General features: G+C 37.7%; 108 protein-coding genes and 2 pseudogenes (1 of these 110 cut by a window edge). 63 read left to right on the top strand and 47 right to left on the bottom strand.

The window, feature by feature from the left end; all coding sequences use genetic code 11:
- Positions 1–22: 22 nt before the first annotated feature.
- Complete coding sequence (gene minC, locus SC428_RS02380) at positions 23–742, bottom strand: septum site-determining protein MinC (RefSeq protein ID WP_070929599.1); 720 nt, start codon at positions 740–742, stop codon at positions 23–25.
- A gap of 128 nt (positions 743–870) precedes the next feature.
- Here minC and SC428_RS02375 point away from each other — a divergent pair, with 128 nt between their 5' ends.
- Genes SC428_RS02375 through SC428_RS02360 form a run of 4 tightly spaced genes read left to right on the top strand, consistent with a single transcriptional unit; the run spans position 871 to position 3,419 of the window.
- Positions 871–1,143, top strand: coding sequence for a YcgL domain-containing protein (locus SC428_RS02375; RefSeq protein WP_070929598.1), 273 nt, complete (start codon positions 871–873; stop codon positions 1,141–1,143).
- 46 nt (positions 1,144–1,189) lie between these two features.
- Positions 1,190–2,278, top strand: a complete 1,089-nt coding sequence (locus SC428_RS02370) for a lytic murein transglycosylase (RefSeq protein WP_070929597.1) — start codon at positions 1,190–1,192, stop codon at positions 2,276–2,278.
- Positions 2,279–2,298: 20 nt separating this feature from the next.
- Positions 2,299–2,955 carry a fumarylacetoacetate hydrolase family protein gene (locus tag SC428_RS02365; RefSeq protein WP_070929596.1) on the top strand — a complete coding sequence of 219 codons (657 nt, stop codon included), beginning with the start codon at positions 2,299–2,301 and terminating at the stop codon, positions 2,953–2,955.
- Between the two features lie 20 nt (positions 2,956–2,975).
- Positions 2,976–3,419 (top strand): YcgN family cysteine cluster protein, encoded by a 444-nt coding sequence (locus SC428_RS02360; RefSeq protein WP_070929595.1) that lies wholly within the window; start codon positions 2,976–2,978, stop codon positions 3,417–3,419.
- Positions 3,420–3,544: 125 nt separating this feature from the next.
- Here SC428_RS02360 and SC428_RS02355 read toward each other — a convergent pair whose 3' ends face one another.
- Positions 3,545–3,751 (bottom strand): thiamine biosynthesis protein ApbE, encoded by a 207-nt coding sequence (locus tag SC428_RS02355; protein WP_070929594.1) that lies wholly within the window; start codon positions 3,749–3,751, stop codon positions 3,545–3,547.
- 168 nt (positions 3,752–3,919) lie between these two features.
- Here SC428_RS02355 and SC428_RS02350 point away from each other — a divergent pair, with 168 nt between their 5' ends.
- The 3 genes from SC428_RS02350 to SC428_RS02340 all read left to right on the top strand — a co-directional run bounded on the left by SC428_RS02350 (position 3,920) and on the right by SC428_RS02340 (position 5,843).
- On the top strand, positions 3,920–4,558 hold the full coding sequence (locus tag SC428_RS02350; protein WP_318705761.1) for a hypothetical protein: 639 nt from the start codon (positions 3,920–3,922) through the stop codon (positions 4,556–4,558).
- A 292-nt stretch (positions 4,559–4,850) separates the two neighbouring features.
- Complete coding sequence (locus SC428_RS02345) at positions 4,851–5,339, top strand: hypothetical protein (protein ID WP_318705760.1); 489 nt, start codon at positions 4,851–4,853, stop codon at positions 5,337–5,339.
- The gene (locus SC428_RS02340; protein WP_318705759.1) at positions 5,340–5,843 is read left to right on the top strand and encodes an FUSC family protein; all 504 of its coding nucleotides are present in this window, start codon (positions 5,340–5,342) and stop codon (positions 5,841–5,843) included. It abuts the gene before it with no gap.
- Between the two features lie 169 nt (positions 5,844–6,012).
- Here SC428_RS02340 and SC428_RS02335 read toward each other — a convergent pair whose 3' ends face one another.
- Complete coding sequence (locus SC428_RS02335; protein WP_070929590.1) at positions 6,013–6,978, bottom strand: FUSC family protein; 966 nt, start codon at positions 6,976–6,978, stop codon at positions 6,013–6,015.
- 285 nt (positions 6,979–7,263) lie between these two features.
- On the opposite strand from SC428_RS02335, the gene SC428_RS02330 reads away from it, so the two are divergent.
- The 6 genes from SC428_RS02330 (at position 7,264) to SC428_RS02305 (ending at position 14,468) form a co-directional block, all read left to right on the top strand.
- The gene (locus tag SC428_RS02330; RefSeq protein WP_070929589.1) at positions 7,264–7,422 is read left to right on the top strand and encodes an MbeCy; all 159 of its coding nucleotides are present in this window, start codon (positions 7,264–7,266) and stop codon (positions 7,420–7,422) included.
- Positions 7,423–8,976: 1,554 nt separating this feature from the next.
- Positions 8,977–9,570: a fimbrial protein gene (locus tag SC428_RS02325; protein WP_318705758.1), complete on the top strand. Its 594-nt coding sequence runs from the start codon at positions 8,977–8,979 to the stop codon at positions 9,568–9,570.
- A gap of 71 nt (positions 9,571–9,641) precedes the next feature.
- A complete protein-coding gene (locus tag SC428_RS02320; protein ID WP_070929587.1) occupies positions 9,642–10,343 on the top strand; it encodes a molecular chaperone in 702 nt (233 codons plus the stop codon).
- Between the two features lie 9 nt (positions 10,344–10,352).
- A complete protein-coding gene (locus SC428_RS02315) occupies positions 10,353–12,839 on the top strand; it encodes a fimbria/pilus outer membrane usher protein (RefSeq protein ID WP_318705757.1) in 2,487 nt (828 codons plus the stop codon).
- On the top strand, positions 12,830–13,837 hold the full coding sequence (locus tag SC428_RS02310) for a fimbrial protein (RefSeq protein ID WP_140180182.1): 1,008 nt from the start codon (positions 12,830–12,832) through the stop codon (positions 13,835–13,837). The genes SC428_RS02315 and SC428_RS02310 overlap by 10 nt, the downstream gene beginning before the upstream one ends.
- Before the next feature lie 13 nt (positions 13,838–13,850).
- Positions 13,851–14,468 (top strand): fimbrial protein, encoded by a 618-nt coding sequence (locus SC428_RS02305; RefSeq protein WP_070929586.1) that lies wholly within the window; start codon positions 13,851–13,853, stop codon positions 14,466–14,468.
- A gap of 207 nt (positions 14,469–14,675) precedes the next feature.
- On the opposite strand, the gene SC428_RS02300 is transcribed toward SC428_RS02305, so the two are convergent.
- Positions 14,676–14,984 carry a helix-turn-helix domain-containing protein gene (locus SC428_RS02300; protein ID WP_070929585.1) on the bottom strand — a complete coding sequence of 103 codons (309 nt, stop codon included), beginning with the start codon at positions 14,982–14,984 and terminating at the stop codon, positions 14,676–14,678.
- Between the two features lie 1,137 nt (positions 14,985–16,121).
- Between SC428_RS02300 and grxB the strand changes: the two genes are divergently transcribed.
- On the top strand, positions 16,122–16,760 hold the full coding sequence (gene grxB, locus SC428_RS02295) for a glutaredoxin 2 (protein ID WP_318705756.1): 639 nt from the start codon (positions 16,122–16,124) through the stop codon (positions 16,758–16,760).
- Positions 16,761–16,846: 86 nt separating this feature from the next.
- Here grxB and SC428_RS02290 read toward each other — a convergent pair whose 3' ends face one another.
- Positions 16,847–17,284, bottom strand: a complete 438-nt coding sequence (locus SC428_RS02290; protein WP_318705755.1) for an META domain-containing protein — start codon at positions 17,282–17,284, stop codon at positions 16,847–16,849.
- Positions 17,285–17,299: 15 nt separating this feature from the next.
- Entirely contained in the window at positions 17,300–18,298 is a 999-nt protein-coding gene (locus SC428_RS02285) for a 2-hydroxyacid dehydrogenase (RefSeq protein ID WP_070928625.1), read from the bottom strand.
- A 214-nt stretch (positions 18,299–18,512) separates the two neighbouring features.
- Here SC428_RS02285 and SC428_RS02280 point away from each other — a divergent pair, with 214 nt between their 5' ends.
- The 4 genes from SC428_RS02280 (at position 18,513) to hrpA (ending at position 25,660) form a co-directional block, all read left to right on the top strand.
- A complete protein-coding gene (locus SC428_RS02280) occupies positions 18,513–21,101 on the top strand; it encodes a YdbH family protein (protein WP_318705754.1) in 2,589 nt (862 codons plus the stop codon).
- A 49-nt stretch (positions 21,102–21,150) separates the two neighbouring features.
- On the top strand, positions 21,151–21,324 hold the full coding sequence (locus SC428_RS02275; RefSeq protein WP_139158679.1) for a YnbE family lipoprotein: 174 nt from the start codon (positions 21,151–21,153) through the stop codon (positions 21,322–21,324).
- Positions 21,321–21,647: a YdbL family protein gene (locus SC428_RS02270; RefSeq protein WP_070928620.1), complete on the top strand. Its 327-nt coding sequence runs from the start codon at positions 21,321–21,323 to the stop codon at positions 21,645–21,647. Before SC428_RS02275 ends, SC428_RS02270 begins: the two co-directional genes overlap by 4 nt.
- Positions 21,648–21,760: 113 nt before the next feature.
- The gene (gene hrpA, locus SC428_RS02265) at positions 21,761–25,660 is read left to right on the top strand and encodes an ATP-dependent RNA helicase HrpA (protein WP_318705753.1); all 3,900 of its coding nucleotides are present in this window, start codon (positions 21,761–21,763) and stop codon (positions 25,658–25,660) included.
- A 49-nt stretch (positions 25,661–25,709) separates the two neighbouring features.
- Here hrpA and SC428_RS02260 read toward each other — a convergent pair whose 3' ends face one another.
- The 6 genes from SC428_RS02260 to ydgH all read right to left on the bottom strand — a co-directional run bounded on the left by SC428_RS02260 (position 25,710) and on the right by ydgH (position 33,456).
- A complete protein-coding gene (locus SC428_RS02260; RefSeq protein ID WP_081335958.1) occupies positions 25,710–26,678 on the bottom strand; it encodes a fimbrial protein in 969 nt (322 codons plus the stop codon).
- Complete coding sequence (locus tag SC428_RS02255) at positions 26,675–29,143, bottom strand: fimbria/pilus outer membrane usher protein (protein WP_318705752.1); 2,469 nt, start codon at positions 29,141–29,143, stop codon at positions 26,675–26,677. The genes SC428_RS02260 and SC428_RS02255 overlap by 4 nt, the downstream gene beginning before the upstream one ends.
- Complete coding sequence (locus tag SC428_RS02250) at positions 29,136–29,807, bottom strand: molecular chaperone (RefSeq protein WP_318705751.1); 672 nt, start codon at positions 29,805–29,807, stop codon at positions 29,136–29,138. The genes SC428_RS02255 and SC428_RS02250 overlap by 8 nt, the downstream gene beginning before the upstream one ends.
- 43 nt (positions 29,808–29,850) lie before the next feature.
- Positions 29,851–30,378, bottom strand: a complete 528-nt coding sequence (locus SC428_RS02245) for a fimbrial protein (protein ID WP_140180160.1) — start codon at positions 30,376–30,378, stop codon at positions 29,851–29,853.
- Positions 30,379–30,835: 457 nt separating this feature from the next.
- A complete protein-coding gene (locus SC428_RS02240) occupies positions 30,836–32,227 on the bottom strand; it encodes an amino acid permease (protein WP_318705750.1) in 1,392 nt (463 codons plus the stop codon).
- A 278-nt stretch (positions 32,228–32,505) separates the two neighbouring features.
- Positions 32,506–33,456: a DUF1471 family protein YdgH gene (gene ydgH / locus SC428_RS02235; protein WP_070928610.1), complete on the bottom strand. Its 951-nt coding sequence runs from the start codon at positions 33,454–33,456 to the stop codon at positions 32,506–32,508.
- Positions 33,457–33,839: 383 nt separating this feature from the next.
- On the opposite strand from ydgH, the gene pntA reads away from it, so the two are divergent.
- A complete protein-coding gene (pntA, locus tag SC428_RS02230; RefSeq protein ID WP_070928608.1) occupies positions 33,840–35,372 on the top strand; it encodes a Re/Si-specific NAD(P)(+) transhydrogenase subunit alpha in 1,533 nt (510 codons plus the stop codon).
- A gap of 13 nt (positions 35,373–35,385) precedes the next feature.
- A complete protein-coding gene (gene pntB, locus SC428_RS02225; protein ID WP_140187360.1) occupies positions 35,386–36,774 on the top strand; it encodes a Re/Si-specific NAD(P)(+) transhydrogenase subunit beta in 1,389 nt (462 codons plus the stop codon).
- 63 nt (positions 36,775–36,837) lie between these two features.
- Here the strand turns inward: pntB and uspE are convergent, their stop codons facing one another.
- Positions 36,838–37,779 (bottom strand): universal stress protein UspE, encoded by a 942-nt coding sequence (gene uspE, locus SC428_RS02220; protein WP_070928606.1) that lies wholly within the window; start codon positions 37,777–37,779, stop codon positions 36,838–36,840.
- A 132-nt stretch (positions 37,780–37,911) separates the two neighbouring features.
- A complete protein-coding gene (locus SC428_RS02215; protein ID WP_070928604.1) occupies positions 37,912–38,670 on the bottom strand; it encodes an FNR family transcription factor in 759 nt (252 codons plus the stop codon).
- Between the two features lie 339 nt (positions 38,671–39,009).
- On the opposite strand from SC428_RS02215, the gene SC428_RS02210 reads away from it, so the two are divergent.
- The 5 genes from SC428_RS02210 to SC428_RS02190 all read left to right on the top strand — a co-directional run bounded on the left by SC428_RS02210 (position 39,010) and on the right by SC428_RS02190 (position 44,718).
- Positions 39,010–40,020, top strand: coding sequence for an NAD(P)H-quinone oxidoreductase (locus SC428_RS02210; RefSeq protein WP_070928602.1), 1,011 nt, complete (start codon positions 39,010–39,012; stop codon positions 40,018–40,020).
- Positions 40,021–40,414: 394 nt separating this feature from the next.
- Complete coding sequence (locus tag SC428_RS02205) at positions 40,415–42,355, top strand: pyridoxal phosphate-dependent decarboxylase family protein (protein WP_283125776.1); 1,941 nt, start codon at positions 40,415–40,417, stop codon at positions 42,353–42,355.
- 23 nt (positions 42,356–42,378) lie between these two features.
- Positions 42,379–43,587: a tyrosine transporter TyrP gene (tyrP, locus tag SC428_RS02200; protein ID WP_070928598.1), complete on the top strand. Its 1,209-nt coding sequence runs from the start codon at positions 42,379–42,381 to the stop codon at positions 43,585–43,587.
- A gap of 380 nt (positions 43,588–43,967) precedes the next feature.
- A complete protein-coding gene (locus tag SC428_RS02195; RefSeq protein WP_070928596.1) occupies positions 43,968–44,528 on the top strand; it encodes a PadR family transcriptional regulator in 561 nt (186 codons plus the stop codon).
- Positions 44,512–44,718 carry a DEAD/DEAH box helicase gene (locus SC428_RS02190; protein ID WP_070928594.1) on the top strand — a complete coding sequence of 69 codons (207 nt, stop codon included), beginning with the start codon at positions 44,512–44,514 and terminating at the stop codon, positions 44,716–44,718. The genes SC428_RS02195 and SC428_RS02190 overlap by 17 nt, the downstream gene beginning before the upstream one ends.
- A 276-nt stretch (positions 44,719–44,994) precedes the next feature.
- Here the strand turns inward: SC428_RS02190 and SC428_RS02185 are convergent, their stop codons facing one another.
- A complete protein-coding gene (locus SC428_RS02185) occupies positions 44,995–45,924 on the bottom strand; it encodes a DUF1266 domain-containing protein (RefSeq protein WP_070928592.1) in 930 nt (309 codons plus the stop codon).
- Positions 45,925–46,156: 232 nt separating this feature from the next.
- Complete coding sequence (locus SC428_RS02180; protein ID WP_318705749.1) at positions 46,157–47,893, bottom strand: ABC-F family ATP-binding cassette domain-containing protein; 1,737 nt, start codon at positions 47,891–47,893, stop codon at positions 46,157–46,159.
- 394 nt (positions 47,894–48,287) lie between these two features.
- On the opposite strand from SC428_RS02180, the gene SC428_RS02175 reads away from it, so the two are divergent.
- The 6 genes from SC428_RS02175 (at position 48,288) to ahpF (ending at position 56,517) form a co-directional block, all read left to right on the top strand.
- The gene (locus tag SC428_RS02175; protein ID WP_070928587.1) at positions 48,288–48,764 is read left to right on the top strand and encodes a GNAT family N-acetyltransferase; all 477 of its coding nucleotides are present in this window, start codon (positions 48,288–48,290) and stop codon (positions 48,762–48,764) included.
- Between the two features lie 384 nt (positions 48,765–49,148).
- Positions 49,149–50,219 (top strand): HlyD family secretion protein, encoded by a 1,071-nt coding sequence (locus SC428_RS02170; protein ID WP_140180148.1) that lies wholly within the window; start codon positions 49,149–49,151, stop codon positions 50,217–50,219.
- Positions 50,216–52,975 carry a ribosome-associated ATPase/putative transporter RbbA gene (gene rbbA / locus SC428_RS02165; protein WP_140180146.1) on the top strand — a complete coding sequence of 920 codons (2,760 nt, stop codon included), beginning with the start codon at positions 50,216–50,218 and terminating at the stop codon, positions 52,973–52,975. Before SC428_RS02170 ends, rbbA begins: the two co-directional genes overlap by 4 nt.
- 6 nt (positions 52,976–52,981) lie before the next feature.
- Positions 52,982–54,106, top strand: coding sequence for an ABC transporter permease (locus SC428_RS02160; RefSeq protein WP_175442538.1), 1,125 nt, complete (start codon positions 52,982–52,984; stop codon positions 54,104–54,106).
- Between the two features lie 182 nt (positions 54,107–54,288).
- The gene (gene ahpC, locus SC428_RS02155) at positions 54,289–54,852 is read left to right on the top strand and encodes an alkyl hydroperoxide reductase subunit C (RefSeq protein WP_070928636.1); all 564 of its coding nucleotides are present in this window, start codon (positions 54,289–54,291) and stop codon (positions 54,850–54,852) included.
- 90 nt (positions 54,853–54,942) lie between these two features.
- On the top strand, positions 54,943–56,517 hold the full coding sequence (gene ahpF / locus SC428_RS02150) for an alkyl hydroperoxide reductase subunit F (protein WP_318705748.1): 1,575 nt from the start codon (positions 54,943–54,945) through the stop codon (positions 56,515–56,517).
- Between the two features lie 261 nt (positions 56,518–56,778).
- On the opposite strand, the pseudogene SC428_RS02145 reads toward ahpF, so the two are convergent.
- Positions 56,779–56,937 (bottom strand): annotated as a pseudogene (locus SC428_RS02145) (integrase); the annotation flags it as partial.
- A 57-nt stretch (positions 56,938–56,994) separates the two neighbouring features.
- Here SC428_RS02145 and SC428_RS02140 point away from each other — a divergent pair.
- Positions 56,995–59,079, top strand: coding sequence for a toprim domain-containing protein (locus tag SC428_RS02140; protein ID WP_318705747.1), 2,085 nt, complete (start codon positions 56,995–56,997; stop codon positions 59,077–59,079).
- Positions 59,080–60,318: 1,239 nt separating this feature from the next.
- Here SC428_RS02140 and SC428_RS02135 read toward each other — a convergent pair.
- The 4 genes and pseudogenes from SC428_RS02135 to SC428_RS02120 form a co-directional block, all read right to left on the bottom strand.
- A complete protein-coding gene (locus tag SC428_RS02135) occupies positions 60,319–60,990 on the bottom strand; it encodes a hypothetical protein (protein ID WP_318705745.1) in 672 nt (223 codons plus the stop codon).
- Positions 60,977–62,062 carry a hypothetical protein gene (locus SC428_RS02130; protein ID WP_318705744.1) on the bottom strand — a complete coding sequence of 362 codons (1,086 nt, stop codon included), beginning with the start codon at positions 62,060–62,062 and terminating at the stop codon, positions 60,977–60,979. The genes SC428_RS02135 and SC428_RS02130 overlap by 14 nt, the downstream gene beginning before the upstream one ends.
- The gene (locus tag SC428_RS02125) at positions 62,062–63,063 is read right to left on the bottom strand and encodes a hypothetical protein (RefSeq protein ID WP_318705743.1); all 1,002 of its coding nucleotides are present in this window, start codon (positions 63,061–63,063) and stop codon (positions 62,062–62,064) included. Before SC428_RS02125 ends, SC428_RS02130 begins: the two co-directional genes overlap by 1 nt.
- 555 nt (positions 63,064–63,618) lie before the next feature.
- Positions 63,619–64,242: pseudogene (locus SC428_RS02120) on the bottom strand (phage portal protein); the annotation flags it as partial.
- Positions 64,243–64,485: 243 nt separating this feature from the next.
- Between SC428_RS02120 and SC428_RS02110 the strand changes: the two are divergent.
- The gene (locus SC428_RS02110; RefSeq protein WP_318705742.1) at positions 64,486–65,574 is read left to right on the top strand and encodes a phage late control D family protein; all 1,089 of its coding nucleotides are present in this window, start codon (positions 64,486–64,488) and stop codon (positions 65,572–65,574) included.
- Positions 65,575–65,599: 25 nt separating this feature from the next.
- Here the strand turns inward: SC428_RS02110 and SC428_RS02105 are convergent, their stop codons facing one another.
- Positions 65,600–66,538: a hypothetical protein gene (locus SC428_RS02105; RefSeq protein ID WP_318705741.1), complete on the bottom strand. Its 939-nt coding sequence runs from the start codon at positions 66,536–66,538 to the stop codon at positions 65,600–65,602.
- 373 nt (positions 66,539–66,911) lie between these two features.
- On the opposite strand from SC428_RS02105, the gene SC428_RS02100 reads away from it, so the two are divergent.
- From SC428_RS02100 to alr, 4 genes are all read left to right on the top strand, one after another.
- The gene (locus SC428_RS02100) at positions 66,912–67,160 is read left to right on the top strand and encodes an ogr/Delta-like zinc finger family protein (RefSeq protein ID WP_318705740.1); all 249 of its coding nucleotides are present in this window, start codon (positions 66,912–66,914) and stop codon (positions 67,158–67,160) included.
- 414 nt (positions 67,161–67,574) lie between these two features.
- Positions 67,575–68,342, top strand: coding sequence for a reverse transcriptase domain-containing protein (locus tag SC428_RS02095; protein WP_230491544.1), 768 nt, complete (start codon positions 67,575–67,577; stop codon positions 68,340–68,342).
- A gap of 62 nt (positions 68,343–68,404) precedes the next feature.
- Positions 68,405–69,310, top strand: a complete 906-nt coding sequence (locus SC428_RS02090; RefSeq protein WP_318705739.1) for a hypothetical protein — start codon at positions 68,405–68,407, stop codon at positions 69,308–69,310.
- Between the two features lie 688 nt (positions 69,311–69,998).
- Entirely contained in the window at positions 69,999–71,228 is a 1,230-nt protein-coding gene (alr, locus tag SC428_RS02085) for an alanine racemase (RefSeq protein ID WP_318705738.1), read from the top strand.
- Between the two features lie 207 nt (positions 71,229–71,435).
- Here the strand turns inward: alr and SC428_RS02080 are convergent, their stop codons facing one another.
- Positions 71,436–72,017, bottom strand: a complete 582-nt coding sequence (locus SC428_RS02080; RefSeq protein WP_140180140.1) for a YebB family permuted papain-like enzyme — start codon at positions 72,015–72,017, stop codon at positions 71,436–71,438.
- A gap of 131 nt (positions 72,018–72,148) precedes the next feature.
- Positions 72,149–73,636, bottom strand: a complete 1,488-nt coding sequence (locus tag SC428_RS02075; protein ID WP_318705737.1) for a PLP-dependent aminotransferase family protein — start codon at positions 73,634–73,636, stop codon at positions 72,149–72,151.
- A 106-nt stretch (positions 73,637–73,742) separates the two neighbouring features.
- Here SC428_RS02075 and SC428_RS02070 point away from each other — a divergent pair, with 106 nt between their 5' ends.
- The 3 genes from SC428_RS02070 (at position 73,743) to SC428_RS02060 (ending at position 75,479) form a co-directional block, all read left to right on the top strand.
- Entirely contained in the window at positions 73,743–74,201 is a 459-nt protein-coding gene (locus tag SC428_RS02070; protein ID WP_070928646.1) for a GNAT family N-acetyltransferase, read from the top strand.
- Between the two features lie 413 nt (positions 74,202–74,614).
- Positions 74,615–74,839 (top strand): hypothetical protein, encoded by a 225-nt coding sequence (locus SC428_RS02065; protein ID WP_070928648.1) that lies wholly within the window; start codon positions 74,615–74,617, stop codon positions 74,837–74,839.
- Between the two features lie 58 nt (positions 74,840–74,897).
- The gene (locus SC428_RS02060) at positions 74,898–75,479 is read left to right on the top strand and encodes a DNA-binding protein (protein WP_318705736.1); all 582 of its coding nucleotides are present in this window, start codon (positions 74,898–74,900) and stop codon (positions 75,477–75,479) included.
- Between the two features lie 139 nt (positions 75,480–75,618).
- On the opposite strand, the gene SC428_RS02055 is transcribed toward SC428_RS02060, so the two are convergent.
- Complete coding sequence (locus tag SC428_RS02055) at positions 75,619–76,167, bottom strand: NADAR family protein (protein WP_070928653.1); 549 nt, start codon at positions 76,165–76,167, stop codon at positions 75,619–75,621.
- Positions 76,168–76,418: 251 nt separating this feature from the next.
- On the opposite strand from SC428_RS02055, the gene SC428_RS02050 reads away from it, so the two are divergent.
- Genes SC428_RS02050 through SC428_RS02040 form a run of 3 tightly spaced genes read left to right on the top strand, consistent with a single transcriptional unit; the run spans position 76,419 to position 79,271 of the window.
- Positions 76,419–77,327: an AEC family transporter gene (locus tag SC428_RS02050; protein WP_318705735.1), complete on the top strand. Its 909-nt coding sequence runs from the start codon at positions 76,419–76,421 to the stop codon at positions 77,325–77,327.
- 28 nt (positions 77,328–77,355) lie between these two features.
- Positions 77,356–77,754, top strand: coding sequence for a hypothetical protein (locus SC428_RS02045; RefSeq protein ID WP_318705734.1), 399 nt, complete (start codon positions 77,356–77,358; stop codon positions 77,752–77,754).
- 50 nt (positions 77,755–77,804) lie between these two features.
- Complete coding sequence (locus tag SC428_RS02040) at positions 77,805–79,271, top strand: AMP nucleosidase (protein ID WP_140180128.1); 1,467 nt, start codon at positions 77,805–77,807, stop codon at positions 79,269–79,271.
- Between the two features lie 434 nt (positions 79,272–79,705).
- On the opposite strand, the gene hiuH is transcribed toward SC428_RS02040, so the two are convergent.
- Complete coding sequence (gene hiuH / locus SC428_RS02035) at positions 79,706–80,119, bottom strand: hydroxyisourate hydrolase (protein WP_070928659.1); 414 nt, start codon at positions 80,117–80,119, stop codon at positions 79,706–79,708.
- Positions 80,120–80,328: 209 nt separating this feature from the next.
- Here hiuH and SC428_RS02030 point away from each other — a divergent pair, with 209 nt between their 5' ends.
- The 5 genes from SC428_RS02030 to SC428_RS02010 all read left to right on the top strand — a co-directional run bounded on the left by SC428_RS02030 (position 80,329) and on the right by SC428_RS02010 (position 84,081).
- Positions 80,329–80,865, top strand: a complete 537-nt coding sequence (locus SC428_RS02030) for a GNAT family N-acetyltransferase (protein WP_070928661.1) — start codon at positions 80,329–80,331, stop codon at positions 80,863–80,865.
- Between the two features lie 25 nt (positions 80,866–80,890).
- Complete coding sequence (locus SC428_RS02025) at positions 80,891–81,307, top strand: helix-turn-helix domain-containing protein (protein WP_140180126.1); 417 nt, start codon at positions 80,891–80,893, stop codon at positions 81,305–81,307.
- A 116-nt stretch (positions 81,308–81,423) separates the two neighbouring features.
- Positions 81,424–82,383 (top strand): acetyl-CoA carboxylase carboxyl transferase subunit alpha, encoded by a 960-nt coding sequence (gene accA, locus SC428_RS02020; RefSeq protein WP_318705733.1) that lies wholly within the window; start codon positions 81,424–81,426, stop codon positions 82,381–82,383.
- A gap of 82 nt (positions 82,384–82,465) precedes the next feature.
- Complete coding sequence (locus SC428_RS02015) at positions 82,466–83,164, top strand: phosphohydrolase (RefSeq protein WP_318705732.1); 699 nt, start codon at positions 82,466–82,468, stop codon at positions 83,162–83,164.
- Between the two features lie 26 nt (positions 83,165–83,190).
- Complete coding sequence (locus tag SC428_RS02010) at positions 83,191–84,081, top strand: LysR family transcriptional regulator (protein WP_070928667.1); 891 nt, start codon at positions 83,191–83,193, stop codon at positions 84,079–84,081.
- 14 nt (positions 84,082–84,095) lie between these two features.
- Here SC428_RS02010 and SC428_RS02005 read toward each other — a convergent pair whose 3' ends face one another.
- The 4 genes from SC428_RS02005 to SC428_RS01990 all read right to left on the bottom strand — a co-directional run bounded on the left by SC428_RS02005 (position 84,096) and on the right by SC428_RS01990 (position 86,841).
- Positions 84,096–84,566 (bottom strand): DUF1456 family protein, encoded by a 471-nt coding sequence (locus tag SC428_RS02005; protein WP_283125870.1) that lies wholly within the window; start codon positions 84,564–84,566, stop codon positions 84,096–84,098.
- 276 nt (positions 84,567–84,842) lie between these two features.
- The gene (locus SC428_RS02000) at positions 84,843–85,157 is read right to left on the bottom strand and encodes an AzlD domain-containing protein (protein WP_070928671.1); all 315 of its coding nucleotides are present in this window, start codon (positions 85,155–85,157) and stop codon (positions 84,843–84,845) included.
- Positions 85,154–85,855 carry an AzlC family ABC transporter permease gene (locus SC428_RS01995; protein WP_318705731.1) on the bottom strand — a complete coding sequence of 234 codons (702 nt, stop codon included), beginning with the start codon at positions 85,853–85,855 and terminating at the stop codon, positions 85,154–85,156. The genes SC428_RS02000 and SC428_RS01995 overlap by 4 nt, the downstream gene beginning before the upstream one ends.
- A 146-nt stretch (positions 85,856–86,001) precedes the next feature.
- On the bottom strand, positions 86,002–86,841 hold the full coding sequence (locus SC428_RS01990; RefSeq protein ID WP_070928675.1) for an AraC family transcriptional regulator: 840 nt from the start codon (positions 86,839–86,841) through the stop codon (positions 86,002–86,004).
- A gap of 513 nt (positions 86,842–87,354) precedes the next feature.
- On the opposite strand from SC428_RS01990, the gene leuE reads away from it, so the two are divergent.
- A complete protein-coding gene (leuE, locus tag SC428_RS01985; RefSeq protein ID WP_140180116.1) occupies positions 87,355–87,996 on the top strand; it encodes a leucine efflux protein LeuE in 642 nt (213 codons plus the stop codon).
- Positions 87,997–88,175: 179 nt separating this feature from the next.
- On the opposite strand, the gene SC428_RS01980 is transcribed toward leuE, so the two are convergent.
- The 3 genes from SC428_RS01980 to SC428_RS01970 all read right to left on the bottom strand — a co-directional run bounded on the left by SC428_RS01980 (position 88,176) and on the right by SC428_RS01970 (position 90,286).
- Positions 88,176–88,637, bottom strand: a complete 462-nt coding sequence (locus SC428_RS01980) for a GNAT family N-acetyltransferase (RefSeq protein ID WP_070928678.1) — start codon at positions 88,635–88,637, stop codon at positions 88,176–88,178.
- A gap of 7 nt (positions 88,638–88,644) precedes the next feature.
- A complete protein-coding gene (locus SC428_RS01975) occupies positions 88,645–89,274 on the bottom strand; it encodes a GrpB family protein (RefSeq protein ID WP_283125757.1) in 630 nt (209 codons plus the stop codon).
- 139 nt (positions 89,275–89,413) lie between these two features.
- Positions 89,414–90,286: a DMT family transporter gene (locus SC428_RS01970; protein ID WP_318705730.1), complete on the bottom strand. Its 873-nt coding sequence runs from the start codon at positions 90,284–90,286 to the stop codon at positions 89,414–89,416.
- 99 nt (positions 90,287–90,385) lie between these two features.
- On the opposite strand from SC428_RS01970, the gene SC428_RS01965 reads away from it, so the two are divergent.
- The 3 genes from SC428_RS01965 (at position 90,386) to SC428_RS01955 (ending at position 92,658) form a co-directional block, all read left to right on the top strand.
- A complete protein-coding gene (locus tag SC428_RS01965) occupies positions 90,386–91,723 on the top strand; it encodes a PLP-dependent aminotransferase family protein (RefSeq protein WP_318705729.1) in 1,338 nt (445 codons plus the stop codon).
- A gap of 70 nt (positions 91,724–91,793) precedes the next feature.
- On the top strand, positions 91,794–92,186 hold the full coding sequence (locus SC428_RS01960; RefSeq protein WP_318705728.1) for a cytidine deaminase: 393 nt from the start codon (positions 91,794–91,796) through the stop codon (positions 92,184–92,186).
- A gap of 4 nt (positions 92,187–92,190) precedes the next feature.
- On the top strand, positions 92,191–92,658 hold the full coding sequence (locus SC428_RS01955) for an NUDIX hydrolase (protein ID WP_318705727.1): 468 nt from the start codon (positions 92,191–92,193) through the stop codon (positions 92,656–92,658).
- Between the two features lie 2 nt (positions 92,659–92,660).
- Here SC428_RS01955 and SC428_RS01950 read toward each other — a convergent pair whose 3' ends face one another.
- Positions 92,661–93,275 (bottom strand): LysE family translocator, encoded by a 615-nt coding sequence (locus SC428_RS01950; protein WP_318705726.1) that lies wholly within the window; start codon positions 93,273–93,275, stop codon positions 92,661–92,663.
- A gap of 149 nt (positions 93,276–93,424) precedes the next feature.
- Between SC428_RS01950 and SC428_RS01945 the strand changes: the two genes are divergently transcribed.
- Positions 93,425–94,309 carry a LysR substrate-binding domain-containing protein gene (locus SC428_RS01945; protein ID WP_175442536.1) on the top strand — a complete coding sequence of 295 codons (885 nt, stop codon included), beginning with the start codon at positions 93,425–93,427 and terminating at the stop codon, positions 94,307–94,309.
- 135 nt (positions 94,310–94,444) lie between these two features.
- The gene (gene ddlA / locus SC428_RS01940; protein ID WP_070928692.1) at positions 94,445–95,545 is read left to right on the top strand and encodes a D-alanine--D-alanine ligase; all 1,101 of its coding nucleotides are present in this window, start codon (positions 94,445–94,447) and stop codon (positions 95,543–95,545) included.
- Positions 95,546–95,598: 53 nt separating this feature from the next.
- Here the strand turns inward: ddlA and SC428_RS01935 are convergent, their stop codons facing one another.
- From SC428_RS01935 to SC428_RS01910, 6 genes are all read right to left on the bottom strand, one after another.
- Positions 95,599–96,660: an alpha/beta hydrolase family protein gene (locus SC428_RS01935; protein WP_283125751.1), complete on the bottom strand. Its 1,062-nt coding sequence runs from the start codon at positions 96,658–96,660 to the stop codon at positions 95,599–95,601.
- Positions 96,661–96,694: 34 nt separating this feature from the next.
- Positions 96,695–97,243, bottom strand: coding sequence for a shikimate kinase (locus SC428_RS01930; protein ID WP_070927933.1), 549 nt, complete (start codon positions 97,241–97,243; stop codon positions 96,695–96,697).
- 421 nt (positions 97,244–97,664) lie between these two features.
- Positions 97,665–98,438 (bottom strand): GNAT family N-acetyltransferase, encoded by a 774-nt coding sequence (locus SC428_RS01925; protein WP_140186474.1) that lies wholly within the window; start codon positions 98,436–98,438, stop codon positions 97,665–97,667.
- Between the two features lie 3 nt (positions 98,439–98,441).
- Positions 98,442–99,542, bottom strand: coding sequence for an NAD(P)/FAD-dependent oxidoreductase (locus SC428_RS01920; protein ID WP_140186476.1), 1,101 nt, complete (start codon positions 99,540–99,542; stop codon positions 98,442–98,444).
- A 154-nt stretch (positions 99,543–99,696) separates the two neighbouring features.
- Positions 99,697–100,860, bottom strand: coding sequence for an MFS transporter (locus SC428_RS01915; protein ID WP_318705791.1), 1,164 nt, complete (start codon positions 100,858–100,860; stop codon positions 99,697–99,699).
- Between the two features lie 161 nt (positions 100,861–101,021).
- Entirely contained in the window at positions 101,022–101,819 is a 798-nt protein-coding gene (locus tag SC428_RS01910; protein ID WP_318705725.1) for an inositol monophosphatase family protein, read from the bottom strand.
- 92 nt (positions 101,820–101,911) lie between these two features.
- Here SC428_RS01910 and SC428_RS01905 point away from each other — a divergent pair, with 92 nt between their 5' ends.
- From SC428_RS01905 to SC428_RS01890, 4 genes are all read left to right on the top strand, one after another.
- Positions 101,912–102,682: a DeoR/GlpR family DNA-binding transcription regulator gene (locus SC428_RS01905; RefSeq protein WP_140186478.1), complete on the top strand. Its 771-nt coding sequence runs from the start codon at positions 101,912–101,914 to the stop codon at positions 102,680–102,682.
- Positions 102,683–103,069: 387 nt separating this feature from the next.
- Positions 103,070–103,993 carry an alpha/beta hydrolase family protein gene (locus SC428_RS01900; protein WP_318705724.1) on the top strand — a complete coding sequence of 308 codons (924 nt, stop codon included), beginning with the start codon at positions 103,070–103,072 and terminating at the stop codon, positions 103,991–103,993.
- Between the two features lie 187 nt (positions 103,994–104,180).
- Positions 104,181–104,717, top strand: coding sequence for a dihydrofolate reductase family protein (locus SC428_RS01895; RefSeq protein ID WP_070927941.1), 537 nt, complete (start codon positions 104,181–104,183; stop codon positions 104,715–104,717).
- Positions 104,718–104,764: 47 nt separating this feature from the next.
- Positions 104,765–105,373: a LysE family translocator gene (locus tag SC428_RS01890; protein WP_070927943.1), complete on the top strand. Its 609-nt coding sequence runs from the start codon at positions 104,765–104,767 to the stop codon at positions 105,371–105,373.
- Between the two features lie 18 nt (positions 105,374–105,391).
- On the opposite strand, the gene SC428_RS01885 is transcribed toward SC428_RS01890, so the two are convergent.
- The gene (locus SC428_RS01885) at positions 105,392–106,171 is read right to left on the bottom strand and encodes a GNAT family N-acetyltransferase (protein WP_318705723.1); all 780 of its coding nucleotides are present in this window, start codon (positions 106,169–106,171) and stop codon (positions 105,392–105,394) included.
- A 165-nt stretch (positions 106,172–106,336) separates the two neighbouring features.
- On the opposite strand from SC428_RS01885, the gene frmR reads away from it, so the two are divergent.
- The 4 genes from frmR (at position 106,337) to yqfB (ending at position 109,061) form a co-directional block, all read left to right on the top strand.
- A complete protein-coding gene (frmR, locus tag SC428_RS01880; protein WP_070927947.1) occupies positions 106,337–106,609 on the top strand; it encodes a formaldehyde-responsive transcriptional repressor FrmR in 273 nt (90 codons plus the stop codon).
- 18 nt (positions 106,610–106,627) lie between these two features.
- Complete coding sequence (locus SC428_RS01875; RefSeq protein ID WP_140180082.1) at positions 106,628–107,740, top strand: S-(hydroxymethyl)glutathione dehydrogenase/class III alcohol dehydrogenase; 1,113 nt, start codon at positions 106,628–106,630, stop codon at positions 107,738–107,740.
- 60 nt (positions 107,741–107,800) lie between these two features.
- A complete protein-coding gene (gene fghA / locus SC428_RS01870; protein ID WP_272579829.1) occupies positions 107,801–108,631 on the top strand; it encodes an S-formylglutathione hydrolase in 831 nt (276 codons plus the stop codon).
- A 91-nt stretch (positions 108,632–108,722) separates the two neighbouring features.
- On the top strand, positions 108,723–109,061 hold the full coding sequence (gene yqfB, locus SC428_RS01865) for a N(4)-acetylcytidine aminohydrolase (RefSeq protein WP_070927951.1): 339 nt from the start codon (positions 108,723–108,725) through the stop codon (positions 109,059–109,061).
- Here the strand turns inward: yqfB and SC428_RS01860 are convergent.
- Positions 109,039–109,908, bottom strand: coding sequence for a LysR family transcriptional regulator (locus SC428_RS01860; protein ID WP_070927953.1), 870 nt, complete (start codon positions 109,906–109,908; stop codon positions 109,039–109,041). The two genes, yqfB and SC428_RS01860, sit on opposite strands and share 23 nt — an antisense overlap.
- 105 nt (positions 109,909–110,013) lie before the next feature.
- Between SC428_RS01860 and SC428_RS01855 the strand changes: the two genes are divergently transcribed.
- Positions 110,014–110,946: a DMT family transporter gene (locus tag SC428_RS01855; protein ID WP_140186482.1), complete on the top strand. Its 933-nt coding sequence runs from the start codon at positions 110,014–110,016 to the stop codon at positions 110,944–110,946.
- A 74-nt stretch (positions 110,947–111,020) separates the two neighbouring features.
- On the opposite strand, the gene SC428_RS01850 is transcribed toward SC428_RS01855, so the two are convergent.
- The 5 genes from SC428_RS01850 to SC428_RS01830 form a co-directional block, all read right to left on the bottom strand.
- Positions 111,021–111,536, bottom strand: coding sequence for a GNAT family N-acetyltransferase (locus SC428_RS01850; protein ID WP_070928451.1), 516 nt, complete (start codon positions 111,534–111,536; stop codon positions 111,021–111,023).
- A gap of 21 nt (positions 111,537–111,557) precedes the next feature.
- Positions 111,558–111,995, bottom strand: coding sequence for a GNAT family N-acetyltransferase (locus SC428_RS01845; protein WP_318705722.1), 438 nt, complete (start codon positions 111,993–111,995; stop codon positions 111,558–111,560).
- Between the two features lie 336 nt (positions 111,996–112,331).
- On the bottom strand, positions 112,332–113,321 hold the full coding sequence (locus SC428_RS01840) for a D-cysteine desulfhydrase (protein WP_318705721.1): 990 nt from the start codon (positions 113,319–113,321) through the stop codon (positions 112,332–112,334).
- Positions 113,322–113,338: 17 nt separating this feature from the next.
- The gene (locus tag SC428_RS01835; protein ID WP_272579833.1) at positions 113,339–114,766 is read right to left on the bottom strand and encodes a Na+/H+ antiporter NhaC family protein; all 1,428 of its coding nucleotides are present in this window, start codon (positions 114,764–114,766) and stop codon (positions 113,339–113,341) included.
- 473 nt (positions 114,767–115,239) lie between these two features.
- Positions 115,240–115,343, bottom strand: partial view of a GNAT family N-acetyltransferase gene (locus tag SC428_RS01830; RefSeq protein WP_283125746.1) — the final stretch only. It continues 442 nt past the right edge of the window; 104 of the gene's 546 nt are visible here — the last part of the coding sequence; its start codon lies off the right edge, out of view; the stop codon is at positions 115,240–115,242.

The raw sequence follows: 115,343 nt of genomic DNA, 5'->3' as shown, positions 1-115,343 counted from the left end.
AATAATTCCTTGTAAATAAGGTCTAAATTAATTGTTCAATATTTAATCTGTTATCAACGAGACGGAGTTTCGCTGCTTTGCCGAGAAATTCAGAAGGGATCTGATCACTCAGCCAATATTCACCTGCAATAGAGACCAACTCAGCTTGCAAATGAATACAAAATATTTGGCTTTCAGTATCGCCAGACGCACCCGCGAGTGCTCGGCCTCTCATCATGCCGTATATATGAATATTACCATCTGCAAGTAATTCTGCACCTGCGCTGACATTACTTGTGACGATAAGATCACTATTTGGTGCATAAATTCGTTGCCCTGAACGAACGGGACTATTGATAATCCGCGTTTTGCGGTAGCTAAACTCAGGATCTGTGGTTGCTACTGTCTCGATAACTTCTTTAACCGGCTCAGGTTGAATTTCAATGGCTTTTTGGCTTTTGCCTTCATTAAGTACGGGTAAACCAGCATCACTTACCTGTTTACGTAGCTGTGGGTCGCTACATCCACTAATTCCGACAACTCTTAAACCAACGGAGACAACTGCCTTGTGGATATTATATAGGTCAGCATTAGCTGTAATATCAGCAATATTAATGACGACAGGCGCGTTTTTAAGGAAGTCAGGTGCTTGACTTACCTTATCCTGTAACGCCTTTTTGATGAGTTTGGGCTCTTCACTGTGTAAGTGAAGAACTGAAAGTGTAAAGTTACTGCCTTTGAGTTCTATTGGCGACTGTGACATCTATCCGGGCTCAGCAAATTAAAATATCCGAAACAAACTTCGGGTGACGATATTCTGTAAAACAATAGCATGTTATAGTTACTGTATTATTCAAGCAAGCCAATGAACAAAGAAAAGAGTTAAATATAATGATTTGTGCAATATATCGTAGTCAGAATCGTGATCAAACATATCTTTATATTGAGAAGAAAGATGATTTTTCTCGAGTCCCTGAAGAGCTGATGAAGCAATTTGGTGTCCCTCAGTTCGCAATGTCTTTATCTCTCACAAACCGTGACAAGCTGGCAAATGCGGATATTGAAAAGGTAAAGGCAGATTTAATTGAAGTGGGATATTATCTTCAATTTCCACCACCAGTTGAAAATTTACTCGCGGAATACCGTGATATGTCGAGTGAATAAAATTAGGATAATCCTTAGATAAGTTTTTACCGGTGGGAGTGATTAAATGAAGCCAACGTTATTATTTACTTTAATTGGCGGTCTACTTTTAGTGAGTTGTTCAGCGAAGCCACCTGTTTCAGCTGCACCAGAAGTATTAACTGCACAACAAGATGCTGCAATCGAAAAAGAAGTTACTGCGTTAGATAAAGCATTCCCAATTGAAAACCGTGAACCGTCACAGTTTCCTGCGTATGTCGAATTATTGAAACAACATGCGCTAGCACAAGGAATAAAACTAGCCACTATTGAACGCGGCTTTGCCAATATCCATTTTATTGAGCGTGTTGTTAAAGCAGATAAAGGCCAGCCTGAAAAAAGAGCGACGGTAACATTAGATAGTTATTTAAAGAATGTATTACCCGCGTCTCGCATTAACGCGGGAGCTGAAAAATATTGGGAAAATGAAACTGCTTTAAACGAAATTAGTAAACGCTATGGAGTACCTCCTCAGTATATTGTTTCTTTATGGGGGCTTGAAAGTGGTTTTGGGCGCTCCCAAGGTAAAGAAGATGTTATTTCTGCATTAGCGACATTGTCATTTGAAGGTCGCAGAGAAGCGTTATTTAGCAAACAATTACTCGCTGCTTTAGAAATAATGGATAAAGGCTATATTCCTGAAGACCAACAATTAAAAGGGTCTTGGGCAGGGGCGATGGGGCAAAGCCAATTTATGCCAACGTCTTATTTATCCTATGCCGCAGATGGTGATGGTGATGGCAAAATGGATATTTGGAATAATAAAGCCGATGTCTTCGCGTCTATTGCTAATTATCTTGCAACTGAGGGTTGGCAATCTGCATTACCGTGGGGCTATCAGGTCAGCTTACCTGCAAATTTTGATAAGCAGCTCGAGGGTGTTAAGGCTGAACAAGCTAAAACGGTTGCTCAGTGGGAAAAAATGGGTGTAAAACTCCCTGCATTTGCAAAGTTGGCTCCCGACGTGAAGGCATGGGTAGTCATTCCTGATGATCCAAAAGGGCGTACCTACCTAGTCACTGAAAATTTCCGTACTATTATGCATTGGAATCGCTCATATTACTTTGCGTTGAGCGTTTGCCTCATGGCTGATGGCGTTGCTCAAAAAATACAATAACGATAATAGGAGTTACAACTATGTACCAACATCGTGACTGGCAAGGTGCCTTACTTGATTTTCCTGCAAATAAAGTCGTCTGTGTCGGCAGTAATTACGCTAAACATATTAAAGAAATGGGTTCTGCTCATCCTGAGGAGCCCGTTATTTTTATTAAGCCAGAAACGGCGTTATGTGATGCAAATCAGCCTATTGTGATCCCAAAGGATCTTGGCTCGGTACATCATGAAATTGAATTAGCTGTTTTGATTGGTATGCCATTGAAAAATGCAGATGAAGACCGTGTGTCACGTTCAATTGCGGGTTTTGCCGTTGCACTTGACCTGACATTAAGGGATTTACAGGCTAAATTTAAACAAGCAGGTCAACCATGGGAAAAAAGCAAAGCCTTTGATGGTTCATGTCCAATATCGGGTTTTATCCCAGTAAACAGCTTTGGCGATCCACAAAGCGCCCAGCTTTCTTTAGAAATCAATGGTGAAATTCGCCAGTCAGGCTCCACTCGTGATATGATCACGCCAATATTGCCTCTTATTAGCTATATGTCCCGTTTTTTCACCTTACGTCCAGGGGATATTGTTTTGACGGGAACACCTGAAGGTGTGGGGCCTTTGACGTCTGGAGATATGCTAAAACTCTCAATTAATGACCACTCGTTAACGACACGAGTGATTTAAGTATAGGATTGATAAGTATTATGTTGCAGCCTTTCTGGCAGGTAAAAACGTTAGATGAAATGACTGACGAAGAGTGGGAATCTTTATGTGATGGGTGTGGCCAGTGCTGCTTGCATAAGCTCATGGATGAAGATACAGATGAGATTTATTTTACTAACGTGGCTTGTAACCAGTTAAATATCAAAACCTGTCAGTGTAAACATTATGAAGACCGTTTTAGCTATGAAGCGGACTGTATCAAGCTCAATCGTTATAACTTAGAGACGTTCGAGTGGCTTCCGCATACATGTGCTTATCGATTATTGCTTGAAGGTAAAACATTGCCGGCTTGGCATCCACTCAGAACAGGGTCTAAGGCGGCAATGCACGGTGAAAGGATTTCAGTGCGTCATATTGCGGTAAGAGAGAAAGATGTTGTGGAATGGGAAGACCATATCATGAATAAACCTGTGGGTAGAGGTTAACCATTTTCGAAAGCTTTCTCAATGAGTGATTTCGAATCACAGGATCTCTTGCGACAAAAGTTTTAGTGGCACAGAACAGTCTGGCTGAACTAAATCAGCCGTCTACTCTATGATGAGTGATGAGGTCAAATGCTTTTATCTATTGCTTTCTCAATAGCTTTGCACTCATCACTATTACTACTTGCTTGTTCTATTTTGCCGGGCAAATCGCCCTCGGGTGTATCCATTTTGATCACACAAGTGCTAGAAACAGGATTGTGTTGAGTCGCAGAAGAACATGCGGTTATAGCGGTAATAACCATAAGTAAAGCCAATACTTTAGTTTTGTGCATATAAAATATCCTATATTAAAGAGGGATAATGCTATCAAAACTAATGTGTAAAATACAAAATAATTCGTAGATTCAATAGGTCACTTAGTGTGGCTTTTTTTACGTAAAAATAAATTAGCACAATAGGTGCCTTAAATTAATGATTAATCGTTCAATGGTAACAACTAAGTGAAAATAATAAATGTAGTTTCTTTATTTCTTATATCCATAATATCTATAACTACCTGGGCTAACTCGGATAATGAACCAATATCTTTAAAAAAGATAGCCCAAAAAAATACTCTCAGTGATCTAAACTCTGCACCATTCGGATTTAGATGGGGTGATGATTTAGATGAGGTTAAAAGCAAACTAGCAGAGCCATATGAAATAATTAATGATCCCAAAAGATGCCCATTCGTAGTCGTAAAAGTCAATAACTTAGATGAAACAATAAAAAATACCGGAGAATATGAACTGCTGATTATGCCAAAATATAATAGTTTTACTTTCAATGGGTTACTTGCTATCAGCTATAAAAGTCAACCGGCCAATGTGAAGGACTATCATAATCTTCTTGGTAAAATTACTAATAGTTTAAAAAGAAATTATGGTGTGCTAAAGCGGGCAAGAAGTATGAATGGAATGGAACGTTATTACTCTTTTGAAGGTGATAATTTTGTGATTAGCCTTACAGGGGAGCAATATAAAGATTCTTTTTATATTGATTTAGAGTACGCTTTTATTGGCTATGAAGACAATCAAGATACAGAGCTTGGTTATTCCATCGCAATGGAAGAGTGTAAAAAGCAAAGAAGCCAGCATTAAAATTTATAACGCGTGCGGCCTGTGAATGAACACAGTGCCTTATCGATAATAGATTGTTCAATTGTTGTATAGAACTTCAAAACCAGAGTGGATATTTTATTGTTATGTTTGTCATATTTTGATTATCTATTATGGCAATTTTGGTTAAGTGCTATTGATTGAAAATGCATATTAATAGAACAAGCAATAATTCAAATTTGGTTATGTTGTATACCTCTATTGGCGAATATGCTAAAACATAATATCCCAATAAACTTAATTAGATAGGGCTTAGGTGAGAGGTATTTTTAGGATGTCGGAATATGTCAGTTTTCGTAATAATGGCACCTTTTTTATTGCTGTTATAATAAATTCAGCAGTGTGTTTTTCCTTATTTGGTATTGTTGGTTGTATGTTTGGTGTTTTAACTACATTATTTTCGAGTATTGTTTATGACGCGAAAAATGATAGTAGTAATATTTTTTATATGACTTTTTTACTTTTGTTGGTCATGGTAGGGGGGGCGATTGGTTTTCTACTGAAATTAACCATTTATTTTTATATTTATTTATTTCTTGTATCATACTGCTATTATCTTTTTTATAAAAAAGATGATTATTTAGATCGCGTTTTTCCATTTATTATTATTTTTTCTTGCATGGGGACAACACTCGGCTCTATCAGCGCTGATATACCAATGGCGTATACTACGGGGGTGATTGTTAGCTTAATTGTTTTAAGTGTATTAAAAAGAAAACATTATAAGAATCATGCCTTTAGAAATGGTTTGTTTTCTAAGTAAATGTTTCATAGCAATGAGCATATTTATATTCGAGCATTTATATTTAGTATTTTTCTCTTCCTTAGCCTGTCCATTCCTGATTATCTAAATTTGTACAAACCATACTGGGCGCCATTAACATTTGTTATGCTTCTTCATCCAAAAGAGCTGAATATAATAAAAGTGACTTGCTTACGATTTTTAGGAAGCTTACTGGCAGCCACTTTTATTGTCTTTATGTTTAGCGTAACAAAATCACAGGATATTAAGGTATATTTAATTGTTTTAGCATTGGTTATATTTTTTATTCCTACTTTTTTCCATTTAAATTATATGCTTAAGACATTTTCTATTACTATCTTTGTATTACTGCTGCTAGAAGAAACCGAATATTTACATGATCCAACTTATTTATTGCCAGTATCTAGAGTATATGAAACCTTCATTGGAGGTGCAGTTGCAATCTTGGCAAGTTTATCTCTAAATATCTTTAGAACTATCAAAAACAGAAGAGCTACAAAATAACTTATTATATAGAGCCTAATTAATCAGGTGCACGAGATGGCTGGAGTAAAATCCTGACGGGACAAAGTGTGATGCTAGCTAGATTGAGCAGTGGTGCACGCAACCAATACTGTATCAACCAAGGGTTCGAATCCCTTCCTGATCATTGAGTCAAAACGGAATAACCCGCCTAGTGCGGGTTATTGTTTGATGAGGGGATTACAGACTTTGGTAATAACAATAGCATGGTAATTGCGATAGCTAGTGCCAAAATCGTTAGCATGGATCTGTCTATAGCTAATGTAATAGGCCCTGCATTAGGTGCCAAATTAAAGGTAAGGGCTATAGCCGTTAAACAAAAAGTCCAGTAACCATAGCGTTTCGCTCCTATCATTAACATAGCGAATAGTAGTAACCCCACGAGTGAAACATGCAGCCATGGGGTGTCATATAACCCCAATATTAGCCCACCAACAATAGCGCCAAGTAGGGTACCTGCGCCACGTTGTTTTAAGCGTACCCATGTTGCAGTTCGTTCGGCTTTCATCACTCTTAATCCAGCAGCAGGTAGCCAACATGGATGTAAGCTCGGGATCACTGTTGCGATTGCGCTTCCTATTAGAGCAACCAGTACGATAGCGATGGAAAAACGTTGCACTGAAGGTTGGTTCATCTCTACTTTTACCGGTGAGATAGTCTTTATTTCACGTGGTAACATCATAAAATTCACGACCACACCCCAGAATGTACCAGCACTAAATGCTATCGCATAAAATAGTGCACCTTGAGTGGGAATTTGTCCAATAGAAAGAAAGTAGGCTAACACACCTAGTGCGATAGGTAATCGTAGATAGGTCGCTCGTAGCTCTGAATAGCCTTGAAGGTACGCAGCAATTGCTGAAAAGAGAAAAAATAGCAGACTGCCAAGGGGGATACTAACGCCGATACTTGCAAAGATAGAAATAATGCAAGCACCTTGTAATAAAACAAATAGTGACTTTTTTTGGGGGAGTTTAGGGAATGAAACCACTAGCAGATAGCCACCGAAAGACATTAAAAGCCCAAACATGGCTTGTTGGAAGATGATCCCAATTATCCATGGTGCTATCACCCATAGAGATAAAATAAAAGCTCTGCGGATTTTTGATATTAGCATTTAAGTGTTCCCTATTGAATGGCTCAATTAAAGATCGATATCTAAAATAGTAACGTATTGAGAAATAATGAATTTATCATAAATATTCTAATATGCTCCAGCAAATATTACTCTCCTTTTAAACCATAAAGATAAGGCTTAGATAAAATCTTCGCATATAGTCATTTGTGTATAAATTATTGGTGTTTTGTATTGCTATGTTATGCATTTGTAATATTAAGTAATTAAGACCTGTCCTTCCTTTGACTATGGCATGGTTAGCAAACAATAGTGGGAGGAATTATCATGCAGCAAATGAAAACAGAAGTTATTGTAATTAGACTAACTAAAAAAGAGAGGGCTGAGCTTGATGCAAAGAAAACTAAACCTATTCTTTCTGAATGGATGAAGGAGCTTGCATTTGCTGCTCCAGATAATCAAAACATAAATAGTAAGCAGTCGTAACACTTGAATAGGATATCTCTGCAACTATAACAGCTCCCTAGCAGTATCATTGATTTCTTATTATGTCATTAGTCCGAATGAGCACTAAGTAAGATTAATGGCATAAAGTTAACTTATCATCAGAATGACATAAGAAGTCGCGGTAGTGATATCTTGCTCGAGGTGGTAGAGCATTGTTCATCTTGCTGTTAATTATAAAACTATTAGGCCAAGTAAAATTCATTGTAGGTTTGGTTACAGAATAAACTATACATAAAACGGTAAGAGGCCTTGCTCTCATTTTTGGAGATTATGGATGGTCAATATGTGATGTGTATTTTATGTTATGGCCTAAATTAAATGCATTTTATATGGCTATTCTGACAATTAACGACTACATTTTTAGATAGATTATAATTTGTTTATGCTGCTCAATCTTTTTTTGAGTGTCTATTTTGTTTTGTTTGGTGAAATAATACGCGGTTTATACTCATCATGTGAGTTTTAGGAGTATTCTTAAGGTCGTCTGGCGTATTCCAGTTAGTTGGTCATACCCTAGAATTGAATTATTTTTTAATATTAGTTATCAAATGGTTACATTTTCAAATTAATTTGAAAAAATAAAATCCAATCAAGTAAAACTGAAGGCCAGTTAAATTAATTGATAACATTTACTAACAAAATGAGTAAAAAATGATTATTTCAAATAAAGCATTTTTACGCTTGGCAAGAGATAAAATTGCGGATTAAAAAGAATTTTTGAAATGATGCATTTTTAAAATCAATAATTCTGCTGTTCAGTTGGAGATAATGAAGGTTAATTTCTAATTATCGTATTTAAAATAGTTATTTCTCTACAAATATTGTTTTTTCCATCTATAAGTATAAATATACTCCTTTTGCGTGTCATGAGTCCAAATGTGATGTGTCTACATTATATAATAAATGAATTGATAAAACCTCACTAATCTCAAATTAGCAAAATCATAAAATTAATTTATGTTAATTGATGCGTTACTGTACGAATTAGACTGGTATTTATGGTGAATATATAAATTTAGTGTATCTATGTAATATTTTGATGGTCTTATTTGGAGTTGTATTGGTGGGTTTGCTTTTTATAATCTATCAAATTAAGTTCATTTTTTAATATTAATCCTTCCTTTAATGCAGATATTAAATTATTAATTTAATGTATTGTCGTAATTCGTGTAATTTGGTGAATTTAATCAATCAGTAATATTGTATAAATTAAGCTTTTTGATAGTTTGTAGCTATCAAAAAGCTTCGTATCTGATAATAAAAACGATTTAATGTAATTTAAGTTTTTATGTATTCTCTGTTCGAAATCATATAGACCACGTTATGATTATTAATTCAAAAATGGACTCATTGAGATAGAGCAATATTATTAATTAAACTATTACCAGGTGATTAAATTATATCGAATGATTTATGTATAACCATATTTAATATATGGTCGGATCCCTGCGTTAATTATTTATTAAATAACAGTGTGATACTAAATAAGTTCTTTTAAATGTAATAATAAAACCTTCATACTAGGAAATGACAATGAAAAAAGTATTATTGACAGCAGTTGCTACTGCAATTATTGGTGCATCATCTGCTTTCGCTGCAACTGAAAATGCAGGCGGTGGTCAAGTTAATTTTTATGGTAAAGTGACAGACGTTTCTTGTACTGTTTCAGTTGATGGTCAAGGTAGTGATGCTAAAGTTTATTTGGCGCCAGTTTCACTAAAAGAAGTTCAAGAAGCAGGTGCAAATACCTATTTAAAAGCAAAACCATTTGTTATTGATGTAACAGAATGTCAAGGTGTTAACGATGATACCGTTTTAAACGTTAACTGGACTGGTGGTAACGTATTAAATGGTGCTTCAGGTATTAATGCTGGTTATTTAGCTAACACTGTTACTGGTGCTGCGGACGGAGCTGAAAATATCCAATTAGTTTTAGCAACAGATGCTAGCTCTAAGTTAGAAAATAAAATCGATCCTAATAGCGCAACGCAACCTAAAGCAACAACAACTGAAATTACTGACGGTAGCCGTTTCACTTATTTCGTAGGATATGCAACTTCAACGCCTAAAGATGTTACATCTGGTATCGTAGAAAGTTATGCAACTTACGAAATTACTTACGAATAATATTTATTTATTTCAAAAGTAATATTTATCTAAGCGGTAGTGATTACTGCCGCTTTTATTTAGAGGTTCAAATGAAAGCAATTGTTTTATTCTTCTGCTTCGTTTTCAGTGCATCTTCATTAGCGAATAATATTATTGTTAACGGCACGCGATTTATTTATCCTGGAAATGAAAAAGAAATTACCGTGCAATTAAATAATACGGCGGATAGGCCAGCGGTCGCACAAGCATGGTTAGATACCGGTGATGCATCGGAAACTCCAGATACAATAAAAACACCATTTCAAATTACACCTCCAATATCCCGTCTGGATGCAAAAGGTGGTCAAACACTACGCATTAAATTGATGGATAAAAATGGGATCCCACAAGATAAGGAAAGTTTGTGGTGGCTGAATATCTTAGATATTCCACCAACAGTAAAAACAGCAGGAAAGGAAGATCAAAACTTCTTACAGCTAGCAATTCGTTCTCGATTTAAATTTATCTATCGCCCTGTTGGGTTAGGTAGTCGCGAATTAGCACCAGAACAATTAGTTGTGAATGCTAATGGCAATAATCTGACTATTAATAATCCTACGCCATTTTTTATTACCATTACAAAAATTTCAACCGATGGCAAAAATGGATTAACGGATAAGGCGGTAATGTTAGCACCTAAAAGTCAAACGTCAGTGGTATTGAAAAAAGCAATTAGAGCAGGTGAAAGTGTTGTTTTGAACAATATCAATGATTACGGTGCGGATATAGCAGTAAAAACGACTGCTAAATAGGATAGAAAAATGAAACAGCGAGAGTTAATAAATAAATATAGCAATACACTCTCTGTGACCTGCTTCGTCACCGTATGTATGATGCCAACATTTTATGCATGGAGTGCTGAAGGCACAACCTACGAATTTAATAGTGGGTTCATAGTAGGCAGCAAAGATAATGTTGATTTAGAACGCTTCAACACTACCGCAATCAGTGAAGGTAAGTATTCTGTTGATGTGTATACTAACGGTAATTGGAAAGGTCGCTATGATTTAAATGTTGTTCAACAAAAAGATGGCAAATTAGGTGTCTGTTATACACCCGCTATGTTGAGTAATTTTGGCGTTAATTCAGAAAAATTAAATCCGCAATTGAATGCGCAAGAGTCTACTTGTTCCCCGTTGAATGAGTGGAATGCAATGAAGGACGTAAACGATACTTTCAGTTCTTCGAACTTACGTCTAGATATTTCAGTTCCACAAATTTACGAGCAGCGTTTATCACGTGGTTATGTCGCTCCGCAATTTTGGGAAAAAGGTATTCCTGCATTAAATTTAGCGTATATGGCCAATTATTATGATAGCCATACTAGCGGTTCTCAAGGTCAAAATGATGCCAGTGCTTATTTAGGACTTAATGCAGGTTTATCGGTTGATGGCTGGTTACTAAAACATATTGGTAATTTAAGTTGGCAGCGTTCAGGAAGTACGAGTTGGAACAGTAACCAAACCTATCTGCAAAAACCGATTGCTGATATCAAATCAAAAGTGACTGCCGGCCAGTTTTATACGGATGGTGATCTTTTTGACAGTATTGGATTACGCGGCGCAAGAATTGCTACTGATGACAGCATGTATCCAGATGGAATGACATCATATGCACCCGAAATTCGTGGTGTCGCACAAAGTAATGCATTGGTGACTGTTAGTCAGAACGGTTCCATTATTTATCAAACCTCAGTACCGCCAGGACCATTTGTATTGAACGATGTTTATCCATCGGGTTACGGTAATGATTTAAATGTTACGGTGAAAGAAGCAGATGGTAGTGAAAGTAGCTTTAGCGTGCCTTATTCATCGTTAGCACAACTGTTACGCCCAGGGTTTACTCGTTATCAAATTGCTGCGGGGAAATCAGATACTGATGGTTTGCATAATCGCCCGTATATTGTGCAGGGAACAATTCAACATGGCTTAAATAATACCTTTTCACTCTATGGTGGTGTGACTGCGTTTGATGATTATCAAGCCTATTTAATTGGTACGGGTGTAAATACGGGTATTGGTGCTGTTGCAGTTGACGTTACACAATCACGTACAGCATTAAAACACCGTACTGATAATGGTCAAAGTTACCGAGTAACGTTTAACCGTTTAATTACTGAAACAGATACGAATATCTCGCTAGCTGCATATCGTTATTCAACGAAAGATTACTTCAACGTAAACGATGCATTATATGCAATTGATTATGATAAACGTGGTATTGCAAATAACAGATGGCGCGAAAAGAATGGTTTTAGCTATACGGTAAACCAAAATCTGCCTGAAGGGTTTGGGGGACTTTATTTTACTGGGCGTATCTCTAGTTATTGGGAACGTTCAGGAACGGAAAAGCAATATCAATTTAGCTATAACAATCAATTTCAACGAGTTTCTTATTCTATTAACTTTATGCGTGTTTATTCGGACAATAATAATAATGGAAAGAAAGATGATCGTATTAGCTTAAATATTAATCTTCCTCTTTATTATGGCGATAGCCGAAGCACGACACTAACATCAAATACAACGTTTAATAACGAAAAATTTGGCTCTACTCAGCTTGGGGTTAATGGTGCATTTGATGACGAAAATAACTGGACTTACGGGCTCAACACTGCGGCAGCAAATGGTGGTGAGTATAGTGTCGCAATGAACACGGGTTATCGTTCACCGTATGTTAATACCAATGCTAACTACAGCCAAGGCCAAGGTTATAGGCAATATGGCTTAGGCGCTAACGGCTCTGTCGTTATACATTCGGGCGGTGTGGTTCTTACACCAAATACGTCAGCGACGATGGCTTTGATTGAAGCCGAAGGGGCTGAAGGGGCATCAATTACAAGTGCGCCGGGGGTGCGGGTGAATAAGGGGGGTTATGCTTTAGCACCTTATGTTAGACCTTATCGCATCAACAATATTGAAATTGATCCTAAAGGGAGCCCTGAAGATATTGTGTTTAATAATACCTCAGAACAAGTGGTTCCATATGAAGGCAGTATTGTTAAAGTAAAATTTGGCACAAAAGTTGAGCGCAATCGTACCTTTAATGTTGTACGTCTCGATAAAAAACCAATGCCATTCGGCGCTGAAGTGACTAACCAGCAAGGCGAATCAATTGGTGTAGTTGGACAAGGCGGTACAGTATTTATTAGTAATGAAGAAGCAAAAAATGCTTATGTGAAATGGGATAACGGTCAGTGCGTATTTTCTCTGGAAGCCGGAACCAGTAAGGATAGTGTATGTCGATAAATGTGATTTTACGTAATGGGATAGCGCTGGCGGCAGTGCTATCAAGTATACCTGCATATGCAACCTGTACAAGAAACATGAGTGTTGCCGCAGAGCGTATTGACATGCAGTTTGGCCGTGTAGTTGTTTCTCCGGATTTACCTGTTGGTAGCGTGATCCAATCAAAAACTTGGCCAATGAAAGAAACGGGTAAATATTGGGCTAAATGTTATGGCGGAACTCTTCTTGATGCGGTAGTGACGGCATCAGGAGTAACGGAAGGGGCTGATAAAGTTTATAACACTAACGTTCCTGGTATTGGATTACGTTTTAAAAGGATGGGAGCAGTATCAATGACCTATCCTGATAAATTTGAAGTTAAAGGAAATAGTCGGGACCAAATAAACGTATATTTAGCAGGTTCAACCTTTAGTTTAGAAATTATTAAAACGGCAGAAAATACGGGCTCAGGGCGCATAACTCAAGGGGAGTACACCCGTTATGGGTATAATCCTAAAACGGTTGAGCCTGCAATCATTACCTATTTATCAGCGGATGCCATTACCATCGTGTCACCCTCTTGCAAAATTACCACAGGTAAAAATCAAGATGTGATCTTACCGCCGGTGAATCGTACAGAGTTTAGAGGTGTAGGAACAACGGCTGGTGAAAAACAATTCCCAATTAATTTACTTTGCAATGGTGGGATCAGCATTTCCCCTGATTCTATTGCCGTGAATATGACCTTTGGTGGAACCAAAGCACCTAATACCCCAATAAATAAAGGTGTATTAGATAATGCGGCAAAAAATTCTATGGCTCAGGGGATTGGTGTTCAAGTACTAACGGATAAGAACAAAGAGTTAGAATGGGGCAAAATTTATAAGGTCGGTGAGTTAACTAGCGCGCAAGATAAAGAAATTCGTATGAATTATATTGCTCGTTATTATCAGTTTGGCTCAAAAATTTCTGCCGGTGAAGTCGAAGCTAAAATGTTATTCAATATTACTTATGACTAACAGGGGATACCTAATGAAAAACTGGTTACTGATAATGCTCCTGTCTGTGTTGAGCTGTGCAAATGCTACCGCTGCGTTGGAAGCAAATTATGATGAAGGTCTGGTCAATTTCGCAGGGAAAGTCGTTGATATTTCTTGTGAGATTTCAGTTAATGATCAAGGTAGTGATGCGAATATTTATCTAGCTCCCATTTCATTATTTGAAATTCATAATAGTGAAGGCGGGGCTTATATGAAGTCTAAAATGTTTACCATTAAACTATCACAGTGCCAATCGATTAGTCATAATGGTGAAGTCGTTGATGCTGATTTAAATAAAATTAGTGTAGCGTGGTCAAATGGTTACTTGGTACCTAAAACTAATTTTGAAACATCAGGATTGCTAAAAAATATGTTAGCAGATGGAGCTCAAAATATTAATTTTGCACTATCGATTAATAATAATACAACGTTAGATGCAGATAATAAAATTGTGCCAGCTGATCCTGCTCAGCTTAAAGTCATTCCTAAAGTTTCCGATAATAAGGATGCTATATTTCAATATTATATCGGATATACAACAGGATCTCCTAAAACGGTGACAACAGGTTTAATGGCAAGTTATGCCACTTATGAAGTACAGTATAATTAAAAATATAAAAAATATTTAATTTAAAATAAATAAAGCACTTCTAATGTATAGTTAGGAGTGTTTTTTATTGTTAGATAATAAAATAAAAATAACATAGCGTTAAATTTGCTATGTTATTTTTATATTTGATTTAAAATTTTTGACGGTATGATTGTATGGTTCAAAAAGAGTAATGAAAACTATGATAATTTTAAATAAAATATTAAATTACATTTTATTATGGATGATAACGCTTTCTGCTGTATATTTTAACTCTTGATTTTTGATACCCATATTACTATCTTGAATTGAATAATCCTCATCAGAAATACAGCCTTGAAAGAACCAGTCTATAGGGCACTTTAAGGCGACAGCTATACTAACTAGATGATTTAAAGGTATTTTGTTGATTCCGTTTTCATAGCGAGATATTTGCTGTTGGCTAATATTTAATATTTTGGCTAAATTAGCACCCGAGAGTCCTAATTCTTTTCGCCTTGCTTTTATCTTGATTCCAATAAAATAATGAATGTCCATGTGACACCCTCGATTGATAAAGGGATTATAGTGAATGCTAATGCATAATAAAATTATACAATATATAAAATATTAAAAAAACAATTAATTTCAATATCGACAATATTTAATTTGTGTATGTCTGAAAGGGAATGAGCGATTTTTTTTAGTTGGAATCATCAGGTGCTGATAATTTACATATGTAATAGTGAGGCGATGTAATGTTTTAGGTTTGTATTTTTGTTTTTGGCAGTTAATTTTATGATGGGAAAATTAAAATATAAAAAATATTATATAAGGAGTGTTTTATGGGTATCTACATGAAATAAAATATAATGAATTAAATTTTAGTTTAAATTCATTTTGGGAAGGTCTTAGTTAGATTTTTTTGTTAATTGATGTGAGTTACTAATGATTATTTTCTATATAGTATTATGCTAATCTTCAAATAAAGAGGAGCCCGAATATAGCATAAAATGAGAATACGCGTAAATTGAGTATGTTAAGATGCCGCTAAATAATTTTATAAAAAAGTTAAGTAAATTTTATTATTTGAGTTAGTGTATATTAATTAAGTATAAATACGTTATTTTATTACATTTTTATGATAAAAAAATGTAATATATAAAGCAGTTCATCATATGTTCCTATAATAAGTAACAGGATCAGCATTAATGTGAATGCACTAAAAGAAAGCAAATTTGTCATAACTAGCTTACTTATGCTTCGTTGATAGTATAAATGGATAGATTAAGTATAACCGAATTAAATTATGAAAAATGGGTAATTATGTAAACATACGTTTCTAGGAACTTAATCTATAAAATAGCCTTTCTGTATTTTATTTGTTTGTATCCTTTTGAATTTTATTGTTTTTAAGGCTTTAACTCGGTTTGTTTTGGTGGTGGTTAGCTTAATATTTATGATCATAATCTTGATCATTTCAAATTGTAACAAAAATCTAATTTTCTTTAATCTAATTGAATTTATAGGTAAGGGGAGTCGATTAAATTAAACTTTTGTTGAAATAGAACTAATAGCGATAATTAATTATTAGGCTAAACAATAAATTTTACAAATTTCTCACATTATAGACTATAGTGAAAGTAACGGAATGTAATGCATAGCTATAACTATTCAACTAAAGAGGTTCCCATAATGAAACTCTATATTTATGATCATTGCCCATTTTGTGTTAGAGCCAGAATGATTTTTGGACTTAAAAACATTGACGTTGAGCAGATCTTTTTGATGGAAGATGATAAAGCAACGCCAACGGAAATGATTGGCCGCAAGATGCTACCCATTCTACAAAAAGAGGATGGAAGTTACTTACCAGAAAGCTTAGATATTGTTCATTATGTTGATCAGTTAGCAGAGCCTAAAATCATTCAGTCCGAGGTTTCACCTGAAATTAATAGATGGTATCAAGCTGTTTCTGAAACGGTATATAAATTAGTTGTTCCTCGTTTTACTCAGGCTGAATTTCCTGAATTAAGTACGAAAGAGGCTAGAGCTGCGTATGTTGAGCGAGAAGAAAAGGCATTTGGTGATCTGAATATGCTACTAAAGGAAACACATACCTTGATTGTAGAATTAGAACCTCATATGGATGCCCTTGATATATGGCTAGAAAAACGGACAAACAGTTATAATATTGACGATATCATGATTTTTCCGTTATTACGCAGCTTATCTATTGTGAACGATATCCCATTTAGTACAGTAATACTCAATTACATGAAAGATATTGCGAAAATAACAGGGGTGAGTTTGTTATTTGACCAAGCCAAATAATTTTCTCATTATTCAAATGGTTAAAATCCCATTATTTCTTTATAATGGGATTTTTATCGTCTTTACACTAATGATAAGTAATAGATTTAATTAATATAATCGCGTAGTGTGTATACCAGCTTATTTCTACCTTGAGTCAAAATTAGCTTTTTACCATGATAGGAAACCACTGAGCCATCAGTTAGCATTCGTTTAATTAACTTATCCCACTTCGATAAATCTTCATCAACGCACTCTAGTTCGGTTTTGGATAAATGTTTAACTGTCAGAACGGAGTCGCTGATGCGTCCCATGCCATAAAAATCATTGCACATTGTTGCCGAAATAAACATTTTTTCACCGAAAGAGAGCGTTGGCACGCCAACTTTACCCGTAATGGTATTGCCGTCCATTTCAGTCAACACAAAACAGTGATGAATGAGTTGTTGCTCAGTCACGTAATCATTATTATCTGCGCTGACCTTGGCAGTTTGGCAAGCGGTTAATAAAAATCCTAGTAACATTAAAGGAATAATCCGTTTCATTATTTCCAGTCTCTGTTAGGATTTGACTATATTAGGACAAGTGTCACCACGGGCTAATTGGCGGATATTCCCTAATGTTGTTTCACTAATACTAGTTAATGCCTCATCGGTCAAAAATGCCTGATGGCCTGTGAATAATACGTTGTGGCATGATGAAAGGCGGCGAAAAATATCATCTTGGATCACATCATTTGATTTATCTTCAAAAAATAGTTCACGTTCATTTTCATAAACATCCATACCAAGAGAACCTATTTTTTGTGCTTTTAGAGCATTGATTGCAGCAACTGAATCAATTAACGCACCTCGACTAGTATTGATGATCATGACACCATCTTTCATCTTTTTAAACGCTTGTTCATCTAATAAATGGTGATTTTCAGGTGTTAAAGGGCAGTGTAGTGAAATGACATCAGAGTTTTTATATAATGTGTCTAAATCAACGTATTCTGCACCTAAATCGAGAACAGCTTGATTTGGGTATGGGTCATGTGCCAGTAAACGCATGCCAAACCCTTTTAGGATCCGTAGCGCTGCTTGACCAATTTTACCCGTACCAATAATACCGGCTGTACGGTTATGCATGTTAAAACCGGTCAAACCTTCTAGAGAGAAGTTTGCGTCACGAGTACGTTGATAAGCGCGGTGAATACGGCGGTTAAGGCATAACATCATGCCCACAGCATGTTCTGCAACAGCTTCGGGTGAGTAGGCTGGTACGCGAACGACTTGGATCCCGAGTTCTTCCGCGGCCACTAAATCAACATTGTTAAACCCTGCGCAGCGTAAAGCTAAAATATGAATATTCAGTGCCGCTAGCTCTTCTAAAACCTCACGGCTGGCATCATCATTAACAAAAATACAAACAGCATCAGCCCCAACAGCATTTTTTGCAGTTTGTACGGTTAATGGAAAATCAAAGTATTCGATATTAAAATCAAAAGCGGATCCTTGATTGACTTGATCCATATGTTTGCGATCATACTGCTTAGTACTATAAGAAACGATTTTCATCTAAGGAACTCCGTGTACTATTTTAGGAACCAAAACAAAAAATAATAAGGTAGTAAAAGCCGGTAGCTACCAAAACTTAAATCAGAATAAGATAATTATTACTGTAAATCACCAAAAAAATACGGAAAATAATGAGTTATTAAACTTTGACTCTTAATAATAGTCGTTTAGAGATAAACAATATTAGTCAACACGAAAACAAGGACGCAGTTTAATGAAAAGGGCACTGAAATATTTATTGTTAAGCGTGATCGGGTGCTTAGTGCTCTTATCAGTTTTATGGGTAACGGTAACCCGTTGGCTTCCTGTTGTCGCTAAAGTTTATCTACCTGAGAATGTGACGTTGTCATTAAGCCAACCTGTTTTGAACAACCAGCAGCTACTGGTTGCTAACATACAACTGAAAGTGGGTAATTGCTTGTGGTTTGATGCTAAAGATAGTCGTTTTTCTCTTTTTCCCATGCATTTATTGGTGAAAACACTGTCTGAGGATAACCAATGCCTTAGCCAATTATCGAAAAATGAAAATACTGATGACTCACCCATTTCAATTATTGATATTATTGATAGTCTCCCTGCGTTTTCTGTTGTAATTGAAAACGTAGAAGTCTCTCCTTGGGGGCAATATCAAGGGAGTTTTTGGTTACATAATCGTAAAGGGGCTTCACTAGCACTAGACTATAATGGCGAAAATGTTGATTTATCCGCTTATATCACGCCAACTAATCAGCTAGTGATTGAACGTTTTTCTGTGCAATTGCCAGATCAAGAACAACGTCTTTATCTCAATGGTGAATTGAGTTTGCCGTTAACCACCGATGAGCTTCCTTCTACAGGTGTGCTAGATGCGGAATTTGTTTTATCTCAACCTGCAAAATTGTTACAAGCTAAATTACATTGGCAAGATAAGCAGGGGAGTATTTCCCTTTATGATAAAAGTTCGGGGGATGAGATTGCACATTTACCTTGGCAATTTGATGCAAATGTTTTTCGTGTTGTCGATGGACGCTGGCAATGGGAAGAAAGTGGTATTCCATTACATGGTGGCATAGCATTCCAAATAAAAAATTGGCAGGCAGATATTGCTGATATGGTCATCAGTGGCCGCACAAATATGGTGACCGAGGGTAAAAAAGGGAAAGCAAACATTGTGCTAACGCTTCCTGAAAATAAAATTAATTTACTTGAGACCGCGATTACGTTTGGGCTAAATGGGCAGCTGAAATATGATGATATGATCTTGGATATTCATTTGCCTTCTCAAATTACAGGGCCGATTGTTGCTCCGGCTATTTCATTTCGTTCTGGCTCACTCTTAAGAGCTTACGGTCGAGTATCGCCAACGTTACTTTTACAAGAGGCGCGCTTGCCATTAGCTGGAACAACGCTGAGTGCTGAAGGTATTTCTGGGCGCCTACAAGCTATTTTGAAAGTAAAAGAGCAGTATTGGGGGAGTTTTGCTATTCATTTAGATGGGAAAGCGAACAAATTTACGCCTGACCAAGGTAAGTGGTTTTGGAATTACTGGGGAAATGCTCATTTACCGTCACTAGACGCAAATTGGGATATAAAAGGTCAAGGTAGCTGGCAAGATACCTTAATTACCCTGAATACATTGAATACAGGTTTTGATCAGATCAAATATGGGTTACTTTCGATGAAGGCTACCCGCCTAATTTTAACGAAACCTTTATTGTGGCAGCGTGATCCAATTAAAGAGCATTTTCAAGGCGAATTACAGCTCACCAGCGATCGTATGCAATTTGGTTCTGCGAGTTATTTACCTAAAATTACCACCAATGCAGCGCTTAATGGGAAATCACCTGCTGATTTTCTATTGAAAGCGGATTTAAGCACGAAAGAAGTCGGGCCAATTGTGATTTTTAGCCGTTGGGATGGTGAACGTTTTAGAGGGCAAGCACGTTGGCCTGAGCAGTCAGTTAGTGCATTTCAGACCTTGATACCTAGCGATCTTGGGATCACCTTGCGAGAGGGTAAATTATTTTCGCAGGCAGCATTTTCCATTGATCCAGAAACAGGATTTATCGCGGGTGGGCACTGGCGAGTGGAAAATACGGGATTGTGGCTTAAAGATGGTGAGGTTAGTGGCCTAAATTTTGTTTTACCTTGGAAGTTGCAAGATAGTACTTGGACGTTAGGTGAAAAATCACCAGTAAAGTTACGCATAAAACAGCTAACCAACTTGTTTGAATTAACCGAAATTCGTGCTGATTTATCAGGAACCTATCCACCGACAGAGATAAAACCCTTAAAACTGAGCAATGTAGGGTTTAAGATGCTTGGAGGAGAGGTTAGCCTCGATTTATTACGTTGGCCTCAAAAACAGCCCGCGACCATTCGATTACATCAAATTGAATTGAGCAGACTATTTACTATATTGAAAGTTACGCAGTTTGCCGCTTCAGGCAAAGTTGATGGTGAATTGCCTTTTTATCTGAATAATCCTGAATGGATTGTACGCAATGGTTGGATGGAAAATAGCGGCCCGCTTGCTTTACGCCTTGATACTCAATTTGTTGAATCGATTAAGAAAGATAATATTTCTGCGGGTTCAGCGATGGGCTGGTTACAATACCTAGAAATTTCACGCAGTCGCACTGATGTCAACATCACTAATTTAGGCCTATTAACGATGAAAACGATCATTCAAGGTTTTAATTCACAAGAGTCTAAAAAACGTGAAGTTCACTTAAACTATACACACGAAGAGAACATTTTTCAGCTGTGGCGTAGCTTACGTTTTGGTAGCAACTTGGAAGAATGGTTAGAAAAGAACCTCTAAAGGAAAAGGAATAAAAGTGAAAACTTTAAATCTATGTGCATTCACGTTAATGAGTATGATGCTGACAGGGTGCTTAAGGGTCGAGGTTGCGACACCTGATAAGCCTATTAATATCAATATGAATGTTAAGATTGAACATGAAATACAGATCAAAGCAGATAGACAGGTTGAAGATCTACTTAAAGAAAACAGTGACCTTTTTGGTAAGGTGGATACGCAATGAAATATTTTTTTCGAGTACTGCTCTTATCTAGCTTATTCACATTCTCTGCTTACGCACTAACGGTTGATGAAGCGAAAGACCAAGGCTTAGTTGGCGAAACATTGTCAGGTTATTTAGCGGTGGTTAACACCAATAATTCTACAGTGACTCAATTGGTGGATGATATAAATCGCGAACGTGAAATTAAATACAGTGAAATAGCAGCAAAAAATAACCTACAGACTAAAGATGTTGGTAGAATTGCGGGACAAAAGTTAGTTGAGCGAGCCGGTAGTGGCGAATATGTTCGCGGTATTAATGGGCAATGGCTTAAGAAAAAATAGTCGCTATATGAAATCATTTGTTGATTAAACAATATTGATACATTTTGACTGTAAATAGATGCGCTCAAACTTGCTCAATTATAGAAATAATATAAATAATAAGGATTTAACAAGTGAAATCCATACTGACAGCTCTAGAAGCTGATATTGGACAAACTTCATTGCGTGATCAGTGGTTGCTAAAAAAGCGCCTCCATGGGATGACTAAAATTACTAATGAAAAGTCACGCGCCGCGGTATTAAATGCGATTAAAATAGATATTGAAACAGCTAAGCAAAAAATAGCCAATAAACTGCTAAATCCAGCCAAAATTATCTATCCAGAAAATTTACCTGTTAGCCAAAAGAAACAAGTTATTTATGATGCGATAAAACAACATCAAGTCGTGATTATTGCCGGTGAAACCGGATCAGGAAAAACGACGCAGATACCTAAAATCTGTCTGGAGCTTGGGCGAGGTATTAAAGGATTTATTGGTCATACTCAGCCAAGACGTTTGGCTGCTCGGGCAGTCGCTACGCGTTTGGCTCAGGAGCTTGAAAGCGAAATAGGTACCATTGTCGGCTATAAAGTTCGTTTTAGTGACCAAGTCGGTGATAATACCCAAGTCAAATTAATGACTGACGGTATTTTGCTGGCAGAATTACAAAACGATAAATTATTGTTGCAATACGATACGATTATTATTGATGAAGCGCATGAACGTAGCTTGAATATTGATTTCATCTTAGGTTATCTTCGCCAGTTATTACCAAAACGTCCCGATTTAAAGGTGATCATTACCTCTGCGACTATCGATCCTGAAAGGTTCTCACGTCATTTTAATCAAGCGCCAATCGTTGAGGTGTCTGGTCGTACTTACCCTGTTGAAGTTCGTTATCGCCCAATTATCGGGGATGATAATGATAGCGAGCGAGACCAGATAGATGGCATCATAGATGCAGTGAATGAACTAGGGCAAGAAAGTGCGGGTGACATTCTTATTTTCATGAGTGGTGAGCGCGAGATCCGCGATACCGCAGATGCATTAACAAAATTGCAGTTACGTCATACTGAGATCCTACCGCTGTTTGCTCGTTTATCTAATAGTGAGCAAAACCGCATATTCCAGCCTCACGGTGGGCGACGTATCATTTTAGCGACGAATGTCGCAGAAACATCACTCACTGTACCCGGTATTAAATATGTTATTGATACTGGGTATGCGCGGATCAGCCGTTATAGTTTTAGAACCAAAGTACAACGTTTGCCGGTTGAACCTATTTCTCAAGCATCGGCTAACCAGCGCAAAGGGCGCTGTGGGCGTGTATCAGATGGTATCTGTATTCGTTTGTATTCAGAAGACGATTTCCTAAGCCGCCCAGAATTCACCGATCCTGAAATTTTAAGAACTAATCTAGCTTCAGTTATTTTACAGATGACCTCAATTGGTCTAGGGGATATTGCCGCGTTTCCATTTGTCGAAGCGCCAGATAAACGCAATATTCAGGATGGTGTAAAATTATTAGAAGAGTTAGGTGGTATTAAACCACATAAACAAACAGAGCGAGGTTATAGACTCACAGATATTGGTCGCCAATTAGCCCAATTACCTGTGGATCCTCGTTTGGCTCGAATGGTAATTGAAGCAAGAAAGCATGGTGCAGTACGTGAAACCATGGTGATTGTTTCTGCTCTGTCGATTCAAGATCCGCGTGAACGTCCATTGGATAAGCTGCAGGCTTCGGATGAAAAACATCGTCGTTTTCATGACAAACAATCTGATTTTTTGGCGTTCCTCAACTTATGGAACTATTTAAAAGAGCAGCAAGAAGAGTTATCTAACGCCCAATTTCGTAAAATGTGTCGTCAAGACTTCCTGAATTATTTGCGGATCCGTGAATGGCAAGATCTTTACACCCAACTTCGACAAGTCATTAAAGAACAGGGCTTCGCGATTAATAGCGTCGCAGCTGATTTTCGCGGGATCCACACATCATTACTGGCGGGGTTACTCTCCCATATTGGCCAAAAAGATGTAGAAAAACCAGAATTTACAGGCGCTAGAAATGCACGATTTACTATTTTTCCAGGCTCTGGATTATTCAAAAAACCACCTAAATGGGCAATGGTTGCGGAGCTTGTGGAAACAACAAAATTGTGGGGAAGAGTTGCTGCATCAATTGAACCTGAATGGATTGAGCCGCTAGCGGAACATTTGGTCAAACACCATTACAGTGAACCCCATTGGTCTAAGTCGCAAGGTGCTGTGATGGCATCAGAAAAAGTGACGTTATATGGTTTAGCAATCGTTACAGCGCGACAAGTTAACTATAGTACGATAGATCCATTATTATGCCGTGAGTTATTTATTCGCCACGCCTTAGTGGAAGGGGATTGGGTTACTCGTCATGCATTTTTTAGAGAAAACCATAAACTACTTGCTGAAGTTGAGGACTTAGAACATAAATCACGTCGTCGTGATATTTTGGTTGATGATGAGACCTTATTTGCCTTTTATGATCAGCGTATTCCAAATGATGTCATTTCTGCTCGTCATTTTGATAGCTGGTGGAAATCAGCATCTAAGCAGCAACCTGATCTGCTTAGTTTTGAAAAAAACATGTTGATTAAAGAAGATGCGGCGAATGTTTCCACGCTGGATTATCCTAATTATTGGTACCAAGGTGAGTTAAAATTCCGTTTAAGTTATCAATTCGAGCCGGGCACTGATGCAGATGGTGTAACGGTACATATTCCTTTAGCTATTTTGAATCAGGTACAAAATTCAGGTTTTGATTGGCAAGTACCGGGCTTGCGACAAGAGCTGGTTGTTGCGTTGATTAAGTCTTTACCAAAACCTATACGACGCAATTTTGTACCTGCACCAAACTATGCCGAAGCATTTCTTGAGCGAGTACCAGTACCCGACGGTAGCATTTTAGATAAGCTAGAGCGTGAATTGCGCAGAATGACGGGAGTCACCGTTGATCGTGAAGCTTGGCAGTTAGAACAGCTACCTATTCATTTAAAAATGACTTTCCGTGTGGTTGGTGAAAAGAATAAAACCATCGCCGAAGGACAAGATCTTGATGTATTAAAAAATAGCTTGAAAGAGAAAGTACAAGAAACACTTTCGGAAGTGGTTGATGATGGTATAGAACAAAGTGGCTTACATATATGGAGTTTCGGTGAGCTACCGCAGCGTTATGAACAAAAACGTGGCGGATATTCAGTCAAAGCTTACCCTGCATTAGTTGATGAAAAAAACAGTGTTGGGATCCGAGTATTTGAAACTGAGTTTGAACAACAACAAGCAATGTGGGCAGGTGTTCGCCGATTACTATTGCTAAATATTCCATCGCCAATTAAATATTTACATGAGAAATTACCGAATAAATCTAAACTCGGTTTGTACTTTAACCCTTATGGTAAAGTATTAGAATTAATTGATGACTGTATCGCTTGTGGTATTGACCAACTTATTGATAGCTATGGCGGACCAGTATGGTCAGAAGAGGGCTTTAGTCAGCTGCAAGATTTTGTCCGTGCTGAGTTGAATGATGCGGTTGTTCATATTGCTAAACAGGTTGAACAAATTCTCACCGCTGTGTTTGCTATTAATAAGCGTTTGAAAGGTCGCGTTGATTTTTCAATGGCAATGGCACTTTCTGACATAAAAGCACAAATGTCAGGTTTAGTCTTTAAAGGCTTTGTCACCGAGCATGGCTGGAAGCGCTTAGCTGATGTGTTACGGTACTTAAATGGAATTGAACGTAGATTAGAAAAGTTAGCGATAGATCCAAATAGAGACCGTGCTCAATTAAGTAAAGTTGAGCACGTGACGAATATGTGGCAGCAATGGAAAGCCAAGCTAACACCAGCGCAGTTGAAGCTACCTGAAGTTCAAGAAATTCGCTGGATGATAGAAGAATTGCGTATTAGTTTATTTGCACAGCAATTAGGAACACCATATCCAATCTCAGATAAACGGATTATTCAAGCAATGGAAAGCTTGAGCCAATCCCTTTAATGATTAGTATAAGCCTGTGAGCCCTCGTTTTATCGCGAGGGCTTCGCGTTTATGGGTAAATAATTTGTAGTGTTGCTGTTGCATTAGCCTTGCCAGCACGAATATGAGGTTGAGTTTGGGTATATTGCGCGGAGAAATAGACGGCATACGGGCTTTTATCGAAACTAGTTCCTAAATGGAATGGCTTATTCAGGGGAATTGCTTGACCTTCAAAAAGGATTTGTAGGCCAATACCTTCAGCACTGTCCGAACGGTTGTCTAGTGCTATCACTGAATCATCAAAGTAACCCGCAGATCGTCCACTAAAAATAGCACCAACAGCTGTTGCGCCATTACAGTTTAAAGTTAAGTAAAAGGGGATCGGTGATGAGTGGCTACCGACGCCTCGAAATTGGCTTTGCTTAACTTTATTCATTTTGACGCGCTTATGTTTTTCTTGTAATTCACAGCTTGGGGTAATAATTCGAGTGTTGAGAAAACGATAACTTTGCACGATCAAATTACCTATTGAAGCAGCAATTAATTGATGTGAATCGAGTTCACCAGAGCCTGTAGATGACTTGGTTTTAATTAATTGAACTCGGATCCCTCTAAATGCATTCCCACAATAGCGATAACGATATGAGGTGTTGTCGCAAAAGTAGGGTGAATGATTGATAAAAGGGAGCTTAGCATGACTAAACGTGTGTTCTTGGGGAATAAAACGAATACCAATACCATCAATATTAGTTTGATGTGTTGCGTGGTGTTGCTCTGATAATAAAGGAAACAGACTATTATCCCATTGAGCGCTAGTTGGTGTCGGGCAACTTACCATCGGTGGGTATTGATCAATCTCATTAAGTGTAATTTCTTTGATCACCGATCCTGCTGGGAGTCGGTGAGGTATGATGACATCACCGAGGGAGAGAGAATTATGATGTGGAGTAAAGTTGGGCTCATACTGGCATTGTGATGCATAAACGCTTTTTGAGACTAAAATACAACCAATCCATAAACGAGAATTTAATATTGTCATAAAGCTTCCTTACGTTGACATATGGCGGGTAGGTGGTAAAACCCTTGATCAAAGTGCGACGCTAATAATTGATATTCAAACTCACATTGTTGAGATTGTTGTTCTCCCCATTTCAATTTAATAGTACCTGATGATTCAAGCCCACTTAAGTAAACTTGCCCCATGTCACTAATAATCCCAACATTGATATCTGTTTTTGTATCAATAACGTCTTTAGTACTTAAGCTGGCGATGGCACCAAATGGTGCAAGTGAACCATCAGTAAGTTGGATGGTAAAAAATACACGTTTACCGAGTTTTACGGGGAAATGAACAGCAACTAGAGCGCCTTTCGTCGGCAGAATAGATTGATTACTATCATCAATTTCAGCTTCTAAAGGTAAAGTCTGCGTATCAATAGCAAAACTATTTCTCCGATATGGTTGAAGGTAATTAACGATAGTATGCCCCGCACTGTCAGTAATATTGTTTGTATGATGATCTAAATGAACATTTTTAGTTTCAGGTACAATGATCAGAGCGGCCGTATCGCCTCGACTAGGAGTGAATGTCACACCATAAGGGTGAGCCACAATGGCGCTGTGTAAACCATAGCTAATTTGATGGTGTTGGTTATAACCATAACCTGCATTCAACGAAAATTGATGATGTTGGTATTGGGTATAAACGCGTGTTTCTGAATTGGGATCTGATGTTGAGCAACAAAGAGGATTACGGTAGTTATGTTGTAAGGTATAGGCCATGAAATGATCACCCTCAGTTGTTCCTGTTAGAGTCGCTTGATGGTTATGATAACTATTTTGAATGAACTGAGTTTGATAGCTAAAATGTGTATTGGGTAACCAAGCACTAATTGGAATAATCAGAGCAGCGGAGATGGCATGCTCACTCTTTTTATCAATAAAAGAGTAATTCGATTGGTAATTGAGACTAAAATGATATTCGTGAATATTTCCAGAATAGCCAATATTGTATAACCACTGATAATTATCGGTATTAGCAAATTTCTGTTGGGAAGCTGATAATGATAAATTACCATAATGGCTAATAGGCTGTGATATATGGAGCTTAAATGTTTGTTGGGGGTAATGGGGATAATAAGGTGGCATTCTTTTGATCACATCAGATATTTGGCGAATTTTCGGGTTATCTATCCATTGTGTACTGAACGAAATATCGCTACCTGTGGAAACAAATGTTCGTGAATATTCTATCTGATAGGTATTTGAACGCTCCTCATGACTATATGCATGGCTCCAATCAAGAGTAAAATCGCCTAAATAGTTAGTAAATGAACCGCCTACGGTTAAAGATTTAAAAGGCGATGACAGAATTGCGCCTGTGTAGGTTGTTAGGTGATTATTAATTCCATATTTTATTTCACCATGAATAAAATAGGGTGTTAATGTTCCTTGTTTTTCTGTGGTTTTTCCACCATTTAAAGCATAACGAAATTGGCCTGACTTTATCATTAATGGAGTAGATGAGTATGGGTAAAGATATTTACGCACTTTACCATTGGTTTCAGTGATCGTCATTTCAAAAAAACCTTTATGGCTAATAGGTTTTAATCTATTTAATGTAAAAGGACCAGCAGGCAAGTGCTCATTATAAATAACAATATTATTTTGTGTCACGGTTACTTGGGATGGACTATAATTAATGCCTTGTAAAATAGGAGAAAAATAAGAATCATAATCAGGATACATTAACTCATCATTTGATAGTGATATCCCTTTAAATGTGAAGGGCATAAAAAATGATGAAGCTAGATAATACTCACCTATAATTAATTGACTTTTTAATAAAGCAAGTGGATAAGACAAGGTGGTGTTATAAAATTGCCATTTATTTTCTTGTGAATAGGTAAAGCTGTTACGTAATCGCCAACCAATATAATTAAAGCCATTTTGTAGTGAGAGATTAATATGGTTGTTTTTTTCTGGTTTATTATTTGTATTGTGACTACCAGAAATATCATATTCAATGAAGGCGGATGTTATTCCATGATCCCAATGTTCTTGCCCCTCATTTCCATAAGGCAACTGATTGATATACATTTGAGGTATATTGATATTCAATACTAAATGATTAAAATCAAAATAATCAGAATAACCATCAATAACTGTTTCTAGATTATTACTCGTGATATCATTATTAATAGAAAACAGAGTATTAATAATATGGTTAGTTAAGCCCATACGTATAAGGTGTTTTTTAGTAAACGTTGGGGATAATCGATTTTTCATATGTTTAAACTGAATGTTTTCTGTGAATGATTTTTGGTTATTAATAACAATATCAACAGAATAAAACCCTTCGGGTTGATTATCCAAATGGAATAATATATTTTCTACTTCATTTGTATTTTCAATGTGATCTAGAGCTTCTAAGTTAAAACGTTCTGCTTGAGTAGAAAAGGAAATTATTATTGCTAGTAATAGAGATATTTTATTTTTATTCATTGTTTAATAATAGTTTTTGTGATGTTAATTGTGTTTTCCCACCATAGTCATTTAATGCATTCCAATATACAGTGTTAGGCTTGGAAATGGGAATTTCCCATGATAATTCACTAAAAGGAGCAATCATTCCTGGTTCAGTAATATCAACATCATCAATCCTCAACTCCCTAAGTGTAATGTAATGACCTGTTGGGTTCTTCGCAGTTAGAGAGTGGTTTCGGTAATTGAATAATAATTTTTTAAAGGCAGAGTCGGCAGTTTTACTTAATGATTCAGGACGATAAAAAAGTTTAAAACTTGATTTCACAACAATATGAAGACTGTTTTCAATATTTTCACTAAGAGAGGGTAATGATTTGATATGTAGCCAATATAGTGTTTCTTTATCATCTTGAAGTGATGGTTTAGTTTTCATTATTCTTAACTTATTTATTGCTTGGGGATTTAGTTTAAATAATGGGGGAGTGAGTATAAAATCATTAGTTTTATAGTTTTCTTTTTCAATCCATGATTGGATAAGATAGGTTGTATTTTCCTCTGGATTCTCTATAGATAAGGCAATTTCACGTTCATTTTGTGAATAAATAAAACGAGTGCCATTAATTACGATACCACTATAACAATTAAAAGTTATAAAAAATAAAATCAATAATATATTTTTCATAATAAATAAGGAGAGAATATATTCTCTCCTTCCTCTCTCCACTTTATTGATAAATAATACTAAAATGTGCTAATGCATCTGCGGAACCTGGCGTTACTTGATCGCTAGTCGCGATGTATTTAGCGACAAAATTCATTTCAACTGTTTTACTCGGTGATATTTCCTTAAATTGGGTGCTACCATTTAAAGGAATACGGCGAATACTATTTTCTTCATAAAGGGCAACTGCTACACCAGTTGCTGGCGTAGAGGTTGGATTATTTGAAAGGCTTAATAAGCTTGGGTTAGATTGATCGGTTTTTCCATCAAATTTAAACTGAATTTTTTTATAGTCAGTAGGGCAATTGGATAGCGTGATCCTAAAAGGTGTTGCTGCTGCAACACTATTTTTATTATTGAAAGAGGAGGCTGAAACTTTGCCCATATTAACAACTTTATGAACTGAATCAGTATCAATGGAGCAAGCTGTGGGGATTATACTACCAACAAACTTTATTTCACCATCAACAGCGAAAGACAAAGAAGAACTAAAAGATAGAATAATTAGTACGTATTTTAATATATTTTTCATTATATAACCTTGTAAATGATGTATTGCTATGTTTGTTTAAAATAACCAACGAATTGTGCGCAATATAATAAGGCCATTTAGAGAACGAAAAAGAGGTATTTTTAGATAAACTAAATCAAGAAATTTACGCATATTTTTTTATCAGTAGTAACTACTTTCTATTATTTGAATTAGTAACTAGATATTTTTTTAGGTTAATATGCTGATAATTTTCTTGTGAAAAACAAGAAAAGGGTACTAATACTAAATTAGTTAACCATTACCACTTCATTTAAATAAGGCGGTTTAGTTACAACATACTAATAGATAACGTTAGCCTAATGCAGCAAAAGTGCGGAATGTAAGTATATAAAAAGGCGATCAAGGGAAAAATGTGAGGAGTGGGAGCAAATAGTCAACAAAGGTGAGTAGAAGAGGTCACTGCATGGAATAATCCATGTAGTGACCTAGTGAAGCACTATACAAAAAGATAGTACGTAGCAGGAATGGCTCCAGCTATGATGGCAAGCGCGGTTATTTTTTCAATGCTGCTTAAAGCGACTTGATTTGATTGTTGTGAACGTGCATACCAAAAAACAAGTATTCCTGGAGCATAGAGTACAACGGATAACATCAAATTAATAAGTCCAGAAGCATACAATAGCCAAAGGCCATAAGAGCTTGCGACAATGCCGACCATTAATAGTGGCTTATTGTGACGTTCAAAAGCCACTTTAATCAAAAAGGCCCCAACCAAAAAGTAGGGTACCAAAATCATTTCTGAGGCAATAGTCAACAATGTATTATAGTTACTACCGCTTAGCCATATCAGAACTAAAGAGAGCTGTACTGCACCATTTGTTAGCCACAAAGAGGATGAAGGGGCATCGTTATTATTTAATTTGTTAAAGATCTTTGGGAACGATTGATGTTGTGCTGCGATATAAGGCACCTCTGCTGCCATAATGGTCCAACTAAGGTAGGCACCACACACAGAAATGATCAACCCTGCGGCGATAATAATTTCACCGCTAGATCCAATCAGATTTACCATCAAACCTGCCATTGATGGATTTTTTATCTCAGCCAGTTCAGCTCTTGGCATAATGCCTAGTGAGAGCAGTGTGACTAAAATATAGATAATTAATGCAGAGCTGACGGCAAAAACAGTGGCTAAGCCGACATCGCGGCGATTTTTAGCACGCGCTGAAACGACAACAGCGCCTTCGATACCAATAAATACCCATAGGGTAATTAACATAGTGTCTTTGACTTGTTGCCATACAGGCACTTCAAGGCTAATCCCACTAAAATCTGCGTCGAAAATATCAAGTTTAAATGCAATGAATGCCAAAACAATAAACAAACCTAATGGGATCAGTTTTGCCATAGTCGCGAGTTTGTTGATACCCGCAGCGGTCTGTACACCACGTAACACAAGATAATGCACAAACCACAATAAAATCGATTCGCCCATCAATGCTTGCCAAGTATTACCATCACCAAAAATGACTCTTTCAGGGGTATCAGTAAAAAAGCTAATCGCAGCAAAGACAATGACTAAATAGGAAACATTGGCGACAACCGCACATAACCAATATCCCCAAGCGGAACAAAAGCCAACCAGCTCACCAAAGCCTTCTTTTGCATAGGTAAAAATTCCGCCATCAAGGTCTGGACGTATACGCGAAAGTAGTAGCAGTGAAAAAGCAAGAAATAGGATACCAATACCCGTGATCGACCATCCAATAATCAACGCTAGTGGACTAGCAACTTCAGCCATGTTTTGTGGCAGGCTAAATACACCGGCGCCTACCATGGAACTAAGAACGAGAGCGGTAAGGGCAGTGAGACTAAGTGTATGTTTCAATGTATTTCCTGGTTATTCTACAATCAGAAGTTAAAATAACGTTAAATCTATAATTTGTCTGCGCATTTAAACTAAAACAGTTTTAAATTATAGATAGTTCATCTATTAGTACGATAAAGTGCAGGGATTCTACAAGGAAATGGCAGTTATGCAATGGGAAAATATGCACTTCTAGAAGATTTTTATTCAGATAAGAGATTGTGAATGTGGGATAATTAATCTAGAAAGTAAAAGAGCCAGTTCTTTCGAAGCTGGCTCTTTTTAAAGCGTGATATGATTTATTTGAATAAATCAGCACTAATTGTCACACTACCACCGTTAGACTGCCACTCACGGGTGATATGGAAGTATTTAGCACCTTTCGCTTCAGCACGCTTGGCGATTTGGTAACGAACTTCAGGTGTATTGGTGTAATAGCCAGAGAAGGTAATCGAATCAAATGGTACCATTTGTGCAGCTGCCATTTTATTGACTTCTTCAATTACATAACCACTAGGTAACGTTACACTGGTTTTACCCGGAGCGCTGCTTGAAGTTTCAAAGAAACGACCAACAGCAACAGTAGGCTCCTCTGATGACGCTACACCTGGAATACGTACTTTCTTAGCGGCTTCGCCACCTTCAGCGAGTAATGCTCTACCTGCTTCTGAATCTGCGGGAACAACAGCGTCTTCAAGTTGAACTTGGCGTTTAGGAGCATCTTTTTTGTAAATATAAGCAGTTGCGAGGGTATTACCACCATCGTTTACTGCGACGTTACGCACCACATAGAATGAAGCTGCATCTTTTTCTTTGGCTTTTTTAGCAATGGCTTCGTATAGGTCAGGCTGAGAAGGGTAAAAACCATTTACAGTTACAGCATCAAACGGTTCATACTGTGCAGCATCTGCCTTTGACATTTCTTCAACACCGCCAAATACACGGCGCTTAGTTTCTTCTACTGATTTAGCATCTTTTTGGTAAAGATCTGCAACAACTCGCATATTACCGCTATCACCTACATCATCTAAGCTTTGGATATAAAAGGCATAAGCGCCCACTTTATCAGCTCGACGTGAAACGGCATCGGATGCTTCATAAATAGCATTAAAGCGCCCAGTCACAGTTATGCGCTCATAAGGTTTTAACTCTTCTGCCTGTTTGGGCGTCAGTTCAACAGCTGCCTGTGTAGCAGTAATACTGATTAATGATAACACCGCGGCTGCGATGGCCGTAGTTTTCAGCTTCATACAAAATCCTTCCGACTTGCGCAATTTATTTTAAAAGTGCTGGATCTTAGTTGTAACACATGCATGTGATTATTACACGTAACTTGCCAAGTTGTCTCATCATTTTCTTTTTATAAGAAATAAATAATGATTGACTAGTCATTATTACCAGTTTTTTTAAGCTATCCAGTGTTTTATTGACCTAAAACTAAGATTTTCACTGCGAATTCCATTTACTGTCTAAGAATCGAGATCAATTATGGATCAAGAAGCTTATTTTCAGTAGGTTATTAGGACATGATAAGAGTGTTTTGACTAAAAATAAGACTTTTCCATCTAATATGGTTAATTTTTAGTAAACCTGAATAAAGACAAAATTACTTTAGCTTTGAAAAGGGAACATTATGCGTATTGGTATACCAAGAGAACGACTTGCCAATGAAGCTCGTGTTGCTGCTACACCATCAACAGTGGCTCAGTTACTTAAACTCGGCTTCACTGTTTGTGTAGAAAAGGATGCGGGACATTTAGCTAGTTTTGATGATGTAGCATATGAGCAGGCAGGGGCCGAAATTGTTGATCGTGACACTGCATTTTCGGCTGATATTGTATTTAAAGTTAATGCGCCATCAGAAGATGAAACACCATTATTTAAAGAAGGTGCAACCTTAGTAAGTTTTATTTGGCCAGCGCAAAATCCTGAATTATTGGATGCTTTAAAAGCAAGAAATATCAATGTGATGGCGATGGATGCTGTACCAAGGATTTCTCGTGCTCAAGCACTGGATGCATTAAGTTCAATGGCCAATATTGCGGGTTATCGTGCCATTGTGGAAGCGGCTCATGAGTTTGGCCGTTTCTTTACGGGTCAAATTACTGCTGCGGGTAAAGTACCGCCAGCAAAAGTGATGATTATCGGTGCTGGTGTCGCGGGGTTAGCGGCAATTGGTGCGGCAGGTAGTCTAGGTGCCATTGTTCGTGCCTTTGATACTCGCCCTGAAGTAAAAGAGCAAGTACAAAGTATGGGCGCAGAATTCCTTGAATTAGATTTCAAAGAAGAAGCTGGCAGTGGTGACGGTTATGCAAAAGTGATGTCAGAAGCCTTTATTAAGGCCGAAATGGCATTATTTGCAGCTCAAGCAGAAGAAGTGGATATTATTGTCACAACGGCTCTGATCCCTGGTCGTCCTGCACCTAAATTGATTACCAAAGAAATGGTTGCATCAATGAAACCGGGTAGTGTCATTGTCGATTTAGCTGCACAAACAGGTGGTAACTGTGAATTGACTCAGGCCGACAAGTTAGTTGTCACTGATAATGGCGTCAAAATCATTGGTTATACTGATTTACCGAGCCGTTTACCGACTCAATCTTCTCAATTGTATGGTACCAACCTCGTGAATTTAATGAAGTTGTTATGCAAAGAGAAGGATGGTCAAATCAACATTGATTTTGATGATTTAGTCATTCGCGGTGTCACTGTGGTTAAGCAAGGTGAAATCACTTGGCCAGCACCACCCATTCAAGTATCTGCTCAGCCGCAGGCGAAGCCTCAAGCGACAGAAAAAGCGAAAGCTCCAGAGAAGAAGAAAATGTCACCTGCGGTAAAATATAGCTTGATGGCATTGGCAATCATTCTTTTTGGTTGGTTCGCTAATTCAGCGCCAAAAGAGTTTTTATCGCATTTTACTGTGTTTGCACTGGCTTGTGTTGTGGGTTACTACGTTGTTTGGAACGTTACACATGCACTACATACGCCGTTGATGTCTGTAACAAACGCGATTTCTGGCATTATTGTTGTTGGAGCTGTGTTGCAGATAGGCTCAGGGGGATGGGTTGGTTTCTTATCCTTTATTGCCATATTGATCGCCAGTATCAATATATTCGGTGGGTTCACGGTTACCCAACGTATGTTAAAAATGTTTCGTAAAGGATAAGGGGTAACTTATGTTGTCAAGTGGAGTTGTGACAGCAGCTTATATCGTTGCTGCTATCCTATTTATTTTTAGTCTTGCAGGCCTATCGCGTCATGAGAGTTCTCAACGAGGGAACACATATGGTATTGCAGGAATGGCTATTGCCTTATTGGCAACGATCCTTGGACCAGATAGTGCCAATATCGGTTGGATGATCGTGGCTATGGTGATTGGTGCCGTAATCGGTATCCGTTTAGCCAAAAAAGTTGAAATGACAGAAATGCCTGAATTAGTTGCTATTTTACATAGCTTCGTTGGTTTAGCGGCAGTACTTGTCGGTTTCAATAGCTTTATTGCCAGTGAAGGGCATCTGGAACCCGTGATGGAAAATATCCATCTCACTGAGGTTTTTCTAGGTATTTTCATTGGGGCAGTAACCTTTACGGGTTCGATTGTCGCCTATGGTAAGCTTTCAGGTAAGATCTCATCCAAACCAATGATGCTACCAAATCGCCATAAATTGAATCTAGCGGCTTTGGTTGTCTCGTTTGTTCTGTTGCTGATCTTTGTAAAGACAAACAGTGTTGGTCTACAAGTCTTTACGATGTTGATCATGACAGTGATTGCATTAGCATTTGGTTGGCACTTAGTGGCATCAATCGGTGGTGCAGACATGCCAGTTGTTGTTTCAATGTTGAACTCATATTCAGGTTGGGCAGCGGCGGCGGCAGGCTTTATGTTAAGTAATGATCTGTTGATTGTCACAGGGGCTTTAGTTGGTTCATCAGGGGCAATACTGTCTTATATTATGTGTAAGGCAATGAATCGCTCGTTCTTTAGTGTTATTGCTGGTGGGTTTGGTACAGATGGCTCATCAACGGGCAGCGAAGAAGAAATGGGTGAGTACCGTGAAACAACTGCTGAAGAAGTCGCTGAATTATTGAAAAATTCCACTTCTGTTATTATCACTCCAGGTTATGGTTTGGCAGTGGCTCAAGCACAATACCCTGTGCATGATATTACCGCGAAATTACGTGAGCGCGGTATTAACGTCCGTTTCGGTATTCATCCCGTTGCAGGGCGCTTACCCGGCCATATGAACGTGCTATTGGCTGAGGCCAAAGTGCCTTATGATATCGTATTAGAAATGGATGAAATTAATGATGATTTTTCTGATACAGATACAGTATTAGTGATTGGAGCTAACGATACGGTTAACCCAGCAGCGCAAGAAGATCCAAATAGCCCAATTGCAGGTATGCCTGTTTTGGAAGTGTGGAAAGCAAATAACGTGATTGTATTTAAACGTTCAATGAATACTGGGTACGCAGGTGTGCAAAATCCATTATTCTTTAAAGAAAATACACAGATGTTGTTTGGCGATGCAAAAGCCAGTGTTGATGCAATTTTGAAATCGTTGTAAATAATAAAAGCTCTGTAGTTGATTAGCTACAGAGCTTTTTAGAACGCTAAAAGTTATGTAAGACTAATCATCAATAGTGATAGGACATACAAAACCATCTGGTTTGATTGCCAATAAATCACATTTCAGTTTATCAATCACATGTTCGGCAGTATTGCCTAGAAAAGCCGCAGAAATACCTGTGCGACCTAATATCCCAAGTACCACAACCCCCGCATGTAGCTCTTCGCACATTTCAGGGATGATTTTTTCAGGTAAGCCTTCACGAACGTGGGTATACTTTTCATCAATTGAAAATTTTTGGCGTAGCTCTTTCATTGCGATGAGATGCTGACCACGTAAAGCATTGTTATAGAGGCTTGGGTCAAAATCAGGTAATTCGATAGCGATATTCATCGGTGCAACAGGGTAAGCACTGACTAAATGAATTTCCTGCTCTTTGACAATACGTGTTGCTAAATCTTTAGTTTTCTCAACTAATTTGATATTAAGGTCATCGTGGTAAGACTCTTCATTCGATAAATTGACGGCAACAACAACAGAGCCATGATCCGGCCAAACTTTATCTTTCACCATCCAAACAGGGCAAGGGCATTTTCTTAATAAATGCCAATCTAGAGGTGTAAAAATAATCGATTCAAAGTTGTCTGTTTGGTGAGCCATTTTTAATAACAGATCATGTTCACCGCTAATAACTTCCTGAATGATTGCTTCATAAGGTTTATTGTGCCAAATAACTTTAATTTCTATCTCAATACCTGCTTCGAGATAGAAATGAGCTTGTTGCTTGATCCACGCAGCTTTTTGGTTAATGACCCCTTTACGCATAGCATCCCGCTCTTCTGGGGAGAGTAAGGTCGTCATATCATAGGAAAGATCATAGATAGGTAAGAATGCTTTAATCCGTCCACCATTACGTTGCACTATATAGACAGCACGTCGTAATGCAGGTTGATCATCCTGATTTGGGTCAATTGCAACTAGGAGATTTCTATAGTTTGCCATATTAAAATCCTCATAACGGCTGGACATTCCTTAACTAAAGATAAACTAAGGTATTGAGGAAAAATAGGCAAGAATTGATAAAAAATAATCGTGAGAGGTCACAAATTGAAATTTGTGACCTGTGAAATAGCACTATGGGCAGGAGACAGTAGAAACTTTACCAGCAATATCAGTTAGTTTTTCCATATCTTCGATAGTAATGTATTTACCTTTCACACTTAACATACCGCTTTTTTGGAAACGTCCTAAAAGACGGCTAATGGTCTCAACGGTCAGGCCTAAATAGTTACCAATATCACCACGGGTCATGGTCAAACGGAACTCTCTAGGAGAGAAACCACGTTCTGCAAAACGATGAGATAAATTAAGAATAAATGCAGCTAAACGTTCTTCAGCATTTTTCTTAGACAATAAAAGAATCATTTCTTGGTCACCTTTTATTTCTCCACTCATCAAACGCATAATTTGTTGACGCAGATTTGGCATTTTACCTGACAAATCATCAAGTGTTTCAAATGGAATTTCACAAACCATTGATGTTTCAAGGGCTTGTGCGAAACTTGGGTGCTGTGTATGTATAATTGCGTCAAAACCAACCAAATCACCTGCTAAATGGAAACCGGTAATTTGCTCATCACCTTCTTCAGTGATGGTATAGCTTTTGATTGTTCCTGAGCGGATGGCATACAAAGAACGTAATTCATCGCCAGCCTTGAATAATGCTTGGCCTTTTTGGATAGGTTTTTTACGCTCGATAATATTATCAAGTTGATCCAGTTCGTGTTCATTCAATGTGAAAGGAATGCATAGTTGGCTAATACTACAATCCTGACAATGAATAGCACAACCACCAGACTGGATGCGACGAACAACTCTTTTTTCTGGGATCATATTAAATGCTCAATACAAGTTAAAATTATTGATATGAGTCAATTTTAACATAAGATAAAGCGACTGATAAGTAGAAAGATAAAACAGAATTATCTAGAAAAGAAAATCGTATAAAAACAAAAGAGTTGGGCAATTACGCACAAATATAAATAACTTTATGATATTATTAATTTAACTTAAGCGGCAATAAAACAGAAAAAACGCTAATAGGTAAAATGGATAGTCTCACTCATATTTATTTGAAGTTCATATTTTGACAATCATAAAATTAACATTACCCCTAATATTTAAACAAACTTGTAATATTAGGTTTAAATTAAAATTTCCTAGGAGCCATAAATGGAAAATGACCAATTAAATATTCCCACTATGATGAAAGTCGTCGACGTTATTACTCCTGGTAGTGCAGATAAATTGCAAATTATTGAGCAACCTTTACCTGTTGTTACTGAAGGCTATTTACTAGTTAAAGTTGAAGCCGCTGGGGTTAATCGACCGGATGTCTTACAACGTATGGGAGCTTATCCACCGCCTTCGGATGCATCGCCAATTTTAGGGTTAGAAATTGCGGGGGTTATTGTTGCCAAAGCCGATGATGTAGAACAGTGGCAGATTGGAGAGCGAGTCTGTGCGCTAGTCGCTGGAGGGGGTTACGCAGAATACTGTTTGGTACATAAAGACATCGCATTACCTTTAGGTAATTTATCTTTTATTGAAGGTGCTGCGGTACCTGAAAACTTTTTTACTGTCTGGGCTAATGTATTTCAAATAGGTAAATTATCTAAAGGTGAAAGCGTTTTGATCCATGGCGGAACATCTGGGATAGGCTCTGTGGCTATTATGCTGGCGAAAGCGTTTGGTGCGACAGTAATAACTACCGTTGGCTCTGTCGAGAAGGCGGAAGTCGCTAAATCATTAGGTGCTGATTGTATCATTAATTATCGAAATGATGATTTTGTTCAAAAAACGCTTGAATATACCCATTCACGAGGCGTTGATATGGTTGTTGACATTGTGGGTGGCGATTATGTAGCTAAAAATTATCAGGTTGCTGCTAAGTTCGGCAGGATCATACAGATTGGTATGATGCAGGGAAATCCCAAAAACCTTAATTTAATGCCATTAATGTTAAAACGATTGATTCACACAGGTTCAACGATGCGTTCCCGTACTATCGCCGAGAAGGCGAGTATCGCTCAGGAATTAAAAGAGCAGGTATGGGGTATGTTGCAAAAAGGTGAATTAAAACCTTTTATTAACAAAACATATCCATTGAGTGCAGTGATTGATGCGCATTTGTATATGGAATCAGGCGATTTATATGGAAAAATAGTGTTAACAAACAACTGATTAAATTTAATCTTACTTTTTGAAAACCATGGTAAACTCGTGTTATCATGGTTGGTTTATATGTCTCATCTATAACAATTCCTTTACATTTTCAAGCTATTTTGGCGTAAATATCTCTTTACAGCAGACAATTTTTCTAAATTTTGTTCTTGCGCACAAATCCGATTTAAATAAAGAAACGTTTATTAATATTTTAATAAATATGGATTATATCTATACCTAAGTTGGCTTTTTAACGGTTTGTCTATCAAAAATTTCTAACTGACAACAATATTATTAATATATTCTTGTCTTTTAAAGACATGTATTCCGTTATATCACTTTCCAATGATAGTAGTTACCTAAATTAAATATGACCTTTCATCATGGGTGATAATTTAAAGGTGTAGTGATAATGACAAATTTTAATAACTCAAAAATGAACGTAGATGCGTTATTCCTTGGGCCTAAATCTGAAAATGCAGTATTTTTCAAAGAGATGATGGAATACGCAGTCACTGAACATATGCATTGGCGCTCTGGTTACCATCCTGAAGATCCTGAATATGTGACTACGGTTGACCGTTATGCCCCCGATTACCGGGACACTTTATATCGTACCGAAGGTATTTTAAATCAACTATCCTCAAAGCTAAAAACAACGTCAATTCCTTGGTTTTCACCGCGTTATATGGGGCACATGAATGCGGACACCTTGATGATTTCCAATCTCGCCTATGTTATGGCAATGATGTATAACCCAAATAATTGTGCTCAAGAATCTTCACCGACAACAACTCAGTTAGAGCTAGAAGCAGGGTTAGATCTGTGTGCCATGTTTGGTTATGACGTAAATCGTTCCTGGGGGCATATTACCTCGGGGGGGACCGTTGCTAATTATGAGGGGCTATGGGTTGCTCGTAATATTAAAACGTTACCATTAGCAATGTCTAAACACCCCCAAGCACAGCATTTGTTAAAAGATAAAACAGAAAGGGCATTATTAAATATGCCAACTAATGCTGTTTTAGATTTGATTGATGAATTAAAGAAAAAAGGTATTTTTGAAGAAGTTAGAGATATGACGTGCCGAGGTGAGGGGGTTGAACAAGGCAAATTAGGTAAATTGCTTGTTCCACAGTCGAAGCACTACTCATGGCTAAAAGCGATGGATATCTTGGGATTAGGGCAGCAAAATATCGTTCAACTGCCTGTTGATGATAGCTACCGCACCGATACAGCTCAAATGAGGCAAATTGTGTTTTCATTAATTGAGCAAGGTGAGCCTATTTTAGCCGTTGTCGCAGTGGTTGGAACAACGGAAACCGGTGCAATTGACAATGTAGCTGAACTGATTGCTTTACGTAAAGAATGTGAGTCGCGTTTTGGCATCTCTTTTTATATACATATTGATGCTGCTTATGCAGGTTACGCATGTGCCATGTTCAGAGATGAAAACAATCAATTTATTGAATATGACATGTTGATCCAGCGTTATCATAATGAAGGTATTTTCCCCCCAGATATTATTTGGCCTAAGCGGGATGTCTACCAAAGTTTTAGAGCTTTGCAGGAAGCCGATTCCATCACCGTTGATCCTCACAAAGTCGGCTTTATTCCTTATGCAGCTGGCGCCATTTGCATGAAAGATAAACGTATTGTTGATCTTATTTCTTACCATGCGGCTTATGTTTTCGAAGAAGTTGTAGAAAAAGGGCGAAAAACAGAAAAACCACAAAATGTTTTGTTAGGTTCTTCGATCATGGAAGGCTCAAAAGCGGGGGCAACTGCGGCGGCAGTATGGGCTGCTCACCGCTTAGTACCTTTAAATATACTTGGTTATGGCAAGGTGATAGCCGCTGGACTCACCACGGCAAACTGGTTGATCGAAAGCATGAATGCCTCCGCGCCACTTGAAATCGAAGAGCGTAAATTTGAAATTGTGACGATGCCAGCCCCTGATTTTCATATGGTTAATTTTATGTTCAAGGAAGTGGGGAATCGTTCCTTAGAAAAGCAAAATCAGCTTAATAAACGACTTTATGAATTATGTTCCTATGCTGCCGGCCGTTCTTATACAAACGATTTTCTCACTTCATCGACGTCGTTAACTGCTGAAGAGTATGGTGATAACCCCCAAAATTTTTGTCGACTCATGGGGTTTAGTGATCAGGAATGGGAAAAAACACATTCGCTGTATGTTTTGCGTGCCGCCATTATGACTCATTGCTTACGTGATAAGCAGCACTTTAGCGATTTTTGGCAAGAGCTAAAGGGGATTTTCGTAAGCAAATTACAGCAACTTATAGATGAAGAAAATAAAGTCACTCATTCAAAACAAAAAATAACTCTATAGGCCATTTGGTTTAGGAACTCAATATGAAGAATCGTACACTTGGTAGTGTTTTCATTGTTGCAGGTACGACAATCGGTGCAGGTATGCTTGCGATGCCTATCGCAGCAGCAGGTAACGGTTCATTAGTTAGCTTAGTGATGCTGTTCGCGTTATGGGCACTGATGTGTTATACCGCTTTGTTATTAGTTGAAGTGTATCAACATGAGTCTTATGAAACCGGTATAGGTAGTGTCGCACAGCGTTATTTAGGCTCAGGCGGTAAATTCATTACTGGTTTTAGCATGATGTTTTTGATGTATGCACTTACCGCGGCTTATGTTAGTGGAGCAGGTGAAATTATCACGTCTAATTTAAAAAGCAGTTTCGCGATTGAAATGGCTGATTGGATGGGGATTGTTATTTTCACTGTTATCGGAGGCGGTGTCGTCTGTTTTGGGACTTCTTCCGTCGATTTTATCAACCGTATATTATTCGCTGCAAAAATCGTTTTTTTAGTAATTATTTTGGCTCTAATGATGCCACATGTTGAGCAACAAAATTTATTATCAGCGCCAACAGAAAAAGTGCTTATTCTGTCTGCTATTCCTGTCTTTTTCACTTCCTTTGGCTTTCATGGTAGTGTGCCAAGTATTGTCAAATATATGGGTGGCAACGTGAAAAAATTACGGATAATTTTTATTATCGGTAGTGCTATCCCGTTGATTGCTTATATTCTGTGGCAAATAGCGACATTAGGTAGTATTGATACCACCACTTTCGTTGGCATATTGGCAGAGAATTCAGGTTTAAATGGTTTACTTGATGCTATTCGTAATGTGGTTATGTCAGGTAGAACTGAATTTATCGCTCAGATGTTTATGAGTTTAGCTTTAGCAACCTCATTTTTAGGTGTGGCATTAGGGCTATTTGATTTCCTTGCTGATTTATTTAAGCGTCAAGACAATATGTCAGGCCGTCTACAAACAGGATTACTGACTTTTATCCCTCCATTAGTATTTGCCTTATTTTATCCTAAAGGGTTTGTGATGGCATTAGGGTTCGCCGCTATTGCATTATCGATTCTTGCTTTATTATTACCGAGTGCAATGGCATTCAAATCACGATTAACTAACGATAAAAAATATCAAGTTAAAGGTGGGGCACCTGCGTTATTTATTGTCTTTGTATGCGGAATAATCGTTATTGGTGTTCAGCTTGGGATTGCATTTAATTTATTACCGAATATTGGTTAGTAGTAAAATAGTTTATTAAGGTAAAAACCAATCGCAATTAGAATGCGATTGGTTTTTTATTTCTACCGTTTAATAGATGTGATCTAAATTTGATTATTGAAATGGTGCATGTTGAGGGGCTTTTAAGCTATCAATATGAACGATTGAAATGATAGCTATAGAAAAGAAGCTTATTTTGGTAGAGTAAGCAAGTAGATAAAAAGATAGTTATCAATTGAATGTGCACTCTCGTCACCGCATTTCTCATATATCCATATAGTAATAATTCTCATTAGCATTTTATGCAAAAAAACAGATATATCTAAACTGGTATTTTTTGCAAATTAGACTATGATATCGATATATCGGTTTTAAAGCTGTATAGATAACTGAGAGTACAAATGACAGATGAGCAACCGGCAGAGCAGTGCGCTTGCGATGGTAAAAGTTTAAGCAGAATGTTTAACCCGAAACAGCTGCGTATTTATATTCTGTATTTATTAGCGGATGGCTCGAATTACGGCTATGAGTTAATCAAAAAAATAGCAGCAGAAACAGCAGGGTTTTATTGTCCAAGTCCTGGGGTCATTTATCCTACCTTAACATTACTGGAAGAGTTGGGTTTTATTGTGGCTCAAAAAGAGCAAGGGAAAGGACGAAAATGCTTTTCACTGACCCCTGAAGGTAAATGTTTCTTATTGCTAAAGGCTGATATTTTAGAACAAGTCAAACATAAGCTGAACTATGCACAAGAGTTAAAAGCAGGCAATCAGCACGCCAAAGAGATAGAGCTTGCCGTAGAGAAATTTAAGTCGTTGTTGAGACATAAAATTGTTTTGCAACAACTGAGTTTAGATCAGTCAAAGCAAGTTGTTGAAATTATTAATCGCGCAGTAGAGCGTATCGAACAGGTGAACTCCGTGTTGACAAATGAAGGAAATGAACATGGCAAAAACCAATGAAATTATTCAAGCTAAAGGGCCTTCTTATATGAAAGATACTGTAAAAAAAACCTCGGAAGAGCATAAAGAAGTCGCAGAAGAAAATACGGAAGAATTTTCAAGCAAAAAAGCTACTTTTAAAGAGGTTGTGTGTCCTAAAGTACCAACTTCTTACTTTAAAAGAGCAAAGCGTCAGCGCAACGGTAAATAGCAGAGCCACTAGCCAATAAATTTATTATTCATGGCTGGGTTTTGTACATAACAAAATATCGTATCGTTATTTTGTTATGAAAGCTCTTATCCTAATAAGAGGATAAGAGGCTATGAAAATAAAATTAGTATGGTAGATGAGAGTTGCTTTGTATTTTGTATTAGGAGTGGATACCCATATCAAAGCTAGTAACTCTCAATTCTTTAGATGGAGCTGTCAAATCTCGCAGAGGCTAATTGGCTTTTTTGAAAAAAAACCATCATTGTCATTGGGTAATTAGCTATCAAGTCGGCTTGAGATTAAACGCTGTGATATAGATGCTTCAAGTTGTGATAATGAAACAGGCGTACCGTCTTCAGTTGTAAAGCCCACCCCAGCCACTGCTCGGGTAAAAGACTCTAAATCCATAGCGGGTAGAGTGAGATCCCAAGTCTCTTGGGTTATCGGGTAACTGGTATCAAATAATATTTCTTGAATTTTATCTGCAAACTCTTGCTGACTTTCGGACCAATTACTATCATTAGCCGCCCATAGCCAGCGTGTTTGAAGGAAATTTCCCCAAAAATCCTCCCATCCAGTATAAATACGTTTGATCATAGACGCGCTCATCAGTGACCAATCTTGTGCTTCTTGTATCGTAATATAACCCGCGCGGCACCCATCAAGACACAATTTGCTGAAGCGGACAAAATCCCAAGCAATATATTTGACGTTACAGATATCATTGACGTTCTTATCCATCATTTCTATACGCCAAAGTTGTTCTTTTTTATTTTCTTCAGAATCGGATGAGTTTTCTACTTCTTGAATGATGTCTTGTAACTCAACTTTATTTGCATATGACACTTGGTCACGTAATAAATAATAATTATTTGTATGGCCTGATGTTATTAACCAATAAAGTTGCTGGATGAGGCTGTAGCGATCAAATACTCCCCAAGCCTGTGATAGTCCACCGTCATGTGGTCCTTTATTATAATCGTTATAGGCATGTCCATTAAAGCATGAATACGGTAGGCTTAAAATCAGCCCCCATTCATTTGGTTTTAGCGTTGGAGTATCAATTTCAAGAGATTCGGATATATGACCGAGCTGAGGCTCAGCTTCGGAAAAAGATGTGATTGTTGATGTTTCTGATGTATATTTTTTCAAAAAATAGAAAATAATAGCAACAACTATAGCAATTATAACGCCAATACCGATCATTTTTGTCCCACTGATTTTATGTTTTACGTATAAATAGAGTTTTTATTTGAATGAACTCACTTCAATTAAAGTGATGTTGTTGTCACCGACGCAAGATGCTTAACATATCCTTTATTATCGATATATTAATTAAATTTTTAGTGGAAAGATACGCTATAAAATGGAGCATTATTAGAACTAATAGGCCCCCTGATAAATATTCTACAGGAGGCCTTTATTTTATGAGCTCAATTTAGAGGTTTAATTGTGCCTGTATTTTTTCTATTTCATCCATCCATTGTTGCTGAAGTTGTGGTTTTTGATGTGCTAATTTACGTTGCTTATCAGCTTGCAGCTTTTCTTCAAGTTGTAATAATGTTTCTAACAGTTCATCTTCATGGGAAGCCATTTCAGTGATTGTTGTTTCAGCTGGAGAGAAACGGCTAGCTTCAGTGATATTATTTGACTGAGATTGCATTTCTATCTGCTGATATATTTCATTCACATCAAGATATTCTTCTAGCCGATTATCATTGATATACCAAAAACGTTGGCAACTATTTTCGATTAACCATTTATCATGGCTAACTACCAGTAGTGCACCTTCGAATTGTGAAATTTGTTCACTTAGAGCTTCTTTCCCTTCTAAATCAAGATGGTTAGTAGGTTCATCTAACAAAATTAGCTCATATTGAGCGAGACTTAAGCCAATAAATAGCAGCCTTGCACGCTCTCCACCACTTAATGTCGCCACCTTTTGTTGATGGCGGTTGTAAGCAAAACCGGCACTAATGAGGGCCATTTTACGTTGTTCATCGACTAAAGTAGCAAATGGCCTCAAAGCGTCTGACAAACTATCATCATCATTCAACTGGTGTAGTTGTTGGTCATAATAGCCTGTACTGATTGCTGGATGAAACTTAACTTGTGAGTCATAACGCATATCATGTTGAAAACGTTGCCATAACAAACGTAACAACGTCGATTTACCACAGCCATTAGCCCCGATAATCGCGATACGGTCGCCACTTTTTACTTGATGAAATCCAGTCGTAAAAAGAGGGTTTCCATTGGGGGTTTCAATGTGAGCGTTATCAAGCTCTAATACTCTGTCAGCCGGAATCGACTTACCGTTTAGTGCTAGTTTCCATTGATAACCTTCAGTTAGCTCTGTTTGTGCATCTTTTAGTTTATCAATGTGTTTTTCCATTTGCTTAGCTTTACGGGAAAGACCTTCGTTGTCATAAACATGCCCCCATATTGCTAAACGTTTGGCGCTTGAAGCTATACGGTCAATTTCTTTTTGTTCTGCTTGGTGGCGTTGTGCATCACTGATGTCTTTTTGATTCAGCGCTTGACGTGCCGCAGTACAAGCAAGTCGGAAGAAATGCAATGTTTTATCGCGTAGGATCCATGTGCTGTTCGTCACTTTATCAAGTAGTTCTTGATCATGTGATACTAAAACAAAGCTACCTTTCCAATTATGCAAGAAGTTACCTAGCCAAATTAATGTTGGTAGATCCAAGTGGTTGCTTGGTTCATCCAATAGCATTAAATCAGGTTGTTGAATTAAAGCACGACCTAACAGCAAACGTGTATGTTGACCGCCACTAATTTGATTCGCTTTTTGTTCCCATTGACTTTCATTGAAGCCTAAATCCGTTAATAAGATTTCTGCTCGCCAGCGTTCTGTTTGTCGTTCATGAATTGGCAACTGATGCATGATGGCATCGATCAATGACAGGCAAGCGACGTCATCAGGTAAATGTTGCTCAATATAGCTAGTCACGCATTGAGTTGCGTAAACAATGCTACCGCTGCGAGGGGACAATTTGCCAGTTAATAGCTTTAATAATGTACTTTTACCGCTACCATTATGGCCAATTAAGCCAATACGATCGCCTGCTTTTAAGGTGAAATCGATATCGCTCAGTAATGATGTGGTAGATGTATCATAGTTTAATGATTTTACAGATAATAATGTGCTCATAGCTTACTCAATTTTTAGGCATAGCAATGCCAGGGTATAGTCAGAACGACAACCCAGTAAGCTGAGGAAGGTTTCCTTGAGTCACTTCGCTCAGGCAGGGTTATCGCAGTGTATCACTGTGAAAGCCTGAGCTTTGGCGATTACCAAAGAAGTGTGAATAGTCAATAAGATCACACAACATCATAATAAGCCTCCTTGTTTTTTCCTGTGTTGAACAATGTTTATATGATAACAAACTAAATAAATTATTATCAATGGCAATGTGTCATGGTGTTTAATTACTGTTGTAAATAGTTCTAATACGTTGAGTTATTTCATTAATAAAACTACTAGTCGTTATAGAGAAAAGAAATAATGAAGTAAAATCTATTCAGATACACTAAGGGAACAAAAAATGAACGTTGAAATCAAACCTGCTACATTAAAAGATGCCTCTTTGATCCTCGATATGATCATCGAACTCGCGGAATATGAAAAGGCACGCCATGAAGTTAAAGCATCAGTGACAGATATCGAAAACTCACTTTTTGGTGATAATTCAAACACTGAAGCACTAATTTGTTATGTTGACGGTAAGCCTGCTGGCTATGCTGTATTTTTCTCCAGTTATTCCACATGGTTAGGAAACAATGGAATTTACTTGGAAGATTTATATGTTTCCCCGAATTATCGTGGAGCAGGTGCGGGTAAAAAACTATTAAAATATATTGCTGAAATTGCCAGCGAAAGAAAATGCCAGCGTTTAGAGTGGAGCGTATTGGATTGGAACCAACCAGCAATTGACTTTTATAATAGTATTGGTGCTGAGCCTCAAGCCGAATGGATCCGTTATCGTATGGATGAGCAGTCTATTGCTAAATTCGTAAACTAATTTCCACCCAAAGTTAATTTTATAACAAAATAATGCTAACAATTTTTTTTGTTAGCATTATTTTTTTGTGTTTAATCTATTTTTTTATGCAATAAGTGCCAAGTCGGGAAATTAATGTTTTGAATATGGTAATTTGTGATATATGTGCTATTTTACTTAAGGTGAATTAAGGTAAAATGCTGTTAAATTAAATAGATAGAAATTGATTTTTTACAGATCCAAAGTGGAGAGTCGTAATAAGAGGGTTGTATAATAATATATTTTAGTCATTTTTTATTTTCTTTGTTTTATTATTTTAAGTACAACTAAATTAGTTACGCAATACTGAAATATTAAATTAAAAATTAGTTATTTTCTTTCACAAAAGAGAAAAGAAGGGATGGTATGAAAGTAAATAAACAGAAGATCGTTTTTTATGTTGTCATTATTTTGATTATTGCCTTGGGTGGTTATTATTATTGGAGCGTTAACTCCAGCAACTTACCTGCCGGTTTTGCTCAAAGCAATGGCCGTATAGAGGCAACAGAAATCGATATTGCGACTAAAATGGCAGGGCGGATTGAATCCATTACAGTAAGAGAAGGGGATTTTGTTAAGGAAGGGCAAATTCTTGCTAAAATGGATACCCGAGCATTGCAAGAGCAACTTCATGAAGTTCAAGCGCAATTACGTCAAGCAATTAGCAACGTATCAACGGCTGAGTCAGGTTTGGTTCAGCGTCAAAGTGAAAGATTAGCCGCACAAGCCGTGGTTAGACAACGTGAAGCAGAACTCGATGCTGCTCAAAAACGCTTGAATCGCTCTCGCGCACTCGTAAGAACTAAAGCTGTTTCACAACAACAAGTCGATGATGATACCGCTCAAGTGCAAGGCTCTAGAGCCGCATTGGAAGCAGCAAAAGCTCAAGTGGCTGCTTCACTTGCCGCGATTGATTCAGCAAAAGCAGGTGTTGTACAAGCAAAAACCCGTGTTGATGCTGCGACCGCTACAGAACGGCGCATCACTGCTGATTTAGATGATAGTGTACTTAAAGCACCACGTAATGGACGTATCCAATATCGCGTTGCAGAGCCCGGAGAAGTATTAGGTGCAGGTGGTCGTGTACTAAATATGGTTGATCTCAGTGATGTTTACATGACTTTCTTTCTACCAACCGAAGATGCAGGAAAAGTCGCATTGGGTAGTGAAGTCCATATTGTATTAGATGCGGCACCGAATATTGTGATCCCTGCTAAAACGACATTTGTGGCAAGCGTTGCTCAATTCACACCAAAAACAGTAGAAACTCAAAATGAACGTTTGAAGTTAATGTTCCGTGTGCGTGCACGCATTTCACCTGAATTATTAGAACAACATCTTGAATATGTTAAAACGGGTTTGCCGGGCAAAGCTTATGTTCGTTTAGATCCTGATGTTCAATGGCCAACCGATCTTGAGGTGAGGCTCCCACAATGACCTATAATTTGATGGATGATGTGATCGTAGATTTAAGCCATGTCAGCCAACATTATGGTGATAATTGTGCGTTGGATGACATTACGTTATCAATACCTGCAAGGAAAATGGTTGGTTTAATTGGCCCTGATGGTGTGGGTAAATCTAGTTTGATTTCTTTGATTGCAGGTGCAAGAGAGATCCAACAAGGAACGGTAATTGTGTTAGGGGGCGATATGGCAGACAAAGAGCACCGTCGTGCTGTTTGCCCGAAAATAGCCTATATGCCTCAAGGGTTAGGAAAAAACCTCTATCACACACTTTCAGTTTATGAAAACGTGGATTTTTTTGGTCGTTTATTTGGGCAATCCAAAGAAGAACGTCAATATAGAATCAATGACTTACTTGAAAGTACAGGGTTAGCGCCATTTAAAGACCGCCCAGCAGGTAAACTTTCTGGCGGGATGAAACAAAAACTTGGTTTGTGCTGTGCGTTAATTCATGACCCCGATTTATTGATACTTGACGAACCAACCACAGGTGTTGACCCTTTATCGCGTGCTCAGTTTTGGGATCTGATTGAACGAATTCGTGAGCGACAAACAAATATGAGCGTGCTCGTAGCTACCGCGTATATGGAAGAGGCGGAACGTTTTGATTGGTTAGTGGCAATGGATGATGGCAAAGTGATGGCAACAGGCCATGCCTCAGAGCTTAAGTCGCAAACTCAATGTGACGATTTAGAGGCTGCGTTTATTGCATTGCTACCAGAAGAAAAACGTAGTGGTCATAAAAAAGTGGTTATTCCACCACGAGATACTTCAGCGGATGATGTGATAGCGATTGAAGCACAAGATCTCACGATGCGTTTTGGACAATTTGTTGCTGTTGACCATGTTAATTTCAAAATACCTAAAGGGGAAATCTTTGGTTTTCTAGGTTCTAACGGTTGTGGTAAATCCACGACCATGAAAATGCTGACAGGTTTGCTACAAGCAAGCGAAGGGCAAGCATGGTTGTTTGGACAAGAAATCGATCCTAAAGATATTGAAACGCGTAAGCGCGTTGGTTACATGTCGCAAGCGTTTTCACTCTATAGTGAATTGAGTGTAGAGCAAAACTTAGTCCTACACGCTAAATTATTTCACATTCCCGAAGAACAAATTAAGCAACGTGTCGATGAAATGTGTCAGCGTTTCGAATTAGAAGATGTACGTGACACTATGCCAGATGACCTACCGCTAGGTATTCGTCAACGGTTATCGTTAGCTGTGGCTGTGATCCACAAGCCTGAAATGCTCATTCTAGATGAACCGACGTCGGGTGTTGACCCAGTTGCTAGGGATATGTTCTGGAACTTGATGGTAGACCTTTCCAGACGTGACGGCGTCACTATTTTTATCTCCACTCACTTTATGAATGAAGCGGAGCGTTGTGACCGTATTTCACTGATGCATGCAGGGAAGGTACTTGATTGTGATACACCAGATAACCTGATTAAAAAACGTGGACTGGATACACTAGAAGAAACATTTATTGTTTATCTACAAGAGGCGGTTGGAGATGCTGGGTCAACAAAAGATGATACTGTTCCCGAATTCCATGTTGACCCTGAACTCAAAAAACAAACTGATGAGGCGCTAAAAAGTCGTTTTAGTCTGCGTCGCTTGTTTAGTTATAGTATTCGAGAAGGCATGGAGCTGCGTCGTGATCCTGTACGTTCAACATTAGCATTACTGGGTACTGTGATTTTGATGTTTATCATGGGATATGGGATCAGTATGGACGTAGAGAATTTACGTTTTTCCGTCCTTGATCGTGACCAAACAGGGCTAAGCCAAGGGTATACATTGAACCTTGCTGGCTCGCGTTATTTTATTGAGCAACCTCCGCTGAAAGATTATGACGAGTTAGAAACTGCTTTACGTAGTGGTAAAGTCACCGTTGCGCTTGAAATTCCGCCTAATTTTGCTCGTGATGTTGCTAAAGGGCATAACGTAAAAATCGGTGTGTGGGTTGATGGGGCAATGCCTAATAGAGCTGAAACGGTACGTGGTTATGTGCAAGCGATGCATTTAGCGTGGTTAAGTACAATGGCGGCCAAACAACCAGTGGGCGTCGCTGGTATGCCAGTGATTGATATTCAAACGCGCTATCGTTACAACCCAGATGTTAAGAGCTTACCGGCGATCGTTCCAGCAGTCATTCCATTATTGTTGATGATGATCCCTGCAATGCTCAGTGCTCTTAGCGTGGTACGGGAAAAAGAGCTGGGTTCGATGATTAACCTTTATGTTACCCCGATCACCAAATTGGAGTTTTTATTGGGTAAACAGCTTCCTTATATTTTATTAGGGATGTTTAACTTTTTGATGCTGTGTGCGCTCAGTGTTTTTGTATTTGGCGTGAGTTTTAAAGGTAGCTTCTTAACTCTAACATTAGCCGCATTTTTATATATCACGATTGCAACAGGGATGGGGCTTTTGATTTCCTGTTTTATGAAAAGCCAAATTGCGGCGATTTTCGGTACCGCTATCATCACACTGATCCCAGCCACGCAATTTTCAGGGATGATTGATCCAGTATCATCATTGGAGGGTATTGGTCGTTGGGTAGGTATGGTCTATCCAACCTCGCATTTTTTGACGATCACGCGAGGAACTTTCTCTAAAGGATTAAATTTGTTTGACTTACAAGCCTCCTTTATTCCTTTATTGATAACAATTCCAATTGTGATTGGCCTTAGTGTCATTTTCCTGAAAAAACAGGAGTCTTAACTGATGATACGTAAGTTACAGAACATATTTCATTTGGGGGTTAAAGAGCTGCGCAGCTTGGGGCGTGATAAAGCGATGATGGCATTGATTGTATTTGCTTTTACTGTATCAATCTATTCATCGGCCACGGTGACGCCGGGCTCACTGCACAATGCCCCGATTGCTGTGGCCGATCAAGATAAATCACAGTTATCTAATCGTATTATTAATAGCTTCTATGCTCCTTATTTTAAGGCGCCTGCTGATATCATTCCTGAACAAATTGATGGTTTGCTTGATAGGGGAACTTATACCTTTGCATTAGATATTCCACCTAATTTTCAACGAGATGTGCTCGCGGGGCGTCATCCTGAAATTCAGGTCAATATTGATGCAACACGTATGAGCCAAGCTTTTTTGGGCAATAGCTATATTCAAAATATTACTCTTGGTGAGGTGAATGAGTTTCTTGCCAAATATCGTAGTAATACAAGTTTGCCGGTAGATCTTGAAGTTCGTATGCGCTTTAACCCAAATTTAACACAATCATGGTTTGGCTCAGTGATGGCGATTATTAACAACATCACGATGCTATCGATTGTATTAACTGGTGCTGCGCTAATCAGAGAACGGGAACATGGTACGGTTGAACACTTGATGGTGATGCCATTAACACCTTTCGAGATCATGCTTTCTAAGATTTGGTCTATGGGGTTAGTGGTATTGATTGCATCAGCGGTTTCATTGTTGTTAGTGGTCAAAACATTACTACAAGTCCCTATTGAAGGTTCAATATTGCTATTTATGTGCGGGGTGGCTTTAAGTTTATTTGCAACCACGTCAATCGGTATTTTTATGGGAACGATCGCGCGTTCAATGCCACAATTTGGTTTATTGATGATCTTAGTCCTGCTGCCTTTAAACATGCTATCGGGTGGGATGACCGCGAGGGAAAGTATGCCTCAATTGGTTCAAGATATTATGTTAACCATGCCAACAACCCATTTTGTTAGTCTTGCACAAGCTATTTTGTACCGAGGTGCTGGTTTCCAAATAGTATGGCCGCAATTTGTTGTGTTATTAATCATCGGTATGGTGTTCTTTTCATTTGCATTAATGCGCTTCCGTAAAACCATTGCCACCATGGCATAACGTATCTAGGTATAAAATGACTAAAAACGCTTGCTGAAATCTATAGCAAGCGTTTTAATGTTATTCCTATCAATAATGAAACAATTATTAGGTATTACCTATCAAATTGATAGTAGCAACTGATTGGATAAAAAGTCTGTAAACCAGTAACTTAATAAGCAACCAAATAGGAGAACGTAAAAATGTCTTTAATTAATACTCAAATCAAACCATTTAAAAACCAAGCGTTTAAAGACGGCAAATTTATCGAAGTTACCGAAAAAGACGTAGCAGGAAAATGGAGCGTATTTTTCTTCTATCCAGCTGACTTTACTTTTGTTTGTCCAACCGAACTTGGTGACGTAGCAGACCACTACGCAGAATTCCAAAAAATGGGTGTTGAGATTTATTCTGTTTCAACTGATACCCACTTTACCCATAAAGCATGGCATGAGAGCTCAGAAACCATCGGTAAAATCAAATACACCATGATTGGTGACCCAACTGGTGCTCTGACTCGTAACTTTGAAAATATGCGTGAAGCAGAAGGTTTGGCTGACCGTGGTACTTTCGTTGTTGACCCACAAGGTATTATCCAAGCAATTGAAATCACTGCTGAAGGTATTGGCCGTGATGCAGCTGACCTGTTACGTAAGGTGAAAGCAGCGCAATACGTTGCTAGCCATCCAGGTGAAGTTTGCCCAGCTAAATGGAAAGAAGGTGAAGCAACACTGTCTCCATCTTTAGATTTAGTCGGTAAGATCTAATTTAAAACAAATTTCGAAAGTAAAAACGATATTCGAAAATGTTTATGTTATCGGGTGCTATGCACCCGATTTTATGACCAAGGGGATCATATGCTCGATAACAATATGCAAGCGCAATTAAAAGCTTACTTAGAAAAATTAACCAAGCCAGTTGAATTAGTGGCGAATTTAGATAGTAGTGATAAATCAAATGAAATCAAACAACTGCTAAATCAAATCGCTACTTTATCAGATAAAATTACTGTTCGCGAAACGCATGATAGCAATGAAAGAACACCATCATTTTTAATCACAAACCCAGGTGTTGATAGTGGACTGCGTTTTGCTGGCTCACCATTGGGTCATGAATTTACCTCTCTTGTGTTGGCATTATTGCAAATTGGTGGTCACCCATCCAAAGAGGCACAAGAACTGTTAGATCAAGTGAAAGCTCTTGAAGGAGAGTTCCACTTTGAGACTTATTATTCACTGTCTTGTCATAATTGCCCCGATGTTGTTCAGGCACTGAACTTAATGGCAGTGTTAAACCCAAATGTTACGCATACAGCCATTGATGGCGCATTATTCCAAAAAGAAATAGATGAACGTAATGTTATGGGCGTACCTGCTGTTTTCCTTAACGGAAAAGAGTTCGGCCAAGGTCGTATGACGCTAAGTGAAATCGTTAATAAAGTGGATAGCAACGCAGATGCTCGTGCAGCAAAAGCATTAACAGAGCGTGAACCGTTTGAAGTATTAATCATCGGAAGTGGTCCTGCGGGTGCATCGGCGGCTATCTATACTGCACGTAAAGGTATTCGCACTGGTGTTATTGGTGAACGCTTTGGTGGGCAAGTCATGGATACTGTTGATATCGAAAACTATATTTCAGTGATCAAAACTGAAGGGGCGATATTTGCAGGAGCATTAAAAAATCACGTTGATGACTATAGTGTTGATGTGATTGATGGGCAATCAGTGACTAAACTGATCCCAGCAGAAAAAGCGGGTGGCTTACATCAAATTGAAACCGCATCAGGCGGCGTGATGAAATCACGTAGCATTATCATCGCAACTGGCGCTCGCTGGCGTAATATGGGAGTACCGGGTGAACAAGAGTATCGCACTAAAGGTGTAACATTCTGCCCACACTGTGATGGCCCATTATTTAAAGGCAAACGCGTTGCGGTGATTGGTGGCGGTAACTCAGGAATTGAAGCTGCGATTGACCTAGCGGGTATTGTTGAGCACGTAACCGTTCTTGAATTCGCACCTGAATTAAAAGCTGATTCTGTATTACAAGACAAAGCTCGTAGTCTGAAAAATGTTGATATTATCGTCAATGCTCAAACTTTAGAAGTGAAGGGTGATTGTACCAAAATGACCAGTCTTGAATACAAAGACCGTACGGATGAAAGTGTTCATTCACTGGATGTTGCAGGTGCATTTGTTCAAATTGGCCTGCTGCCAAACACGAATTGGTTAGGTGATACTGTTGCCCGTAACCGTATGGGTGAGATTGAAGTCGACGCTCGCGGAGAAACCAGTGTGAAAGGTATTTTTGCCGCGGGTGACTGTACTACTGTCCCATATAAACAAATTATTATTTCAGCAGGTGAAGGAGCCAAAGCCGCACTTAGCGCCTTTGATTACCTAATCCGCACAAGTACCAGAACCGCTGAATAGATGTAATTTACTTTATATTCAGTGAGTTGTAGTCAAAAGGCACTCGGGGGCGAGTGCCTTTTTTTTGTACGTAATTTGCACAAAAAAGGCTCAAAAGTGCCTAAAAGTGTTCAAGTGTGGACAACTTGTGGACGATCTAAACGCTGATTTGGTGGTACTTGCAGCGGAGAAATGCATCCCAGTGTGGACAATTTGTGGACATGCAAAAGTTAAATTTGCTTCGGTTTTCGTCGTTAAAATCATCCTAAAATGAACAATCTATTAAGCTAACTCTATTCCTCCTTTTAATGGATTATACGTAATTGCATCTTGAAGAAAGTCCGGTGCAAAGTGAGCGTAGGTCAGGGTTTGCTGTAATGTCGAGTGACCTAAGATCCTCTGCAAAGTAATAATGCTACCGCCATTCATCATAAAATGGGTTGTGATCGGCACAATGCGTGCTTTGCCCGTTTTGGTAAACGTGAAACGGATTTTATTTTGGTTCTTATAAAGGGCATATGGTGGACACTACCACAACAGGATTTAACCCAAGCCAAAGAGATTTGGCTAACGGAAGGTATTTTTGATGCCCTTAGTTTGATTCAAAATGGCATTGCGGCGGTATCGTTAATGACTTGCCATAATTACCCTGAAGTCGCGTTGAATGCGCTGAGAGCTGCGCTAGGCAACAATAAAAAGCCGTTGTTGGTTTGGGCGCTAGATAATGGTGCAGCTGGCGACCGCGCCATGAAAAAGTTTGTTGCCCGCAGTATCGATGATGGCTGGAAAGCCACGGCCGCAAGACCTGCTGAAAAAGAGTGTGGCAACGATTGGAATGACTTGCATATGAAAGGCAAGCTAACGGAGCGCGATATCGCCCGTTATCGCTATTACGGTAAGTTGTTGTTAGCCTCAACCGCGTTTGAAAAGGCGGGTTTAATGTTTAACTGGACAGAGCGTTCAGAGTTCGATTTTCAACATGATAACCGCTTGTATTGGTTTAAGTTGGATATCGATAAAATGATGAAAACCATTGAGCGTATTCATGATGCCGAACCCAATTTAGATGAAGATGAAGCCAGACAAAAAGCGGTAAAAGAGTCAGGTACGGTAGTTGAAATTGCCAATTGTTATCCCACGCCGTTATATTTCCAAAAGTCGGTTGAAACCGATGAATCATGGTATTACATGAGGGTCGATTTCCCTCGTCAGCCGCAAGTTAAAGCCACGTTTACCGCCTCGCAGTTAACCAGTGCCAGTGAATTCAAGAAGCGTTTATTGCATGTGGCCAAAGGGGCGGTTTATACCGGCACAACTTTGCAATTGGACCGCATTTGCAAGCAAGCCTTGCCAGATATTAAAGAGGTGATCACGCAAAACTATGTGGGTTATAACAAAGAGTATGGTGTGTATGTGTTTAATGATGTTGCAGTGCAGGATGGTAAGTGTTTTACGTTAAATGAGGAGGATTATTTTTCCCTCAATAAGTTGGATATCAAGACGTTAAGCCTTAGCCCATCATTGGCCATTAATACCGATTTTAGCGAATTTGATACCAGTTGGTTAAGTTCTCTTTGGGATGCGTTTGGTGCAAAAGGTTATGTGGTGTTGGCGTTCTGGCTGGGTTCGTTCTTTGCGGAGCAAATACGCAAGACCCATAAAAGCTACCCATTTTTAGAAATATGCGGTGAGCCTGGTTCTGGTAAAAGTACGTTGATTGAGTTTTTATGGCGTTTATGTGGCCGCGCAGATTATGAGGGGTTTGATGCATCAAAATCGAGTGTTGCTGCTCGAGGACGAAACTTTTCACAGATAAGTAATTTGCCAGTGTGTTTAATTGAAAGTGATCGCGTGCAAGATAACGCAAAACTAAAAGCGTTTGATTGGGAAGAACTTAAGTCACTGTATAACGGCCGTGCAACGCGTTCACTAGGGGTGAAAAATAGCGGTAATGAGACTTATGAGCCGTTGTTTAAAGGCAGTATTGTTATTGCACAGAATGCAGAAATTAACGCGTCACGCGCCGTTTTAGAACGGATTATTCATCTTTATACCGATAAAGCGGAGCAAAGTGTTGAAACCCGTTATGCCGCCATAGCCCTTGAACGTTATCCCATTGAAAGGTTATCCGGTTTTTTGCCTACGGTATTGATGAAAGAAGCGGCGATATTAAAGCAATACAATGAGCGCGTAGATAGTTTACAGGCGCAATTATTTGCGGATAAGGCGATTAACCATGAGCGGATCGCCAAGAATCACGCACAATTAATTGCCTTGCTAGAAACGTTAGCGTTAGTTCTTCCTGTAAAAGCGGCTCATATTCGCCAAACTCGTGACTTTATTATTGAGCTGGCCAAACAACGCGTTCAAGCGATCCAACTCGACCAACCACAAGTGATGGAGTTTTGGGAACTGTTTGATTATTTACACGATAATGAGGCCTTTGGTGTGAATCATAGTAGTGAAAAGGGCGTTTATGCGGTGAATTTTAACCATATTGCGCAAGTAGCCAGCGAATACCGTCAGTCTATGCAATTGAATACGGACATTAAGAACCTCTTGAAAGCGGGGGCGTATGCGTAAGTTTGTAGGCGTTAAGACGGTGAGAAGTGTGGTAAACAGTCAGTTTAATAGCACGCTTGCGGTGGGGAGTACTTTAACGAAGCCGGATGTGCTTAGATGTTGGGTATTTCAAGAAAACAGTGAAAGCTAGTTATCGTCTATTTTTCTTTCTATCGGCTGCCTAGTGCAGCCTTTCTTTTATATACATATATCCCACCGTCAACAAGTCTGCTTAGCTGCAAACGTGTTGATTTATTATGGTGTAACCTTTTGGGCTCGCTCTGTAACCTGTTGTAACCGGAAAAAAGTTACATCGGAGTTTTTTATTATCAATAAGTTATAAGCCTTTTTTGTGTATGTAACCATTGTAACCGTTTTCCGAAGGGGGCAGGGAAATTGACAGCTTTGCATGATCATGAATACAGAGCGGATAGATTTATAAACAGTAAAGTTATAATTGACTATTATTTAAACTATTTAATAAATATAGAGAATTTGTGGGAGGGGTTCGGAAAGGCGTTACAAACGTTACAATTTTAATATTTCTCTATAACTAATTGATTAATAATTAAAATGTAGATATATGAAAACATTACAAAAGCATTACTTTGCCGTTACGTGTAACGGTTTTAAAAGGTTACAAATTAGAAAACTAACTTATTGTTTTATAAGGATGTAACGTTTAACACTCTATTTTGTAATGCGTTGTAACGGTTCAAACGTTACATGAGAATGATTTATTATCAATAGGTTATGATCGGGTTTTGGATGGTGTAACGGTTGTAACGCTTTTCCGAACACGTCACCGTTATTTGTGATACGAATTTCGTTTGTTAGTAGTTAAGTAAGAATGGACTATTATTTAATCTTTTTGACGAGTAATCAAAATTTATGGGAGGGGCTAGGAAAGCGGTTACAATGGTTATAAAATTAAAATAGTTTTGTATCTCATTGATAGTATATAGAAATACAGGAATGATAAAAGGTCACAAATGGGTTACTTTGTGGTTACGTGTAACCGTTTTGAGAGGTTACAAATTAAAAATATAACTTATTGTTTTATAAAGATGTAACTTTTTTACCCTTGTATTGTAACCCATTGTAACCAGTAAAAAGTTACAATGGAGTTGTTTATAATCAGTGGGTTATAGGTAGTTTTGGTGGAGTGTAACCGTTGTAACTGGTTTCCGAAAGGGGAGGGTGTGAATATAATATATGAGCTCGAAAGTAAAACATTTGAGTTCTTAAGTAATCGAATAATCATAATCTCATCATCGCATCAAATAATATTTTAGATATCTCATTTTCATGTTTGGTTTCTACATGAGACATACCACTTCTAAAAAGTTTAATTTTTCCATTAAATGTTGGAGACAAAATAGAGCATATGATTCTATCAATGCGTGAGTGTTTAAATTCATTATTTGCTTTGAAGTACTCATTTAAATCATGAGTACTATTAATTTGCATTTTAGCTAGAGCGTACTCAGATACTTTAATTTGTGATAAATCTACTTGTATAATTTTGATATCAACATATTTATTTATCTCTAAAGCCCAATAATATGGATTAATTTCTATATCTTCAATACTAACACCTAAACCTAGATTTTTAGAAAAAGCGATAGAAAAAGGTTTAAGAGTTCTCGGAGGGTTTATTAGTGAAACAATTGGCAAGTGTTCTTTATTAATTTCAAATTCAGTAACTCTATATTCAGTTCTCTCAATAATTTCTTCCTCACCAAAGAGTGATGGTAATTTATCTTGTATTATTAGTTTTTCTACAAATTTTCCATGAGAGTATTCTTTCCTTACTTTATTAAAAATAAAGCCTTTCCCTTTTTCCTCGGTAAATGGGTCTAGAGAAAGCTTTTCTACCAGCTTTTCTAGAGAGTAATCTGTTTTTATAGAGATCCATTTATATTTTTTCATTTTGATTATCCCCTATGGTCTTAATTATATTATAAGCATTTTCAGCTGCATCTTCAATTATTTTGCTTATTTCTTTTTTTTCAATTTCAGTTGGTTTTCTTCCTGTTATATTATAATTCCCATCACTTTTCTTATTGTTTATGCTTCTTATTTGATAGGAGAAATCATTACAATTATCTGCATTATTAAAAAATACTTCTATATTTATTCTATCTCCAATTCTGTTTATTGGAATGGCTGACCATGCAACTCTGCTTATATAATAACCTTTGTTGTGCAAATCTGAAAAAATACTTGATGTGTTTACGCCTTCACCATTTAATACTGCCTTTTTAACAAACCCCGTTTCTATCTTTTCTTCTTCATCTTCTTCTGATTTTAAATTTTCACGGTTTAAAACTATATTAGTGACATCATCTATTTCATAGCCTTTAAGTCCATGCATTAAATCTTGAAAAAACTTACTTCTATATTTAGGTTCTGGAATAGCTTCTAAAGAAATTTCAAATCTAGATACATCTTTATCTTGTTGTTTTGATAGTCTTTGTTGGATTAGATCAATTGCGGCTTTTGCTTTTGCATTCTGAGGCATTCTTACATCAATAGCATCAGATTTGATTTCAAAATCAATATCGATGCTTTTGTTCTCAATCTGTCTTAATTCTGTTTTGGATAGATCTATGTCTTGATAGTTTAATTCTAATGATAATTTGCCATCTTTGTTTGTTTTTATATTTATTGTACCATTTTTTTCTTTTGAGTAAATTTTCTTAACATCATCTATAACCTTTTTTAATTCAGTTTGGTCCGTCTCTGTTTTTAATGTTACTTTTGTAGTGCTTTCTCTATTACTATCGTAAGATTGTACTTTTTCTTTTATTTCTTGAAGGTCAAGATAACAATGAGGCAAACGACATACCTCACTTATCATTTCCTCTTTAGTTAGTTCCGAGGATACTATAATCCCTTTTCTTAATAGAATTTCATTTAGCATAGCAGTCGTTATTCTTTTATGATGTAGTGCATCATATATATTTTTATCTGTTGCAAAAAATAAGCTGTTATTTTTCATTATCTTTGTTCCATTCCAATAGATTCTAAATTGAAATTCATAATTGTTTTATTAATGAATTCGATCTTAACATTAGAGAAAATCCTTTCCTCTTCACCAGATAGCCAATTGTAACTATATTTCTTTTTGGCTTTTTCAAAGTGGTGAAGAGCATTTTCGCAAGCATTCATATGAGCTATTCTGATATTTATTAATTTATTTTCAGTTAGTATTTGATACTTTGATAGCATGTCGAGGAAATAAACGAATTCATCTTGGCTATCACCAGGCTGATTATAATAAATGGTATATCCAGATTCTTTTCTAGTATTTATCCATTTGAAACTTTCATGTTTTATTATTATATAAGGTGATGTTAGTAGCTCAATTGTTGCTACTGTATTTTTATTAATAGGATGTTTTATCCTAGTCAAGTCCATATCTGGGTAATAGAAGGAAAATAAATCAGGTGGTGGGAGTTGCCCTGAGCCTATTAGTGTTTTTAAATCATTGGAAATATTAATAATGTCAGATATTTTATATGGGTCTAAAAAATGAATTTTGGTATTTTTAGAGTTTTTAATTTTATTTAAATCTAATTTGCTTGTTACGGCTGAATAGAAGTCTTTATCATAAAGGTTGTCGTGGTTATATAAAAATAAAAGGCCTCTTACATTATAACCGTATGATTCATCAACAACATATTTAGTTCGCCATTCATCACTTGAGTTAGCACATTCGACTGCCAAAGCTAGAGACGTTAGTGCCACTTCAACACTGGCTTTATCAATAGTTCCTTTAGCGTAGCTTTTTAAATCAGTATTTAAATAAACAGCTTCTTCTTCATATGGGTCAATATAATGAAAAACAACATCACTCGGATGTGTTTTTTTTGCATGACCTTCTAAACAGCAAGTCCAATTCATATCTTCTCTAAGAGAACGTTTCCATTTAAATACATCAAAAATTTCATCAGAAACTTTATTAGCTACCCGTTGAATTGCTGAAGTTTCACCACCCATTATTTCCCTCTACTATAAATTAGTTATATTAATACATTAATATAACTAATTTATAGAGGAACAGCTATAGGCAGCAATGTCTGTGTCCTCTCAAAAATGAATATTATTTGTATTAGCTTTAGAATTTGGAGGCTACTAAGGCTATAGAGTAATTTATGACTAATTTATATTCTATTGCTTGAAGTTGGTTCGTGTTTGAATTACATACAAACTAAGGGTTTTATAATTTGAATAAATTCGCACAATTTACAATCACTTTTATTTTTCACACAATCCAACGCCTATCTTGTTTCCAACCCTCCGCACACCCGCACAAAATCCCACCCCTTTTGTGTGCGGGCGAGGCGGGGGAGCAAGCGCGCGCAAAGGGGTAAAGATGGGCCGCGCTGGCTATGGCGTGATTAGCTCGTTAATGGTGTTATTTGCGATTATTCAGGCTGTACAGCCTAGATGAGATATAAAATAGTTTCGGGTATATGGAATAGGTAGAACGGCACTAAGGCCGTTCTATTACGTTTGAAAGTGGGAAGTATCAATTAACGTGAATTGAAAGGTTTATTTATAATTCGGTTCTTTGTTCTTCGCCTGCGTCAAAAAATCCAGTAACGCATATTGTTTGAAGCGGATCACTTCAACACCTAGCATGTCGTTAATTGATTTCATGCTTTCCATTAGCGGTAGTAATTCATTGAACCAAAACACCATTGCAGCTTTCTCGATATCTCCAAGGCTACCCGAGCCTTGCGGAATGATCCCCATCAGTTGTGGCGGTATCCGGTGCATGGCTAACAAATCATCGCGCGTGGTGTCCTTGATGCCGACAAACTCATCTTTGGCGCTGATTTGGGAGAAAGGTAAAATTTGAATCCCATCCTTTTCACCATTGGCGGCATAGACAAAGATATTCTTAAATGCCTTGCCTTTGCGGGCTTTCAGTGAGTGATTTCTTTAATGAATCAACGGCCTTGTCGTCAGCCAAAGCCGCGGAAAGATACACCATCACACCGGGTGACTGCCATTTTCATAATAGTTGGTCCGAAATAGGGTGGCTGAATGATTCAAGTTAGCGGAAATAAGTCCCGCCAAATAATCGGGAGAGCCATATATCTCTTGGTGAATACACGGGTTTTTCAAATGAATCATGCTATTTTTGCGGAACTCGTAGACATCTTGGTAATCCAATCACTGAGGTGTCGATATCTCGAATAAGAGTGCTGAGGTCGGTTGTCTCATGGACTTCAACACCGTGATGATATACGATCATCGTTATTATCTCCTAATGTCTATTTATCTTTATTCTCAGGGATGTTTGATAACAAATCATGCACTTAGGGTTCTCACAGGGACAAGAGAACCACGAATGATTGCTCACCTACGCGCGCGACGACAATCTAGGCATATTGAATTGGCTAGGTGGTGAATATGTCTTTTACGGATTGGACCGCGGGGAATTTAGTCAAAGTTCCTGCATTTGATTTAACGGTCGGTGGCGTGCAGCTTTTGAGCGTCAATGACCGGCTTATGTCACTAACATTAACGGATAATCGCGGCTTTGAAGCCGATACTTTAGAACTCACGATTGATGATCCCGACGGCAAAATCGCGTTACCGGCGCGTGGGGCTGAGATTTTCGTTTCCTTTGGCTGGCAGGGGGAAGCCTTGGTGCATAAAGGGATATATACCGTTGATGAAATTAGTCACTCAGGCCCTCCCGACCAAATCACAGTAACCGCTCGTAGCGCAGACTTTCGGCAAGATTTCAACGTCAAGCGGGAATACAGCTGGCACGATATCAAAGTACCGGATGTGGTGAGTGCGATAGCAGGGCGTTATAACCTCAAGCCAGCGGTGAGCAAACAATTGATGTACATTGAAATTGACCACGCCGACCAGACCAATGAGAGCGATATCAGCTTTTTAACGCGCATGGCTGAAATGCTTGGCGCGATAGCCACCATTAAAAATGGCAGTCTGTTACTTATTGTGCCTAATCAGGGAGTCACGCAAAGCGGCAAGCCGTTACCTGTGATCACCATCATGCGCGAAAGTGGGGATAGGCATTATTTCCGATTGGCTGATCGGCAAGCGTACACCGGTGTACAAGCTTACTGGCTAGATTTGAACTACGGCAAACAAAAGAAAACCAACCTTAAACGCAAGCAAAAACCCAAAAACGAGAAATCGAGCAAAAAAGAGGGCGATTACATCGAGGGTGCCGAGGGTAACGTTTTTGTGATGCGGCAAACCTTTAAAAACGAGCAATCCGCTAAACGTGCCGCTGCGGCGAAGTGGTCAAAATTACAAAGAGGCGTAGCAGAATTTAATATTACGTTGGCCGAGGGGCGCGCAGACCTATACCCCGAGATGCCCGTTACGGTAACTGGCTTTAAACCGACTATTGATAGTCACCAGTGGGTGATTAGCCGAGTGACGCACACCATTGATGGGAACGGGTTTATTACCCATTTGGAATTGGAGATATCGTTAATAGGAATAGAGTTACTTGGATAGCTTATTTTATTAAGCTATCCAATTTTTAAATGAAAGTAATATCTTCAGTTTTAGCGAAATAACATTTAGATTTATCTGTGTCATTAGATGCTTTATTATCTTTTATTTTATTAATTTGTATATCAAGTAAAGATGGCCTCTTTTCAAAGATTTTTTTCTGGCATAAAATAGTGTTTTGTGCTGTTTGGTATACAATGTAAACATTATGGAATTCTTCTTTAGAATGATACTTGACGGATGTGTTATCTCTCCACTTTTTGATGCTCACAGAAACTTCTTCATCAGATGTAATTTTCATGAATTTAAAAAACTCGTAATTCATAAGGCTATAAAAGTTACTAATAAGCATAAGTGAAATTAAGTAAGTTATTAAAAGCATAGTTTTGGTTTTAGTGTTTATCTTTATGTTTGTAATGAGCAGTATGGCGTTTGGAATTACAACGATTAAAAAAAGATAAAAAATAAAATTCCTTGCGTCATCCAATAAACTTGATGAATTAGTTGTTTTTGTAAAATATATAAAACAGATCAATAATGAATACTGAATGAAGAAAAGAGATGTTAGTAAAATCAGTAGTTTACTTTCAAGGTTCGGGGCGATTTTTTTTGAAATAGAGAATAGTAAATAGATGGAAATAATTATTGCAATGAATGTTATTGCCGCATTGTATTGGCCTAAGTAAAAGAAACCAATGATATTAATTAAAGTTATTAAAAGACCAATGGAAAAACAAATAGAAAAATATGCCAGACTCCATTTGTACTTTTCTTTGTTTTGGTTAAATATCTCTAAGGTATAGTAAATTAGTGTGCATAATGAAAATAGGATGAAAAATAAATAATTATTATCAGGGGTTTCTGATTTTATTAAAATATATAATAAAAAACTGGTTAATGAGATCCCAATTAAAAAGGTTAAGGGTGAAATGTTGCTATGTTTATCTTGTTTTTTATTTAATATCATGACCTCTTCTATTTCATATGAGTTATTTTTGTTTATATTGTTTTTTAAAAATACAAATGCATAATATGGAATAATGTAAACCATGGTAATAAATAAGGAGATAAATATTGCGGAAATTACCAAATTAGAAAAAATGTAAGTTTCACTGATTAATAATGGAAAGAAAGATGTAGAGTCAAATATATTTAGAAATGACATTAGTAATAATGGGGAAAATATTATTATACCTGTAGTAAGTTTCACGAAATTACTAAAAAATGAATTTATCTTAGCAAGCTCGAACACATTTACCTCTCTTTTATAATAAGTTTGATTTTAACTTAAATAAAATAGTACTCTATAACTAGGCATACTCCAAACCCAAGGTTAAAAAATGGCGTTCAATTGTCCCCAGTGTGGCGCTGTGACTTATACCAAAACCAGTAAATCCATGAGTAGTGAAACCCGTAGAAGTTACCATCAATGCCAAAATTTGTTGTGTGGCTGTTCTTTTACGACAATAACCTCAGTGGAAATTTATTTAACAAAAACAATCCCCCAAAAACTGCCGGAAGGCTTTGAAATCCCGATGGATGAGCTACCGAGATCACATAGGGGAGAGAAACAGATGGAGATGTTTTGAGTGGTGATGATTGGAGAATATTAAACTGATTTTCACTGTTATTTTTGATATATAGCCAAGTTCGAGTTAATTTCATCATTATTTTAGAGATAAATAAATGTTGAGTTATTTAATATTATAAAGTTAATGATCAGATATTATATTTCCTTTAAAATAAATACTAGTAGTAGCTAACTAGTATGATTTATTGAGTAAAAACCTAAAAAATATTATATATGACGTATGTAGTCTATTGAAGTTTGATAGGTTTTATGGGATATTTAACGACGGTATGCAGGCAGATTTTTGAATTGTGCATCGCAATTCTTGATTTTAATGGCGGGATTTCTCGCTGCTATGATGAATCATAGCATAATATGCTAAGTATATGAAAAGTGCGTAAGAGTGCCTGCATACCTTTATTTAGGATTAACTATGCCTACCCGTTTAGAAAAATTAAAAAAATGTACATCAAAACCAGATTTCGCTCGCCTTTTAGGTGTTGATCCAGTATTTCTTACTCGCGTTGTATATATTAGAAATACAGAAAAATTATATACTGAATTTAAAATTAAAAAGAAAAATGGTGATGACCGTATAATTTCTGCTCCAGATAAAGAGCTTAAGGAAATACAAAGTAAACTATCAAAATTACTTCTTGATTGTTTAGATAATATAAGAAGTTCGTTAGAGATAGATAATAATTTTTCTCATGGATTTGAGAGAAAAAAAAGTATAATTTCTAATGCGGAAAAACATAAAAGAAAAAAATGGATACTAAATATTGATTTAAAAAATTTTTTTGATGAATTTAACTATGGGCGGGTAAGGGGATATTTCCTTAAAAATAATTACTTTTCATTAAATGAAAATATCTGTAATTTAATAGCTAAGATAGCATGCTATAAAAATAAACTCCCACAAGGAAGTCCATGCTCACCAGTAATTACAAATCTTATTTTACTTTCTCTAGATAGAAGGCTTAATCAAATATGTAAAAACTCAGGCTGTACTTATACTCGATATGCTGATGATATTACAATTTCTACTAATAAATCTATTTTCCCGAAAAAAATAATTTCGTCATATGAAGAAAACTCCATTACTTTAGGTAAAAAATTTATTAATGAGATTATATCATCAGGATTTACATTAAATGAAAAAAAATTAGGTTACATGATACAACTCATAGGCAAGAAGTAACTGGTCTTACAGTAAATCAATTTGTCAATGTCGAAAATAAGTATGCTCGAAAAGTGCGAGCAATGGTTCATAGTCTTTTTACTAAGGGGGAGTTTTACCTTATTGATAAGGTAACGCAAGAAACAAGACTTGGAACAGTCAACGAACTTACGGGAATGTTAGGATTTATTGATTCACTTGATAAATACAATAATAAAATTTTGAAAAACACGATTAAGCAGAGTAACTTTAATATAGAGCTTAATAAAAGAGAGAAAATATATGCCAATTTTCTTTATTTCAAGTCATTTTATTTCAATGCCAAGCCAGTTCTTCTGACGGAAGGAAAAACAGACATTACTTATCTACGTGTCGCACTTGACTCTTTAGCTTATAAATATCCTGATTTGATTGGTTATAAAGAGAATGGTCGCAATAATATTCGAGATTACAAACTTACATTTTTCAAGAATAGCCCAAAAACCAAATATTTACTTAATTTAGATGGCGGAAGCTCACATCTTAAAGAGTTTTTAAATAATTTTGAAAAGAAAGCCAGAATATATAAAACTTCTGGTGAGATAAACCCAGTAATAATAATTTTAGATAATGATTCAGGTAGTGGGGGAAATAATGGAATATTTGAAAGTTTAATGAATAAACTTAGAGGGAAAATATCCAGTAAAGAGGAATTAAGAAGTAAAAAATGGATATGGGTTACACAAAATTTATATATTATCTTTACTCCATTGAATGGAAAAAAGGAAAGTTCTATGGAAGATTTATTTGATAAAGATACACTTAATATAAAATTAGATGGTAAAGTTTTTAATAGAACAAATTCAAAGTGTACGGCTGAACAATATGGTAAGGAAGTATTTGCAAATGGAGTGGTTTTAAAAAAAAGGAAGTCTATAAACTTTTCTGGTTTTTCTCCAATTTTTGATGCAATTAGTGAAATTATCACATACCACAATAGTTCTAAATGAGCTAATTAATTTAGCTATTGATCTGTATTGTTTATCTTTTATGTAAAATTATAAAAACAAAGCCTCTCATCAAAAGAGGCTTTATAAGCGTGGTCAATATGTGGACATCAACCATTGGCTAAGTCCATTTAAATCAATTGTTTAATTCACTTTTAGAACGCCGCACTTAGCGCCTTTGATTACCTAATTTGCACAAGTACCAGAACCGCTGAATAGATGTAATTTACTTTATATTCAGTGAGTTGTAGTCAAAAGGCACTCGGGGGCGAGTGCCTTTTTTTTGTCAATATTACACCATTTTCTAGGAGCAAGCAGGCGGAACCATTTATTGTGTGATGTTAGCTGAAACATGTAGCTAACAATGATTACTCATCGCACAAACGAATCTAATGTCATTTGTGTGGTAACACGCGAAAATGTGGTGTTCTTTCATGTTATCGCTACCTTTCATTGAATACTTCAGTTCAATATCCTAGCTATTTTGCTCATTGAGTACATTTCCTCTTAACTCATTCAAATCGCGAAGAAAGATTTGTCACGGAATGCAATAACCTCTATATATATAATTCATGCGATAAATAATAAGCTAACTATCAATTGATTGAACAATGCCTATCGCATGTTTTCATCCTATTTAATCAAAAAATGATTTAAGGGTAATTTTAATTTGTTACTTAAGGTAAATGTGATGTCTTTTAAGCTGCGATATCTTGCGTTATTGCCTCTACTTGTCGTGACGGCTTGTCAGCAATCTAGCCATATCAACACCAAAACGAATACAATACCGAATGTTCAGGTACAGCCTGCGGTTGTTAACAACGCTTGGATAGAAATTTCTCGTAGTGCTCTCGAATTTAATATTCAGAAAGTTCAAAACTTGCTAGGGGATAAATCGGCTCTTTGTGCTGTCCTTAAAGGGGATGCATATGGCCACGATTTAACTTTAGTGACACCTATCATGATAGCAAACAATGTCCAATGTATTGGTGTGACAAATAATCAAGAATTACAGACTGTCAGAGAGTTAGGTTTTAAAGGGCGCTTGATGCGTGTGCGTAACGCCACTGAGCAAGAAATGGCGCAAGCAACCCAGTATGATGTTGAAGAGCTAATTGGTAATCTTGAGATGGCGGAACGGCTTAATGCAATCGCTAAGAAACAAGGTAAAACCATAGCGATACATTTAGCTTTAAACTCAGGCGGAATGTCACGTAATGGACTAGAAGTCGGTAATGCCGCTGGTTTAAATGAAGCAAAGCAAATTTCGCTATTACCACAATTGAAAATTGTTGGGATCATGTCTCATTATCCAGAAGAAGATGCTGAGCAAATCAAAGCGGATTTAGCTCGCTTTAACAAACAAGCAAAACAGGTATTAGAGGTTACCGGTTTAGACCGCAAAGATGTCACACTACATGTTGCGAATACCTTTGCAACAATTACGGTTCCTGAATCTTGGTTAGATATGGTTCGTGTAGGTGGTATTTTCTACGGAGATACGGTTGCAACGGATGAATATAAGCGTGTCATGACATTTAAATCAAATATTGCGGCTCTTAATCATTACCCTAAAGGTAATACAGTTGGCTATGATCGCACCTATACATTAAAACGTGATTCCGTGTTAGCAAATATTCCTGTGGGCTATGCTGATGGTTATCGTCGTGTATTTAGTAATGCTGGATTTGCTTTAATTGATGGGCAGCGGGTACCTGTATTAGGGAAGACCTCTATGAATACAGTGATGGTCGATGTTACCGATCTAAAACAAGTGAAACCTGGGGATGAAGTGGTCTTTTTTGGTCAACAAGGTAATGCTGAAATTACGGCAGAACAGGTAGAAGATATTAGTGGTGCATTATTTACTGAAATGTCTATCCTTTGGGGGGCAACTAACCCTCGTATATTAGTCGACTGAGATATTAAGTCGCGATCAATATACTTGTCATAATTTAAGGTGCAGCGTTGTTGAGTAAGCTCATTCGTATTAGCTACAGGGCTCTCTATGTTCCTAGCAATTTATGAGCATGTTGCTTAGCTGCACCTTGAAGTATTTAGAGTAGATAATTTACGTATCTATGGCTGTTTTTCGTTCATTTACCACGTTACGGCTTAAAATACTTCATTAGTGAATATCATCATGACTACGATAGATTAATTCTAATTGAGGGTGGCTCCACAAACTTGCGGGTGTTACTGTTGCTCGTTCCCATGGGATTTGTCCAATAAACCACAATTTCCAAAAATTAAGTTTGGCATTGGGATTTTTACTTAACAATTCTCCGAAGGTTTCAATTTCACCAATTTTAATAGAAAGGGCGGATTGATAAATATCAAATACAAATTTTGAGCAAAATTGCCGAGATGAATTATAGTCAAACCCTGTATGGTAAAATTTATTTAATCTTGAAGGGACTTGTGCGATTAAAGCCGCTTTTTGCTGGTCACTAAGGTGTGTTGATAACCTACGGATACCATAACGGTGATCAGCTGAGCGTTGAATAAAACGGGTTAAAGTCGTCGTGGTTGAGAAGGGAACTCGACTTTCTGCAACTAAATAGTCTTGCCCATTATGGCCAATAATCAAGCCAACATGATTACTCCAACATAAAGAGGCTGAGGCGATTTGGCGAAACAAGGTCGTTCCAATACAGGTAAAGATAATATCGCCAATTTCGAGCTTGCCCAGATCGCTACTATCTATCATCAATACACCTCAAAATTTATCATGAATTTGATTGATACTAGTGCATAGTTAGCTGAGTCAACAATCAGAGCTTGGATGAAAACCGTGTATATTTTGCTTTCGTTTATATTTTGTTAACTTCCAATATTAACTTATATTTTTATTGTGCTTTCCAATAATTGACTCAATGCAATGATATTTTTTGTAATTTCAGATTCAGTATGCGCGGCGTAACCAAATAAAATAGCATTGTTGTTTTGGTTATTTATGCAATAACGAGACAACGGTTGTACGCCAAATTGCAACTGATGACAGGCAGATAAAATAGATTGTAAATTGATATCCGGTTTTAACCAACATACAGCATGGATCCCTGAATCAGTTGGCGTTACTTCAAATATATGGGCTAAATATTGGTTTATTGCGTTAATTAATGTGTGTTGGCGTGAATAACATATTTTGCGAATTTTTCGTACATGCCGTGCATAATGCCCTTCTTGAATAAATTGTGCTAACGCAGCTTGTTCTAAATACCCCGAATGACTATCACTGTAATATTTTACCATCGTAAAGGGTTCGATCAGTATTTCCGGCACAATTAAAAAACCAAGGCGAAAACCTGGGTACATCATTTTAGAAAATGTACCTGCATAGATAACACGCTGGTGGGTATCTAATCCTTGAAGTGCTTGAATAGGCTTAGAAAGATAACGGAATTCACTGTTGTAATCATCCTCAAAAATCCATGCATTATTTTGATGTGCCCACTCTAACATCGTTAATCGCCTAGCTAAGCTCAGTGTGGTCCCAAGAGGAAATTGATGTGATGGTGCGGTATAAATCAATTTAGCATCAGGGCAGTGCTCAGCGGCATAATCAATATCCATTCCATCATTGTCAGAGGGAATAGGTGATATTGTTGCTTCAGATGCCGCCAAGATTGCACGAGCACTGTCATAACCAGGATCATCTAGCCAAACGCAATCACCCCGTTGTAATAGTACTGTAGCGGCTAAATTAATCGCTTGTTGAGTTCCATTGACGATAATAACTTGTTCTTCACGGCAGTTGACACCACGTGTAGAACGGACGTAGTCAACTAAGATTTTTCTAAGGGGGAGGTAACCATCAGGGTGATTATAATGTGTAATTTCATGTTTAGATTTTCGCCAAACACGGCCTAAAAGCCTACCCCATAAATCATGAGGAAATTGATCGACGCATCCAATGCCAATATTAAAAAATTGACGTTTATTGGTATTCGGTCGAGAGTTTTCCCATAATGTCGTTAAATGATTGAGTACAGGGCTAAGTTTTAATGCAGAATATTGTGATTTATTGTTGTTTTTGGGATTTGTTGTGAAGCGAATTAATTCATCAGGGATGGTTGTTGCTACATAAGTTCCTGAGCCTTGTTTAGTGACCAAGTAACCTTCATCAGTGAGTCGTTCAAAACCCGCAATCACTGAGTTGCGTGAAATAGACATCATTTCAGCGAAAGCTCGGCTTGATGGCAATTTAATACCAGACGTAAGTCGCCCATCAAGAATGGCATTTCGGATAGTGTGGTAAACACTTTCTTTAATGTAGCCCGCTTCTAATAATAAATGCGGAAATTGAGCTTGAGGCTTACGCTTCATAAAAAGTGGATCCTAAATAAATATCAAAAGTGTATCTTATTAAGTACCAGATTGGTATGTAATATAACGCCATTGTTTTTACATGTCTCATTTTAAAGGATATATTATGAATAACAATGTGTTACCTGTTACTGTTCAGTTTGTATCACCAGATCATTACGCTCAATGGTTAGTATATTGGTTACAGTATCAAGAGTTTTATCAGGTTGATTTAAAAGAAGATATTACTTTAAAAACCTGGGAGCGCTTTTTTGATAAGAATGAGCCAATGTATTGTGCTGTAGCTCTCGAAGGAGACAAAGTACTTGGTTTTGTTAATTATCTTTACCATCGTTCAACATGGTCAAAAAATGATTTTTGCTATTTAGAAGATCTTTTTGTCTCTCCTGATGTTCGCGGACGTCAAATAGGCAAACACCTGATTGAATTTGTACAAGATCAGGCTCAAAAACAATCCTGTGGACGTTTATATTGGCATACACAGGAAACAAATTTACGTGGTCAACGTTTATATGATTGGGTTGCTGAAAAACCAGGGGTGATTGAGTATAGAATGCCGTTGTAATACGGATATTTTTCCCAACTCTTGGGACAAATATAAAGATCGCAAATAAAGCCAGATGATACGTAGCTAATATTTATATTTTTTGTAAATCGATGCTTTAAATTATTCGAAATATAGCTGGATGCATAGAGAATTGTGTAACCAGCGCAAGTTAATGACGTCAAAAATGAATCATGACGATTATATTTGTGGGCTCTTCCCATCCCTGTCGGTTATGTAACGATGGGGTTTTTGTTTGCGCTCAAGTTATCCTTTTGATTAATTTCAGACAAAGTTCAAAGTCTCTTTTTGCTAAGTTATGTTTGTCTGTTATTGAAAAATAACAAATAACAGTTAAACGCAATGAAATAATCAACATCCACGAATGTTGACGGATGTCAACGCATTGGGTAAAGTATAAATACAGGAGGATGATGAAGAGACACCCTAATAAACATATTCAAATGGCTATAGAATATGCTGTCTCAAAAGGCTGGATCTTAGTAGAAGCAGGTCAGAGCTCACATGCATTTTGTCGTTTACGTTGTGGTGACCCAAATAGGGAGCATCAAAACCATCAAATGAGTGTTTGGTCGACACCAAGTAGTCCTGAGAACCATGCTAAACAGATCAAACGGAAGGTTGATAGTTGTATTTGATCATCAGTTGGCTTAGGCGGCTGAAGCCGCCTACTTTAGTAGCGTCAATGAGGGCACAATGACTTTATATAATTTCACATTAATGCTATCAGGTGTAAATATTGACACACCTAGACTTGAAGATGCCCTGTATGAAAGTGGTTGCAGCGATGCATTAGTTTGTTTTTATGGGAAATCTGTTTATTTAGAATTTGACAGGGAAGCCCAATCATTAGATAAAGCAATTGAATCAGCGATCGATAATATTGAAATGGCGGGGATCGGGGCAAAAGTTGATTCGGTTGATTCAGCATTAGTTGGTTTAAGTGACATCGCTGAATTAACTCATTTATCACGACAAGCGATTGCAATGTTAAAAGATGGTACGCGTGGTTCTGGGGATTTTCCTAGCCCAATTCAGCGCATTAAAGGCCAATCACCGCTATGGGATTGGGCTGAAGTGGCAAACTGGCTTCTAAAGAGCGGTCGGCTAGATAGTCATACCGAATTAGTTTCTAATGCCCAGGTTTTAAGCAAGTGGAATTTAGCATTACGAGCAAGTGCTTGTTCTGAATTACAGCAAGTTGAAGCGATTACTAAAAAAATACTCAGTAATCGTAAGAAAAGAACGAATTGTTCAAATATCGAGAGTACCACGTAATAACATTTAATCGTTATTTGCAGAGCAGTTAGACAGTAAAAATATTAAGGGGAGCGAATTAGCTAACAAATAAACCGTTAGATGTCTCGTCTCCTCATACTACTTTTATTGTTAACTCATAATGATGTTTAGAAAGAAATTAGTTATTTTGGGCTTTTAAACGATTACGAACCTCCATTAAAGCAAAACCCAGTAGATTTAAGCCTTTCCATGTTAGTGGGTTTTCAATGTTTTCTGCATCTTCAGCAAGACCAATCCCCCAAATTTTATCTACAGGACTAGCTTCAACAAGAATTCTTTCATTGGTATTAAGCAAAAACTGCAACAACATTTCATTTTGAGAAAACTTCGCAAAGTTAGCGTTAATAACAATATCAAATTTATGCATATCCCAATGTTCTTGTTTAAAGCCACGAACTTCTCTACCAAAGGCTTTTGCTGCTCCTGGGTTTGGTGCATTAATAATTTTTGTTAGTGTTTCTTGGTCATCAAATAACCGAGCTTTTTCTGCCATCATAAAATGTTCGGCGCTAGCAAAACGGTTACCGTTAACAATAAAAGGAGCAGGGTACCATTGGCTAAAACAGCTTTTAGTAACGGTATTTGATTTGGATTGATGTCCCCAAAAAAAGAGGTATTTAAATTTTTTGCCAGCGCGATAGTGTTTACAAAGTGTTTTAATATCCATAATAAGAATTATTCATAGTTAGGTTTATCATTAGGTTATAGAAATAATGACCAGTATACCATCAGAAATTCCCTTAATTGAAAAAGTGTGTAATAGATGTAGTAATTTAAAAATGTGAGGAACTAAACACTTTCTACAAAAAACTGACCAGATGAAATATAAAGCCTTTTTTACCTAACCATTACATTTCTTTAACCTTTACAGTTAACTAGTATCATTAATGAGGTTTAGAGAGATTAAAATATAAAAATATGGAACAGGTATTATTAGTTTTATGGCCGTTGTTTGCTTTGATAGCGATGGGTTTTATATTACGTCGCGTATCTTTATTTGCTGCTGACTTTTGGCCAAGTGCTGAAAAATTAAACTACTTTATTTTGTTTCCAGCTCTACTAATTAACAGTTTGGCGAGTGCACCGCTTGATAACCCTAAATTACCATATCTTGCCGCCGCAATTTTTTTTATTTTAGGGATAAGCAGCGCATTAGTTCTAGTGATTAAAATATTTTCTAAAATGCCAATACCTCGTTTTGGTGCGCATATTCAAGGTATTACCCGATTTAATACGTATTTGGGGTTAGCTATTGTCGCTGATTTATTTGGTACCGAAGGAATAGCGATTGCTGCGGTTCTTATGGCAATATTGGTACCCAGTTGTAATGTGATAGCCGTATTATCACTAACATCAGGAGCAAAAATTTCCATTAAGCAGCTCATCTTACCTATTATTAAAAATCCATTAATTATCTCGTGTGTGATAGGAATATTACTTAATCTATTACCCATCGGATTACCTTTTGGAACCGATCAATTACTTAAATTACTTGCCGCCGCGAGTTTACCATTAGGGTTAATTTGTATTGGCGCAGCACTACAAACGGCTACACTTAGAATTGAATTTAAACCATTAATGATATCAAGCCTAGTTCGGCTATTAGCGATGCCTGCACTTGCTATTTTTACGGCCAAGTTATTTTCTTTACCAACGCTTGAATCGGTATTATTGGTCATTTTTTTCGCTATACCGACAGCGCCAACAGCTTATATTTTAACACGGCAGCTAAAAGGTGATAGCCAGCTGATGGCAGGGATCATCACACTGCAAACGGTAATGGCAGTAATAACATTACCAGTGATACTTTCTGTATTGATAGTTTAGCGATTAAGTATTGATAACATAGCGTTTTATGAAACTAGAAAATCAACGTATTGTATATACTGGGTTTTTACCTAAAAATAGCCTATACAGGAAAGATAAAATGCCAGTTTACATAAAAAAATCACAGTACGGTGCAGACCAACCAAAACCTTATTATATTACAAAAGTGATAGATGAGATTTTTAAATCACCAATGAGTCTTAAAGAGGAAGAATCTAAACTAATCGGTTTGAAAATTATTGGGATAGAAAATAATCATATTGTTGCAAAACGCTATCAAGATAATAAAGACAATAGAGAATACAGAATGAGTAAGCCCGCTCTAGAATTATATTTTATTAACAATGTTATGCCAAAGGTAAAACAGATAGTACCAGCTATTTCAACTACAGCAATAAAGTATAAAGGCTTGTTTGAGAAGGATTAAAGACATACACTGCTCTACAGTTAACTACGCCATCCAATAAGGGGTTATGTGTGTCTTTAGAAAAATGTAAAAGCTATGAAAATCTATCTATTGATGACGTTTTAGACAAACTTTCTTTATTATACGGTAATGCTATCGAGTCACTCCGCAATGCGATAGCGGCTTATATTAATAATGGGCAACTTCCCGAAGTAGATGCACGTGAAAAAGGTTTATTTGCTTACCCTGAATTATGTGTTGAATGGCGTGGTAAAGTTGATCGTTGTGAAAAAACAAGAGCATATGCTCGGTTTGTCAAGCCAGGTAACTACTGCATTACTATTACCCAACCAAATTTGTTTCGCCAATATCTTACTGAGCAATTAGCTATATTGCAGCAAGATTATGATGTTACTTTTTCTGTTCGTCCATCTAAAACAGAAGTGCCTTATCCTTTTGTCATTGACGGTTCAGATCTTGTTTTAGACCGCAGTATGAGCAGTAGTTTAGCTGCACATTTTCCTATTACTGATTTAGCTGATATCAGTGATGATATTACTGATGGTTTAGTTCAATTTAAAGGTGAAATGCCGCTTTCTCATTTTGACGCATTACGGGTTGATTTTTCTCTAGCTCGGTTAAAGCATTACACGGGTACACCGCCGGAGCATGTACAACCTTATATTTTGTTCACTAATTATAATCGTTATGTCGATGAGTTTGTTAGTTGGGCATGTGAGCAAATTAAGGATCCTGATAGTCGATACATAGCACTATCCTGTGTTGGGCATAATTATTTAACCGCAGAAAATGCGGATCCACAAATTGCCACATCTGACCTAACGTGGAAAAAATTTCAAATGCCGGCCTATCATCTATTAGCGAAAGACGGTATAGGAATAACATTAGTGAATATTGGTGTTGGGCCATCCAACGCCAAAAATATTTGTGATCATTTAGCCGTATTACGCCCACATGCATGGTTAATGATTGGTCATTGTGGTGGATTACGTGAAAGTCAAAAAATTGGTGATTATGTGTTGGCTCATGCTTATTTACGTGATGACCATATTTTAGATGACGTGTTGCCACCTGACATTCCAATTCCAAGTATCGCTGAAGTGCAAAGAGCGTTATACGATGCAACTAAGCAAGTCAGTAATATGCCTGGTGAATTAGTCAAACAGCGTTTACGCACTGGTACTGTTGTGACAACCGATGATCGTAACTGGGAGTTGCGTTTTTTTGCAACAGCACGTCGCTTTAGCTTAAGTCGTGCGGTAGCTGTTGATATGGAAAGTGCTACCATTGCAGCTCAAGGTTATCGTTTTAGAGTCCCATATGGAACATTATTATGTGTCTCTGATAAGCCATTACATGGCGAAATAAAATTACCAGGTCAAGCCAACAGCTTTTATGAAGGAGCTATTTCTGAGCACTTGCAGATAGGGATCCGTGCGATAGATCTTTTACGACAAGAAGGCGATAAGCTGCATTCAAGAAAATTAAGAACGTTCGATGAACCACCTTTTAGGTAGAGAAGGGTAAGCATTTATGGCCGAGCGTTTTTACAAGTTCAATGTTTTGATAATTGATTAAAAAAGAGGCACTGATTTTGTGCTAGCCTACCCGTAAGATAATTTCTGCATTTTAGAAAAATGCCACCTTAATAAGGTGGCTAATCATAGATTACTTGATAACTGAGTTTAAGGATAGGTTATTCAAGTAGAATAAATATAAGTTGAAGTGAATGATTATGCTTTGTTATCGTTAACATCTGAATAAGAAAGTTATTTTACTGTGTAAATAATCAATTCTAAATATTTAAAGAGAGTATCTGGTAGGGCACATATTTTATTTTTAGAGCAGCTGGTTCTGCACGTATCATTATGTGGATGACAACCCACATAACAAGCAACTAAAAGTGCTAATCGTGATGACCAGCACTCAAGTTAAATAGCTTAATTAAAAATTAACTGCCTCTATAAGTAGAGTAGCCATATTGGCTTAAAAGTAATGGGATATGATAGTGCTCATTCACATTATTTATATGAAACTCGACGGGAATTTCAGGGAAAAAACTTTCTTTGCCTTGCTCTTTAAAATATTCGCCCGTTTTAAAAACAACTCTATAGTCACCAACAGTCGGAGTTTCTGTATTATCTGGCCAGATCGACTTAATTCTACCATCATTATCCGTTTTTTCTGAGTTTAGTCGGACCCATGTATTTGATTGTTTTTTTTCTAATGTGACTTCAACGTTAGATGCAGGTTTTCCTGTTTGTTGATTGAGTATATGAACACTTAGTATGTCACTGGCTGCAATAGAAAGAGCAGGAGCCATCATTAAAGGGGTGAGCAGTAAATATAAGGCACTTTTGTTCATTTTGATATCCTTTCATTAATCAAGAGAGAATATTTTAGCTATAAGAGTGTGGAATTTACCTTACGGGAAGGTTACATTTCTGTCATTTATTATGATATCTATATGTTTTTAGCGTATTTGTAATAAATAAAATGTTTGAGTTGTTGTTAGGCTTATGAATGAGAATGAATTAACCATAACTCGCTAAGTGATCGGGGGAAGGAAAAATAATGACAAGTTTCAGCGGTACTATTCCTCAGCTTGAAACCGAAAGGTTAATTTTATCTGGGCACCAACAAAGTGATTTTGCTGCATTAACACAATTATGGGCCACTGAAGCGATGGTTCAGCATATTGGTGGCGTACCTTCTACCGAACGTGAATCGTGGATGCGAATGTTGGCATACGGTGGTTTATGGCCAATACTTGGTTTTGGCTATTGGGCTGTAAGAGAAAAGCATACAAGGCGTTATGTTGGGGATCTCGGATTTGCAGATTTTCATCGTATAATCCAACCACCAGTAAAAGGTATTCCTGAAGCGGGTTGGGTGATCGCTCCTGAGTTTCAAGGCAAAGGGTATGCGACAGAAGCCATGCAAGCAGCACTAAATTGGCTAAGCGACTTGAATCAATTTGAGCGTTCAATTTGCTTTGTTGCTTCAGAGAATACGCCATCTCTACGAGTAGCTCTAAAGTTGGGCTATATCGTACAAAAAGATGTTATTATGAATGGTACGAGTTCAGTATTACTTGAGAAAAAACTGTAAATAAAATTAGCGAGTCATTAACACGATGGTAGATGAATTAGATATTTCAGAAGTGAGTGAATTATCAGGTTTACCAGCATCCACTCTTCGTTATTATGAGGAGAGAGGGTTGATTAAACCTATTGGTCGTAAGGGACTAAAACGTGTTTATCATGCAAAAGATGTCATGACTCGCTTATCATTAATTTCTTTAGGCCGCGAAGCTCAATTTACACTTGATGAAATTAACGTCATGTTGAATAAAGAGAAAGGACCAAGTATCGAACGTCGCCATTTACAAGCAAAAGCCAGTGAATTACAAAATACTATTGATAATTTAATGACATTAAAAAATGCCCTCTTGCATATTGCTAATTGTCCAGAAGAGGATCACCTACTTTGTCCAAAATTTCAGAAAATCATGTCTATAGGATTGCGAAATAATCGAAAGCTGAATAAATAGTAATTACCTGCCTATTATCCCATTTCAGATAGTAATCTATCCCATTTTCCTGCATAGAAAGCCCTGAAAATCTTAACTACACTTAAAGTCATCGCCTCATTGATTCAAAGGGTCTTATGTCTACTCATTTTTTAGCATTTGAAAAACCGATAGTCGAATTGAATGAAAGAATCGACGCTTTAGCCGCTTTTAAACAAAGTGGTCAACAGCCCGACATTGAGTTTGATGAAGAAATTAAACTGTTAGAAAAAAAATGTCTTACTCTCACTAAGAAGATTTTTTCTCAGTTGGGTGCATGGGAGATTGTTCAGTTAGCAAGACATCCAATGCGTCCGTATACATTGGACTATATTTCTTTGATTTTTACAGATTTTCAAGAACTCGCGGGTGATCGCGCATTTGCGGATGATAAGGCTTTGGTTGGTGGGTTAGCACGGCTTGAAGGCCAACCAGTTATGGTGATAGGACAGCAAAAAGGGCGTACGACAAAAGAAAAAGTATTACGTAATTTTGGTATGCCTTCCCCTGAAGGGTATCGCAAAGCATTGCGTCTAATGAAAATGGCTGAACGTTTCCATTTACCCGTAGTGACATTTATTGATTCAGCAGGTGCTTACCCAGGAATTGGCGCTGAAGAACGGGGGCAAGCAGAAGCCATTGCTCGGAATATTATGGAAATGTCTTGCTTAAAAACGCCGATTATTTGTGTGATTACTGGTGAAGGTTGTTCTGGTGGTGCACTTGGTATTGGTGTCGGTGACCGTATTAATATGTTGGAATATAGTACTTACGCTGCAATTTCACCTGAAGGTTGCGCATCCATTTTGTGGAAAGATGCACAGAAGGCTCAAATTGCAGCTGAAACTATGGGAATGACTGCAAATCGCCTTAAAGAATTAAAGATCATTGATAGCGTGATCCCAGAACCATTAGGTGGTGCGCATCGTGATTATGTACAAGCGGGAAAAAACTTAAAGCAGCAATTGATTACTGATTTAGTAGCATTAAAACAATTGGATATTGAAACTTTGCTAGCGGAGCGTTATCAAAAAATTATGGCTATTGGTTATTGCTGATAGCCATAACGGTTGTTTTAATACTTCAAAAGGCTGTTCATGTTATATTGATTTATCTAACAAAATCAGAGTCGAGATTTGAATGGATATTCATAAATGGGCAACCTTATTTGATAATTATTTGCAGAAAAACTGGACGATAACTGATAATAGCCACGATATTTCCCATGTACGCAGAGTTTGGGGGACTGCGCGGCATTTGATGGAAAATGACAGTAACGCAAATCCTTTAATTGTACTTACTGCATGTTATTTTCATGATTTTGTAACGCTCCCCAAAAATCATCCACAAAGACATCAAGCATCCTCTCTGAGTGCGGATAAGACCGTCAAGGTATTACAAAACCATTTTCCAAGCTTTCCTGAATATTATTATGTCCCAGTTAGACATTGTATTATTGCCCATAGTTTTAGCGCTAATATTGAGCCAATTACAATTGAAGCAAAAATTGTACAAGATGCTGATAGATTGGAAGCATTAGGCGCGATAGGTTTAGCGCGCGTGTTTGCAGTAAGTGGCCAATTAAATCGAGCGCTGTTTGATGCCAATGATCCTTTTGCGAAAAATAGGCCTTTAAATGATAATTTATGGGCACTTGACCATTTTCAGGAAAAATTACTGAAATTGCCAGAAACAATACAAACTAAAGCTGGTAAAATTCTAGCGACGCATAACGCAAATTATCTTGTGCAATTTATGGCAAAATTAAGTGCTGAATTAAACGGTGATCCACTGCAAGTTGATCAACACATTATTGATAGGTTTGTACTCGATGTTTAATCATAAATCGTGGTGAAGGATCCTTAATGTCAGTTGACCTAAATTTATTAAAAGTATTTATATCCGTCGCCTCTCAAGGGAGCTTTGCGCGAGCAGCACAGCAATTATCAATGCCGACATCGAATGTTAGCCGTAGTATAAAACAGTTAGAACAACAGCTAAATTGTCGCTTAATTGAACGAACAACGCGCAGTATGAGGCTAACCGAACAAGGTGATATTTTATTAAAGCAGAGCCAAAGGCTTTATGAAGAACTTGATGAGACCTTAGATCAAATTAGTCACCGTGAAATATTATCGGGTGCTTTACGTCTTACTATTCCGAGTGAAGCGGGGAGCCTATTATTAGCCGAGATAATCGCTGAATTTGCATTACAGCATCCGAAATTAGCGATTCACTGTGATACACAGCTTATGCCCTTGGATGTGATAAATGATGATATCGACTTACTGTTTACCTTTCATCGTGGTGAATTGGATAATAGTAGCTATCACTCTCGGCTAATTAAAACGTGGCAAAGTGTAGTCGTCGCATCACCACAACTTATTGAGCGAACAGGGCGGCCTCAAACAATCGCAGACCTCGCCAATATGCCATGTATTTCTAGTTTAAGTGCTTTATCAGGCCAGCCATGGGTGTTTATTGATCAACAACAATGCCAGCAAAAAATTAATATTAATAGCCAGTATCGAGTGAATAGCGGTATTTTAGCCAATGTTGCAGCTCTTAAAGGGGTCGGTTACGCTATTTTGGCCAAAGAGCCTTGTGAACAGGAAATTGCACAAGGATTACTTGAGGTGATTGAGTTTGATGAGCAGCCAGCTCCGATTGAATTACGAGCTATTTATGCGAGCCGTCGTTCATTATCACCGAAAATAGATGTATTTTTGCAATATCTATTACAACGGCTCGCGTAGTTAATGTAAGTAAATTACTTGGATAAATTACGCAGTTGCAGCGTCATGCCTTTCAGAAAATAGCGTAATAGCTGATCGCCGCAATCACGGTAGTTTTTATGATCAGGTTTGCGGAATATGGCATTAAGTTCAGGTTTTGAAACACGAAAATCAACTTTTTGGTAGATCTCGATCATATCAGTGTCTTTTAATGCAAAAGCAACTCGTAGTTTTTTTAGGATAATATTATTGGTAATACGAGTTTCTACTTCAGGCATTGGGTTATTGTCATCTTTACCACGGCGGAAATAAATCAAACCGTTCAAGAAATGGCCTAGTACTTTGTCATTGCATTCAACATAGTCAGGATCGTCGTCTTTTTTTAACCAACCTACCATTTCAGCTTTAGTTACAGTTAAATCAGCAAGTTTAATAATCTCAACCATCTGGTTATCACTCAGATCTAGCATGTAACGGACACTACGCAACACATAATTATTCAGCATATTTAATGATCTCATCTGTATTTCAAATCAACCACCAAGGCTGAAATTTAAAAATAGTGTAATTTTGAGGTGAGGATATTAGAAGGAATAGAGGGGTATGTAAAGCTAGCGATTTTGTTGTTTTATACTCGTAATACCCAAGTTGTAGCGCTTTGTATTAAGTGGCCATTTGCGCGGGTCACATATTGGCATATGATCTTAGCGACTTATTCACTTCCTGTTTCGCTGCATCTTGAATTATTTGGAGTCTATCTTAGCGATACATACCTTATGAAATCAGCCAATAAAGTAAATCAAGCTATAGAAAAAGAGCAATGTGAGTCCAACTGTCATTAACATATTTCGAATAAGTGATGCCGTGATGACACAGAAAAGGGCACCCCATAGATAGGGGTTATCAGGGAAGTCGCGTAGCTGGTGATTTTCTAAAAGGATCACTGGCGCGCAAATAGCAGTTAAAAGACAAGGAGCCGAGTAGCTTAAGGCTTGTTTAATAAACAGTGGTAACCTAACAGGTAACTGCGGGATCAAAAAAATATAACGCAGAGAAAAAACGATGATGGAAAGCGAAATAATTAATACCCAAATCATTTTTCTTCCTTAAGTAAACGAGAAACTAAAACTGATACGCACATTCCACCAACCCCAGCAATGACAATTGCACTGCTAATTGAGTAAAGTGAAAGTACCACCGCAACAACCAGTGAGAAGAGGACACCACAAATCGTACTGACTTTTTTAGTCAGGGGGACAACAATTGCTAATAATGTTGCGACAACAGAAAAATCTAAATGTAATCGACTAAGATCAGTAATGAAATTAGCCATGACGATGCCGCAGAGGCTAGTGATTAACCACACGATATAAAAACTAAAACCTGCACCAAATAAGTAAGGGAAACTTAATGGCTGCCGCTTAGCTGCACTGATGGCAAATAATTCATCAGTTAATAAAAAACCAATACTTAGGCGTTCTGCCGTAGTAAAATTTTTTACATGGGGGCGCATGGTGAGACCGTACAGTAGATGCTGCGATGTAATGAAAAACACAGAAATAATAATGGTTAGATAGCCCGCTCCTGAATTTAACAAACCTAAAGTCACAAGCTGAGCCGCTCCCGCAAAGATCATGATCGACATAGAGATACTTTGCCAAAACGAAAGTCCAGCCTCTACAGCCATTGAACCCGCTAAAATACCCCATGGAATAACGGCTAAGTTTAATGGTGTCATATGTATTGATCCATCCATAAAAGCACGCCGCCAATGGCGACTTTGTTGTAACTGCATTGATTTAATACCCTTTTTGACCATTTTCTTTATCATACTGGTGTTGTTATAAAGGTTATAGAATAAAATTGCTCTTTTCTCGTCAGACTTCAAGCTGCCGCGCATTTTATTAAGGTCTGGTGAGTTCGCTCATTCGTGCCAATGAGCTATTTATGGTCACTTAGCCTATTTATTTGATGTTGAATATATTGGCCTGGAGTCACACCAATAGCTTGCTTAAAATGGCGAGTGAAGTGACTTTGGTCAGAGAAACCGCATTGACTTGAAACATCAGCAGGTTTTAATCCTTGAAGAAGTAATTTTTTGGCTTTGTATAATCTTGCTTGTATTAAAAAAACGTGTGGCGTAGTGCCAGTATGTAATTTAAATTGTCTCAAAAAATGCCACTGGCTAAAGCCAGCTATTGTAGCTAATTCAGTTAATGAATGTTCTTGCTCAGCGCTATTCATCATCAAGTCACAAATATTTTGTATGCTTTGCTTGGCAGGGGTAATGTCCTGAAGTCGCAACCTACTTTTGTTGTATTTTAAAATTAACCAACTCATAGAAGAAAGTAACAAGGTTTCTTTTAATAAGGTATTGTTTGGTTGTAGCAGTAAATCGAAGAGTAGGCTAAGTTGGCTTGCTAAACCTGAGTCATGAATAACGGCATTTGGAAACCAAGGGGTAACTCCATAGTTTTCAGTATTGAGATCTAATGTTAAACGTTCAAACATTTCAGGTGTGGGATAAATAGCTTTATAAGCCCAGCCATTTGCAACAGCAGAAGAGCCAGTGTGAATTTCATCGGCATTGATAATAATAATGTCGCCTTTGGGTGCATAATGATTTTCACCTGTACGAAAAAACTGTTGCGCGCCATCCTCCATTACGCCAATACAAAAGCCTTCATGAGTATGTCGGGAAAATTTTTGATGATGGTATTGAGCTTGGATCATTTCTAGCCCATTGAGCTCTTGTAGATGAAAATAGTTGGCGCTATCCAAAGTGGGTTCCTACAAAATTCAAATAAATATACTCGTGATAGTTCAAGTTGCAGCGCTGTTGATTATGCTCATTCGCACTAATCACATACATGTATATTCTCCTAGCGAGTCACTCACTTGTCGCCTAGCTGCCTCTCAAATTATTTAGAGTATCGATGCGATTAAATCCAGAATAGTTATACCGCTAATCGTTATGAGTTTCACTATCACTTTCAAATGTCTTTAATTAGTTTATAAATTCAATAAAAATAAATAAATTGGAATAAAAAACTGTTTTAAGATTGAAAACAATAGGGTTCTATTTCTCACGGATAAAGTGAAATATAACTCTAACTTAAGAGTGTTTTTAGGTTTAAAATGTATATCTGTGTATGTATAACTAGTTCATGTGACTGTATTTTGCATTGCATATAGTGATATCTTTTACAGTTTAATAAACCCGTGTATCATAGGTGTCATCAAGTAGATATGTTTATTTTTTGTTATAACTTTTATTAAGTTAGCGGGTTCCCTATGCTTGAAAATTTTGGTATCACAAACTTATGGACTTATTTAATTGGTGTGATTTTCATTACACTTGTTCCAGGCCCTAATTCTTTATTTGTATTAACAAGCAGTGCAAAATATGGCATCAAAAATGGCTATAAAGCGGCGTTAGGTGTGTTTTCAGGTGATGCGATACTGATTTTTTTATCATTTTTAGGGGTTGCTTCATTAGTAAAAACATCGCCTATCTTCTTTAGTGTTATTAAGTATGTTGGTGCAACTTATTTATTTTATTTAGGAGTGAAAACGCTTTACAGTGTTTTCCATAAAAAAGAGCAAGCCGCAGATGTGGATGCAATTGTCCTAGCGACAAAAGGGACGTATCAAAAAGCGGTATTTTTAAGCTTGCTCAATCCTAAAATGATTATTTTTTATGTGTCATTCTTTATCCAATTTATTGAGCCTACTTACCCGAATGCGGGGATCCCATTTTTTATACTGGGTAGTATTTTGGAAATATGTAGCATGATTTACTTGTCATTATTAATCTTTGGTGCCGTCGCTGTTACGAATATGGTTAAACATAACCAAAAACTCTCTAAGCTATCTAATAGTTGTATTGGTGCCGTATTCTTAATGTTTGGTGCTAAACTTGCATTAGCCGCTTAAAATCTTAAATATCGCTTATTCTTTACCGGCCATTTTATGGTCGGTAAGTGGCTGCGAAACGGAATAAAAGCGTGCTTTCTCCTGCTTCGTGTTATCAGCCGAAAATCAATCAATTGATTTTTCTCGTTTATGTCAAAACATTAGTCACTGTTGCCAAACATAATATGTTTGGCAATAGCCTAGCCGCGTTTCATTACAGTCACTTGCTCATTATTAGCGATAGTTTGTTGTACATCACGCCATCCCATTCGGCGATAAAGCGCTTGCATATCTGGTGTGTATAAGTACAAACATTCATCAGTATGTTGTTTAAATTTGAGATAAAGCTGCTCAATGAGCTGACTACCGATACCCTTACCACGAGCAGAGGGCACCGTAACGATTTCACCAATCCACCATTTGCTATCTTTAATGCCAATGAGCTCATTCAAAATGATACTGGCGGTAGCAAGTAATTGCTCTTTATCATCTATAAAGCAAGCAACGGTTTGTGGGCTAGGCGCTGTAATACGTGTGATTAAGCGCTGACGAATATTATCAAGATCACTCCATGATTTGAGTTCGTGCCATTCAGTATGCAGAGTATGGGTAATTTGCTCGATAAGGTGAGTATGATGTTCATTTAACGTAATAAAGTGCATAGGTGACCTAATTATTAGTAATAAGTAATGCAGGTAAAAGGGTATCCAGTTCAGCAAATATGTGTTGATAGATTTGTTTAACTACTTCATTTTTATTCAGGTTATAGGTCACAACATCATTGGTACCCATTTTCGCCGACAGTTTAGTTTCCTCATATAAAGCGCAATCTTTTGGATGTGTGATTAACCAATCACGAAACAAGAGATGGCGTATATGTTCAGGGCAATTTTGAGGGAAGATATGTAGATTCACTCGGGGTTCAGCTAAGCGTAACATCCGATGTTGATACCATGATAGCTCTCTTACCGTCAGCTCATAACCTAAGCTTTCTAAGGCCGCTAGATAGCGACTTTCATCATTAGGTGATTGAACAATCAGATCAATATCAATAACAGGCTTTGCTGCTAATGTAGGTACTGCGGTTGAACCTACATGTTCAATACTTATAAATTGATTAGCAAGTACATTACTAATTGCTTGTTTTTGCTCAATAAAAATTAATGGCCATTCATTATTATATTTAACAACATCAATCTGTTCAGGTTGAGGTTTTCCTTTTACCCATGGGTTTTCATTAGGATCACCATCCAAAAATGTCATTATTTGTTGCTTGAGCTGCTCGATTGATATTGTCATAGATAATTCCAATGCGATTGTAATAATCTTTTCATCTTAGCTAAACGTGGATCAAATGATCGCGCTTTAAGTGCATTAACTGGCTTTTTTAATAAAAAATGGGCAGTTCAGTGATTGAACTTCACCATTTTGCTTGTTGTTAGTGGCTAAAACGTTTTGAACCGATAACACAAATAATAACGCCTATTGTTGAGATAACCATCAATGTGTTAATTGATTCGTTAAGTATCCATGCTGAAATCATTAATCCCATAAAAGGTTGTAGTAGTTGTAATTGGCTTACACCTGCAATACCGCCTTCCGCTAATCCGCTGTACCAAAAGAAGAAGCCAATTAACATGCTGAATAATGCGACATAGCCAAGCCCACCCCATGCAAAAGCAGGAATAGCCTCCAAACTGTCAGGCCAAAGTAATAGGCAGAGAATAAGCATAATCGGCAATGAAATAACTAATGCCCAACAAATGACCTGCCAGCTACCTAAATGCTTTGATAACTTTGCGCCTTCGGCATAACCAAGGCCACAGACTAAAACAGCAGCGAGCATATATAAGTCACCGATTAATGTGCTGTTTCCTCCCTGAAAATAGGCAAATCCCATAACAAACAGACTACCTAATACAGAAAAGAACCAAAATGCTTTATGGGGTCTTTCACCACCACGCAACACACCAAAAATAGCGGTAGATAAAGGCAGTAGCCCTAAAAAGACCATAGAATGCGCAGAAGTTACCTGTTTTAAGGCGAGGGCGGTTAAAAATGGAAAACCAACAACGACACCTAATGCAACAACAGACAATCCAATAATTTGTTGTCTATTTGGTAATTTTTGACGAAACAGTATTAAAATCAGCACAGAGAGTAACCCTGCGATAGCGGCTCGGCTGGCAGTTAAAAAGTCAGGAGAAAAGCCAATTAAAGCTGCTTTAGTTGCGGGCAGTGAACCACTGAAAATAGCGACTCCAATAAAGCCGTTTATCCAACCGCGAGTAGTATGAGAATACGATTTCATTTTAATTACCTAATAATTTATGCCTATATTACGACTTGTATTCAGCTAAACTAATCGAGATAATCATGACAATCAAAAAATTGTCATAGGTACAATTGCATGACACAGGCTCGGTATAAAAGCTATGTAGATGATTTAGCGAATAGGATCCATCGTGGTGAATTAGCTCCCGGTACCAGATTGCCGACACATCGTGCGTTTGCTAAGCAAAATGGCATTTCATTGGTGACAGCGTCACGTGTCTATAATGAATTGATCAAACAAGGATTAGTGAGTGGTGAGACAGGAAGAGGAACATTTGTACGTGACGTAAGCTTATTGCCTACATCAAGCATTGAACATGATGTTGTCCCAACAATGTTAGATCTTAATTACATTTATCCAGTTGAAAATGAGCAAACACAAAGGTTAAGAGAAGCATTACGGCATTTGTCTTCAGGAGGAGATCTAGAAGGTTTTCTTCATTATTTACCTCATGTGGGGCGTCGTCATGAAAGGGCTATTTTTGCTAACTATCTGGCTCAAAGAGGAATAAAGCAGATAGATCCTGATCAAATTGCAATTGTCGGTGGCGCCCAACATGGCCTTGCAACGATTGTGTTAGGTATTTTTAGCCCGGGTGATGTGATTGCTGTTGATGCGCTAACTTACCCAGGTTTTAAAGCATTAGCGAAGATTTATCATATTGAACTGGTTGTGGTGCCTGTAACGGCAACAGGGCCAGATATGGTTGCATTCGCAAGGCTGTGCCAACAAAGAAATATTCGTGGTTATTATGCAATGCCTACACTTCATAACCCATTGGGATGGGTGATAGATCTTCCTACACGACATGCGATTATCCAGTTAGCTAAACAGTATGGTTTTTGGTTAATTGAAGATGGCTCTTACGCTTATTTACAGCATCCTGCACCTCCCACTTTTGCTCAGTTAGCCCCTGATATCACGTTTTATGTCACTGGTTTTTCAAAAAATGTTGCAACAGGGCTACGAGTAGGCATGGTGGTTGCCCCTAAACAGCAAATCTCAGAAATAGAACGGATAATTCGTATCACCACGTGGAATACACCCGCAATTACAACAGCGATTGTGTGTCATTGGATAGAAAGTGGTGAAGTAGCAAAATTAGAGCGTAAAAAACGACGAGATACCAAGGCACGACAAAACATAGTCAGAGAAGTGTTGAACCAAATAGACTATATCGCCCATGAATATAGTTATTTTATTTGGATCCCTTTACCTGAAGGTGTTCGTGCAGAAGCGTTAGTGAGTCGGCTAAAACAAGTCAATATAGCTGTCAGCACGGCTGAGTCCTATGCTGGGGGGGCATCATATCCACAAGCTATTCGAGTGGCACTCAGTTCCATTTCCTATGAACAATTAAGAGTCGCATTAGCACAAATTCAAGCAGCGGTGTTGTATTTAATCGATCTGTGAGAACGCACGATTGGCTTTTGCGTTGTTTAACATCTGAAATAGACTCGCTTTGTAAATAAAGAGGATGAATATGAAACACTTGATTGAAATCGCTAAAAAGTATGCCAAACCCACGGTGGTGAGTCATTATATTGAAAGTGGTTATGTTGCCGCAGCGTTAGAAACAGAAAATGGTGAAGTTTATACGGGGATCAGTATTGATACTGCGTGTTCCTTAGGATTTTGCGCGGAGCATGGTGCGGTTGCAGAACTACTTAAAGCAGGTGGTTCAGTGGTTAAAGCGATGGTTGCTGTTGATTCAACCGGAAATGTCGTACCACCTTGTGGCCGATGTCGTGAATTAGTCAGTCAATTATCGAATAAAAATAAACAAACGCGAGTTGCGGTTGATAATGACACTGAAATGACTTTAGAACTGTTAATGCCATTTGATTGGAAAGCAACGCAAAATAGGGAGTCATGAAGCGATGGAACAACAAAGTAAGCATTTTACAGCGACAGCAATGATCCGTAATGATAAAGGTGAGTTTTTATTACATGAGCACCCTAAGCTAGGTTTTTGGCTGCCGCCTGGGGGGCACATTGAAGAAAATGAAGAGCCTCAAGATGCTGTGATCCGTGAAGTCTTCGAAGAAACTGGTCTCATGTGCCGTATCATTGATTGTGCGTATCCCACGGTAACCAAAGTTCGAAGGACTGATCATGTATATGCTTTGCCCGTTCCTTTGGCCATTTTGAAAGAGTTTATTATAGATGATAAGCAGGGTAATCATTGGCATATTGATATGGTATATCTGTGTGAATTAATCACCCCAGAAAGAAAACCAGCAGATGAATTTAAATGGATCCCCTTTGAGGAGCTTGCCAAACTGAATATTCCGAATGATTTATTACAGTTGGCAAGTATGGTAAATGAAGCAAATTTGCTGAAGTAAAATTATTTACTATTCAAAAACAGTAACGAAATACCAAGTATCATCAATAAGGCTCCAATCACTTTATCCATAGTTAATTGATAGTTAAGTATACGATTACGAATGGTTGGAGTAGCAAAAAATAGGGCGATCAAGCTAAACCATAACCAATGAGCAAAAGAGATAAACAGCCCATAGCTGAAATTAAGCCATTGTGAATTATTGTTTTGGATAACTTGGGTATAAACGGAAACAACAAAAAACATCGTTTTTGGATTTAATGCATTAGTCAAAAAGCCCATTCTGAATGCCGTCAGTAATGAAGGCTTCGTAAGATTGCTTCCTTCAGTATTCATTTTTTGTGTATTCGTAAAGGATTTAAAACCAATATAGACCAAATAACCAACACCCAGTAATTTTACGATAGTAAACAGTGTTGGTGACCCCATAATAATCAGTGTCACTCCAAATAGGGTATAGAAGACATGCACTTGAACGCCAACAGCAATACCTAATGCTGCAAATAAGCCTACTTTAGTCCCGTAGGCGTAGCTGTTGCGTGTCACCATCGCAAAATCAGGTCCTGGACTTATAACAGCTAAAAATGTAATAGTTGCCACTGCAATCAGTTCATTCATTTGATGCTCCTCTGATAGGCAATAAAAACTGACATAAATACTTCTCTTGTGATCGATTTATCTTTTTGATTATTTGTATTATCAAGAGATTGTATTGAGTTAAAAAGCGATTTATGCTGACGTAAATCTGTCAGTTTTTGTAACCTATAATGAAACTACCTCCATTATCGTCATTGCGTTTTTTTGATGTCGCGGCACGCAGTGGCAGTTTTGTGAAAGCGGCTCAGGAATTACATGTCACTCACAGTGCTATCAGCCGACAAATACGTTTGCTAGAAGAGCATATTGGTGTAGAGCTGTTCGAACGGCGCAATCGTGCTGTATTTTTAACTTCTGCGGGTAAACGACTTTCTCAAACCACCAGCGAAATATTTTCACAGTTAGAAAAAACGCTTGTTGAATTACAGTGTTTTGATGATAGCAACGTCGTTAGCATTTCTTGCGAACCAACGATTGCGATGAAATGGCTAATTCCTCGATTAACTCAGTTTTATCAATTATTTCCAGATATTACGGTACATTTAATTGCTGCTGGTGGCGCTATTGACTTTGCTAAAGCGGGGGTTGATTTAGCACTACGGCGTAATGACTTTAAATGGAATAATGATATTTATGCGCAGAAGGTTTGCAGTGAAAAAGTGGGCGTTGTACTACAACCTAATTTAGATTGGCAAAATAAAACCAGTGATATTGCGTTATTGTATCCAGCCTCTCGCCCATCTGTTTGGCATCAGTGGCAACAACAAATGGGGAGCTTTCATCAAATAACTCGACAAGTTTCCTATGAGCACTTTTATTTATGTATTCAAGCGGCAATTTCAGGACAAGGTGTGGCAATAGCTTCATTTTTAATGGTTGAAGATGAGTTACAGTCAGGGCAATTGATTGCACCACAAGGATTCATTGAAGATGGTTCTGCTTACTATCTATTAGCACCAAAAACACCGATCAGCGGCAGTGCATTGGCAGTTTTTATCGATTGGTTAAAACAAAGCCTACAACAAAGTGCAATGTTAACTGAAAACGGTTACTGACATTTCACCTTTGTTATTAATTGTTTATTCTTTCAGCGAACCTATGTGAAAAATAAAGATTTTATCCCATAACTATTTCTTGACGTGTTATATTTTCTAGCTGGGTTTTGTTGGTTTCTTAAGGTGGAGTGAGTAATGAGTAAATTACGGGTTGGTGTGATTTTTGGCGGTAAGTCAACAGAGCATGAAGTTTCATTGCAATCAGCGAAAAATATTATAAATGGTCTTGATCGCGATAAGTTTGATGTATGTCTTATTGGTATTAATAAACAAGGGCATTGGCATGAGTATGATGAAACTAACTTTTTAGTTCATGCAAATGATCCTTCTAAAATTGCATTGAATACGCCAAAACGCAGTATTGCTATTATTCCAGGTAAAACAACGCAGCAGTTTATTTCACTTGAAGACGCTCAGCCACTCCCGCAAATTGACGTTATTTTTCCTATCGTCCATGGTAATTTAGGCGAAGATGGCTCATTGCAGGGGCTATTGCGTATGACGAATTTGCCTTTTGTCGGCCCTGGGGTTTTAGGCTCCTCAGCCTGTATGGATAAAGATATCACTAAACGCCTATTACGTGATGCAGGCTTGCAGATTGCGCCATTTATTACCTTGATGATAGCTGATCGCGCAACTGTTACCTACGATGCAACAGTAAAACAACTCGGATTACCTTTATTTATTAAACCCGCTAATCAAGGCTCTTCTGTTGGCATCAGTAAAGTGACTAACGAATCAGAGTTCAACGCAGCACTTGATTTTGCATTCTTATTTGATGTGAAAGTCTTGGTTGAAAGTGCAGTAAAAGGGCGCGAAATTGAATGCGCTGTATTGGGTAATGAACAACCGTTAGCAAGCCCATGTGGTGAAATTGTTTTGCATGATAGCTTCTATGCATATCATACAAAATACATCGATGAGAATGGTGCATCCGTTGTCGCTCCCGCTGATTTGTCGACAGAGGTAAGTGATAAAATAAGAGAGATTGCTTTACAGGCTTATCGAGCTTTAAATTGCAGTGGCATGTCACGGGTTGATGTATTTTTAACAGAAGATAATCAAGTTATCATTAATGAAATTAATACGTTACCTGGTTTTACAAATATTAGTATGTATCCAAAATTGTGGCAGCAAGGTGGTATGACTTATCAAGAGCTGATCAGCCGATTAATCGAACTTGGTATTGAAAAATATCAACAGAATGCGGCGTTAAAAACGGCTTGTGATGCCTAATTAAATTATGATTTGTCTGGCTGAACATGCTCAGCCAGACCCGCTATTGTTGGTTACTGGGAACACGTTGGTTGCCAATCTTTGGGAATAGCGATTGGCTGTTGTTTTAGCCAATCAATCACTAATGGCAGTGTATGTGGCGTATAACCTTCACGGCCTAGGTAAAGAAAATAGGCTTTTTTCCACCACGGCCATTGACTATCTAGCTGGTAGTTAAACAGTGATGCATTAAGTAGCCCATGAGTACTGTTTTTTACTACTACAACGGTGCTATTAGGATTATTTTCCAATAGTTTTTTATAACGACAAGCATCTGTTTGTGCATCAACATTCAGGTCATCTTCTCCCCATATTGCAAGCACTCGTCCGCGCATTGTAGGGATATCTTGCGATGCATCATTCAGAAAGTTGCGATCAACAAAGTTAAATCGGTCGAGGGACAGCTCAGGTGTCGAAGCTGGGTCGTGACTACCATTAGTACCAAAAATAGCATCGTAAGATTGTAGTTGTTCTGCGACTTGCTGATCAATTTGAGACTTTTCGATGTTTTCTTGAGTGAGACGAATACGATGATAAAAAGCACCTTGATCTCGCCAATTTATTGCCCCACCGACAATGACTGAAAAATCAGGTGAGCTTTGTGACGCAGCAAGAGGAATAACCCATCCAGCCTGAGAAAAGCCAAAATAACCAATAGAAACTGAAGGAGAAGGGTATTTTTCACGTAATAGCACTAAAGCGGTTTTTGCCTCATCTGCACGACCTGCCATAGTTTGATTCAGCCAGTTACCTTGGCTATTGCCAATACCTGCTTTATCCCAACTGAACACAGCGATACCGTTATCAACTAAGGTATTTATTAACGGTAAATAACCTGAATTTGAAAAACGATCTTGCGGGCCATCACCATGAATGAATATAGCAATTGCGCTAGGTTGCTCAGAACTAGGTAGGACAAGTGTGCCAGATAATTTATTACCATCGGCTGTAAAACTAATATCAGTTGTTTGTCTGTTGTCTAAATCAAAATCATCGAATTGCCCAGTTAAGATAACAGCTGTCATGATGATTAAGAGTGAAAATAGTACATATAGTAATTTGCGTTTATGTTTCATACAAAATTGCTCAAGTAACTAGGCTGATTGTCATTTATTCACTGATGTTTTTTCGCATCCATTGCAAGAAAGTGGCCGTTTCTTTGGGGGAGGTAAGACGTATAAAACGGATATGTTGGTATTGTTCATCAACCATACTGATGATCCGCCTTGCTTTCCCACTATGATAAGTCTTTAAAACCCATAAAATGATCGAGTCTCGGCTAAAGAACGCTGTTTTCCATGATTCAACATTTCCCGTATTAGGCCAAAGTTCTTTTTGGTTAATCAGCCGCGAAAAGGTTCTCGATATAGATTGATATAATGTGCGAGAAAAAGAGTAATCCAGCCAAACAACCATATCGATATCTTGCCATTTAATTGGTTGTGTGCGGGTATAATTACCATCAAGTACCCAACCATCAGCGGCACTATCTAAGGCATGGATTAATTTTTCAGTTAATTGCTCATCGGTAGAAGGTTGCCAATTTTTTTGCCAATAAAGGGCATCCATCTCGATGTATGGAACTGAGTAAAGTGACGCTAATGCACGGCCAAGTGTGCTCTTGCCGCTGCCACTACAACCAATAATATTAATTTTCATCGTATTAACTTATGATAAATGGATAATTCAACAGTATTTAGCGGTGGTATAGCTGCCACCTAAACGAATTAATCAATTATCCGCCACTGCTGTTGCGCAAAAAGTTGGGAAAAGTAATGCTATCAGTTAACTACCCAAATCTATCAAATAAAAAGTGCCCTATACCGTGGTGGCGATTATAGATAGGGCATAAGCAGCTATACCTCATGGGAAGGCGGAATGATTTGAAAAATTATCAATGCAATAAAACCACAGGGTATCTGATTGCGATAAGCAATCATATTTAACCCAACCCCCTGTTTGTTTCGATAAGATCCCGATGATGGGTTATGTTACTTGCGCCATTAGTATCATAAATGAACCATTGGTTAATCAATGGCTCAGTTTAGGGTTGTTGGTTAAAAATGGCTAATTTAATAGATTATTTGCACCAGACATAATTGATATAGCGGAACATTGGTTCGAAACCAAATTTTTTGTACAAATCAAAACCTGCTTCAGAAGCATCTAAGAAACAATGTTCTACGCCTTGTTGGCGGCAAAACGCTAATGCGTATGCGATGAGCTGCGACGCATAACCATTACCTTGGTGTGAGGGTTCTGTACCGATATCGTCGAAACGCGCTAATGCACCTTCAATGGTGACAGTCATGGAAGTCGCAGGGGATCCGTTAACCAGTAGTACTAGATGGAATTGTGGAGCACCTTGTAGCAAGGCATCCTCATGATAACGAACGTACTCGCTAACCACTTGGTCGTGTTCTTCAGAGAGATAAAAGGCAGAAACTAATGGCTTGGCCCATAGCGAAAGGTCATGATTAGCAAAGACAATATCAACCTGATTCTCTGGTAGTTTAACTGAGCGTTGTTTATCTAGGGACAACGCCATAGCAGTTGTTACGCTGTCACGTTTGTAGCCTAAAGAGAGTGCTTCAGAGACAACTTCGGGTAGCATTTCCTCAGGGATCACTAAGGTATGATTTTTCTTTTGTGAGACAAAAAGGCTATGTGCTTGTTTAAACGCTTGAATCGAAGATTCAGGCTGGAGATAGATAAAGTTAAATACAGGCGAATTTAACGGTGTAAGGTAGCAAATGGTATGCTGTTCGATTTGTATGCTATGTTCACAAATCGAAGTCCAAAATGTCTTTTCGATCGATTGATAATGCCTTAAATAGTAGAGCGGTATATTCATGTCTCAGTTACCTGATGTAAAGCGTGTTAATCGATATGGGCGAAGTGCCGCCTGTTCTGTGCCATGTATTATTTCCTCTTGCGCTAGATGACAGATTAATGGCGCAAGGGTGATAGCGGCGTGCATACTTATAATATATAAACCACTGAAATCAGCAACTTTACCGACGATTGGCATCTCATCTTGTGGCATAGGTCGCATTCCAATGAAAGCATTTTCTAGACTTAATGTACTCGTAGCTATAAATGAATTTTGGATCACAGATAAGGCATTTCGTGCGATATTCATTGCACTGTGCTCCGGCTGTTCATCAATATAGTCTTCCGCACAGAGCGTATTTCCATCCAATGTTGGTCGAACTTCTATTTCTGGTGTAGAAATAATATGTTTCATCGCTGGCGTCGCGGTACTGTCATGGAAATGAGCAATAATTGAAGGAGAAGGTGCGATAGGAAGGCGGATCTGCAATGATTTGAACAGCTCAATAGCCCCAAGGCCTGCCGTCACGATAATTTGATCTGCATATAGATCGCCTAACGATGTTGTAACACCGACAATTTTATTATTATCTTTCAGTAATTGTTGTACATGGGTATGCGGTAAATAATTAACACCTTGGCTTATTGCAAGCTCAAGTAATGTTTTTGTGGTGTAAACAGGGTCAACATAAGCTTCATCGGGTGCAAAGGCAGCAAGTTTAGGAAGAACACGTAAATTGGGTTCAAGAACCTGTAATTGTGCCTGAGTGAGGGCTTTAATATTGAATCCTGTTTTATGATGGGACTCGATAAATTGATGCGTTGCCTCAGTGTTAGCTTGCCAGCTAATGGCACCACACCAATTCACGTTGAGTTTGCCTTGAGTTAATTTATCAAGAGAACGCCATTCACTCAGAGCCTGCTTTCTGAATTGACTATAGCCACTAGGGCGACCATAGGAAACATTCAACCATGCAAAGGCGTGTTGAGTGACGCCATCCGCAGCGTCAGATTTATCGATGAGTGTAATTTTTCCTGCATAGCTACGAGATAAATACCAAGCAAGAGTGCATCCAACAATACCGGCACCTATAATGATGATATTATTCTTTGTTTGTGAAGTCATAATGTACCAAAAATCATTGAATTAAATATATTAGTTTATTGAGTGAGTATTTGAAATTTCAATAAATAGTAATGGCTATGATTCATTTTCTCTATACAGTTCTAATTCAAGGAGAAAAAAACCTCTGTTATAACGATGGTTTTCATAAATGAGCTCAAACTCTGACCAATTTAGTCACAAAAGCAATAATAACCAGTAACCCTGCTATCATCAGTAAAGCAGTGGCTAACGTGAACTGGAAAGCAACAAAGCCAATAGCGGCTGGACCTGCGAGGATCCCAAGGTAGCCCAAAGTCGAAACAGCAGGCACGGCCAATGCTTCTGGCATGGTGTTTTGTTTTCCTATTGCAGAAAACATCACAGGAACGATGTTTGAGCAACCAGCACCAACTAATGCATAGCCTAATATCGCTATGGTTAAATAGGGTGATAACACTGCAATAATAAAACCAATACAAGCTAATAAACCGCCCCAAAAGACGACTCGGGCAGAACCAACACGCATCACAATTTTATCACCCGTTAGGCGGCCAAGAGTCATTGTGGTTGCAAAAGCAGCAAAACCTAAACCACCTAGGGATTCCTTTAGGCCATGATGTTCAATTAAAAAGACTGCGCTCCAATCAAGAACAGTTCCTTCAGCAAGAAAAATCGCAAAGCAGACAATACCGATTACCAATACGATACCTTTAGGGAGGGCGAGTAAAGGACCGGTTGGAGCGTGGGCGTATTTTAAAAAGCCTTTAAAACTAATCAAGAGTAGTAATAGTGAGAATAATGAAATGATTGTTGCGGCAGCAATAGGAGATACCCCAAGGAGTAATATCGCGCTCATAGCACCTGCACCCGCAATCCCACCAACACTATAGAATCCATGAAAACCAGACATGATTGGTTTATCTGAGGCTTTATCAACAATGACGGCTTGTATATTCATGGCACAGTCAGTAAGACCAATGCCGATACCAAAAAGTAATAGGCCGGCAATCAGTATACTGACATGTGAAATAGCGGGTAAGAGTGGCAAAATGAGGCAAAAACCAATGGTTGAAGTGACCATCAACCGACGGCAACCAAACTTAGCGGCAAGTGCTCCAGTCAAAGGCATTGCGACTAAAGCACCAACCCCAAAGCATAACAGCAATAAGCCCAGCATGGCATCGTTGGCGCCGGTATTGGTTTTTACAAAAGGAACTAACGCAGCCCATGAAGCGGTTGCAAAACCAGCAATAAAGAAAATAATTCGTGTAGCCACTTGCTCTTTTTTAGCTGGTGGCATTGCTGGTGATGTTTCTAATAATTCAGAAGATAGAGTCATTTTATTAATATATTTTATTGCACTCATTATATTTCAAGTTGCAGCACCTTTCTTTAAGGCATAGTGGTTTATTTATTCGCATTTTCACATAATTTTCTATGTACTTAGCGACTTATTCACCGTTAGCTGCATCTCGAATTATTTAGAGTTAAGTGGTTAAATTATCCATGATTAAGAATATCTAAAACTTGCTCATGTAAAATAGGACAGCCAGTTGCTAATACAGCGCCCCCTTTCTCCGCCCGATTGCCATCAAGAGTTGTGACGCGCCCTCCTGCTTGTTCAATGATAGGGATCAAAGGGACGATATCATAAGGTTCTAGTGCGAAATCGAAACAAATATCAATTCGTCCTGCTGCTAGCATTGCCATGGCATAGCATTCACCGCCATAACGGGTCATTAACACTCTTTTTGTGAGCGCAGTAAAGTGAATATTTTTATGGCTATCGATAGGTTCTGGAGAGTTAGTGTGCAAAATGGCTTGGTCAAGAGGGATGTTTTTACGGGTTTGTAGCTGGAAATGTCCATGATGACTACTTGTCCAACTTCCTGAGTGATCAGCCCAAAAACGTTCACCAATATAAGGTTGGCTCATCATACCCATTGTAGCTTTGCCATCAATTGTTAGCCCAATTAAGTTTGCCCAAAGAGGTAAACCACATAAAAATGGGCGAGTGCCATCTATCGGATCTAACACCCATTGAATAGGGCTATCACCCGTTACTCCATACTCTTCACCCATAATAGAATGTTCTGGATAAGTTTTTGTAATGTGTTCACGCATTAATTTTTCAGCCAACCTGTCTGCTTGTGTGACGGGATCAAATTGGTAATCTGCTTTAGGCTTATTTTCTAAAACAGTTAATTCATGAGTTCGATAATTTTCAAGTGATGCTTTACCTGCAATATTAGCGAGTTCATGTAGGAAAAAGCTATCTATCAATGGATGTTGCGACATAAGAAGACCCTTATTGAACGGAAGGTATCAATTAATTTGACATCTTTTTGTGCTCGACTATGATGTTTTCAGTTTAACCACAGGATGATTTTATGCTCGATTATGCCGCTTTTCCAGATCAAAGACAAAAAAAAATACGTCAATTACTAAAAAATGAAGGGCGTGTGGTTTGCACTATTCTTGCCAGAGAGATGGGGGTTTCAGAACATACTATTCGCCGTGATCTAAATGAATTAGCGGAAGAAGGCGTTTGTAAACGAGTACATGGTGGTGCTGTCAGTGTACTGGAATCAACAGGAACGTTCGAACAAAGAATAGGATTGAATCAAGCGGAAAAGACCACAATCGCGCAGAAATGTGCAAGTTTAATTAAGAACAATACGTGTGTTTTTATTGATTCAGGATCTACTAATCTTGAAATTGCCCGAAGTATTCCAGAAACGTTAGCGAGTACGGTAGTCACAAATTCACCTTTGATTGCGATAGAGTTGATGAAAAAGCCGTTGTGTGAGGTGGTTATGATTGGTGGTAAGATGAATACACAAATCGGCGCGAGTGTTAGCAATAGTTCAATGCATCAAATAAGACAGATATATTTTGACCAGTGTTTTATTGGTGGTTGTGCTTTTGATCCTCAAATTGGTGTAACCATTTTTGATTATGAAGAGGCTGAATTCAAAAAAGCACTTATTGAGCAGAGTAATCAAGTTATTATGGGGATTACCGCAGATAAATTACCGGGGGCAGCAAGATATTTGGTCGCAAGCTGCCAACAAATATCGATATTAGTGGTGAATAAACACATACCAAATGATTTACACCAACTGTTAGTGAAAACAGATATGCAAATTTTATTTGCATGATAGGGCAAGAAATAGGGTGCGGTGATAAGTTTACCGCACCGAAAATGTTGTTTTTTGTAATAGGACATTGGTTTATGATACTTAAAATTGTCGAATATTGGCTTAGCGACATTTTGAGTACTTAAGATATATTTTTAAAAGTCCCAAGTGCTGACAACAGAAATTAAATAACAAAATAATCATATGTGACTATGAGTATACTAAATTGACACACATATTTAGGGTAACTGATTTTAAAACGAGTAAAATCTTAAATTTACTCACAACACTGTTTTATTTTAACGTAATATCAATTATATGGAACAAAGCATTTTTGGCTTATATTTAAATAATATATTTTTTATATAATATATAGGTAAAAAATAACAATAATTAATGGTTAAAAATATGAAAAAATGCGCTATTTTTTTAATGTTGACAACATTTTCTTTGACTACATTTGCTAATAATACATTTGATTTACAAAAAATTAACAATAAGTCAGGGAAAGAAATTCATTATTACATTATCAAGCGTGATGTACAGCCTTCAGATGATTTATTAGTATTAATTCAAGGTTCTGATTGCCGAAGCGTTGTTAACAACGACAGTATGATAAAAAACTTTGGAGGCGCATTTCCTAAAAATGACATTCTATTAGTGGAAAAAACGGGCTTGAATAGTCAAGTTGGTAAAGATGGAAAAGAAGTTTCGGCTAAGGATTGTCCTATTGATTATATGAAAAATGACTCCCCACTGGAACGAGCTGAAAATTATTTAGCCTTGATCGAATACCTTAAAAATAACTACCACAATATTGTGATTATTGGCGGTAGTGAAGGTGCAGTGGTGACAAATTTAATCATATCAAAAACCGATAAAGTACAAGCATCGGTATCATTGAATATGGGAGGGCAGTTTTTCATTAATGATGTTATCTATAGTATTGAAAAAACAACACCTACAGCAGAAATTCCTCAATATATTGATGGTTTTAAACAATTTGCGAAAGAAGTTGTGCAAAATAAACTCGATGAAGACCAGTTTCCAAGTGAACATGGTGGAAAATGGTGGCGTGAGATGTTAACTATTAATAATCAAAAATTAATACGATCGGTGAAAACACCGCATTTAGTGATCCAAACCATGGATGATATTAATGTTGACCCTTACAGTGTGGTGAGAATGATGGAAAAAAGTAACAATCAACACGTTTATTTTAAAACCTATCAAGGCCTCGACCATTTTTTCGTTGATAATAAAGGCCAAGGGCAAACAGAGTTAATTGTTAAAGATATCCAATTATGGTATCAAACCGTAGATAAAAAATAAGTTGCTTAAGCCCCCATTAAAGGGATGATTGCTGGTGGTAAAAATTAATGATGAGCGAGTTTTAGTCAGTTAGCGGGTCAAAGTTAATAATCGACAAAGGCTGATTAGCGCACACATGGATAACTAAAAACCAATCATATCTTTATTATAATTTTTGTTTATTATTGTCACTTGTAGGGAAATAAAAATGAAGTTTATCGCTTATATTGCAACCAGTCTTGATGGTTATATTGCGGATAAAAATGGTGATATTGATTGGTTGACCAATATTGATAACCCTGATGGTTCTGATTTTGGCTATGCTGAATTTATGGCTAGTATTGATGCTGTTATTATGGGGCGAAATACCTTTGAAACCGTCTTGGGGTTTGGTGGTGATTGGCCGTTTGATAAGCCTGTATTTGTATTAAGTCAATCATTATCAACATTACCTGAATCACTCCCTGATTCAGTTAAGTTATTACAAGGTACACTTCAGCAAATTGAACTAACACTTAAACCTTATAATTTTAAAAGGGTGTATATTGATGGGGGAAAGGTAATACAGACGTTTTTAGCAGAAAACAAAATTGATGAGTTGATTTTGACTAGAGCTCCAATCTTATTAGGTCATGGTGTACCTTTATTTACCCAAAGTGATATTCAATCTCACTATCGCCACGTTAAAACAACAGTTTACCTCGATACCCTAGTGAAATCTCATTATATAAAGCTTGCTGAATAGCAAACTTTTATCTGCTTGTTAACTAGGAAATAAAAAAGGGGGAGGCCATGGATATTTGGGGATTCATATTAACATTATTACCTATCGTTATCTCTCCAGGGGCAAGTTTTGCGATTGCTCTTAATAGTTCGTTGAATAGCGGATTTCGTGGCCTTGTTGTTCCCATTGTAGGAACTGGATTAGGGATTTTAACTCATGGATTGTTAGTTGGTTTAGGCGTAACAAAAATCATCGTTTCTTCGCCTTGGTTATTTAAATTGATCGGTATCCTAGGCTCGATTTATTTAATTTACCTGTCTGTGATGTTAATTTATTCAGGAATCAAAGCATCGAAACAATCTATTGGTAAAAAGCTTAAAACTGTTACCTTAAAAGATGCCTATTTAGCGAATTTGCTTAACCCAAAGGCGATCATTCTTTATTTAGTGGTTGTTACCAGTTTCGCTGGTATAGATCCAACTCTATTTAGTTTTCTTTTATTATCAACTATTCACATTATTATGATGGCACTTTGGTTAGTACTGTCATGTGGTCTATTAATAGTGACATCAACAAAAATTGATATCGTGAAACTAAAAAAAGTGATTAATATTGGTGGTGGGATATTACTATTAATTATGACGATAGTACCTTATTTAACTACAGGTACTTTTTAATCAGTACCTGTAGATGGTTTATTCGACAATAAAGCAATGATACTGAAACAACGAAGTAAAGCCTAATTTTTTATAAATCGATAAGCCATCGCTTGATGCTTCCAAAAAGCACGACTCAATTCCTTTATTCTTACACTCGTTTAACGCATATTTAATCAAGTGCGTTGCTAGTCCTTTCCGCTGGTATTGGGTTTCTGTGCCTATATCATCTAAACGTGCCATTTTGCCATTTACAGTGAGTGTAAGTGAGCATACTGGTTGAGCATCTTTTAATAATACATAATGTTCTAATTGTGTATTCCTATCCAACGCTCTTTGGTGATAGCGAATGTATTCATTAATTACAGTTAAATCTTCTTCTTCATCATTATCTTGTGAACCGAAAGCACTGATCAATGGTTGTGCCCAATCAGTTAAATTCTGATTACATTGCATGATGGTATATCCTTCGGGAATTGTACTATCTGCATTTTTTATGATGTCTGCTTTGGCTAATATCATAGCCGTCGTTTCACCGTCACTTTGATAACGATGCTCAGTAATTAATGGCATGACTTGTTGTAATGTGTTCTCATGAACCACCAATAAATAAGGTTTGTTTTTTATCGTAAATTGATGATTAGCAGCAACAAAATCAGATAATTCAGCGTTTGCATGTAAGTAAATAAAACTAAACGCGGGGATAGGCAACTCTGAGAAATAAGCAGTTGTCGCCTGGCCAAATTGCATGGTTTCTTGGCAGATAGCCGACCAAAAATGTTGCTCTTGTTGATAGAATTTTATTTCATCGTTATTCATTGGGTTCACTCAAAAAATTAATTTTTTTCAGTGTATAAAAAGCGTATTGCTATTAATAGTATTACGCTAATAGAAAGCACTTTCTAACCCATATAGCATCAATTCTGTACAGATTATCTTAATAATACTATACTCCCCCTATGTATATTATAGGTACTCATTATCATGCCTCATTCACCGAAAGAAAAAAAAGCTGTGTTGACTCGAGTTAGAAAATTAAAAGGTCAGTTACAAGCTCTGGAAACCGCCTTGGAAGATGAGGTGGAGTGCGGTTTAGTATTGCAACAAATTGCCGCTATCCGAGGAGCCGTGAATGGCTTAATGGCTGGGGTGTTAGAAAGTCATTTACGAGAAGGGCTACAAGAGTCCGCAACAACACAAATCCAGAAAGAATCAGTCGATGATGCTATTTCACTCATTCGTACATACCTGCGTTAATAACAAAAAGGATTAATTATGAAATCACGTGCAGCGGTGGCCTTTGGCCCCGGAGAACCACTGAAAATTGTTGAAATTGATGTAATGCCACCTCAAGCGGGTGAGGTACTGGTCAAAATCAGCCATACTGGTGTCTGCCATACGGATGCTTTTACGCTATCAGGGGAAGATCCTGAAGGGCTTTTTCCTGTTGTTCTAGGCCACGAAGGGGCTGGTGTAGTAGTTGAAGTCGGTGAAGGGGTCACCAGTGTGAAACCGGGAGATCATGTTATTCCTCTATACACAGCGGAATGTGGTGAGTGCCTATTCTGTAAGTCAGGAAAAACCAATTTATGTGTCTCGGTACGTGCAACACAAGGAAAAGGTGTTATGCCTGATGGTACGACACGTTTTTCTTATAATGGTCAACCGCTATATCACTACATGGGATGTTCTACATTTAGCGAATATACGGTGGTTGCAGAAGTTTCATTAGCAAAAATTAATCCCGAAGCCAATCACCAAGAGGTTTGCCTATTAGGTTGTGGTGTGACAACGGGTATTGGTGCTGTTCATAATACCGCCAAGGTACAAGAAGGTGACTCTGTAGCCGTTTTTGGTCTCGGGGGAATTGGTTTAGCCGTAATTCAAGGTGCGAGACAGGCTAAAGCGGGGCGTATTTTTGCTATCGATACGAATCCAGCAAAATTTGAATTGGCACGTCAATTTGGGGCAACAGATTGTTTGAACCCTAACGATTTTGATAAACCTATTCAGCAAGTGATCATTGAAATGACCGAATGGGGTGTCGATCACACATTTGAGTGTATTGGTAACGTGAATGTGATGAGAGCTGCATTAGAAAGTGCACATCGTGGTTGGGGACAATCCGTAATCATCGGTGTCGCAGGTGCAGGGCAAGAAATATCGACCCGCCCATTTCAATTAGTTACAGGACGTTCATGGAGAGGTACGGCCTTTGGCGGTGTGAAAGGGCGAAGTCAACTTCCGGGCATGGTTGAAGATGCCATGAAAGGTGATATCGAACTGAAACCATTTGTTACTCATACATTACCTTTAGAGAGTATTAATGAAGCTTTTGATTTAATGCATGAGGGCAAGTCCATCCGTACGGTGATCCATTACGATTGATTATCAAAGCCCGAATTATCGGGCTTATATTATTTACATACATATTTGGAGTCTGCATACATGGAAAGAATTGAACGCCATGCTTGCTTTGGTGGCTGGCAAGATGTTTATCAACACCATTCAGTAGCTTTAAACTGTACGATGAAGTTTGCCGCTTATTTGCCTTCTGATGTGATAGATAAACAATATCCTGTGATTTATTGGCTTTCAGGGTTAACTTGTAACGAGCAAAATTTTATTACTAAAGCGGGAGCTCAGCAATTTGCCGCTGAACATGGAGTGATCATTATTGCGCCGGATACTAGTCCTCGAGGGGAGCAAGTTGCTGATGACGATGCCTATGATCTCGGCCAAGGTGCCGGTTTTTATCTCAATGCGTTAATGGCGCCTTGGCGTGATCATTACAATATGTATGACTATATTGTTGATGAGTTACCTACATTAGTTGAAGCGCATTTACCTGCAAATGGGAAAAGAGCCATTTTGGGGCATTCAATGGGTGGCTATGGTGCATTGATGATCGGGTTACGTAATTCTGAACGTTATTGCAGTATTTCTGCATTTGCACCTATTGTTGCGCCAACTCAGGTTCCGTGGGGGCAAAAAGCATTTTCTGCCTATTTAGGAGAAGATAAGTCTCTCTGGGCTCGTTACGATACCATTAGCTTATTGAATGAAATACAAGTGACTCCCCCTATGTTGGTTGATGTAGGGACTCATGACCCATTTTATCACGATCAGCTAAAGCCCGAATTATTCGCTGAAGTGTGCCAAAGAAAATGTCATGATTTCACCTTAAATTTACGTGAAGGCTATGACCATAGCTATTATTTTATTGCGAGTTTTATAGGTGAACATATTGCATTTCATGCCCGCTATCTAAAAAATTGAGTTACCTATTTTAGGTACCGCTGTAGCTACCATGCCTCAATGTACAGTACTTGGGAGCATGGTTAATAGAGATTAATTGAAAGGATTTTTGATGAAGAAGAACGTACCTGATACGATCACTTTTTTTGAGCGTTTGCTGCCGTTGGTCACTTCTGGCGAAAAAGTGATTACCATTCGTGATAAAAGTGAAAGCCATTATGTTCCGGGTACGGTTGTAAAGGTCTTTGCCCTAGAAACAGGCAAGTATTACACCAACATTGAAATCCTTTCTGTTGAAGCAATTCGTTACGATGATATCTCGGATTATCATGCTACCCAAGAAGCGATGACACTTGATACGTTAAAAGCCCTGATCCGTGAAATTTATCCAACAGAACAATCATTGTTTGTCATTCGTTATCGTCTAGTTAACGGATCTCAAGCGATTTAGCGATTTTTATAAAAGCTCTTGTTGCTGGCGATATTTCACTTTCATTAGTAATAGCAAAGGCAACAGTACGTTCAACTTTTGGATTAAGTGGTTTAATCACAATATTGTTTAAGTCAGAGGGGATCGCCAGTTGTGCAACAATAGATACTGCTTCTCCTCGGCCGACTAAAGCAAAAGTACTGAGTAATTGACGAGTGCGAAATTGAATTTTGGGCATCAGTTTTTGTGCATGAAAAAGTGCCATTACCATTTTACCTGAGCCTGCTTCAGTAAGATTAAAGGGATATTGGCATAGTTCTTTTAAACTCACTGCGTCTTTCGCTGCTAAAGGATGCTCTAGTGGAAGAATCGCAACCATTTGGTCTTCAATAACTTTAAAAGTCTCAAATCGCTCATCAGGTAAGATCACGAAACCAATATCAACCCGTTTCTCTAATAACCACCTCGCCACACTTTCGTCATCACCTTCATCTACGATCACACTTATCAAAGGGTATTGTTCTCGATATTTTTTTAGTAATGGTGGCAAAATACCTGAAGATGAGCCAGGTCCAAATGATCCTATTCGCAAAACACCTTGTTTTAGCCCATTTGCGGCTTGAGCTTCCTGTTTCATAGCTTCATGAATATTCAACATATGTTGAGCTTTAACCAATAAAACACCGCCAATTTCAGTCACTGTAATTTGGTTTTGTTCACGGGTAAATAAAGACACGTTGAGATCTTGTTCCAGTGCTTTTATTGCATGAGAAACTGCGGATTGAGAGATATTTAATTGCATTGCCGCAAGGGTAAAGCTTTTTAGCTCGGCGACTAATGTGAAGATTTCAAGTTGGGTCAATGTCATGAGTAATTACTCATTTGTTTATGAGAATAAAGAAGTAATAACTTATTCTTCTAGCGCTGTCTAGTGTCAGTGAACTTTTAATTTAAATCGATAATAAGGGATCCTATGTCCAATGGTCGTGTTATCAATTTATCGCAGTCAGTGAATTACACATTCATTCAGTTGACATTGGTATCAATTCTATGGGGGGGGACGTTTATTGCGGGGCGATACATTCAACCTGAAATTTCACCATTACTTTCAGCAACTATTCGTTTTATTTTAGCATCCGCCGCTTTAATTTTAGTATTAAGCTGCAAAAACATAGGTTGGAAGAAAGTGTCTTTAAAGCAATTTATGCAAGTTGCTATTTTAGGTTTGTCTGGTGTTTTTGTTTATCAAGTTTTGTTTTTTTATGGATTGCAAATTATTCCTGCTTCTCGGGCAGCACTGCTGGTGGCTATTAACCCTGCAATGATAGCATTAATATCGTTTTTAATTTGGCGTGAGAAAATATCTATTAGTAAAAGTATTGGTATTATTTTATGTGTATTCGGTGCTTTTATTCTTTTGTCGGACAAAACATCTGGTATAGAAGGTTTTATGACAAATACAGGTGATTTGGCTATTTTAGGCTGCGTGGTTAGTTGGGGGATCTATACAGTTGCAGGTAAACATGTGATTAGGCAAATTGGCGCATTACATACTGTCGCTTATGCTGTTTTATTTGGAACATTATTACTGATTATTTGCACTGTATTTTCAGGGGAAGCTGTGTTAAATGATCTTTCAAAGTTAAATATGACGGATCTCTTGAGTTTAAGTTATTTAGGTATTTTAGGCTCCGCAGTAGCTTATGTTTGGTATTACCAAGGCGTTAATAAAATTGGTGCTGCTAATGCAGGGGCATTTATTGCACTCAATCCATTAACTGCGGTGATCGCAGGAGGGATATTATTGGATGAAAAGGTTAGCGCAATGGTGCTGTTTGGTGGTGGTTTGATTATTATGGGGATCTTGATTGCGAATAAACGCACTAAGACACAAAGTGAGTTGTAGAGAATAAACCTACCGTATAAGGTAGGGTTTATTCGCTTAGTGACTTACCGTAATTTATTGGAAAAATAGAGTGATTACAGATTTTTGCTCATAATAAATTCAAGATTTTGCTGAGTTTTACTCGTAAATATAACTTCTTTTAGTTTTTGCATACCATTCGCTTGATAGAACCGAAGGGCGTGGGCATTTTGTGCTAAGACATCTAACCATAAAAGAGAGTCATTTTGCTGTTTTGCCAATGTTTCTATTTGAGTAAATACGGTTTTACCAGTTCCTTTACCTGTTGCATCAGGTAAAAAATAGATTTTATTTAACTGCGTACCACAGAGAGATTCATCGGGGATCATCTCATGATAGGTTAGTTTTACTAAACCTATAGGCTGTTGTAGCTCCTTAATCAAAAACCATTCTGTATTGGTAGTTTGTATATCCTTAATAATTTGTTGAGGGGAATACTCTTGATAAAGATAATCCGCTAATTCATCTACATTCAGCCACAACTTAGCGAAATGATGGCGATAGCTTTTTACTCCGATCTCGTGGAGCAGCTGGGCATCCTGTTCTGTGGCTTTTATAAGGGATACAGTCATAAAAATCATCTCAGGGTGCTGTTATAAATTAATAATAGCGAGCATTTCTTCACCATCTTCATCCAAACCTATTTCTATAAAACCAAGTGATGAATAGAACGATTTAGCAATACGGTTTTTGGGATCGTAGCAAATCTCAATTTGTTTTAATTGCTGATCTTGTTTAATTTCCGCTAAAGCAAGGTGCATTGCTTGGCGGCCAATACCTTTGTGCTGATGCTTTTTATCAACCATAAAACGCCAGATAGCAATTTTTTGACTTAATGTAGGTACCCACATCAAGAAACCTACAGGAGTATCCTTTAAATAAATAGCTCTAATTATATATTCAGGATTATAGGCAGCTTCAAGCATAGACCAAGTATTCGATGCAATGAAATCTTCCTGCTCCTCATAAACATCCAATAAAGAAACTGCTTCAAAATTATCTTTTGTAATTTCACGTAGATAAATGTTCATAGAATTCCCCTGAATGAGATAGTTAGTCTATACAACTCAAAGTTATTTGCCTATGACAGGTTATAGATAAAGCACTTTTGACGCGAAAAAGTAGGTCTGATGGGGAGCTAGGTTTGATGCCAATATCAGCATCATATTTAGTAATCAAAAAGACACGATTAATACAACGATGAATATCAAAATCTATTTTTAATGTGGTATTGGTTTTGCATAACTCGGAGAGTATTGTCGCTGGGGCGCGAGAGGGATGGTAATACTAGTAACGAAGATGTTTTAAAGCGTATTTTTAGATTAAAAACGGCTCACTTAAAGTACATGAGCCATTTTTTATATTAATCAAATAATCGATTTACTGACCTCAGGATAGGCAAATAACGCAGGAGAACCACCTGTGTGCACAAAAAGTACAGGTGTTTTTTCATTAGAGTTTTCTAAGTAATCAATTAAGCCAGCCATGGCTTTTCCTGTGTACACAGGATCTAATAAAATACCTTCACTACGAGCAAGCAGGGTGATTGCATTTAACCCCGCACGATTTGGCATACCATATTCAGGTTCAAAAAAATTATCCCACAGATGGACTTCTGGCGTTTTTACTATCGCCAGTAATTCCGCCAATTCCCTCTGAATTTTCTCAACTTTTGGCGCTTGGTCTTGTTTAAAACGTGACACGGTAACGCCGATAACTTGTGCATGAGGGAGTAGTTCTTGTAAACCAATAGCAAGTCCTGCATGAGTTCCCGCACTACCAGAAGCGACGACGACTTTGTCGAACTCTACCTGTAATGGTTTTTGCTGAGCGATTTCGATGGCACATTGAACATAGCCTAATGCACCAAGAGCATTAGAACCACCAACAGGTACAATATAAGCATCGTCTAAATCCAAATCTTCAATCAATTGTTCCATCTGTGATTGTGGATCGGTTAATGCTTCGCACATCACTGACTCCGTACCAAATAAATCAGTGAGTAATTTATTGCCATTATGAAGGAAGTTAGTGTCTTCACTCTGTATGGGATTTTCAAGTAAGGCAATGCACCTTAAACCGTACATTGCTGCAATCGCGGCAGTTTGGCGAACATGATTAGATTGGATAGCACCGGCAGTGATAATGACTTTGGCTTTCTTTTCTAATGCATCAGCAATTAGGAATTCTAGTTTGCGTAACTTATTTCCTCCCATGGCGAGGGATGAAATATCATCTCGCTTGATATATATCTCACGTCCATAAACACGTGATAAATTTTCAAGTCGTTCAAGTGGAGTCGAGACTTTGTTCAAACTCACTTTGGCGAAATGTGCTAATTTTTGTTGCAGTGACATTGTGACTCCCTCGAAAATTAATGTGAAAAACCTAAATATAAATAAATCGCAAGAACCATACTGGCAGTAACCAATGCATAAGGCATTTGCGTGCGAATATGTTCAATATGGTCACAGTCTGTCGCCATTGACGCAACAATTGCATCGGCTGAAATCGGCGATGTCATATCACCAAATATTGAACCTGAAATAGCGGCACCAATCATATATTCAACAGGCATATCAACTGAAATACCGAGTTGAACACCGATTGGGATCATAATGGCAAAAGTTCCCCATGAGGTACCTGTTGCCAATGACATAATGGCGCTAATAATGAAAATAAAGCCGATTGAGAAGCCTGGAGCCATTACACCTTGTGTAACTTCGGCAATATAGGCACCTGTATTGAGCTCAGCAGAAACATTACCCATTAAAAATGCAAGGATCATGATTGAGCTAATTTTCAGCATATTAGCATAACCAATAAAGAGTTCTTTAAAGAAGCCATCAATATTGAGTAAACGACGGCCAATAAACCAACAGAAAGAAACGACAGTACCAAACATGACTCCCCAATAAACAGAGGTAGAGCCACTGCCTTTACTGAAATCTCCATCTCCCGTAATGTACAGTGCGATAGGGACCATCAGTACGGTAGATAGGATTGGGATAAAAAAGTTTAAAACAGAATGGGCATTAGGATGCTCAATGATCTCAGCTTCATCGTCGGTAAGGTTGTGTTGGGATAGAATACCTGCACTGTGGTCAGCCTGATATTGCATTTCTGCTTTTTTCATCGGCCCCCAAGAGATATTGCTGAACACATAAAATAGGATTGAGGCTAAAGAGAGCCAAGCCATTAGGTTATAGCCGAGAGATTTAATTAAAATATCAAAAGGTTCACCACTAATTAGTCCTTGTGAGATTTGCACGCCAATCAATCCCATAATCACGGCTCCCCAACCATTGATCACTGCGGAGGAACATACAGATACACAGGCCGTTTGGATGATGTACGACATTTTTTCGGGGGCGACAGCATATTTACGTGCTAGGTTCTTGGTTGAAGCACCGGCAACTAACTGATTGATAGAACTTTCAATAAAAATCAGCGATGTGATCACAATAGCTAATAATTGCGTTGCCACACGATTTTTCACTAGTTTAGTACGATTTGTTAGTAACTGAACTAGCGCTCGTACGCCGCCTGTTACGACAACTAAGCGCATAATACCGCCAATCATCACGATAAAGATAATAGTACGCGTATTTCCGGGAGAGGCGAAAGTATCGATAATGCCGTTAACTGTGCCTTTAACACCGAGTAAAATATTGTGGTCATGAATAACAGTAAAACCGACCAAAATCCCTAACATAAGTGAAAGCATCACTTGCCGAGTAAAAATTGCCAAAAGGATTGTGACAATGGGTGTGATGATTGTCCAAATGCCATAGTCATGCATGTGTTTACCTATTAATTTTATTTTAAAATTATAATTGTCGAAAAATCATAGCACTGATAGATAGGATGAATGAATAGTTATATGCAAATTTGCAGCGTTTTGTAACAAAAAACACGCATATACTTGTCATACTTCAAGTTGTAGGGCTTTTTGTTGAGATATAAGTGGCTACGTTCAGCTTTTATCTATACTCCTCAGTTATCGTCAATTGTGGCCTGAGTTATTTAGAGTATAAATAGTCACATGGGTATTCTTGTGGCAATAAAAGACAAAAAAAGCGACCAAAAGGTCGCTCAGACTGTTGACAAACATAGCATGTTTGGCGGCAGTCGTTAGGGGTTTTGAAATAAACGAGAAAAATCAATTCATTGATTTTCGGCTGATAACACGGAGCGGGAAAAACCCTGCTTTTATCCCGCTTCGTCAGCAACCTCAGCGACCAAAAGGTCGCTCAAATAAAAGTAATCGTACAACTATTGTTGTGCTATTCGCCATTCTTGATAAGTGATCCGACTGGTTTCTTCTATCCTTGTTTCGCCAATTAACTCAATATATTGTGGAGCTAAAGTGGCATAAT

The organism is Providencia sp. 2023EL-00965, assembly GCF_033550225.1.
In the GTDB taxonomy this organism is placed as follows: domain Bacteria; phylum Pseudomonadota; class Gammaproteobacteria; order Enterobacterales; family Enterobacteriaceae; genus Providencia; species Providencia manganoxydans.
Note: the sequence above shows the minus strand (reverse complement) of the source record. Positions and strands in the feature narration are given on the sequence as shown.

Excerpts from the sequence above, each read along its gene's own strand:
- SC428_RS02105 (WP_318705741.1), bottom strand. The coding sequence starts at position 66,538 with ATGATATTAAATAAAAAACAAGATAAACATAGCAACATTTCACCCTTA.
- SC428_RS02090 (WP_318705739.1), top strand. The coding sequence starts at position 68,405 with ATGGTTCATAGTCTTTTTACTAAGGGGGAGTTTTACCTTATTGATAAG.
- SC428_RS02025 (WP_140180126.1), top strand. The coding sequence starts at position 80,891 with ATGGTAGATGAATTAGATATTTCAGAAGTGAGTGAATTATCAGGTTTA.
- SC428_RS02215 (WP_070928604.1), bottom strand. The coding sequence starts at position 38,670 with ATGATCCCAGAAAAAAGAGTTGTTCGTCGCATCCAGTCTGGTGGTTGT.
- SC428_RS02370 (WP_070929597.1), top strand. The coding sequence starts at position 1,190 with ATGAAGCCAACGTTATTATTTACTTTAATTGGCGGTCTACTTTTAGTG.
- SC428_RS01965 (WP_318705729.1), top strand. The coding sequence starts at position 90,386 with ATGACACAGGCTCGGTATAAAAGCTATGTAGATGATTTAGCGAATAGG.
- SC428_RS02000 (WP_070928671.1), bottom strand. The coding sequence starts at position 85,157 with ATGATTTGGGTATTAATTATTTCGCTTTCCATCATCGTTTTTTCTCTG.
- SC428_RS01860 (WP_070927953.1), bottom strand. The coding sequence starts at position 109,908 with ATGACATTGACCCAACTTGAAATCTTCACATTAGTCGCCGAGCTAAAA.
- SC428_RS02100 (WP_318705740.1), top strand. The coding sequence starts at position 66,912 with ATGGCGTTCAATTGTCCCCAGTGTGGCGCTGTGACTTATACCAAAACC.
- SC428_RS01900 (WP_318705724.1), top strand. The coding sequence starts at position 103,070 with ATGAAAAAATGCGCTATTTTTTTAATGTTGACAACATTTTCTTTGACT.
- SC428_RS02255 (WP_318705752.1), bottom strand. The coding sequence starts at position 29,143 with ATGAATAAAAATAAAATATCTCTATTACTAGCAATAATAATTTCCTTT.
- SC428_RS01855 (WP_140186482.1), top strand. The coding sequence starts at position 110,014 with ATGTCCAATGGTCGTGTTATCAATTTATCGCAGTCAGTGAATTACACA.
- uspE (WP_070928606.1), bottom strand. The coding sequence starts at position 37,779 with ATGGCAAACTATAGAAATCTCCTAGTTGCAATTGACCCAAATCAGGAT.
- SC428_RS02320 (WP_070929587.1), top strand. The coding sequence starts at position 9,642 with ATGAAAGCAATTGTTTTATTCTTCTGCTTCGTTTTCAGTGCATCTTCA.
- frmR (WP_070927947.1), top strand. The coding sequence starts at position 106,337 with ATGCCTCATTCACCGAAAGAAAAAAAAGCTGTGTTGACTCGAGTTAGA.
- alr (WP_318705738.1), top strand. The coding sequence starts at position 69,999 with ATGTCTTTTAAGCTGCGATATCTTGCGTTATTGCCTCTACTTGTCGTG.
- SC428_RS01920 (WP_140186476.1), bottom strand. The coding sequence starts at position 99,542 with ATGACTTCACAAACAAAGAATAATATCATCATTATAGGTGCCGGTATT.
- SC428_RS02270 (WP_070928620.1), top strand. The coding sequence starts at position 21,321 with ATGAAATATTTTTTTCGAGTACTGCTCTTATCTAGCTTATTCACATTC.
- SC428_RS01995 (WP_318705731.1), bottom strand. The coding sequence starts at position 85,855 with ATGCAGTTACAACAAAGTCGCCATTGGCGGCGTGCTTTTATGGATGGA.
- SC428_RS02130 (WP_318705744.1), bottom strand. The coding sequence starts at position 62,062 with ATGAAAAATAACAGCTTATTTTTTGCAACAGATAAAAATATATATGAT.
- SC428_RS01895 (WP_070927941.1), top strand. The coding sequence starts at position 104,181 with ATGAAGTTTATCGCTTATATTGCAACCAGTCTTGATGGTTATATTGCG.
- SC428_RS02045 (WP_318705734.1), top strand. The coding sequence starts at position 77,356 with ATGAAACTAGAAAATCAACGTATTGTATATACTGGGTTTTTACCTAAA.
- SC428_RS02330 (WP_070929589.1), top strand. The coding sequence starts at position 7,264 with ATGCAGCAAATGAAAACAGAAGTTATTGTAATTAGACTAACTAAAAAA.
- SC428_RS02080 (WP_140180140.1), bottom strand. The coding sequence starts at position 72,017 with ATGATAGATAGTAGCGATCTGGGCAAGCTCGAAATTGGCGATATTATC.
- SC428_RS02345 (WP_318705760.1), top strand. The coding sequence starts at position 4,851 with ATGTCGGAATATGTCAGTTTTCGTAATAATGGCACCTTTTTTATTGCT.
- SC428_RS01980 (WP_070928678.1), bottom strand. The coding sequence starts at position 88,637 with ATGCACTTTATTACGTTAAATGAACATCATACTCACCTTATCGAGCAA.
- SC428_RS02245 (WP_140180160.1), bottom strand. The coding sequence starts at position 30,378 with ATGAAAAATATATTAAAATACGTACTAATTATTCTATCTTTTAGTTCT.
- SC428_RS01875 (WP_140180082.1), top strand. The coding sequence starts at position 106,628 with ATGAAATCACGTGCAGCGGTGGCCTTTGGCCCCGGAGAACCACTGAAA.
- SC428_RS02015 (WP_318705732.1), top strand. The coding sequence starts at position 82,466 with ATGGATATTCATAAATGGGCAACCTTATTTGATAATTATTTGCAGAAA.
- minC (WP_070929599.1), bottom strand. The coding sequence starts at position 742 with ATGTCACAGTCGCCAATAGAACTCAAAGGCAGTAACTTTACACTTTCA.
- SC428_RS02195 (WP_070928596.1), top strand. The coding sequence starts at position 43,968 with ATGACAGATGAGCAACCGGCAGAGCAGTGCGCTTGCGATGGTAAAAGT.
- SC428_RS02260 (WP_081335958.1), bottom strand. The coding sequence starts at position 26,678 with ATGACAATATTAAATTCTCGTTTATGGATTGGTTGTATTTTAGTCTCA.
- SC428_RS02360 (WP_070929595.1), top strand. The coding sequence starts at position 2,976 with ATGTTGCAGCCTTTCTGGCAGGTAAAAACGTTAGATGAAATGACTGAC.
- SC428_RS02210 (WP_070928602.1), top strand. The coding sequence starts at position 39,010 with ATGGAAAATGACCAATTAAATATTCCCACTATGATGAAAGTCGTCGAC.
- SC428_RS02290 (WP_318705755.1), bottom strand. The coding sequence starts at position 17,284 with ATGAAACGGATTATTCCTTTAATGTTACTAGGATTTTTATTAACCGCT.
- SC428_RS02315 (WP_318705757.1), top strand. The coding sequence starts at position 10,353 with ATGAAACAGCGAGAGTTAATAAATAAATATAGCAATACACTCTCTGTG.
- SC428_RS02325 (WP_318705758.1), top strand. The coding sequence starts at position 8,977 with ATGAAAAAAGTATTATTGACAGCAGTTGCTACTGCAATTATTGGTGCA.
- SC428_RS02205 (WP_283125776.1), top strand. The coding sequence starts at position 40,415 with ATGACAAATTTTAATAACTCAAAAATGAACGTAGATGCGTTATTCCTT.
- SC428_RS02135 (WP_318705745.1), bottom strand. The coding sequence starts at position 60,990 with ATGAAAAAATATAAATGGATCTCTATAAAAACAGATTACTCTCTAGAA.
- SC428_RS02125 (WP_318705743.1), bottom strand. The coding sequence starts at position 63,063 with ATGGGTGGTGAAACTTCAGCAATTCAACGGGTAGCTAATAAAGTTTCT.
- SC428_RS02095 (WP_230491544.1), top strand. The coding sequence starts at position 67,575 with ATGCCTACCCGTTTAGAAAAATTAAAAAAATGTACATCAAAACCAGAT.
- SC428_RS02305 (WP_070929586.1), top strand. The coding sequence starts at position 13,851 with ATGAAAAACTGGTTACTGATAATGCTCCTGTCTGTGTTGAGCTGTGCA.
- SC428_RS02030 (WP_070928661.1), top strand. The coding sequence starts at position 80,329 with ATGACAAGTTTCAGCGGTACTATTCCTCAGCTTGAAACCGAAAGGTTA.
- ahpC (WP_070928636.1), top strand. The coding sequence starts at position 54,289 with ATGTCTTTAATTAATACTCAAATCAAACCATTTAAAAACCAAGCGTTT.
- rbbA (WP_140180146.1), top strand. The coding sequence starts at position 50,216 with ATGACCTATAATTTGATGGATGATGTGATCGTAGATTTAAGCCATGTC.
- SC428_RS01890 (WP_070927943.1), top strand. The coding sequence starts at position 104,765 with ATGGATATTTGGGGATTCATATTAACATTATTACCTATCGTTATCTCT.
- SC428_RS02355 (WP_070929594.1), bottom strand. The coding sequence starts at position 3,751 with ATGCACAAAACTAAAGTATTGGCTTTACTTATGGTTATTACCGCTATA.
- SC428_RS02250 (WP_318705751.1), bottom strand. The coding sequence starts at position 29,807 with ATGAAAAATATATTATTGATTTTATTTTTTATAACTTTTAATTGTTAT.
- SC428_RS02310 (WP_140180182.1), top strand. The coding sequence starts at position 12,830 with ATGTCGATAAATGTGATTTTACGTAATGGGATAGCGCTGGCGGCAGTG.
- SC428_RS01955 (WP_318705727.1), top strand. The coding sequence starts at position 92,191 with ATGGAACAACAAAGTAAGCATTTTACAGCGACAGCAATGATCCGTAAT.
- SC428_RS02055 (WP_070928653.1), bottom strand. The coding sequence starts at position 76,167 with ATGGATATTAAAACACTTTGTAAACACTATCGCGCTGGCAAAAAATTT.
- SC428_RS01910 (WP_318705725.1), bottom strand. The coding sequence starts at position 101,819 with ATGTCGCAACATCCATTGATAGATAGCTTTTTCCTACATGAACTCGCT.
- pntA (WP_070928608.1), top strand. The coding sequence starts at position 33,840 with ATGCGTATTGGTATACCAAGAGAACGACTTGCCAATGAAGCTCGTGTT.
- tyrP (WP_070928598.1), top strand. The coding sequence starts at position 42,379 with ATGAAGAATCGTACACTTGGTAGTGTTTTCATTGTTGCAGGTACGACA.
- SC428_RS01930 (WP_070927933.1), bottom strand. The coding sequence starts at position 97,243 with ATGAAAATTAATATTATTGGTTGTAGTGGCAGCGGCAAGAGCACACTT.
- SC428_RS02375 (WP_070929598.1), top strand. The coding sequence starts at position 871 with ATGATTTGTGCAATATATCGTAGTCAGAATCGTGATCAAACATATCTT.
- SC428_RS02335 (WP_070929590.1), bottom strand. The coding sequence starts at position 6,978 with ATGCTAATATCAAAAATCCGCAGAGCTTTTATTTTATCTCTATGGGTG.
- SC428_RS02340 (WP_318705759.1), top strand. The coding sequence starts at position 5,340 with ATGTTTCATAGCAATGAGCATATTTATATTCGAGCATTTATATTTAGT.
- SC428_RS02050 (WP_318705735.1), top strand. The coding sequence starts at position 76,419 with ATGGAACAGGTATTATTAGTTTTATGGCCGTTGTTTGCTTTGATAGCG.
- accA (WP_318705733.1), top strand. The coding sequence starts at position 81,424 with ATGTCTACTCATTTTTTAGCATTTGAAAAACCGATAGTCGAATTGAAT.
- grxB (WP_318705756.1), top strand. The coding sequence starts at position 16,122 with ATGAAACTCTATATTTATGATCATTGCCCATTTTGTGTTAGAGCCAGA.
- fghA (WP_272579829.1), top strand. The coding sequence starts at position 107,801 with ATGGAAAGAATTGAACGCCATGCTTGCTTTGGTGGCTGGCAAGATGTT.
- SC428_RS01970 (WP_318705730.1), bottom strand. The coding sequence starts at position 90,286 with ATGAAATCGTATTCTCATACTACTCGCGGTTGGATAAACGGCTTTATT.
- ydgH (WP_070928610.1), bottom strand. The coding sequence starts at position 33,456 with ATGAAGCTGAAAACTACGGCCATCGCAGCCGCGGTGTTATCATTAATC.
- SC428_RS01840 (WP_318705721.1), bottom strand. The coding sequence starts at position 113,321 with ATGTCACTGCAACAAAAATTAGCACATTTCGCCAAAGTGAGTTTGAAC.
- SC428_RS01850 (WP_070928451.1), bottom strand. The coding sequence starts at position 111,536 with ATGACTGTATCCCTTATAAAAGCCACAGAACAGGATGCCCAGCTGCTC.
- SC428_RS02365 (WP_070929596.1), top strand. The coding sequence starts at position 2,299 with ATGTACCAACATCGTGACTGGCAAGGTGCCTTACTTGATTTTCCTGCA.
- SC428_RS02075 (WP_318705737.1), bottom strand. The coding sequence starts at position 73,636 with ATGAAGCGTAAGCCTCAAGCTCAATTTCCGCATTTATTATTAGAAGCG.
- SC428_RS02275 (WP_139158679.1), top strand. The coding sequence starts at position 21,151 with ATGAGTATGATGCTGACAGGGTGCTTAAGGGTCGAGGTTGCGACACCT.
- SC428_RS01915 (WP_318705791.1), bottom strand. The coding sequence starts at position 100,860 with ATGACTCTATCTTCTGAATTATTAGAAACATCACCAGCAATGCCACCA.
- SC428_RS01885 (WP_318705723.1), bottom strand. The coding sequence starts at position 106,171 with ATGAATAACGATGAAATAAAATTCTATCAACAAGAGCAACATTTTTGG.
- SC428_RS01935 (WP_283125751.1), bottom strand. The coding sequence starts at position 96,660 with ATGAAACATAAACGCAAATTACTATATGTACTATTTTCACTCTTAATC.
- SC428_RS02285 (WP_070928625.1), bottom strand. The coding sequence starts at position 18,298 with ATGAAAATCGTTTCTTATAGTACTAAGCAGTATGATCGCAAACATATG.
- SC428_RS02005 (WP_283125870.1), bottom strand. The coding sequence starts at position 84,566 with ATGCTGAATAATTATGTGTTGCGTAGTGTCCGTTACATGCTAGATCTG.
- SC428_RS01845 (WP_318705722.1), bottom strand. The coding sequence starts at position 111,995 with ATGAACATTTATCTACGTGAAATTACAAAAGATAATTTTGAAGCAGTT.
- SC428_RS02280 (WP_318705754.1), top strand. The coding sequence starts at position 18,513 with ATGAAAAGGGCACTGAAATATTTATTGTTAAGCGTGATCGGGTGCTTA.
- SC428_RS02070 (WP_070928646.1), top strand. The coding sequence starts at position 73,743 with ATGAATAACAATGTGTTACCTGTTACTGTTCAGTTTGTATCACCAGAT.
- SC428_RS01945 (WP_175442536.1), top strand. The coding sequence starts at position 93,425 with ATGAAACTACCTCCATTATCGTCATTGCGTTTTTTTGATGTCGCGGCA.
- SC428_RS01950 (WP_318705726.1), bottom strand. The coding sequence starts at position 93,275 with ATGAATGAACTGATTGCAGTGGCAACTATTACATTTTTAGCTGTTATA.
- SC428_RS01975 (WP_283125757.1), bottom strand. The coding sequence starts at position 89,274 with ATGACAATATCAATCGAGCAGCTCAAGCAACAAATAATGACATTTTTG.
- SC428_RS01925 (WP_140186474.1), bottom strand. The coding sequence starts at position 98,438 with ATGAATATACCGCTCTACTATTTAAGGCATTATCAATCGATCGAAAAG.
- leuE (WP_140180116.1), top strand. The coding sequence starts at position 87,355 with ATGCTTGAAAATTTTGGTATCACAAACTTATGGACTTATTTAATTGGT.
- SC428_RS01960 (WP_318705728.1), top strand. The coding sequence starts at position 91,794 with ATGAAACACTTGATTGAAATCGCTAAAAAGTATGCCAAACCCACGGTG.
- SC428_RS02170 (WP_140180148.1), top strand. The coding sequence starts at position 49,149 with ATGAAAGTAAATAAACAGAAGATCGTTTTTTATGTTGTCATTATTTTG.
- SC428_RS02010 (WP_070928667.1), top strand. The coding sequence starts at position 83,191 with ATGTCAGTTGACCTAAATTTATTAAAAGTATTTATATCCGTCGCCTCT.
- yqfB (WP_070927951.1), top strand. The coding sequence starts at position 108,723 with ATGAAGAAGAACGTACCTGATACGATCACTTTTTTTGAGCGTTTGCTG.
- hiuH (WP_070928659.1), bottom strand. The coding sequence starts at position 80,119 with ATGAACAAAAGTGCCTTATATTTACTGCTCACCCCTTTAATGATGGCT.
- SC428_RS02110 (WP_318705742.1), top strand. The coding sequence starts at position 64,486 with ATGTCTTTTACGGATTGGACCGCGGGGAATTTAGTCAAAGTTCCTGCA.
- SC428_RS02060 (WP_318705736.1), top strand. The coding sequence starts at position 74,898 with ATGACTTTATATAATTTCACATTAATGCTATCAGGTGTAAATATTGAC.
- SC428_RS02300 (WP_070929585.1), bottom strand. The coding sequence starts at position 14,984 with ATGGACATTCATTATTTTATTGGAATCAAGATAAAAGCAAGGCGAAAA.
- SC428_RS02185 (WP_070928592.1), bottom strand. The coding sequence starts at position 45,924 with ATGATCGGTATTGGCGTTATAATTGCTATAGTTGTTGCTATTATTTTC.
- SC428_RS01905 (WP_140186478.1), top strand. The coding sequence starts at position 101,912 with ATGCTCGATTATGCCGCTTTTCCAGATCAAAGACAAAAAAAAATACGT.
- ahpF (WP_318705748.1), top strand. The coding sequence starts at position 54,943 with ATGCTCGATAACAATATGCAAGCGCAATTAAAAGCTTACTTAGAAAAA.
- SC428_RS02190 (WP_070928594.1), top strand. The coding sequence starts at position 44,512 with ATGGCAAAAACCAATGAAATTATTCAAGCTAAAGGGCCTTCTTATATG.
- SC428_RS01835 (WP_272579833.1), bottom strand. The coding sequence starts at position 114,766 with ATGCATGACTATGGCATTTGGACAATCATCACACCCATTGTCACAATC.
- ddlA (WP_070928692.1), top strand. The coding sequence starts at position 94,445 with ATGAGTAAATTACGGGTTGGTGTGATTTTTGGCGGTAAGTCAACAGAG.
- SC428_RS02065 (WP_070928648.1), top strand. The coding sequence starts at position 74,615 with ATGAAGAGACACCCTAATAAACATATTCAAATGGCTATAGAATATGCT.
- SC428_RS02175 (WP_070928587.1), top strand. The coding sequence starts at position 48,288 with ATGAACGTTGAAATCAAACCTGCTACATTAAAAGATGCCTCTTTGATC.
- SC428_RS02180 (WP_318705749.1), bottom strand. The coding sequence starts at position 47,893 with ATGAGCACATTATTATCTGTAAAATCATTAAACTATGATACATCTACC.